Annotated in this window: 90 protein-coding genes (1 of these 90 running past the window's edge); 59 read left to right on the plus strand and 31 right to left on the minus strand. The window is 49.0% G+C overall.

The genetic code is table 11. From position 1 onward, the window contains the following. Nucleotides 1–141: 141 nt before the first annotated feature. Both DN748_RS05710 and DN748_RS05715 read right to left on the minus strand, forming a co-directional pair. Nucleotides 142–573 carry a DUF4268 domain-containing protein gene (locus DN748_RS05710; RefSeq protein WP_112370829.1) on the minus strand — a complete coding sequence of 144 codons (432 nt, stop codon included), beginning with the start codon at nucleotides 571–573 and terminating at the stop codon, nucleotides 142–144. Between the two features lie 166 nt (nucleotides 574–739). Continuing rightward, the gene (locus tag DN748_RS05715; RefSeq protein WP_236636797.1) at nucleotides 740–1,432 is read right to left on the minus strand and encodes a ZIP family metal transporter; all 693 of its coding nucleotides are present in this window, start codon (nucleotides 1,430–1,432) and stop codon (nucleotides 740–742) included. A 103-nt stretch (nucleotides 1,433–1,535) separates the two neighbouring features. Here DN748_RS05715 and DN748_RS05720 point away from each other — a divergent pair, with 103 nt between their 5' ends. Then, nucleotides 1,536–2,699, plus strand: coding sequence for a THUMP domain-containing class I SAM-dependent RNA methyltransferase (locus DN748_RS05720; RefSeq protein ID WP_112370830.1), 1,164 nt, complete (start codon nucleotides 1,536–1,538; stop codon nucleotides 2,697–2,699). A 69-nt stretch (nucleotides 2,700–2,768) separates the two neighbouring features. Next, a complete protein-coding gene (locus tag DN748_RS05725) occupies nucleotides 2,769–2,999 on the plus strand; it encodes a hypothetical protein (protein WP_112370831.1) in 231 nt (76 codons plus the stop codon). A 12-nt stretch (nucleotides 3,000–3,011) separates the two neighbouring features. Here DN748_RS05725 and DN748_RS05730 read toward each other — a convergent pair whose 3' ends face one another. The 3 genes from DN748_RS05730 to rlmD form a co-directional block, all read right to left on the minus strand. Then, the gene (locus tag DN748_RS05730) at nucleotides 3,012–3,782 is read right to left on the minus strand and encodes a DUF6048 family protein (protein WP_112370832.1); all 771 of its coding nucleotides are present in this window, start codon (nucleotides 3,780–3,782) and stop codon (nucleotides 3,012–3,014) included. After that, nucleotides 3,763–4,308: a DUF6452 family protein gene (locus tag DN748_RS05735; RefSeq protein ID WP_112370833.1), complete on the minus strand. Its 546-nt coding sequence runs from the start codon at nucleotides 4,306–4,308 to the stop codon at nucleotides 3,763–3,765. The genes DN748_RS05730 and DN748_RS05735 overlap by 20 nt, the downstream gene beginning before the upstream one ends. A gap of 69 nt (nucleotides 4,309–4,377) precedes the next feature. After that, the gene (gene rlmD / locus DN748_RS05740) at nucleotides 4,378–5,787 is read right to left on the minus strand and encodes a 23S rRNA (uracil(1939)-C(5))-methyltransferase RlmD (protein ID WP_112370834.1); all 1,410 of its coding nucleotides are present in this window, start codon (nucleotides 5,785–5,787) and stop codon (nucleotides 4,378–4,380) included. A gap of 151 nt (nucleotides 5,788–5,938) precedes the next feature. Here rlmD and DN748_RS05745 point away from each other — a divergent pair, with 151 nt between their 5' ends. The 3 genes from DN748_RS05745 (at nucleotide 5,939) to rocD (ending at nucleotide 8,761) form a co-directional block, all read left to right on the plus strand. Then, nucleotides 5,939–6,898, plus strand: a complete 960-nt coding sequence (locus DN748_RS05745) for a helix-turn-helix transcriptional regulator (RefSeq protein WP_112370835.1) — start codon at nucleotides 5,939–5,941, stop codon at nucleotides 6,896–6,898. Between the two features lie 293 nt (nucleotides 6,899–7,191). Next, nucleotides 7,192–7,344 carry a hypothetical protein gene (locus DN748_RS19045; protein WP_161554483.1) on the plus strand — a complete coding sequence of 51 codons (153 nt, stop codon included), beginning with the start codon at nucleotides 7,192–7,194 and terminating at the stop codon, nucleotides 7,342–7,344. Nucleotides 7,345–7,519: 175 nt separating this feature from the next. Then, nucleotides 7,520–8,761, plus strand: coding sequence for an ornithine--oxo-acid transaminase (rocD, locus tag DN748_RS05750; RefSeq protein ID WP_112370836.1), 1,242 nt, complete (start codon nucleotides 7,520–7,522; stop codon nucleotides 8,759–8,761). 101 nt (nucleotides 8,762–8,862) lie between these two features. Here the strand turns inward: rocD and nhaA are convergent, their stop codons facing one another. Beyond that, a complete protein-coding gene (nhaA, locus tag DN748_RS05755; RefSeq protein ID WP_112370837.1) occupies nucleotides 8,863–10,185 on the minus strand; it encodes a Na+/H+ antiporter NhaA in 1,323 nt (440 codons plus the stop codon). 371 nt (nucleotides 10,186–10,556) lie between these two features. Here nhaA and DN748_RS05760 point away from each other — a divergent pair, with 371 nt between their 5' ends. The 4 genes from DN748_RS05760 (at nucleotide 10,557) to DN748_RS05775 (ending at nucleotide 16,829) form a co-directional block, all read left to right on the plus strand. Continuing rightward, nucleotides 10,557–12,191, plus strand: coding sequence for a CTP synthase (locus tag DN748_RS05760; RefSeq protein WP_112370838.1), 1,635 nt, complete (start codon nucleotides 10,557–10,559; stop codon nucleotides 12,189–12,191). A gap of 91 nt (nucleotides 12,192–12,282) precedes the next feature. After that, nucleotides 12,283–14,157: a membrane protein insertase YidC gene (yidC, locus tag DN748_RS05765; RefSeq protein ID WP_112370839.1), complete on the plus strand. Its 1,875-nt coding sequence runs from the start codon at nucleotides 12,283–12,285 to the stop codon at nucleotides 14,155–14,157. 381 nt (nucleotides 14,158–14,538) lie between these two features. After that, nucleotides 14,539–15,726, plus strand: a complete 1,188-nt coding sequence (gene mnmA / locus DN748_RS05770) for a tRNA 2-thiouridine(34) synthase MnmA (RefSeq protein WP_112370840.1) — start codon at nucleotides 14,539–14,541, stop codon at nucleotides 15,724–15,726. 155 nt (nucleotides 15,727–15,881) lie between these two features. Next, nucleotides 15,882–16,829 (plus strand): NAD(P)H-dependent flavin oxidoreductase, encoded by a 948-nt coding sequence (locus DN748_RS05775; protein ID WP_112370841.1) that lies wholly within the window; start codon nucleotides 15,882–15,884, stop codon nucleotides 16,827–16,829. Nucleotides 16,830–16,860: 31 nt separating this feature from the next. Here DN748_RS05775 and uxuA read toward each other — a convergent pair whose 3' ends face one another. The 3 genes from uxuA to DN748_RS05790 all read right to left on the minus strand — a co-directional run bounded on the left by uxuA (nucleotide 16,861) and on the right by DN748_RS05790 (nucleotide 20,272). Beyond that, nucleotides 16,861–18,033: a mannonate dehydratase gene (uxuA, locus tag DN748_RS05780; RefSeq protein ID WP_112370842.1), complete on the minus strand. Its 1,173-nt coding sequence runs from the start codon at nucleotides 18,031–18,033 to the stop codon at nucleotides 16,861–16,863. Nucleotides 18,034–18,159: 126 nt separating this feature from the next. Further along, on the minus strand, nucleotides 18,160–18,918 hold the full coding sequence (locus DN748_RS05785) for an SDR family NAD(P)-dependent oxidoreductase (RefSeq protein WP_236636798.1): 759 nt from the start codon (nucleotides 18,916–18,918) through the stop codon (nucleotides 18,160–18,162). 310 nt (nucleotides 18,919–19,228) lie between these two features. Beyond that, nucleotides 19,229–20,272, minus strand: coding sequence for a LacI family DNA-binding transcriptional regulator (locus DN748_RS05790; RefSeq protein WP_112370843.1), 1,044 nt, complete (start codon nucleotides 20,270–20,272; stop codon nucleotides 19,229–19,231). 356 nt (nucleotides 20,273–20,628) lie between these two features. Between DN748_RS05790 and DN748_RS05800 the strand changes: the two genes are divergently transcribed. After that, on the plus strand, nucleotides 20,629–22,113 hold the full coding sequence (locus tag DN748_RS05800; protein WP_112370845.1) for a xylulokinase: 1,485 nt from the start codon (nucleotides 20,629–20,631) through the stop codon (nucleotides 22,111–22,113). Between the two features lie 101 nt (nucleotides 22,114–22,214). Continuing rightward, on the plus strand, nucleotides 22,215–23,540 hold the full coding sequence (gene xylA / locus DN748_RS05805; RefSeq protein ID WP_112370846.1) for a xylose isomerase: 1,326 nt from the start codon (nucleotides 22,215–22,217) through the stop codon (nucleotides 23,538–23,540). 80 nt (nucleotides 23,541–23,620) lie between these two features. On the opposite strand, the gene DN748_RS05810 is transcribed toward xylA, so the two are convergent. Continuing rightward, on the minus strand, nucleotides 23,621–24,376 hold the full coding sequence (locus DN748_RS05810) for a peptidylprolyl isomerase (protein ID WP_112370847.1): 756 nt from the start codon (nucleotides 24,374–24,376) through the stop codon (nucleotides 23,621–23,623). A gap of 76 nt (nucleotides 24,377–24,452) precedes the next feature. Between DN748_RS05810 and DN748_RS05815 the strand changes: the two genes are divergently transcribed. The 3 genes from DN748_RS05815 (at nucleotide 24,453) to DN748_RS05825 (ending at nucleotide 28,919) form a co-directional block, all read left to right on the plus strand. Beyond that, complete coding sequence (locus DN748_RS05815; protein ID WP_236636799.1) at nucleotides 24,453–25,016, plus strand: NUDIX hydrolase; 564 nt, start codon at nucleotides 24,453–24,455, stop codon at nucleotides 25,014–25,016. 226 nt (nucleotides 25,017–25,242) lie between these two features. Then, nucleotides 25,243–26,055 carry a lysophospholipid acyltransferase family protein gene (locus tag DN748_RS05820; protein WP_112370849.1) on the plus strand — a complete coding sequence of 271 codons (813 nt, stop codon included), beginning with the start codon at nucleotides 25,243–25,245 and terminating at the stop codon, nucleotides 26,053–26,055. 83 nt (nucleotides 26,056–26,138) lie between these two features. Then, the gene (locus tag DN748_RS05825) at nucleotides 26,139–28,919 is read left to right on the plus strand and encodes an alpha/beta hydrolase family protein (protein ID WP_112370850.1); all 2,781 of its coding nucleotides are present in this window, start codon (nucleotides 26,139–26,141) and stop codon (nucleotides 28,917–28,919) included. A 51-nt stretch (nucleotides 28,920–28,970) separates the two neighbouring features. On the opposite strand, the gene DN748_RS05830 is transcribed toward DN748_RS05825, so the two are convergent. Both DN748_RS05830 and DN748_RS05835 read right to left on the minus strand, forming a co-directional pair. Further along, nucleotides 28,971–29,582, minus strand: a complete 612-nt coding sequence (locus DN748_RS05830) for a hypothetical protein (RefSeq protein WP_112370851.1) — start codon at nucleotides 29,580–29,582, stop codon at nucleotides 28,971–28,973. 2 nt (nucleotides 29,583–29,584) lie between these two features. After that, nucleotides 29,585–30,079, minus strand: coding sequence for an RNA polymerase sigma factor (locus DN748_RS05835; RefSeq protein ID WP_112370852.1), 495 nt, complete (start codon nucleotides 30,077–30,079; stop codon nucleotides 29,585–29,587). Between the two features lie 386 nt (nucleotides 30,080–30,465). Here DN748_RS05835 and DN748_RS05840 point away from each other — a divergent pair, with 386 nt between their 5' ends. Next, nucleotides 30,466–31,776 (plus strand): NAD(P)/FAD-dependent oxidoreductase, encoded by a 1,311-nt coding sequence (locus DN748_RS05840; RefSeq protein WP_112370853.1) that lies wholly within the window; start codon nucleotides 30,466–30,468, stop codon nucleotides 31,774–31,776. A gap of 17 nt (nucleotides 31,777–31,793) precedes the next feature. Here the strand turns inward: DN748_RS05840 and DN748_RS05845 are convergent, their stop codons facing one another. After that, complete coding sequence (locus DN748_RS05845; protein ID WP_112370854.1) at nucleotides 31,794–32,333, minus strand: RNA polymerase sigma factor; 540 nt, start codon at nucleotides 32,331–32,333, stop codon at nucleotides 31,794–31,796. A 130-nt stretch (nucleotides 32,334–32,463) separates the two neighbouring features. Between DN748_RS05845 and DN748_RS05850 the strand changes: the two genes are divergently transcribed. From DN748_RS05850 to DN748_RS05935, 18 genes are all read left to right on the plus strand, one after another. Next, complete coding sequence (locus tag DN748_RS05850) at nucleotides 32,464–33,726, plus strand: FecR family protein (RefSeq protein WP_112370855.1); 1,263 nt, start codon at nucleotides 32,464–32,466, stop codon at nucleotides 33,724–33,726. Nucleotides 33,727–33,924: 198 nt separating this feature from the next. Then, the gene (locus DN748_RS05855) at nucleotides 33,925–37,299 is read left to right on the plus strand and encodes a TonB-dependent receptor (RefSeq protein ID WP_161554484.1); all 3,375 of its coding nucleotides are present in this window, start codon (nucleotides 33,925–33,927) and stop codon (nucleotides 37,297–37,299) included. 25 nt (nucleotides 37,300–37,324) lie between these two features. Further along, entirely contained in the window at nucleotides 37,325–38,743 is a 1,419-nt protein-coding gene (locus DN748_RS05860) for a RagB/SusD family nutrient uptake outer membrane protein (RefSeq protein WP_112370857.1), read from the plus strand. Nucleotides 38,744–38,769: 26 nt separating this feature from the next. Then, nucleotides 38,770–40,332, plus strand: a complete 1,563-nt coding sequence (locus DN748_RS05865) for a DUF4843 domain-containing protein (RefSeq protein ID WP_112370858.1) — start codon at nucleotides 38,770–38,772, stop codon at nucleotides 40,330–40,332. Nucleotides 40,333–40,385: 53 nt separating this feature from the next. After that, nucleotides 40,386–42,146: a hypothetical protein gene (locus DN748_RS05870; RefSeq protein ID WP_112370859.1), complete on the plus strand. Its 1,761-nt coding sequence runs from the start codon at nucleotides 40,386–40,388 to the stop codon at nucleotides 42,144–42,146. A 122-nt stretch (nucleotides 42,147–42,268) separates the two neighbouring features. Further along, complete coding sequence (locus DN748_RS05875; protein WP_146746563.1) at nucleotides 42,269–42,916, plus strand: hypothetical protein; 648 nt, start codon at nucleotides 42,269–42,271, stop codon at nucleotides 42,914–42,916. Between the two features lie 105 nt (nucleotides 42,917–43,021). After that, nucleotides 43,022–43,951, plus strand: a complete 930-nt coding sequence (locus tag DN748_RS05880; RefSeq protein WP_112370861.1) for an N-formylglutamate amidohydrolase — start codon at nucleotides 43,022–43,024, stop codon at nucleotides 43,949–43,951. A 245-nt stretch (nucleotides 43,952–44,196) separates the two neighbouring features. Beyond that, nucleotides 44,197–45,900: a gamma-glutamyltransferase gene (gene ggt / locus DN748_RS05885; RefSeq protein ID WP_236636800.1), complete on the plus strand. Its 1,704-nt coding sequence runs from the start codon at nucleotides 44,197–44,199 to the stop codon at nucleotides 45,898–45,900. A gap of 91 nt (nucleotides 45,901–45,991) precedes the next feature. After that, nucleotides 45,992–47,521, plus strand: coding sequence for an N-formylglutamate amidohydrolase (locus tag DN748_RS05890; RefSeq protein WP_112370863.1), 1,530 nt, complete (start codon nucleotides 45,992–45,994; stop codon nucleotides 47,519–47,521). Nucleotides 47,522–47,577: 56 nt separating this feature from the next. Further along, a complete protein-coding gene (locus tag DN748_RS05895; protein ID WP_112370864.1) occupies nucleotides 47,578–49,839 on the plus strand; it encodes a penicillin acylase family protein in 2,262 nt (753 codons plus the stop codon). 43 nt (nucleotides 49,840–49,882) lie between these two features. Beyond that, on the plus strand, nucleotides 49,883–50,980 hold the full coding sequence (locus DN748_RS05900; RefSeq protein WP_161554485.1) for a serine hydrolase domain-containing protein: 1,098 nt from the start codon (nucleotides 49,883–49,885) through the stop codon (nucleotides 50,978–50,980). Nucleotides 50,981–51,006: 26 nt separating this feature from the next. Beyond that, nucleotides 51,007–52,554, plus strand: a complete 1,548-nt coding sequence (locus DN748_RS05905; protein ID WP_112370866.1) for a glutamate racemase — start codon at nucleotides 51,007–51,009, stop codon at nucleotides 52,552–52,554. Nucleotides 52,555–52,563: 9 nt separating this feature from the next. Then, a complete protein-coding gene (locus DN748_RS05910; RefSeq protein ID WP_112370867.1) occupies nucleotides 52,564–54,336 on the plus strand; it encodes a serine hydrolase domain-containing protein in 1,773 nt (590 codons plus the stop codon). Between the two features lie 122 nt (nucleotides 54,337–54,458). Beyond that, nucleotides 54,459–55,025, plus strand: coding sequence for a hypothetical protein (locus DN748_RS05915; RefSeq protein WP_146746564.1), 567 nt, complete (start codon nucleotides 54,459–54,461; stop codon nucleotides 55,023–55,025). Nucleotides 55,026–55,083: 58 nt separating this feature from the next. After that, nucleotides 55,084–56,016: an N-formylglutamate amidohydrolase gene (locus tag DN748_RS05920; protein ID WP_161554486.1), complete on the plus strand. Its 933-nt coding sequence runs from the start codon at nucleotides 55,084–55,086 to the stop codon at nucleotides 56,014–56,016. 78 nt (nucleotides 56,017–56,094) lie between these two features. Beyond that, a complete protein-coding gene (locus DN748_RS05925) occupies nucleotides 56,095–57,678 on the plus strand; it encodes an N-acyl-D-amino-acid deacylase family protein (RefSeq protein WP_112370870.1) in 1,584 nt (527 codons plus the stop codon). Between the two features lie 53 nt (nucleotides 57,679–57,731). After that, entirely contained in the window at nucleotides 57,732–59,810 is a 2,079-nt protein-coding gene (locus tag DN748_RS05930) for a S9 family peptidase (RefSeq protein WP_112370871.1), read from the plus strand. Nucleotides 59,811–59,872: 62 nt separating this feature from the next. Continuing rightward, nucleotides 59,873–61,165: a dicarboxylate/amino acid:cation symporter gene (locus DN748_RS05935; protein WP_112371140.1), complete on the plus strand. Its 1,293-nt coding sequence runs from the start codon at nucleotides 59,873–59,875 to the stop codon at nucleotides 61,163–61,165. Between the two features lie 12 nt (nucleotides 61,166–61,177). Here the strand turns inward: DN748_RS05935 and pdxR are convergent, their stop codons facing one another. Next, nucleotides 61,178–62,686 carry a MocR-like pyridoxine biosynthesis transcription factor PdxR gene (gene pdxR, locus DN748_RS05940; RefSeq protein ID WP_112370872.1) on the minus strand — a complete coding sequence of 503 codons (1,509 nt, stop codon included), beginning with the start codon at nucleotides 62,684–62,686 and terminating at the stop codon, nucleotides 61,178–61,180. A 327-nt stretch (nucleotides 62,687–63,013) separates the two neighbouring features. On the opposite strand from pdxR, the gene DN748_RS05945 reads away from it, so the two are divergent. The 3 genes from DN748_RS05945 (at nucleotide 63,014) to DN748_RS05955 (ending at nucleotide 66,632) form a co-directional block, all read left to right on the plus strand. Beyond that, nucleotides 63,014–63,799, plus strand: a complete 786-nt coding sequence (locus DN748_RS05945) for an aspartate/glutamate racemase family protein (protein WP_112370873.1) — start codon at nucleotides 63,014–63,016, stop codon at nucleotides 63,797–63,799. Between the two features lie 262 nt (nucleotides 63,800–64,061). Then, entirely contained in the window at nucleotides 64,062–65,426 is a 1,365-nt protein-coding gene (locus tag DN748_RS05950) for a serine hydrolase domain-containing protein (RefSeq protein WP_112370874.1), read from the plus strand. 30 nt (nucleotides 65,427–65,456) lie between these two features. Continuing rightward, a complete protein-coding gene (locus DN748_RS05955; RefSeq protein ID WP_236636801.1) occupies nucleotides 65,457–66,632 on the plus strand; it encodes a DmpA family aminopeptidase in 1,176 nt (391 codons plus the stop codon). A gap of 90 nt (nucleotides 66,633–66,722) precedes the next feature. Here DN748_RS05955 and DN748_RS05960 read toward each other — a convergent pair whose 3' ends face one another. The 4 genes from DN748_RS05960 to DN748_RS05975 form a co-directional block, all read right to left on the minus strand. Next, on the minus strand, nucleotides 66,723–67,637 hold the full coding sequence (locus tag DN748_RS05960) for a site-specific tyrosine recombinase (RefSeq protein WP_112370875.1): 915 nt from the start codon (nucleotides 67,635–67,637) through the stop codon (nucleotides 66,723–66,725). 129 nt (nucleotides 67,638–67,766) lie between these two features. Next, nucleotides 67,767–68,489, minus strand: a complete 723-nt coding sequence (gene porT, locus DN748_RS05965) for a type IX secretion/gliding motility protein PorT/SprT (protein WP_112370876.1) — start codon at nucleotides 68,487–68,489, stop codon at nucleotides 67,767–67,769. 20 nt (nucleotides 68,490–68,509) lie between these two features. Beyond that, nucleotides 68,510–69,247, minus strand: coding sequence for a bifunctional demethylmenaquinone methyltransferase/2-methoxy-6-polyprenyl-1,4-benzoquinol methylase UbiE (gene ubiE / locus DN748_RS05970; protein ID WP_112370877.1), 738 nt, complete (start codon nucleotides 69,245–69,247; stop codon nucleotides 68,510–68,512). A 181-nt stretch (nucleotides 69,248–69,428) separates the two neighbouring features. Then, entirely contained in the window at nucleotides 69,429–70,616 is a 1,188-nt protein-coding gene (locus DN748_RS05975; RefSeq protein WP_112371142.1) for a pyridoxal phosphate-dependent aminotransferase, read from the minus strand. Nucleotides 70,617–70,827: 211 nt separating this feature from the next. On the opposite strand from DN748_RS05975, the gene rsmG reads away from it, so the two are divergent. Then, nucleotides 70,828–71,454 (plus strand): 16S rRNA (guanine(527)-N(7))-methyltransferase RsmG, encoded by a 627-nt coding sequence (rsmG, locus tag DN748_RS05980; protein WP_112370878.1) that lies wholly within the window; start codon nucleotides 70,828–70,830, stop codon nucleotides 71,452–71,454. A gap of 92 nt (nucleotides 71,455–71,546) precedes the next feature. On the opposite strand, the gene DN748_RS05985 is transcribed toward rsmG, so the two are convergent. Then, a complete protein-coding gene (locus DN748_RS05985; RefSeq protein WP_236636802.1) occupies nucleotides 71,547–72,449 on the minus strand; it encodes a glycosyltransferase family 2 protein in 903 nt (300 codons plus the stop codon). Nucleotides 72,450–73,152: 703 nt separating this feature from the next. Between DN748_RS05985 and DN748_RS05990 the strand changes: the two genes are divergently transcribed. Further along, the gene (locus DN748_RS05990; RefSeq protein ID WP_146746565.1) at nucleotides 73,153–73,434 is read left to right on the plus strand and encodes a hypothetical protein; all 282 of its coding nucleotides are present in this window, start codon (nucleotides 73,153–73,155) and stop codon (nucleotides 73,432–73,434) included. Nucleotides 73,435–73,446: 12 nt separating this feature from the next. On the opposite strand, the gene DN748_RS05995 is transcribed toward DN748_RS05990, so the two are convergent. Beyond that, nucleotides 73,447–74,178: a LexA family transcriptional regulator gene (locus tag DN748_RS05995; RefSeq protein ID WP_112370880.1), complete on the minus strand. Its 732-nt coding sequence runs from the start codon at nucleotides 74,176–74,178 to the stop codon at nucleotides 73,447–73,449. A gap of 1,153 nt (nucleotides 74,179–75,331) precedes the next feature. Here DN748_RS05995 and DN748_RS06000 point away from each other — a divergent pair. The 5 genes from DN748_RS06000 (at nucleotide 75,332) to DN748_RS06020 (ending at nucleotide 92,433) form a co-directional block, all read left to right on the plus strand. After that, complete coding sequence (locus DN748_RS06000) at nucleotides 75,332–77,545, plus strand: T9SS type B sorting domain-containing protein (protein ID WP_161554487.1); 2,214 nt, start codon at nucleotides 75,332–75,334, stop codon at nucleotides 77,543–77,545. Nucleotides 77,546–77,548: 3 nt separating this feature from the next. Beyond that, nucleotides 77,549–79,699, plus strand: a complete 2,151-nt coding sequence (locus DN748_RS06005; protein ID WP_112370882.1) for a PorP/SprF family type IX secretion system membrane protein — start codon at nucleotides 77,549–77,551, stop codon at nucleotides 79,697–79,699. Nucleotides 79,700–79,819: 120 nt separating this feature from the next. Beyond that, nucleotides 79,820–90,493, plus strand: coding sequence for a T9SS type B sorting domain-containing protein (locus DN748_RS06010; RefSeq protein ID WP_161554488.1), 10,674 nt, complete (start codon nucleotides 79,820–79,822; stop codon nucleotides 90,491–90,493). Between the two features lie 96 nt (nucleotides 90,494–90,589). Next, nucleotides 90,590–91,543 carry a PorP/SprF family type IX secretion system membrane protein gene (locus DN748_RS06015; RefSeq protein ID WP_112370884.1) on the plus strand — a complete coding sequence of 318 codons (954 nt, stop codon included), beginning with the start codon at nucleotides 90,590–90,592 and terminating at the stop codon, nucleotides 91,541–91,543. Between the two features lie 62 nt (nucleotides 91,544–91,605). Then, nucleotides 91,606–92,433: an efflux RND transporter periplasmic adaptor subunit gene (locus tag DN748_RS06020; RefSeq protein ID WP_112370885.1), complete on the plus strand. Its 828-nt coding sequence runs from the start codon at nucleotides 91,606–91,608 to the stop codon at nucleotides 92,431–92,433. A 53-nt stretch (nucleotides 92,434–92,486) separates the two neighbouring features. Here the strand turns inward: DN748_RS06020 and DN748_RS06025 are convergent, their stop codons facing one another. The 5 genes from DN748_RS06025 to DN748_RS06045 all read right to left on the minus strand — a co-directional run bounded on the left by DN748_RS06025 (nucleotide 92,487) and on the right by DN748_RS06045 (nucleotide 96,757). Continuing rightward, complete coding sequence (locus tag DN748_RS06025) at nucleotides 92,487–93,638, minus strand: alpha/beta hydrolase (protein WP_112370886.1); 1,152 nt, start codon at nucleotides 93,636–93,638, stop codon at nucleotides 92,487–92,489. 109 nt (nucleotides 93,639–93,747) lie between these two features. Then, nucleotides 93,748–94,365, minus strand: coding sequence for a hypothetical protein (locus DN748_RS06030; protein WP_112370887.1), 618 nt, complete (start codon nucleotides 94,363–94,365; stop codon nucleotides 93,748–93,750). A 15-nt stretch (nucleotides 94,366–94,380) separates the two neighbouring features. Continuing rightward, on the minus strand, nucleotides 94,381–94,932 hold the full coding sequence (locus DN748_RS06035) for an RNA polymerase sigma factor (protein ID WP_112370888.1): 552 nt from the start codon (nucleotides 94,930–94,932) through the stop codon (nucleotides 94,381–94,383). A 57-nt stretch (nucleotides 94,933–94,989) separates the two neighbouring features. Next, nucleotides 94,990–95,706 carry a helix-turn-helix domain-containing protein gene (locus tag DN748_RS06040; protein ID WP_112370889.1) on the minus strand — a complete coding sequence of 239 codons (717 nt, stop codon included), beginning with the start codon at nucleotides 95,704–95,706 and terminating at the stop codon, nucleotides 94,990–94,992. Nucleotides 95,707–96,091: 385 nt separating this feature from the next. Then, nucleotides 96,092–96,757 (minus strand): response regulator, encoded by a 666-nt coding sequence (locus DN748_RS06045; protein WP_161554489.1) that lies wholly within the window; start codon nucleotides 96,755–96,757, stop codon nucleotides 96,092–96,094. A 406-nt stretch (nucleotides 96,758–97,163) separates the two neighbouring features. On the opposite strand from DN748_RS06045, the gene porN reads away from it, so the two are divergent. Together porN and DN748_RS06055 are read left to right on the plus strand one after the other, a co-directional pair. Further along, nucleotides 97,164–98,063, plus strand: a complete 900-nt coding sequence (gene porN, locus DN748_RS06050; RefSeq protein ID WP_112371144.1) for a type IX secretion system ring subunit PorN/GldN — start codon at nucleotides 97,164–97,166, stop codon at nucleotides 98,061–98,063. Nucleotides 98,064–98,263: 200 nt separating this feature from the next. Further along, nucleotides 98,264–99,334 carry an NAD(P)/FAD-dependent oxidoreductase gene (locus DN748_RS06055; protein ID WP_112370891.1) on the plus strand — a complete coding sequence of 357 codons (1,071 nt, stop codon included), beginning with the start codon at nucleotides 98,264–98,266 and terminating at the stop codon, nucleotides 99,332–99,334. A gap of 33 nt (nucleotides 99,335–99,367) precedes the next feature. On the opposite strand, the gene DN748_RS06060 is transcribed toward DN748_RS06055, so the two are convergent. Next, nucleotides 99,368–99,790 carry a DUF983 domain-containing protein gene (locus DN748_RS06060; protein ID WP_112370892.1) on the minus strand — a complete coding sequence of 141 codons (423 nt, stop codon included), beginning with the start codon at nucleotides 99,788–99,790 and terminating at the stop codon, nucleotides 99,368–99,370. A gap of 250 nt (nucleotides 99,791–100,040) precedes the next feature. On the opposite strand from DN748_RS06060, the gene DN748_RS06070 reads away from it, so the two are divergent. The 9 genes from DN748_RS06070 to DN748_RS06110 all read left to right on the plus strand — a co-directional run bounded on the left by DN748_RS06070 (nucleotide 100,041) and on the right by DN748_RS06110 (nucleotide 107,559). Next, nucleotides 100,041–101,954 (plus strand): ABC-F family ATP-binding cassette domain-containing protein, encoded by a 1,914-nt coding sequence (locus DN748_RS06070; RefSeq protein WP_112370894.1) that lies wholly within the window; start codon nucleotides 100,041–100,043, stop codon nucleotides 101,952–101,954. Nucleotides 101,955–102,076: 122 nt separating this feature from the next. Continuing rightward, entirely contained in the window at nucleotides 102,077–102,985 is a 909-nt protein-coding gene (gene cyoE, locus DN748_RS06075; RefSeq protein WP_112370895.1) for a heme o synthase, read from the plus strand. 42 nt (nucleotides 102,986–103,027) lie between these two features. Next, nucleotides 103,028–103,609 (plus strand): cytochrome c oxidase subunit 3, encoded by a 582-nt coding sequence (locus tag DN748_RS06080; protein WP_112370896.1) that lies wholly within the window; start codon nucleotides 103,028–103,030, stop codon nucleotides 103,607–103,609. 52 nt (nucleotides 103,610–103,661) lie between these two features. Beyond that, entirely contained in the window at nucleotides 103,662–104,636 is a 975-nt protein-coding gene (locus DN748_RS06085) for a cytochrome c oxidase subunit 3 (protein WP_112370897.1), read from the plus strand. Nucleotides 104,637–104,686: 50 nt separating this feature from the next. After that, nucleotides 104,687–105,034 carry a cytochrome C oxidase subunit IV family protein gene (locus DN748_RS06090; RefSeq protein ID WP_112370898.1) on the plus strand — a complete coding sequence of 116 codons (348 nt, stop codon included), beginning with the start codon at nucleotides 104,687–104,689 and terminating at the stop codon, nucleotides 105,032–105,034. A gap of 303 nt (nucleotides 105,035–105,337) precedes the next feature. Next, nucleotides 105,338–106,015 carry a hypothetical protein gene (locus tag DN748_RS06095; RefSeq protein ID WP_112370899.1) on the plus strand — a complete coding sequence of 226 codons (678 nt, stop codon included), beginning with the start codon at nucleotides 105,338–105,340 and terminating at the stop codon, nucleotides 106,013–106,015. A 29-nt stretch (nucleotides 106,016–106,044) separates the two neighbouring features. Continuing rightward, on the plus strand, nucleotides 106,045–106,740 hold the full coding sequence (locus DN748_RS06100; RefSeq protein ID WP_112370900.1) for an SCO family protein: 696 nt from the start codon (nucleotides 106,045–106,047) through the stop codon (nucleotides 106,738–106,740). Between the two features lie 13 nt (nucleotides 106,741–106,753). After that, nucleotides 106,754–107,284, plus strand: coding sequence for a DUF420 domain-containing protein (locus DN748_RS06105; RefSeq protein WP_236636811.1), 531 nt, complete (start codon nucleotides 106,754–106,756; stop codon nucleotides 107,282–107,284). A gap of 50 nt (nucleotides 107,285–107,334) precedes the next feature. Continuing rightward, nucleotides 107,335–107,559 (plus strand): hypothetical protein, encoded by a 225-nt coding sequence (locus tag DN748_RS06110; RefSeq protein ID WP_112370901.1) that lies wholly within the window; start codon nucleotides 107,335–107,337, stop codon nucleotides 107,557–107,559. 43 nt (nucleotides 107,560–107,602) lie between these two features. On the opposite strand, the gene DN748_RS06115 is transcribed toward DN748_RS06110, so the two are convergent. Then, nucleotides 107,603–108,013: a BrxA/BrxB family bacilliredoxin gene (locus DN748_RS06115; RefSeq protein WP_112370902.1), complete on the minus strand. Its 411-nt coding sequence runs from the start codon at nucleotides 108,011–108,013 to the stop codon at nucleotides 107,603–107,605. A 462-nt stretch (nucleotides 108,014–108,475) separates the two neighbouring features. On the opposite strand from DN748_RS06115, the gene DN748_RS06120 reads away from it, so the two are divergent. From DN748_RS06120 to DN748_RS06130, 3 genes are read left to right on the plus strand one after another with little or no spacing between them, the layout of a single operon-like run. Continuing rightward, on the plus strand, nucleotides 108,476–109,057 hold the full coding sequence (locus DN748_RS06120) for a HupE/UreJ family protein (RefSeq protein ID WP_112370903.1): 582 nt from the start codon (nucleotides 108,476–108,478) through the stop codon (nucleotides 109,055–109,057). Beyond that, on the plus strand, nucleotides 109,057–109,491 hold the full coding sequence (locus DN748_RS06125; protein WP_112370904.1) for a deoxycytidylate deaminase: 435 nt from the start codon (nucleotides 109,057–109,059) through the stop codon (nucleotides 109,489–109,491). The genes DN748_RS06120 and DN748_RS06125 overlap by 1 nt, the downstream gene beginning before the upstream one ends. Beyond that, on the plus strand, nucleotides 109,488–111,125 hold the full coding sequence (locus tag DN748_RS06130; protein ID WP_112370905.1) for a S41 family peptidase: 1,638 nt from the start codon (nucleotides 109,488–109,490) through the stop codon (nucleotides 111,123–111,125). Before DN748_RS06125 ends, DN748_RS06130 begins: the two co-directional genes overlap by 4 nt. 16 nt (nucleotides 111,126–111,141) lie before the next feature. Here the strand turns inward: DN748_RS06130 and DN748_RS06135 are convergent, their stop codons facing one another. From DN748_RS06135 to DN748_RS06150, 4 genes are all read right to left on the minus strand, one after another. Beyond that, nucleotides 111,142–111,750 carry an FAD-dependent oxidoreductase gene (locus DN748_RS06135; RefSeq protein ID WP_112371146.1) on the minus strand — a complete coding sequence of 203 codons (609 nt, stop codon included), beginning with the start codon at nucleotides 111,748–111,750 and terminating at the stop codon, nucleotides 111,142–111,144. Then, the gene (locus tag DN748_RS06140) at nucleotides 111,750–111,953 is read right to left on the minus strand and encodes a hypothetical protein (protein ID WP_112370906.1); all 204 of its coding nucleotides are present in this window, start codon (nucleotides 111,951–111,953) and stop codon (nucleotides 111,750–111,752) included. Before DN748_RS06140 ends, DN748_RS06135 begins: the two co-directional genes overlap by 1 nt. 110 nt (nucleotides 111,954–112,063) lie before the next feature. Continuing rightward, on the minus strand, nucleotides 112,064–112,636 hold the full coding sequence (locus tag DN748_RS06145; RefSeq protein WP_112370907.1) for a MarC family protein: 573 nt from the start codon (nucleotides 112,634–112,636) through the stop codon (nucleotides 112,064–112,066). 131 nt (nucleotides 112,637–112,767) lie between these two features. Beyond that, nucleotides 112,768–113,559 (minus strand): glycerophosphodiester phosphodiesterase, encoded by a 792-nt coding sequence (locus DN748_RS06150; RefSeq protein ID WP_112370908.1) that lies wholly within the window; start codon nucleotides 113,557–113,559, stop codon nucleotides 112,768–112,770. Nucleotides 113,560–113,723: 164 nt separating this feature from the next. On the opposite strand from DN748_RS06150, the gene DN748_RS06155 reads away from it, so the two are divergent. Next, entirely contained in the window at nucleotides 113,724–114,302 is a 579-nt protein-coding gene (locus tag DN748_RS06155) for a DUF3109 family protein (RefSeq protein WP_112370909.1), read from the plus strand. A gap of 338 nt (nucleotides 114,303–114,640) precedes the next feature. Next, on the plus strand, nucleotides 114,641–115,343 hold the 5' portion of the coding sequence (locus DN748_RS06160; protein WP_112370910.1) for a ribonucleotide-diphosphate reductase subunit beta. Its footprint extends 284 nt past the window's final position; only the first 703 of its 987 coding nucleotides appear in the window; its start codon is at nucleotides 114,641–114,643; the stop codon falls past the right edge of the window.

The raw sequence follows: 115,343 nt of genomic DNA on the forward strand, positions 1-115,343 counted from the left end.
GCATTCGTGGGAGAGTATGTCGCCGCCTTCTTTAAACCCTTCATCATTACGGTGAAGGGTTTTTTTATGGCATCATGACAGGGGGGAGACCAGACAAAACGGTTCGGCCCGACCGGTGGTAAGGAAGAATTGCATTCGCCCCTACACCCCCTTGATATAATCTTTGTACTCCTGGAAAAACGCTTCAAAGCGCAGCATGCAGCTATTCAGGAATTCCATGGTTTCCCTCCAGCTGTCTTTATTGTGAATGGAAACCTTTGTTTTTTCAACGTAAACCCGCGATATTTCCTTACCGTTGTCAAGAAGAGAATCTTCCAGGAATACCGCATGGGGTACGTATTCTTCTGTGAAAATGGCCTTTAAAGCACTTATTTTTTGAAAGTAAAGAAGGCGCTCTTCTTTATCAGCAGGTTCTATATCCAGGGAAACCATAGCTTTTTTCGTGTCGAAGTAGAACTTCAGGGAAAGATCTTTGATCCCGGTATGGTAGCGAACCCACTTTCTGGGATAGGATTTTCCGAAAGATGTCCAGAATTCCTGTCTCATTTTTTTTGACGCTTCCTTGCTAAACATACGAGCCTGTTTAAATTTTGTTTTTGGAATTATTTATAGTGTATTTTTTTGTCAGATGAAGATGTTTTGAGGCACATAGCCATAGCTACGTGTCGAAAAATAGCTGAAATATGGCGGAAAAAGACGCATAAAGAAAACAAAGGATGAAACTTAAAGAGGCTCATAACTATAGAATATAGGCGGTAAGTATACCGGTTATGATTACTGCGAGTTTTGTGACGTTGAATTTATGCCCTTCCGAACTTTCGAAAAGGATCACGGTAGAGATGTGTAAAAAGATCCCAATGATCAGGGCGTTGACAGGCATATGAAATGCTTCGGTTCGGGTAATCTGTGTGCTTAAAAAGGTCCCGACCGGGGTCATCAGGGCAAAGAGTATCATGAAAACAGCTATTTGCCATCTTTTTATACTGCTGTTCAGGAAAAAAGTGGTCAGTACTATCGCTATCGGGATTTTATGTATCACGATGCCGTATACAAGGGTGTCGTGGTGATGAATGGGGAAACCTTCGAGTATGGAATGGATGCTCAGACTTGTAAAGAGCATCCAGGGAAAAGACCTGTGTTCGGGTGGATGATGTATATGCCCGTGCTCTGCACCCCTGGAGAAGAACTCCAGGAATATCTGTAAGAGTATGCCACACATGATAAAGATGCCCGGCTGTTTCCCCGAGTGACCCTCGAATACTTCGGGAAGCAGTTCGAATACGGTAATAGAAAGCAGGAAAGCCCCGCTGAATGCCAGGAGGAGTTTGAATATTTTTCCTTTACGGGGTCGTAAAAGGACTACAAAAAGAAATCCTGCTATAACTGCTATAACCGGAAGGAGGTAATCTATGGTGTGTTTCAGATCGGGCATTATTAAATTTCTTCTTAAAAAGTACAATAAACAAAAAACCAGTCTGTTTATAAATAGTGAAGGGACTAAATTAATGTATTTTTGCCTTTTAAAGAGATGCGAAATGGCAAATAATTACAGAATGGTGGCCAAGACCCTTTTTGGTTTTGAAGAGGTGCTGGCCGGTGAATTGCGCAGGCTTGGGGCTATAGAGGTAGAGAACGGAGTGAGGAGCGTATCCTTCTCCGGAGACAAGGGGTTTATGTATAAAGCCAATTTATGCCTCAGGACAGCCCTGAAGATTGTAAAACCTTTACGTTCATTTAAAGTCCGGAATGAGGATGACCTGTACGATGGGGTAAAAAAGATACGCTGGGAAGATATCATGAGGGTCGATAGTACACTGGCGGTAGATGCCGTGGTACATTCGGAAAAGTTCAATCATTCCCTGTATGTGGCGTTGAAAACCAAGGATGCAGTGGTAGACCGTTTCCGGGAGTTGAAGGGGAAGAGGCCCGATGTGGATCTGAAGCACCCCGACCTGAGGATCAATGTTCATATACAAAAGGATATATGTACGATATCGCTCGACAGCTCCGGATCGTCCCTGCATCACAGGGGGTATCGTACCGCTACGAATATAGCGCCCATTAACGAAGTCCTGGCTGCGGGGATGTTGCTGTTGAGTGGCTGGGACGGCCAGTGCGATTTTCTCGATCCGATGTGCGGAAGTGGCACCCTGCCCATAGAGGCGGCGATGATAGCCTGTAATATTCCGGCCAATATCAACCGCCGGGAATTTGCATTTGAAAAATGGATCGATTTTGATCTTGATCTGTTTGAAAAGGTTACCGAGAGCAGTCTCAACAAGGTGAGGGAATTTCACCATAAGATACTGGCTTTTGACAAGGCGCCTTCTGCGGTACGAAAGGCATCGGATAATGTGAGGAACGCCAACCTGGGAGCATATGTCCAGGTTTCGCAACAGGACTTTTTCAAGACGGAAAAACAGGGTGAAGATAAACTGCATATGGTTTTTAACCCGCCTTACGGCGAGCGTCTGGCGGTGGATATGCAGGATTTTTACGGTAATATAGGAAATACGTTAAAACAGGAATACCCAGGCACGGAAGCCTGGCTGATCACTTCTGACATGGAAGCCCTGAAATATGTAGGGTTACGTCCGTCCCGGAAGATAAAGCTTTTTAACGGGCGCCTGGAAAGCAGACTTGTAAAGTACGAGATGTACGCAGGGAGCAAAAAGGCCAAATGGCAGCCCAGGGAATAGCATAGCATCGGCCGGGGAGACAAAGAAGTGCCTTGAAAAAGAAAATCATTAACTAAAACCCCAATAGCAATGAAGCACAAGCACAAGGCCATTTTGTACAACCTTATCGGGTTCTGTATACCGTTTATGGTGTCGTGTGTCGTATTGATGTATGTTTTTCCGGAAGAAAAATTCTGGGCTTTGGTATGCTCGGCATTCATAGCCATGGTCCTCGCTCCCAGATTTGTCGTGGTAAAAACTCCGTCGGGAGAAAGAATGTTCAGAAAATGGTTGTTCAGTCCCCCCAGGCCTATGCGTTAATGGACCAGGCTCCTAATTTGCCGTATCCTGTTTATTCAGCGCACCTTTTTTGGTCTTTTTGAATATGGGTATAAGGTACGATACCGAATAATTGAAGGTAAGTCCGAACCTGCTGTCATCGGTTACCTTCTGGAACCCCGGGATCCAGAGGTTGGTGAAAGTGTCGGGAGGGGTGTCGTTCAGCAGGTAGGTAAGCCTTACCGTGGCACCGAGATAGAGGTTGTTGAACAATTCCACTTTTGTCCCGAAAAGCACTTCCAGCCATTGCGCATTGAGTCCGCTGTATTCGCCAAGGATATTCTCGTCATTACCCGGGATCAGGTTTTCACCCCAGTACGGACTTGTAGTGTAGATGTAATATTCGTCGAGGGTCTGGCTGAAAGTGCTTACTCCCAGCCGGCCGCCGGCAAAGATCAGGTTTTCCATCCCATACCAGTTTTCATAGAGGTTGTAGTCTATTCCGGCACGCAGAAAACTGCCCGAAGTAGAAAGGGTGTAAAGGGTTTCTTCAGAAGTGTATTCTTCTGTTCCCAGTTCTGCCGCTATATAAAGATTTTTCGAAAGCCGGAAATCTCCCGTCAGTTCCACCCCGTTGTATTTACTGCTGGTAAATGACCGTATGGGTTTGCTCAGGTCCAGTCCCACCCTTAAACCGTATCTTTCCTTGAAAACAATACTGTCTTTCGGGACGGTACCGGCAGAATTTTCATCGGTTTCATCCTCCTGTGCCGTAAGCAGCAGGGAAAACAGGAAGCATGCAATGCTAATGGTATATCTTGACATGGGCAGTGTTTTGATATTGTATTGTAGGGTTTACTATTTCCAGGGAAGATATCCATTGCTGGCTGTCGTCTGTATCCCTTTCGGCAGTGAGGCCGGAATAGTTGGTGATAAATCCGCAGGCCCTGGAGATAAAATGCTGCTCGGTCTGATAGCGGAACCTGAGCGTGTCGGCATTTTTGACGCGCAGGGTATCTCCGTTCTGGTTTATCTGTATGGAATTAAGCGTAAATGCATAAACAGTTTCGTTTTCAAATAATTTAAGCGGTATGGCGATGGAATCGATAGACGTACTGTCCCTGAAAGTATCTACAGGAGCCTCCATTCCCTGCCCGTAAACGCTGAGGGTATTGACTGCCTCCCGTACGTCCCTGTCATCGCTGTCGTGAAATGTAATGACCAGGAGAGGTGTTGTAGCCGAATCTTCAGGGCATATATCGTCTTTTTCACAACCCGGAAAAAGCAAGGCCATAAGGCCGACCAGGGAAAGTGCTATGACGGTTTTTTTAATCGGAATATTAAATTTCATACGAATAATTTAATATAAAATATTTATAATAGGTTGTGGCTGAACAAGGTTGCATGCAGTTGAATTTTATCAGCGTTTTTCCAAAAGTACGACATTTTCCACATGGTGGGTCTGCGGGAACATATCCACGGGCTGAACCTTTGTGACCCTGTACCTATGGTCCATGAGAGCGAGGTCCCTGGCCTGGGTGGCACTGTTACAACTTACATAAACCACCTTTTTGGGGGCAATATCGAGTATTTGCTGTACGACATCCTTGTGCATACCGTCCCTCGGGGGGTCGGTAATAATTACATCGGGGAGGCCGTGCTGTGCGATAAACCCGGCATTAAAAACCTTTTTCATGTCTCCCGTAAAGAATTCAACGTTGCCGATACCGTTTAATTGTGCGTTGCTCCGGGCATCTTCGATCGCTTCCGGAACTGCTTCCACGCCTATTACCTTTCCCGCCTTCTTGGCCACGAACTGCGCTATGGTTCCCGTACCGGTGTAAAGGTCGTAAACGAGTTCATCTCCGGTAAGTCCGGCAAATTCCCGGGTTACCTTGTATAGCTCATATGCCTGCCGGGAATTGGTCTGGTAAAATGACTTGGCATTAATTTTAAAACGAAGCCCCTCCATTTCCTCGAATATATGATCGCGTCCGTGATAACACATCACTTCCTGGTCGTAAATGGTATCATTGGGTTTGCTGTTGATCACATACAGCAATGCGGTGATCTGCGGAAATTCATTCCTGAGAAAATCCATGACCAGCCCTATGGCTGAAGGCTGGTTTTCAAAGAATTGTATCAGTACCATGATTTCTCCTGTAGAGGATATCCTGATCATCAGGGTGCGCAACAACCCGGTCTGATGCCTGGGGTTAAAGAAATCCAATTGTTTTTTCCGTGCAAAATCCCGTACCGCCCTCCTGATTTCATTGGAAGGATCTTCCTGCAAGTAGCATTTTTCGATATCCAGTATCTTATCCCACATCCCCGGAATGTGAAACCCCAGGGCATCCCGGTATTCCGGTGTTTCGCCGCTTTCGATCTCTTCGCGGGTAAGCCACCGGCTGTCGGAAAAAGAGAACTCCATTTTGTTCCTGTAGAATAACTGCTGTTCCGATCCGATGATGGGAGTTGTTTCGGGAAGGTCTATCTTCCCGAGGCGGGCCAGGTTGTTCTCCACTTCCTTCTGCTTGTAAAAGAGCTGTTCTTCATAACGCATGTTCTGCCATTTACACCCGCCGCAAGTGCCGAAATGACTGCATTCCGGATCCTGTCTCTTTTCTGAATACCTGTGAAAACTTACCGCCCTGCCTTCGTAATAGGCCTTTCTCTTTTTGGTGGTCTGTACGTCGACCACATCACCCGGAATGGCATTGGAAAGGAAAATAACACGACCGTCGGGAGCCTTGGCAACGCCTTTTCCCTTTGCACCGGCATCGATGACCTCGACCTGCTCGATAAATGGTTTTCTGTTCTTTCTTGACATGGGGCAAAAATAAGGTTTATTTTGACGATTCCCGAATCATTTCCGCGACCTTGAGCCGGATATTTCCAAAAAAGGAAAAGGGAGGTTTTGATATCCGGATAAGGGAAGTATAACTGATAATTAATTATTTTTGACTGATAACTCATAGGTGATGAATCGTTTTGACAGGATAACGGCTATTCTTATTCAATTGCAGTCCCGGCGGGTGGTAAGGGCACAGGAGCTCGCCGAAAGGTTTGAAGTGAGCCTGAGAACGGTATACAGGGATATACGTACGCTCGAAGAAGCCGGGGTACCACTGTATGGCGAGGCAGGGGTAGGCTATTCCATAGTGGATGGATACCGGCTTCCCCCGGTAATGTTTACCCGGGAAGAGGCCATGGCTTTTGTTACGGCGGAGAAACTGATGGAACAGCTCACCGACCGGGTGATCCGGAAACATTTTGAAGAGGCCATGTACAAGGTCAGGGCGGTACTCCGGGGCAGTGAAAAGGATTTTGTAGAAGACCTGTCTTCGCATATACACGTGGAAAATGTGGCAAACCCTCCCCGCAATGTCCCGGAAAATGTACTGGATGTGCTGTTCAGGGCCATTTCGCAGAAGAAAATAGTGAAGATGACCTATAAGGCTCACGGCAGGGAAGAGGAGACAGAACGCTTGATAGAACCGATAGGGGTATATCACGAATATCACCAGTGGTATACGATAGCCTATTGTCACCTGAGAGAGGACTACAGGCATTTCAGGGCAGATCGTATCCACAATATTATGCTTACTCCACGCGACAGGGAATCCGAAAGAGAGGCTTTCCGGGATTATTTGCAACGGAAAGAACAGCAGGTCCGGGTACAGGAACATACAAAGATCGTGATCCGGGTAGAAAAGGAAGTAAAGGCATACCTGCAATACAGGAGGCCTTATCTCGGTTTTGTCTCGGAAAAAGAAGTGGGGGACATGGTGGAAATGACTTTTTTTACCTCTTATAAAGATAATGGTTTTGCCCGCTGGTATATCATGTTTGCCGATTACGCCGAGATCGTGGAGCCCGATGAGCTTCGCGAAAATATCAGGGAGATCGTTGAGAAGATTTCTGCCAGGGTGCTGAAATGATCGGGGAAACAACCTGGACCAACAGCTGCAAACCAGCAACTTCATAAAAAACAAGGATTTTTCAGAGCCTGTTGACAGAGGGATGTCACCCGGAGGATTTAGCTTTGTTCTGAACCATCGTTAGTTTACATAGGACGAAATGGTCGGGAACCGGAAGTTGTCATTCAGAACGAAGTGAAGAATCTCCACCCCAGGCACAAAGGAACTTTAACTGCATAACGGAAGTACCGGAGATTCCTCCTTCGTCGGAATGACAGCTAATCAAATTAAAAACTACAAACTAATAAATCGAAATGAAAAATACGACGGTTGACCGTTCGGGTGGCGAAAGGGAAGAGGCTCCTGAAAACGATCTGAAAAAAAATCCCGGTGATAGCCGGGGCGGTCCGGGGATACTCTTGTCCCGTATTTCCGAGTTTTCCGTACTGGCCTTGTTGTGGGCATGAGTGATACGGTAACGGACCGGTTTGTGGTCTGCGATATTTCTTCGGGGGATACTGGTAAAATCGTCCAACTTTTTCTAATTTGCAGCATTATCGGATGATTTCTCTCCTGAGCACTTTTGACAACGAGCGCTTGTAAGAAGGAATAGTGAAGTTTCAATTCTAAATTATTAAAAAAATGAATGTTGCAGGACCGTTAACATCACAGGACGCCATTCAGCTGGAACACCAATACGGGGCTCATAACTATCATCCTTTACCTGTAGTATTGAGCAGGGGAGAAGGGGTGTATGTATGGGATGTGGAAGGAAAGAGATATTATGATTTTCTGTCGGCCTATTCTGCGGTAAACCAGGGACACTGCCATCCGAAGATCGTAGGGGCCATGGTGGAACAGGCCAGGAGGCTGACCCTTACCTCAAGGGCCTTTTACAACGATATGCTGGGCAGGTTTGAGCAGTATGTGACTGGGTATTTTGGTTATGACAAGGTGCTGCCCATGAATACGGGGGCAGAAGCTGTGGAAACAGCTATAAAACTTTGCCGTAAATGGGCCTATGAAAAAAAGGGGATAGCGGAGCACGAAGCCAGGATCATCGTTTGTGAGAACAACTTTCACGGGAGGACTACCACTATCATCTCATTTTCCAACGATGCGGATGCACGGAAAAATTTCGGGCCTTATACGCCTGGGTTTATAAAGATTCCTTACGATGATACCGAAGCCCTTGAGCAGGTGCTCCGGGAAGAGAAAAATATCGCGGGGTTCCTTGTAGAGCCCATCCAGGGAGAAGCCGGGGTATATGTGCCTTCCGAAGGTTACCTTAAAAAGGCGGATGCCCTTTGTAAGGAACACGGGGTGTTGTTTATTGCCGATGAGATACAGACCGGGATTGCCCGTACGGGAAAATTGCTGGCGGTACAGCACGAGGACGTCAGGCCGGATATGCTGATCCTGGGCAAGGCCCTTTCGGGAGGAGCTTACCCCGTATCTGTAGTGCTTGCAGACGATGCGGTGATGGAAGTCATAAAACCGGGACAGCACGGGTCTACATTCGGTGGGAACCCTGTGGCCGCAGCAGTAGCAATGGCAGGCCTTGAGGTTGTGAAGGATGAAAAGCTGGCAGAGAATGCCGCTGAACTCGGAGCGTTTTTCCGCGAGCAGGTCAGGGCGTACAGCGAAACATCAAGGGTTGTACAACTGGTGCGCGGAAAAGGCTTGCTCAATGCCATTGTAGTCAACGATACCGAAGAAGGAGACCTGGCCTGGAATATCTGTGTTGCCCTGAAGGAAAACGGCTTGCTGGCCAAGCCTACCCACGGAAATATTATCCGTTTTGCCCCGCCCCTGGTAATGAATAAGGAACAGTTGAAAGAATGCATTGCCATTATCGTAAAAACGCTGAAATCTTTTGAGTAAAAAAAGTATGCAGCCGATATGGCCCCCTGAATTTTTGCCGCGAATACGCGTATCTGTCAAAAAAACGCGTATTCGCGGCAAATATATTTTCAGACCGTTTCTCAGCCCTGCCGGCTGGCTTTTTTAAGAATAAAATACCCCAGGATACCCCCGATAATAGAAGCGGCGAAAATTCCCATTTTAGCCTCCAGGATATATTCTTCGGCATTGGTTTTAAAAGCCAGTTCCGTGATGAACAACGACATGGTAAAGCCGATACTTGCCAGGAGTGCCACACCGTATATATGCTTCCAGTTGAGACCGGGCGGAAGGGAAGCGATCCTGAGTTTTGTCATGAGTTTGGTAAAACCTACTACTCCCACGAATTTACCGATCACAAGTCCGCATATGATACCGATACTCACATTGCTTGTAATATTGTGCCAGAAATCCCCGGAGAACGTAACTCCCGCATTGGCCAGTGCAAACACCGGCATAACAAAGAAGCTTACCAGTGAGTGCATGGAGTGCTCCAGGCGTTGCAGTGGTGTCAGTGCGGCTTTGGAGTAGATACGCACCTGTTCCAGTACGTGTTGCTGCTGTGGTGTTTTTAACCGCCTGGTGCGCCCTTCGAGGTTGTCGTACTGATCGATCAGGCTGCGCATTTTTTCCACGTATATCTTATCCCTCACTTTGGATTCTGCCGGAATGGTAAAAGCAGCCAATACTCCGGCGATGGTAGCATGTACCCCGGAAAAGAGAAAAGCCATCCACAAGCCCCCGATACCTATTATTCCGTAAAATACCGGCGCCCGTACCCCGAGACGGTTGGCAACGAGCAGTACCAGGAGGAATACCGCTCCCACCACAAGGCTCATGGTGTCGATGTCAGAGGTGTAGAACAGTGCGATGACCAGAACCGCACCAAGGTCGTCGGCAATTGCCAGGGCGGTAAGGAATACCTTAAGTGATATGGGGACCTTGTCTCCCAGGAGGTATAAGATACCCAGGGCAAAAGCAATATCAGTGGCCATGGGAATACCCCATCCGCCTACGGCCGGGGAATCGTGATTGAATATCAGGTAAACCGCTGCCGGGAAGATCATTCCCCCCAGGGCAGCCATTAAGGGCAATATCGCATTTTTAGGACGGGACAGCTCACCGGCAATCATTTCCCGTTTCAGTTCGAGTCCCACCACAAAGAAGAAAATGGCCATTAACCCGTCGTTGACCCAGTGGTGCAGGTTGTTGGAGACGACAAAGGAATCGAACTGCAGGGCAAACTCGTGTTCCCAGAAATGGTGATAAGCATCCTTGAGCGGGGAGTTGGCCAGGATCATGGCTACGACGGCAGATAAAAAGAGTACCACGCCCCCGGTGGTAGATTTGTTGATAAATCTGCTTAAAGGGTCTATCAGAATCTTGTCAATAGGAGTTTTTTTCATATAACAATATAAAATGTTTTTTGTGTTAGTATTAGCCTTAATGATATGTAAAACTATTGAAGCTAAGATAGGGTTTATGGTGTTTTTTTTCAACAAAAATCGAAAAAATCGGTTAAAATATAAACCGTGATTGCTTTTTGTGCTTTAAAATGCTAATATTCAGTTGTGAAGATGTTTGGTGTGCCCGGTGCTGTACGGAGGGGAAGGATATACGGGGTTCTTTACGATAAAGGGCAAATGTTTTCGGGGTGCGAAGTAATCACTGTCTTAAATCTTTAGAAACAGTTTCGCGATATCCTTGTATGGTATGAATAGTTCTTTGTATTTTTGGCGCGTCGAAAAAGAGCAACATCATTAACGCATTACTGAACATGGCAGAAACCAAATATATCTTCGTTACGGGAGGAGTTACCTCTTCATTGGGGAAAGGAATCATTGCGGCTTCACTGGCCAAACTGTTGCAGGCCAGGGGATATAAGGTAACCATCCAGAAACTGGACCCTTATATCAACGTAGATCCCGGTACGCTCAACCCTTATGAACACGGAGAGTGCTATGTTACCGATGACGGGGCGGAAACCGATCTCGACCTGGGGCATTACGAGCGTTTTCTGAACGAAAAAACCTCGCAGGCCAATAATGTGACTACCGGCCGGATCTATCAGAGTGTTATCGAAAAGGAGCGAAGAGGTGAATTCCTGGGAAAGACCGTCCAGGTGATCCCGCATATCACCAATGAGATCAAGGAACGTATCCAGATACTCGGGAAATCCGGGGAATACGATATCGTGATTACGGAGATCGGGGGTACGGTCGGAGATATTGAGTCGTTGCCCTATATAGAATCTGTACGACAGCTGCTTTGGGAACTGGGTGATAACAATGCCATTGTGGTTCACCTTACCCTGGTGCCGTTTCTATCGGCTGCGGGAGAACTGAAAACCAAGCCTACCCAGCATTCTGTAAAAACCCTGATGGAGAGTGGGATAAAAGCCGATATCCTGGTATGCCGTACGGAACACGAGCTCTCCGACGACCTTCGTGAAAAGCTGGCGCTTTTCTGTAATGTGCGGAGAGAGGCCGTGATCCAGTCTATAGATGCTTCAACCATATACGATGTGCCCAACTTTATGCTCGGGGAAGGACTGGATACCGTAACGCTGAAAAAGCTGAACCTCCCGGATGAGCATCATCCGGACCTGGAAAAATGGAATGCCTTTCTCGACCGGCATAAAAACCCGAAGCACGAGGTTACCATCGGGCTGGTGGGTAAATATGTAGAGCTCCAGGATTCATATAAATCCATCCTGGAATCCTTTATTCATGCCGGGGCGGAAAATGAGGTGCGTGTCAATGTAGAAACCATCCATTCGGAATATATAGACGAAGCTACCATAAAGAACAAGATATCACACCTTGACGGTGTCCTGGTTGCCCCGGGGTTCGGGGAACGCGGTATAGAGGGCAAGATCGATACGGTGAGATATGTGAGGGAAAACAAGATCCCTTTCCTCGGTATTTGCCTGGGCATGCAGATGGCAGTAATTGAGTTTGCGCGTAATGTGCTGGGGTTAAAGGAGGCAAATTCTACCGAAATGGTCAGGGATACTCCACATCCCGTAATCGATCTTATGGAAGCGCAAAAGGAAATTACCGATAAGGGAGGGACCATGCGTCTCGGCGCCTGGAAATGTACATTGAAAGAGCATAGCCTCGCTCGCAGCGTTTACGGGGAAGCAACCATTATGGAACGCCACAGGCACCGTTACGAGTTTAACGACAGGTATAAGGAACAGATCGAAGCCGCCGGGCTTAAGGCTACCGGGCTCAACCCGGATACCGGCCTGGTTGAAGTGGTGGAACTCCCGGATCACCCGTGGTTTGTAGGGGTGCAGTACCACCCTGAATACAAGAGTACGGTAGCGAATCCGCATCCCCTGTTTGTGGCATTTGTAAAGGCAGCTCTCAAGTACAAGCAGGAAGAAAAAAGTGCCACTTTGGCATAATGGTGCTTTTTGGGGACATTTTTGTGTTCTGTCGGGCTCAGAGGGGTATACTGAAAACCTGTGGCGTAATATTAAATTTATAAGATAATAGATGGAAGAGAAGAAGCTGGATACCAGTTCCATTATCGGATTTGTCCTGATCGGGGCCATTCTGATCTGGGTGATGTATAACAACCGTCCCACGGAAGAAGAGGCCGAAGCGAGAAAGGCACAACAGGAACTGGTGGAAAAGGCCAGAAAGGAAACAGAAGAAAATACCGTTTCTCCTGCAGATCAAAATACTCCCGACTTTGCCGATTCCACGGCCCTGGCCAGGTATACCGAAACGCTCGGGGCGTTCGGATATTCGGCCAGCCTGCCCGGGGCAAAAGAGGGTACTACGGTGCTGGAAAATGATGTGGCCTACTTTAAGATCAGTAATAAGGGAGGGCAGATCATAGAAGCAAGGCTTAAGGAGTTTACTACTTATGATTCCGTTCCCGTATACCTGGTCAAAGACGATAATGCATCTTTCAACCTTTCTTTCGGAACGTCAGATAACAGGACACTGAATACGGGCGACATGTATTTTGAACCCGAACTCTCTTCAGACGGGAGAGCCTTGTCCATGAAGCTTAAGGCCGGGCCGGACAAGTTCCTGGAGTACCGCTATGAACTGAAACCGGGGGATTACATGATGGATTTTACCATTCGTTCCCAGGGACTGAACGGTATTCTCAGCAGTTCACAACCGGTAGAAATGGACTGGAAACTCAAGGGTATCCGCCATTCCAAAAGTATCACCTATGAAAACAGGTATACCCGGCTTACCTATCAGCATCGTAATGGAGACAAGATATCGAAACTCAGTCCCGGAAGCGATGATTCCGAGACCGAAGAGGGGGTCACCTGGATCTCTTACCGGCAGCATTTCTTCAGCTCCATTCTCGTGGCAGACAAGCCTTTTGACCAGGTGGAACTGGCCTCGAGGGACCTGGTGGAAGAAGAGAGCAAGGAAGCCAGGTGGACCAAGGAATACGAAGCCTTGGCCAACCTGGAAATGGCAGGAGGTGAGCTGAACCACAACCTGTCCTGGTTTTTCGGGCCTACCGATGTCAAGGTACTCAGCCAGTACAAAGGGCTCGATCTCGACGATTCCATTCCTTTCGGATGGGGAATATTCGGGTGGATCAGCAAGCACGTGTTTACACCCCTGTACAGTTTCCTGAGTTCATTCCTGCCCTATGGTGTGGCCATTATTGTTATGACCATCCTGGTCAGGCTGCTCCTTTCCCCGGTGACTTACAAATCATACCTGTCCCAGGCCAAGATGAAGGTACTGCGCCCGGAAATTACGGAGGTCAACGAGAAGTATAAGGACGATGCCATGAAAAAGCAGCAGGCCACCATGCAGATCTACAGCAAGGCCGGCGTCAGCCCGCTGAGCGGATGTATCCCGGCGCTGTTACAGCTGCCTATTTTCTATGCCCTGTTCATGTTTTTCCCGACAGCCTTTGCCCTGAGGCAGAAAAGCTTTCTCTGGGCCGATGACCTGTCGTCTTATGACACCATCGCCGAATTGCCTTTTAAAATTCCGTTTTACGGAGATCACGTCAGTCTCTTCCCGATACTGGCGTCCATAGCCATACTCATATACATGATGATGACCACCGGGCAGAGCATGCAGATGCAGCAGCAGCCGGGCATGCCTAACATGAAGTTTATCATGTACCTGTCGCCGCTGTTTATGCTGATCTTCTTTAATAATTATGCCAGTGGACTGAGTCTGTACTACTTTATTTCCAACCTCATTACGATATTCATCATGCTTGCCATAAAGCACTTTATCATAGATGAGGAGAAAATACACGCCAAGATACAGCAACAGAAGAAAAAGCCGAAGAAGATGAACCGTTTCCAGCGAAAGATGCAGGAAATGATGGAGGAAGCACAGGCGCAGCAGAATACTAAAAACAAAAAAAAGTAAGATATCGTCGATATCAGGGTTTTTATCAGGGAGGCGCAGCACATACTGCGTCTCTTTGTTTTTTGTAATTTTGCAAAGAAATCAGAGAGGGAGAGGTTGCAGGTTCAGGATGTTTGAGCGGCTTACTCCGGTCGGGATTTGTCATTCCGACAGCCTGTCCCGAACATCGGGAAAGGAGAACCCCGAAGGGCGCAACGCAGTTAAATCTCTTTCGGGCTTGGGTGGAGATTCATCACTTCGCTGCGCTACGTTCTGAATGACAGGGATTTGTCATTCCGGCGATAGGAGGAATCTCCTTTGGGCCGGTGTTGAGATTCTTCACTGCGTTCTGAATGACAAACCAGCAACTAAGAACTAATAAACTACAAACTAATAAACTAAATGAAACGCGTAGTAGTAGGCTTATCGGGAGGAGTAGATTCGAGTGTGGCGGCATACCTGCTGAAAGAGCAGGGATATGAGGTGATCGGCCTGTTTATGAAGAACTGGCACGACGATTCCGTAGTGATCTCCAGGGAGTGTGAATGGGTGGAAGACAGCAATGATGCCATGATGGTGGCCGAAAAGCTGGGAATACCTTTCCAGACGGTAGACCTGAGTGCGGAATATAAGGAACGTATTGTCGACTATATGTTCGGCGAGTACGAAAGGGGGAGAACGCCCAATCCGGATGTATTGTGTAACAGGGAGATCAAGTTTGACGTATTTCTCAAAATAGCGCTCAGCCTCGGGGCTGATTATGTGGCTACCGGGCATTATTGCCGGAAAGATGTTATTTCCAAAGACGGGAAGGATATCTATCGGCTGCTCTCGGGAGCAGACCGCAACAAGGACCAGTCCTATTTCCTGTGTCAGCTGTCACAGGAACAGCTTTCACGTACCCTGTTTCCTGTCGGAGAACTTACCAAACCCGAAGTAAGGGCGATAGCGGCCCGCGAAGAACTGGTTACGGCAGAAAAGAAGGATTCCCAGGGACTGTGCTTTGTGGGTAAGGTGAGATTGCCGGAATTCCTGCAGCAGAAACTCAAGCCGAAAGAAGGGGTTATCGTTGAGGTACCCGTATCTGCGGAGCAGTACGACAGGGCCGTACCGCAGTTTGTGTCCGCGGAGGAGGAACTGGCCTATTACGCACGGAAACCTCACTATACCCCCGGTGATGGCAAAGTGGTGGGAAAGCACCAGGGGGCACATTACTTTACCAAAGGACAGCGGAAGGGGCTCAACGTAGGAGGTACCGCAGAACCGTTGTTCGTCATCGATACGGATGTGGATGAAAATATCATTTATACCGGCCAGGGCAAGGATCATCCCGGGCTTTTCCGGAAGGCCCTGTTTATAACGGAAGATGAGATTCACTGGATCAGGGAAGACATGGCGCTTGCCGTTGGGCAAAGCATGGATGTCATGGCCCGTATCCGCTATCGGCAACCGCTTCAGAAGGCCGGGTTGCACAAGGTAAGCAAAGGGATGTACGTAGTGTTCGACGAACCCCAGAGCGCGATTACCGAAGGGCAGTTTGCAGCCTGGTATGACGGGGATGAACTCATAGGTTCCGGCGTTATATCCTGATGGCAAACCTATAGCGGCACCGCCGTGTCTCAGACGGGTTTCAGTAGTCTCAGTAGAGGAGAAGCCTATGCCGTTTAGTGTTAGGTTATTGAGTTTATGTGTATGTTTACCCAAACTACAAACTAACAACTAAGAACTACAAACTAATAAACCAAATGAAAAACAGGATCACAGCACTGTTCGGTACGGAACATCCCGTAATACAGGCCGGGATGGTATGGGCGAGCGGCTGGCGGCTGGCTTCGGCTGCAAGTAATTCGGGAATACTCGGACTTATCGGGGCCGGCTCCATGTACCCTGAGGTGCTCCGGGAACACATCCGCAAATGTCACAAGGCCACGGATAAACCATTCGGGGTCAATGTCCCGCTGCTATACCCGGATATAGAACAGCTCATGGACATTATCGTGGAGGAAGGGGTGAAGATCGTTTTTACTTCTGCGGGAAACCCGAAAACCTGGACCTCCTTTCTGAAGGAAAAAGGGATTACGGTGGTCCATGTGGTGAGTAGTGTGAAGTTTGCCCTCAAGGCGGAAGAGGCCGGGGTGGATGCCGTTGTTGCCGAAGGCTTTGAGGCCGGGGGGCATAACGGCAGGGAGGAAACAACTACCTTTACACTTATTCCCATGGTGAAGGAGCGGATAACAGTACCCCTGATCGCTGCCGGGGGCATTGCCACGGGAAGAGGAATGCTTGCCGCAATGGTACTGGGGGCAGATGGTGTACAGGTAGGAAGCCGTTTTGTGGCCAGTACTGAAGCGTCATCCCACGATAATTTCAAACAAAGGGTCGTGGAGGCCGGTGACGGGGACACGCGGCTTACCCTTAAGGAACTGGCCCCGGTAAGACTGTTGCGCAATAAATTCTATGAAGAAGTGCAGGAATTGTATGGAAGGGGAGCCTCTGCGGAAGAACTGAAAACGTTGCTGGGAAGGGGAAGGGCCAAAAGAGGAATGTTCGAAGGCGACCTTGAAGAAGGCGAACTCGAGATCGGACAGGTAGCCGGACTGATCCGTGATATAAAACCGGTAGCCGAAATTGTCAGGGATATTCTAACAGAATTCGACCTCGTGAAAAAAGGGCTATGTCAATTAGCCAATTAGCCAATTGGTCAATTATCACATTGGCACATTATCACATTGGCACATTATCAAAAGCATAGACCAGTCCTTGTTCCAGTCCCCTGATTTCAGCCAGTCCTTTTAATCGCCCGATCAGGGAATATCCGGAAAAATGTTCCCGGTTCTGCTCTAAGGTAAACAGGGCGCCGTGGTCCGGCCTCATGGGAAGAGCATGTCCTCTTTTATTCATGAGCAACAAAACCTTGTATACGATGGTGCTCATGGGGGCATCGCCGCTGAGGTGTTCAGCTTCCCGGAATACACCTTCCTTTTCTTTGGCTACACTCCTCAGGTGCAGGAAATGTATGCGGTCTCCGTGGCGTTCGAGAATGGCCGGGAGGTCGTTGTCCGGGTTTGCCCCCAGCGAGCCGGTGCAGTAGCAAAGTCCGTTGGCATTTACGGGAACGGCATCGAGTATACGTGCAATGTCTTTTTCAGAGCATACGATCCTGGGCAGTCCGAGAACGGAAAAAGGCGGGTCGTCGGGATGGATGGCCAGTTTAAGCCCCAGTTCTTCTGCCAGGGGAGCAACCTCTCCGAGAAAGTAATAGAGGTTTTCACGGAGTTTTTCATCATCAATACCTTCGTATTGCTTTAACAGGCCGAGTACCTTTTCAGGAGTAAAGCTCTCCTTGCTTCCCGGAAGCCCCAGCAGTACCGTACGGAACAGGGCCTGTTGTTCGTCACTGGTCAGCGAATCGCCATAGGCGGCAGCCTGTTCCTTTTCTTCCTGTGAATAATCGTCTTCCGCCCCGGGACGCCGCAGGAGAAACAGGTCGAAATACATAAAAGCCTCCCGCTCAAAGCGCAGCGTCCTGGTGCCGTCATCATTGACGAAAAACGTATCGGTACGCACCCAGTCCAGTACGGGCATAAAGTTGTAGGTAACCACTTCAAGGCCACATGCGGCAATATGCTTCAGGCTTTTTTTGTAGTTCTCGATGTAAAGTTTATAGTTTCCCTGGCGTCTCTTGATATCTTCGTGTACCGGCAGGCTTTCGATGACCGTCCATTCGAGCCCTGCGTTATGTACTATACCGAGTCTCTCCCTTATAGCCTCTTCACTCCATACTTCTCCCACGGGTATTTCGTGTAAGGCCGTAACGACACCACTGGCACCGGCCTGTCTGATCTCTTCCAGGCTCACCCCGTCCTGTGGCCCATACCATCGCATGGTTTGCTGCATTCTTATCATCGCGTGGTTTCTGATTTAAATTTAGTTAATTAGTTAATTAGCCAATGTGCCAATTAGCCAATTGGTCAATTATCACATTGGCACATTATCACATTGGCACATTATCACATTGGCACATTAAAACCCTATGCTGTTACCGCCGTCTACCGGAAGTACGGTACCAGTGGTAAATTTCGATTCGGAGGTCGCGTAATAGAATACAGCATCGGCAATATCGGAAGGGTCCCCGAGTTTTCCCATGGGAGTGCGCGAGAGTACCTTGTTTTTTCTTTCTGGATCATTGTCGAGTGCCTTTGAAGACATTTTGGTCTTGATAAATCCCGGGGCAACACAATTGACCCTGATCCCGAAAGAGGCCAGTTCCACGGCCATCGCCCTGGTCATTCCTTCTATGGCGGTTTTACTGGCGGAGTACGCAATGACTTTAGGGATACCGTATTGAGAGGTCATCGAACTGATATTGACGATACTGCCGCCGTCATTGTCCTTCATGTTCCTGACCACTTCCCGGCTTACCGCAAAGACGCTGAATACATTGGTGTGTATGATGGTCTGGAAATCCTGGTCGGTAACGTCGAGAAATTCCTTTTTCATGTTGATCCCGGCATTATTGACCAGGATGTCAATGGGATGGTTTTCGGCAATACCGGCGATCAGGGCGGGAATACCCTCCAGGTCGTTAAGGTCGAAAATGACCGGAACGGCAAGCTCGCCGATCTCCTTGCAGGCATTTTCGGTTTTTTCCCGGTTGCGCCCTATAATATAGGTGCGAATCCCATTGTTACACAGTTTTTTTGCCGTGGCATATCCCAAACCGGAATTTCCCCCGGTTACAATAGCGGTTTTGGTCATATCTGAAAAAATTTGCTCGATCATCGAGATTTAAACTCCGACTTCCGTCTGGCGAACAGGCAGGCTTGCGTCGAAAATATGCTGTCGGGTTTTTCCATGCCTGTCTTGCGAGTGGTCTGTTCCTTTTATGAGAACCTTTTTGAAACACCCGGCATGACAGAGGAGCCCCCTGTAACGAAAGCGTAAAATAAATGAAAAAATCCTCCGCTTCCAAGAAAAAGTGCAATCGGTTGCGTTTTGGTGGTTGATAACAGGGGATATTAACAGATTATAGCCGGGATGAAGTGGGTAAAACAATTTCGGTATACGTTTTCAGGTGATCCCGGCTCCCGGGTCAGGGATTGGTATGGCGCAGGGAAGAAGCCCGCATAAGAAGTTCGGTAGGCAGGGTGATGATTTCCGGAGCATCGCTGTCTTTTTTGTCGGCGTCTGTAATGTGCTGCAATATCCGTTCGGTACAGATATTTCCCATCTCGATGGCCGGATGGGTTATGGTAGACAGGGGCGGGTCTACTATGGAGGCGATCGGATCGTCATTGAACCCGATAATGGCCAGGTCGCGGGGAATATCTATCCCGTGTTTTTTGGCGTACAGTATGGCGCTTACCGCCGAAGTGTCGTTGGCCGCAAACAGGCCGTCGGGAGGTTGCGGCAGGTTCATTAACCGTCGCATGCCTTCTGCTCCTTCTTCAAAGCTGAGTGCCTGGCAGTCAATGATAAGGTCGTCATTTACAGCGATATTGTAATCGTTTAGCGCATCCAGCATCCCGTGTTTTCTTTCCCGGTATACATTGCGGTGCTGTGCCCCCGCAAAATGGGCAATGCGTTTGCATCCCTGTTGGATGAGATGTTCGGCAGCCTTGTACCCGGCGGCATAATTGTCGATGATCACCTTGTACCCTTTCAGCTTGTCGGGGATCCTGTCCACAAAAACAATGGGAATCCCCTGCTTTATGAACTGGCTGAAATGGTCCAGTTTCCGCGTCTCCATCGACAGTGAGACGACCAGGCCGCTGATACGGCTGTTGTACAGGGTCTGGGCATTGAAAACCTCGTTGTCGTATTTGTCGTTGGACTGGCTTATAATAACATTATATCCGGCCTCACGGGCTTTTTCTTCTATCCCGCTGATAAGAGAAGACACAAAAGGACGGTTTATGCGAGATATCATGATTCCTATGGTCTTGCTCTTGTTATTGCGCAGGCTTGCCGCAATGGAATTGGGGCGGTATCCCATTTCCCTGGCCGTTTTCTTGATGATCCCGATGGTCTTGCCACTTATGCTGCTGTGGTTGTTGAGCGCCCTGGAAATGGTAGATGGAGAGTATTTGAGTTTCCTGGCGATATCGTATATGGTTACTTCCTTGTTGGTCTTCATCTATGCTGCAGTTTAGTTCTTTCCGGGTATTTTTCCGGCTTGCCCGGCAACGAACGGGTAGGTACGGAAAGCATGGAATGAAAATCAAAGATACATATTTAAACCCAATACGGGACCTGCGGAAAGAAGCGCGGAGAATACCGGTTTTTAAAGAAAACCGATCGACGGGGACATCCCTGTATATGGTCCTGAATAAGGAAGGAAAGCAATTCATTAAAAAAACAGCCCGAAAAAATTGCCTGTTAAAAAGATATGGTTAATTTTATTCTTACATATAGTTATATATACTATAAGGTGTTTTTTGAGTTCCGCGTGCCATAATAGTACAGTCAATCATAATTTTAGAATATCTCCGTATGTATTGGATCGGATATGATGTAGGAAGTTCTTCCGTAAAAGCGGCGCTTGTGAAAAGCGGTACGGGTGAAGTAGTCGGGACAACCCGTTCTCCCGAAGAGGAGATGGCCATTACTTCGAAAAGACCGGGTTGGGGCGAGCAGGACCCGGAGATGTGGTGGGACCACCTGGTCAGGGCCACTTCGCGACTGCTCCGGGAGAACAACGTAGGGGCCGGAAGTGTAAAAGGGATAGGGGTTTCCTACCAGATGCACGGGCTGGTACTGGTAGACCGGCAGCAGCAGGTGCTCCGCGATGCCATTATATGGTGTGACAGCCGTGCGGTTGTTACGGGAAGGGAACTGCTGCGCACAGCCGGGGAAAGGCGCTGCATCGACCGGCTGCTCAATACCCCGGGAAATTTCACACTTTCCAGGCTGAAATGGGTGCAGGAGAATGAACCCGGGATATATGCCAAAGTGTACCGGTTTTTGCTCCCCGGAGACTTTATAGCGATGAAACTCACCGGCAGGTGCACGACTACACCTTCGGGCCTGTCGGAAGGTATCGCCTGGGATTTTAAGGAGAATAAGCCTGCCCTATGGTTGCTGGAACAGGCCGGAATAGATCCTGCATTTGTCCCGGAAGTAGTACCCACCTTTGCGGAGCAGGGGCGGCTGACCTCCGGTGCAGCCTCGGAACTGGGGCTCATGACGGGGATACCCCTGCTGTACCGCGCAGGAGACCAGCCCAATAATGCACTGTCTTTGAACGTGATGGAGCCCGGGGAGATCGCTGCTACGGGGGGCACCTCGGGAGTAGTATATGCCGTAAGTGATACTCCGCATACTACCGAGGGGATACGTACCAATAATTTTGCACATGTAAACCACACCCCGGAACATCCGCGTATAGGAAAACTGCTCAATATTAACGGGGCGGGAATTCTGTATCGCTGGATGAGAGACCAGGTCTCGGGAGAGGCCATGTCTTACGAAGCGATGAACCAACTTGCGGGGGAGGTGCCCGCGGGAAGTGGAGGGCTGCTTGTTCTCCCTTTCGGGAACGGGGCGGAACGGATGCTCGGCAATGTTGATGCGGGTGCCTCGGTACTGAATCTCAATTTCAATATCCACGAACGGAAACACTTGTACAGGGCGGCACTGGAGGGGATCGCCTTTTCTTTTGTATACGGGATGGAAATACTGCGCAATGACGGGGTAAACCTCACCGCCATCAGGGCAGGAGGAGATAACCTCTTCCGTTCCGGGCTCTTCTCCCGCACTATTGCTACCCTGGTCGGCACAGAGATCCGTATTACGGATACTACGGGAGCAGTGGGTGCCGCCAGGGCGGCCGGGTACGGTTCCGGAGATTTTAAAGACCTTCGTGAAGCCTTTGCAAAAGACAGGTCCGTTGCCGTGTACCATCCTGAAAAAGAGGGACAGACTTTTATCGATGCATACGGGATCTGGAAGGAAGTCCTGAAAAGAAATACCGGGTAAAACCAGGGACTCTTTTTTAGGATTACACAGGGAAACTGCCATATGAATAATTCAAAACGGGTTGAGTAACGGTAGAATAATAATAAAAACATGAACCGGAAATGATAACATTAGGAGATCGCGAGTATTTTAAGGGTATAGGAAAAATACAGTTTGAAGGGCCTTCGTCCCGTAACCCGCTTGCATTCAGGTATTATGACGAAGATCAGGTAGTAGGAGGCAAAACCATGAAAGAGCACTTCCGTTTTGCCGTGGCTTACTGGCACACCTTTTCGGCGACGGGAGGCGACCCTTTCGGAGCAGGAACCAAAAAATTCCCCTGGCTGGAAGCTGCAGATGTCAGGCAGCAGGCCAGGGATAAGATGGATGCGGCCTTTGAGTTTATGACCAAATTGGGGACGCCCTATTACTGCTTTCACGACTTCGACCTGATCGCCGAAGGGGAGACGCTGGAAGAAAGTGAAAAAAGATTGCAGTTCATCTCGGATTATGCCCTGGAAAAGCAGAAGATGTCAGGAGTAAAACTGCTCTGGGGAACGTCCAACTGCTTTAGCCACCCCCGTTATATGAACGGTGCCATTACCAATCCGGATTTTGATATAGTGGCCAGGGCAGGGGCACAGATCAGGAACGCCCTGGATATTACCATCAAGCTGGGAGGGGAAAATTATGTGTTCTGGGGGGGCAGGGAAGGTTATATGTCCCTGTTGAATACCGATATGAAAAGAGAACAGGAACACTTTGCCACTTTTCTGCACATGGCCCGGGACTATGCGCGGAAACAGGGGTTTAAGGGAAAGTTTTTCATAGAGCCCAAACCGATGGAACCTACCAAGCATCAGTACGATTTCGACGCGGCAACAGTTCTGGGCTTTCTTGCCAGGTATGATCTCCTGGACGATTTTAAACTGAACCTGGAAGTCAACCACGCTACCCTGGCGCAGCACACCTTCGAACACGAACTGCAGGTGGCGGCAGACCAGAACATGCTCGGAAGCATAGATGCCAACCGGGGAGACTACCAGAACGGATGGGATACCGACCAGTTCCCGGTGGATGTATACGAACTCACACAGGCCATGCTGGTGATCCTCCAGGCCGGAGGGTTCCAGGGAGGCGGAGTGAATTTTGACGCAAAAACCCGTCGCAATTCGACAGACCCCGAAGATATTTTCTACGCCCATATCGGCGGCATGGATGCTTTTGCCCGGGCTTTGGTCGCTGCACAGCGCATCCTGGACGAATCGGAATACCTGGAACTCCGAAAAGAACGGTACCGGTCTTTCGACACTGCAGAAGGCAAGCAGTTTGCCGATGGAGTCACCTCCCTGGAAGAGTTGTACCGCTATGCGGCAGCACACCAGGATATTGCTCAGCGAAGCGGAAGGCAGGAATTTTTTGAAAACCTGGTCAATCGGTATATATAACCGGTTCAGAGTTATGAGTTCAGACCCCAACCTGCAACTTGTAACGAAGTATATACTTTCCGTGAGTATCCGGGATGTGTTTATTCCAGGACCTCCACTTCCATTCGTATGTTCTCATAAGGCCATTCCCGGCTGTCGGTAGGAAGCCGGTTGATCTTGTCTACCACGTCCATTCCCCGGATCACCTTGCCGAAAACGGTATATTTTCCGTCGAGGTGATAGGCTCCGGGGCTTCTGGTTACAATAAAGAACTCATACGGGGAGGCCAGTTTATGCGGGTTGTCCACATTATCACTGCTCGGCATGGAAACCACGCCCCGGTGGTGCTTTAATCCGCTGTCGGTGTCGGGAGGCAACAGGTATCGCCCTATTTCACCTCTTCTGCCTGTTACAGCCCTGCTATCGGAACTCCCTCCCTGTATAATGAAGTCCTTTACAACCCTGTGAAAGCTGGTGCCGTTAAAATAGCCCTTCCTGGTCAGGTAGATAAAATTGGACCGGTGATAGGGAGTCTCCCGGAACAGTTCGATAATGATGTCTCCGAACTTTGTGCTTATTTTTACCTTGTTTTCCTTGTGCTTTTTATTGTATTCGTAAAAGAACGGGATGGCGTTGTCGTCGTTGAGTACAATGGTGTCTTCTGCTTTTGTGTTTTTATCTGCGGGAAGGACAGTATCTTTTTCCTTGCCCGGTGTTTCCGTACTGTCCGGTTTAGGCTGTTCCCCGCGAATGTTTTTACCGTTGTCGGCCGCCGCGTTTTTTTTAGCGTTTTCTTGACATGCGGTTAGGAATATAAGTAGTATTATTGTGCAGAGACCCAGTGTGTGACGTAACATGAATTTTGACGAGTTTTTAGAATTAATACCAAAAATAAAAAATCTGTCTTTACCGGGAAGGGAATCTCAGTATAAAATGGCTTCGGCCTCACGACGGATATTGATGGAAGCGGAACTCAATGCGGCAACACCCCGTAAGGCTGGTGTCATGGCGCTGTTTTATCCCGACCGCAACAACACGGCGAATATTGTGCTCCTGATGCGAAAGGATTACCAGGGAGTACATGCCAACCAGGTTGGTTTTCCAGGCGGAAAGATGGAAGAAGAAGACAGGGATATTGAAGCCACGGCGATCAGGGAGACGGTCGAAGAAACAGGAGTGCCGGCAGAAAGTATACAGGTGATCCGTTCGCTTACCTCCCTTTACGTTCCTCCCAGTAATTTTATGGTATATCCGTTTATGGGGATACTGAGTGCTCCTCCGTTCTTTTATCCGCAGCCGGAGGAGGTCGCCGAATTGGTGGAAGTTCCCCTTGCCGATATGCTGGACGACAGTATCGTGCTTAAAAAGGACTTTATAACATCGTACGGCAGTAATAAAAATGTACCCTATTTCCGTTTCCGCGGATATGATGTGTGGGGAGCTACGGCGGCAATGCTCAGCGAGGTAAAGGACCTGGTCATTACGGCTATGGAATGACCAGAGGCTGGAAATTGGGAGTACGGAGCCGGAAGCACGAGGTTCATAATTGTCATCCTGTGTTTGTAGTGGCTTTGTTCATCCCCACGGTAGTCCTGACCCGACTCTTGGTCGGGGGAGGGGTTTCCGGGACGTAACGAAAGAAATGTATATTTTTGCAGGTAATGTTTTCATATAAGAGCTTGTTTAAACCGGTTTAAACAAGCCCTAAAACCAGTGAGACTTTATGGGGTTGTTTAAAAAAAATCCTTTCGGACATATTCTGTTTCTAAAAAAATGGCTTATCCGTATCTTCGGGCTTCTTACGCACAGAAGATACCGCGGGTTTAACGAGCTCAGTATAGAAGGTTCCGAAATTATCAAGGAACTGCCCCCGACCGGGGTATTGTTTGTTTCCAACCATCAGACTTATTTTGCCGATGTGGTGGCCATGTTCCACGTTTTTAATGCCAGCCTTACCCATCGTGTGGATTCGATAAAAAATGTGGGGTACATATGGCATCCCAAACTCAATATCTATTATGTGGCTGCCAGGGAAACCATGAGGGCGGGGTTACTGGCCAGGATCATGTCTTATGCAGGAGCCATTACGGTAGAACGCACCTGGAGGGAAAAGGGAAAAAGTGTAAAGCGGGACGTGAACCCGCAAGACACGGAGAATATCGGGAAAGCCCTGAAAGACGGATGGGTGATCACTTTTCCGCAGGGGACGACCAAACCCTGGAAACCCATACGAAAGGGTACGGCCCATATCATAAAACAGTATAAACCCATCGTTATTCCCGTGGTTATAGACGGTTTCAGGAGGTCCTTTGACAAAAAGGGATTGTGGATCAAGAAGAAGGGAATACTGCAATCCATGGTGATCAAGCAACCGCTGGAGATCGATTATGAAAAGGATACCGTTGAGCAGATCGTCGAACAGCTGGAATATGCCATTGAACAACATCCTTCATTTCTCAGGGTAATCCCCGAAGAAGCCCTGCAGATGGAAGAGGAACTGAATGAGAAGCGCAGGTGGAGTTACAGGGAAGAGTGATAAGGCAATAACTTTTTACAGAAACCGGGGCGGGATGCCCCGAACGATATAGTTTTACTATTTTTGGGATAAATACAATTGTTATGATCGTAAAGAAAAACTTTCAGGCACTTCTCCTGTACTGCCTGATGTGTAACGGGATACTGCTCGCGCAGAAAAAGGCGCTTACACCGGACGATTTTGACCGGTGGAAACATATTTCCGGCCCGCAATTTTCGGAAGACGGGAATTTCCTGGTATACGAGTACAATGACGGCAACGGGGACGGCAGCCTGGTGATCACCGATATCCGCAATGGGGTTTCGGATACCCTCGAACGGGGGGGAGGTGCCCGGATAAGCGGGAACAGTGCACTGGTGGCGTTTCGTATAAAGCCTCCTTTCGGTTTGCGCAGAAAAGCGGAGACCGAAGGATGGAAAGGCGATAAGAAACCCTCGGACTCCCTCGGTATATACCTGCTGGAAAGCCGGGAGGTATTGAAGTATCCCGATGTCAAGGATTTCAGCCTTCCGGCCGAAGGAGGGAGCTGGCTGGCTTTTAAGACCATAACCGAAATAGCGGACCCGGACGGGAAAAAGGAATCAGACAGCCTTAAAGCCGGGAAAAAACAGAAAAAGGATACGCTTGTGGTGGTACTCAATCCCCTTAAAAAAGACAGTATCTCGTTTAAAAATGTAAAATCGTATACCTGGGCCCGTAAAAAGAACAGCCTGCTGTTCCAGAGTGAAAAAAAGGACAGCACAGCAACATGGGCATCGGTACTGCGCCTGGATACCGCAACCATGCAGGCAGATACGCTTTTTAAGGGCGAAGGGGAAGTAAAGAAAATAAACCTCGGTCCGGAAGGTGAAAAACTGGCGTTTCTCTTCTCGGAAGATACGACCAAGATTAAAAAATACACACTGTATACCGGGAAGGGAAGTGCGGTAAGCGAATTGAAGAAAGGAAGCATTGCCTCCCTTCCCGATGGCTGGACCCCTTCTGAAAACGGCAGTATGTTTTTTTCGGAAAACGGAAAAAGACTGTTTTTCGGAACGGCGCGTTACCAGGGAGAGAGAACCAGGGATACGCTGCTGAACAGCGAGCGGGCCCAGGTGGATATATGGGCGTGGACCGATAGCCTGTTACAGCCGCAGCAGAAAGTCAACCTGTCCAGGGACCGCAGGAAGACCTTTTCGGCCGTATATGATTTTGAAGCGGGGAAGTCATTACAACTTGCCGATAGTGCGGTTCCGGAAGTTACGGTGCTGAACAAGGGGGATGGCGCTTATGTGCTGGCAGAAGATGAAAAACCGTACCGGAGAGCTTCGTCCTGGAATGCCCTGTGGGTGAAGGATATTTACACCATAGACCTGAACTCGGGCAAGAGACAATTGCTGGTAAAGGCCCAGAACCATGTGTGGATGGGGCCGGCACAGCACTATGCCCTATATTACAACAGGAAGGACAGCGTGTATTATTCGATAGACCTGAAGAGTAACAGGCATATTCCCCTGACCAAAGAGCTTGGGGTCGCCTTTTACGATGAGAGAAACGATACTCCCAGCGAGCCGTATCCTTACGGAATTGCGGGTTGGAGTGAGGGCGACAAGGCCGTTTATGCATACGACCGTTACGATATATGGAAGCTGGACCCTTCAGGAAGAAAAAAACCGGTAAGGCTCACACAGAACGGCAGGGAGGAAAAAACCGTTTACAGGTACCTTTCCCTGAACCGCGATGAGAAATATATGGGAGAAGACGGGAAAGTGTGGTTGTCTGTTTTCGGGGAAGAAACCAAAAAGGCAGGGTATGCCCTGGCAGACCTGAAGCGGAATACCAGTAAAGTGGTGATGAGCGGTGATTACAGTTTGGGACGTCCGGTAAAGGCAAAAAATGCAGACAGGGTTTTCTTTAGCAGGGAGACTTTCAGGGAATACCCGGACCTGTGGATAACTACGACAGCGCTTGATACCCCGGAAAAATATACCTCGGCCAACCCGCAGCAAAAAGAATACCTGTGGGGAAATGCGAGCCTGGTGGAATGGAAAAATTACGACAATGTTCCCTTGCAGGGGCTATTGTACACTCCCGAAAATATGGAACCGGGGCGCAAGTATCCCATGGTGGTGTACTATTATGAACGCAGCTCGGATACCTATCACCGGCATTATGCCCCAACCCCCAGCAGGTCTGTGATCAACCGGACTTTCTACACCAGTAACGACTACCTGGTATTCGTTCCGGATATCGTGTATAAGGAGGGATATCCCGGTGAAAGTGCCTATAATTGTATCGTTAGCGGGGTAGAAAAACTGATGTCGGAACATTCGTATATCGACTCGGAGCACATAGCCCTTCAGGGCCAGAGCTGGGGAGGGTACCAGACCGCATACCTGGTTACACAGACCGATATGTTTGCCGCTGCAATGGCCGGGGCCCCCGTGAGCAATATGACCAGTGCCTACGGGGGGATACGCTGGCAGACCGGTATGAGCAGGATGTTCCAGTACGAACACACCCAGAGCCGTATAGGAGGAACGCTATGGGAGAAAAGGGACTTGTATATAGAGAATTCTCCCCTGTTTTTTGCTGACAAGGTGAATACCCCCCTGCTCATGATGCACAATGACAACGACGGGGCGGTACCGTGGTACCAGGGAATAGAGTATTTTGTGGCCCTGAGAAGACTGGATAAACCGGTATGGATGCTTACCTACAACGGGGAGCCTCACAACCTGAAAGGCAGCAGCTGGGGTAATCGCAAGGACCTTTCCATACGGATGATGCAGTTCTTTGACCACTATCTCAAGGGAAAAGATGCCCCGGAATGGATGGTAAAAGGACGCCCTGCATTACAGAAGGAATACAATAAGGGGTATTGAGAGTTCTTAGTTGGTAGTTGTCAGTTCGTCTGTCTGTCTCAAAACTGTAACCTAAACCTCCATCTTTTTCAGTTCCCTATAGTTCCTGTTGAGCCGTCGCAGCAGGAAACCGTAGAGCAAAAGGTAGACCCCCAGGCACAGGCCTATCATCAGTGCAGTGACCAATACTGCAAGGGCCATAAGAATGAGGTGGTCTCCTAACTCCGAATGCTGTTTATATACGGCCCAGCCCCCCTGTTTTTTGACATACATGATTACAGAGGTGCATACGGAGGTGATGAAAATGACGGAGAGGTTGAAAATGATGTAGTGCTTTACTGTTTTCCGCGCCCTGAGAATGGAATCCATCAGTCCTTTTACCGAGGATGTGGCGGATATTTTTTTGTAGTTTGTATAGAACCGGAACACAAAATAAATAATGACCGGATACGCGAGGTACGACAGTACATCCACAAAGAGATAGTTCATTTGCTCCATATAGGCAGGCGTATAGAACAGGAAGACCAATCCTATCGACAGTTCCACCATACTTATGATGAATATCCATTTTACATTGGAGGACGATTTTTTCAGGATCATTTTATAGATATCCTGATAGGATAGTTTCGGCAGTGATGCTTCCCTTTTCTTCCAGTCCTTTTTTAACAGCTCAAACTCATCCATGATCACGGGTTCAGTATAGTTCGCAATTTAGATTTTATCCGGTTCATTTTTACACGGGCATTGACTTCGGTAATGCCCAGTGTTTCGGATATTTCCTTGTAGCTCCTGTCTTCGAGGTATAGAAAGATCAGTGCTTTTTCCACGTCGCTAAGTTGTTTTATAGCGTCGTACATCAGTTTCAGTTGTTGCTCTTCTTCATCGTTGTATTCGTTGTATTTGAGATTGTTCAACACATGTTCATAATGGTCGCCCCGCACACTCTTTTTCGATTTCCGGTAAAGTGTTATGGCAGTATTCAATGCTACCCTGTACATCCAGGTGCTGAATTTGGATTCTCCCCGGAATTTTGGAAAGGCCTTCCACAGCTGAATGGTTATTTCCTGGAACAGGTCATTGTGCTCATCCTGCCCGGAAGTATAGATCCGGCATACCTTATGCACAATGTTTTGATGCTTTTCCAGTTGAGTGATAAAGCGATGTTCCAGGTCCTTGTCCACAGTTTAGAATAATGTTTGACAATGAGTAGCAATTTCCCTCTTTTTGTTACAAATAAAAAATGAAGGGTGTTGGAAGCCGGAAGCACGGAGCACGAAGTTGGAAGTACGGGAGCTGTCATCCCGGCCGTAGCGCCTGTCCCGACCTTTTAGCCGGGGGAGGGATCTCCGGGCTTTCGGTAATGCTCTCGGGTAAAATTTAAATACTTTTGCCCTGTAATTTTGCCTGCTGTTCATGGTGTAAACAATATTTAAGAATTACCTTTGCACTGTCTGTGATCTCCCGGAGGTGATCCGTGAGACCTGAGACAGAAAAACGAATTAAAACATCCGGCAATGGATGCCGGAATCTTTTAAACCTCACCCGGTGAGTAAAATTCGATCTTTCTATGAATATTCCGAAAACCAGTTTTCCCAGGGTCGTAATCATAGGCGGAGGCTTTGCCGGCCTGGAACTGGCAAAACGCCTGGGGAAGCAGGACCTGCAGGTGGTTATGCTCGACAGGCACAATTATCACACCTTTCAGCCGCTTTTATACCAGGTGACCACCGGAGGGCTCGAGCCCGATTCTATAGCCTATCCCATACGGAAGGTACTGAAAAATTACCCTAATTCCTACTTTCGCCTTGCCGAGGTAGAGCAGGTGGTACCGGAAAAAAAGATAATAAAGACCGATATAGGGGAGATCACGTACGATTACCTGGTGATAGCTACCGGTTCCAGGACAAATTATTTTGGTAATGAGGCGGTGAAGAACAACGGGATGGCCATGAAAACCATTCCGCAGTCACTGAACCTGAGAAGCCTTATTCTCGAGAATTTCGAACAGGCACTGCTCACCAATAACCTGGACAGGAGAAATGCCCTGATGAATTTTGTCATCGTAGGTGCCGGCCCCACCGGGGTAGAGCTCGCAGGGGCGCTTGCAGAGATCAAGAAAGGGATACTTCCTAAAGACTATCCCGATCTCGATATACGCCAGATGCAGATCAACCTGGTCCAGGGTACCGACAGGATCCTCGATGCCATGAGCCCGAAAGCATCAAAAAAGGCAGCAGAATTCCTGGAAAAACTCGGGGTGAATATATGGACGGGTACTATTGTCACGAACTACGACGGCTATACCGTAGCTACCAATGCCGACCTGTCCTTTGAAACGGAAACCCTGATATGGACCGCCGGAGTGGAAGGGGCCACACTGAAAGGGATTGACGGAAAAGACCTGGTTGCCAGAGGCAACAGGGTAAAAGTGGACGAATTCAATCAGGTAGAAGGCTTTAAGGATATTTTTGCCATCGGCGACGTGGCGTATATGCCTACGGAAAAATATCCGCACGGGCATCCCATGATGGCCCAGCCCGCCATACAACAGGGAAAACTGCTGGGAAGTAACCTCGTAAAATACATACAGGGCAAACCCATGAAACCATTCCGGTATTTCGACAAGGGGTCGATGGCTACCGTGGGGAGGAACAAGGCTGTGGTAGACCTGCCACACTGGAAGTTTCAGGGGGTTTTTGCATGGTTCGTATGGATATTCGTACACCTGTTTGCCCTTATCGGATTTAAAAATAAAATGGTGGTCTTCGTCAACTGGCTCTACAATTATATCCGCTTCGACCGGGAAGCCAGGCTCATTATACGCCCGTATAAGAAAAAAGGCCGTGAAGCTGCCGTAAAGAAAGAGGCAGAGCAATAGCACACCGTGGAAGTTTTTTAAAATATAATACGCTCCCGTAGTATTTTATAAGCTTTCCACAATTGATTTTCAACGGTTTTTACGGAAATATTCAGCATTTCCGCTATTTCCCGGTATTTGTAACCTTTCATTTTGTGAAGGATGATAATCTGTTTGCACTTATCAGGCAGCTCGTCAATGGCATCCCTCAGTTTCTGCTGTATCATATCCCGTTGGTCCTGGTTATCCTCTTCCGAGATAAGGATTTCCCGGTAGAGATCAACAGTAACAGATGTGAAATTCCTGTTTTTCCGGAAGTGGTCAATAAATTGATTGTAACAGGCACTGTACATGTAGTTCTTCAGAGAAGTGTGAAAGGAAATAGTCTCTTTTTTTTCCCAAAGCCGGATAAAAGTCACCTGTACGATATCTTCTGCAGTCTGTACATCATGACAAAATCCCAAAATAAAATATGTCAATTCATCATACAGTGCGTTAAAGAGGTATTCGAAAGCTCTTTCCTTACCGGATTGCAAATCCTTGATCAAATCTACACCGTCCTGGAGAGAGTATCCCATTTTTACATTTTTAACTTAATAGTTGACAAATATGATGTTTGATATGCAAAAATTGAAAAAAAATATCAAACTGAGATAGGGGTTTTGCGAAACAATTACGTCAACTGTATAAAAACAAGCAAAAACAAATATGCCGGAACAGCATTTTTCATATTTGATACAACAATTTTTTCTGGACAAAATCTCTGAAAAAGAGCTGTCTGAGCTGGATCAGCTCCTGAAGACAGACGAGACTTCCAGGGAAGAGTTTGCGGCCTATGCCAGGCTTCATCACAAATTGTCAGGAATGGCATATTCCCCGAAAGGCAATAAAAAGAAGGAAGCATTATTTCAATCTGTTTTACAAAAGATCAACTCCGGGGAAAGCCTTGATCCGGATAAGGACAACTTCCGGACCGCAAAAGCACCACACCGTGAAACCGAAGAAGTAAAAACGGGCAGGTACAGGTCTGCACGTAGTATCGCAAGAAGGAGGTTTATTTACGGCCTGGCAGCCTCTGTGGTGGTCCTGATTGGGATAACCTTTTTTTACCGCACTTTTCAAACACCGCCGTCTATTGAAAAATATTCGAAATTTAAACTGCAATCACCCAGCCATGAAGGGGATGTCCGGTTAATAGTTGATGGTGAGGAGATCGATATCAATGAAGCAAATCCCGTAATATCTTATTCGGAATCGGGAGAGAGGATCGATATCAATGAAAAGCAGGCCGTACACCAAAAGACCGTGGATAAGGACAACTACAATACTGTAGTAGTACCCTATGGGAAACGCTCGTCCGTATTACTGGCAGACGGAACAAAAGTATGGCTGAACTCGGGGTCTGTACTGACTTATCCTTCCCGTTTTTCCAAAAAGAGAAGAGAGGTATATCTCGAGGGACAGGCCGTTTTTGATGTATCTCACGATGCGAAAAAGCCTTTTTATGTGTTGAGTGCGGGCCAGGTTGTAAAAGTATTGGGAACGATTTTCGACGTACGGAGCTATCCCGATGAGGACTTTTCCCGGACCGTGCTGAAAAGCGGAAGTGTGGAGATCACTTACCCGGAGGTTTCCACAGAACATTCAACAGTACGGATAACACCCAATACACTTGCCATGTTCGACAAAACCAGTGGAGATGTCGCGCGTATGGACGTTGATGCCGATAGCTATATGTCATGGAGGGAAGGAGTGTTTGTATTTGAGAACGAGAAGGTTGAGGAAATTGCGAAAACAATATCGAGATATTACGGAGTTGAGATTGAACTGGACGGAGAATTCGAGAACATAACAACATACTCCGGAAAACTGGATATGAAAGCATCCCTGGAGGATGTCCTGGATATTATCAAAGGTTCCCTGTATTTTGATTACAGAAGGGAGTCGGGCAAGATTATACTAACTAACTGATAAATAATATAAAAAACCGGAGTGATATGAAAAAATAGACCAGCAAAAACAAAAAGCCAGGAGATGTTCCCGCATCCCCTGACCATTAATTACAGTTTAACGGTTCGCCAACCATTAACACATAACAAAATTATGAATAAAAATACTATTGTCCTTTTTTTATCCTGTAAAAAAAGCGTAGAAAGGTTTTTATGGCACATGATCAGAATCTTCGTTTTATCTGTATGTCTCGGGCTGAGTAGCATTTACGCAGAAGATTCCCGTTCGCAAACAAGAATTGATATCAATGTTCAGGATGCAGCCCTGAAAGAGGTTTTTGAGAATATCGAGAGGAAAACCGATTATATATTCTTTTACCCCGACGGGGTGCAACAGAGCAAACGAAAGGTGTCGATTAAAGCCAGGAATGAATCAGTAGTTAATATTCTTCAGCAAGTATTACGGCCCGATTACACCTTTAAAATTGTTGACCGGCAGATTATAGTCTCGCTTTCGAGGAACGCCGCTCCTCTGGAAGATAACTCCGAAACAGCTCACACCGTTCAGTCTATAGTTACAGGACATATAAGAGATATAGACGGAGCCCCTTTGCCGGGGGTGAGCGTTTTTATCAAGGGTTCAGGTAAGGGTGTGGTTACCGATTTTGACGGGAATTATAACCTGGAGGCCGCTATAGGCGACGTTCTCGTGTTTAAGTATCTGGGGATGGAGACCCAGGAGGTCGCGGTAAGAAACTTTGAGCCTTTGAACGTGATGATGAAGGAAAACGTAGACGAGCTCAGCGAAGTAGTGGTAACGGGATACCAGACCCAGGAACGGAGAACGATAACCGGGGCGATGGCTCAGCTGAAATCGGAAGTTATACAGGAAATTCCGGTACAGTCTTTTGACCAGGCCATGCAGGGTAGAATGGCTGGCGTACTGGTACAGAGTGCTTCCGGACTTCCGGGAGGGCCGATAAGTATCCAGATCCGGGGCCAGGGCTCTATCAGTGCCGGAAATTCTCCTCTTTTTATTGTTGATGGTGTGGAGGTAAACTCGGAAGATTCCGCGAGTAATGTTTCTGCTTCAAACCCATTGGATTTTATGGACCCCAACGACATCGAGTCCATAGAGGTGCTGAAAGATGCCGCCGCCGCTTCTATTTACGGGGCTCAGGCGGCGAACGGAGTAGTGCTGATCACCACCAAAAGTGCAAAAGCAGGACCTACGAAGTTTACTGTAGGATACAGAAAAGGAGTGGTGACACCCCTGGAATTTCTGGAAATGCTGAATACCCAGCAGTACCTGAATGTCAGGATGGAGGCAGTGTCTAATTTGAACCCTGACTGGAGCAGCGAGCAGGCACGTACCGAAGTTTTAAGGCAGAGCCTGCTGCCTATAACCCTTACCGATGCCGAGATCGCCGCCCTTCCTACTTACGATTGGCAGAAAGAGGCCTTCAAGCCGGCCTTTTCGGATAAGGTCAATGTGGCAATGACCGGCGGGTCGGACAAAACCAAGTTCAGGATCTCGGGCTCTTATGAAAAGGCAGAAGCTACGATTGCCCCTAACGATTTTACAAGAGGGTCTCTTTACATACGCCTCAATCACGATGTCAATGACAAATTAAACCTGTGGCTGAGCACTACCCTGAGCCAGGTAAACAGGAATGCGGGGTACCGTTCCTATGGTTCCTATGCTTATTTCTCTTCTCCTCAGTATACGGCCTCACTAATGCTGCCCTTTCTCGCGATCAAAAATGAGGATGGTTCATGGAACGCGCCCGTACGTTTTCCCGGGAATGCACCCTATAATGCCCTCCAGGCGGCAGAATACAATACGCAGCTGGCCAGGACCAGAAACCTTTTCGGTGTTTTCCGGCTTACCTATAAACTGAGCGATAAGCTACAGTTTCAGTCCAGGTTTGGCCTGACCTATAGAAATTACGATACCGAATTTTATATAGACCCCCGTTCCCAGGAAGGGGCTAACAGGGCGGGATACAAATCATTCCGCTACCAGAACTCAAACATCTTTACGAATTCGACTACGCTGACCTATGATACTACCTTTACAGGAGGCCACCAGTTAAACGCACTGGCAGGTGTGGAGTACAGGGGGTATAACAGACAACGGGTGGGTGCTACTTCAGAAGGTTTTCCTACCTATCAATTCCGGTATATGTCTTCGGCCTCAACTATATTGGGGGCCTATGAGAACGGAACGGAAAACAAAAGGGCAGGGGCATTCTCACAAGTGAATTATAACTTCAGGAAAAAGTATATGGTGAGTGGTGTCCTGCGTTATGACGGTTCTTCCAGGTTCGGGGCCGATAATCAGTACGGGCTGTTCCCTGCCGTATCGGTAGGATGGGATATTGCCAGGGAAGGTTTTATGAGAGGACAAAGTGTGGCAAACCAGTTAAAACTGCGTCTCAGCTACGGCGAAACCGGAAACAGCGCTATCAGTGATTTTGCAAGCCGGGCCCTGTGGGACGGAAGTGCTTCGTATGGAGGGCTTCCCGGTACAGTACGGACCCAACTGGCGAATGACGACCTAAGATGGGAACGAAATGTGAGTTATAATATAGGCCTGGATTTCTCCCTGTACAAAAAGATACTGTACGGTTCGGTAGATATCTACCGCAGATTGAGCAAGGACCTTTTGATCAATACTCCCGTAGCCTGGCACAGCGGCTTTGCCGATATTTACAGAAACGTAGGGGAAGTAAAGAACGAAGGGCTGGAGATCGACCTGAATTCAGACCTTATCAAATCGGGAGACTTTAAGTGGACTGCCAATTTTAATATTGCTTTTTTAAAGAATAGGGTTACCAAACTCTACGAAGGTGTTGTGGAAGTAGGTGAAGAAGGTGAGGAAGCTGTTGAAGAGGTTGTGTCCTTGCCGGGGTCACCCGGTATCCGTGTGGGATGGCCGTTGCAAACCAACTTCCGCCACCAGTATGCCGGGGTTAATGCGGCTACCGGAAAACCCATGTGGTGGCATGGAGAAGACAGGTTGTCTTATGCTCCTGGAACGCAAGGGGGGGCAAGCTATACCCCGCACGGGAGGGGAAGCCGTCTTTCCGATTACTTCGGAGGGTTGAGCAATAGCTTTTCCTATAAGAGTTTTGAACTGGATGTTTTCTTCCAGTACGATATGGGAAGGGAGTTGTACAACACGACCAATACGAGAATTTATACCAACGGGTCGCAACAGACAAATTCACTGCTTCGGGCCTATGAAGAGAGCTGGAAATACCCGGGACAGATCACTGCTTTCCCAAGACCTATCGACGCAGGATTTGAACATCTTGCTGCAGACCATACAAGGTCTTCAAACAGGTTTCTGGAGGATGCTTCCTATATCCGGCTCAAGCAGATCTCGCTCAAGTATAACCTGCCCCGTAAATATATGATCAAAGGGCTCGATTCTTTTAGTATTTACGCTACGGCGACCAATGTGCTGACCTGGACGAAATGGACAGGCTATGATCCGGAGTTCTATATAGCAGATAGCAACTTTACCTCAAATACCGGTCAGATACCGCAGACCAGGAACTTTATTTTCGGGGTGGATCTCTCTTTTTAAAATTAATACTAAAAAATATACGGCTATGACAAGTTCATTTAAAACAATAGCACTCCTGGGGATCTGCTCCCTGTTCTTTTTGTCATGTGAATCACTGCTGGAGACAGACCCCATGCTTTCCATAGATTCCGAGACGGCCCTGAGTTCTGTAGAGTCTATAGAGGCTGCTACGGTAGGCTGTTATTCCCAGTTGAGAAATACTGATCTTTACGGAAGGGAATATATTGTATATCCGGAGCTTATGGGTAATACGGCTGCCCATTCGGGAAGGAGGACCAACAACCAGGATGTGGCCAATAATGTCAGGGGTGTTCATATGGGAGGATGGCGATGGGCTTACGAGGCCATTACTTCGGCCAATGAGATCCTGGAAGCACTCGAAGGCTTTGAGGCCAGTCAGGAGTGGAAAGACGGGATTGCCGGACAGCTCCATTTTCTTAGGGCTTTGTATTATCACAACCTGTCGCGGGTATACGGGTACGACCCTACGGCCATAGGGTCATCCGACAAGGGCACGGTACCACTGATCCTGACCAGTATCAAGACTTACGGAGATATCAAGCCCACGGAAAGGGCGCCCATTGAGGTCATGTATGCACAATTGTATGCCGACCTGGAAAAAGCCTATGAGTTACTTGCCGGAACTCCTGCAAGTACAGGGCCCCATTTTGCTACGCAAGGGGCTGCTGCAGCCTTGTTTACCAGGGTAGCACTGTATAACGGGGACTATGAAAAAGTGGTGGAATGGGCTGATAAGGCCATAACATCGGGAGTAGCCCGTTTTTCAACCCATGACAGTTATGTCGCAGACTGGAGAGCAGAAACCCATCCGGAATCCCTCTTTGAAGTGGAGTTTAAAGTAGATCAGAATATAGGGATCACCAGTTCGATCAGGTCCGCCTTTACCACCAGGGTCAACGAAGAAGGAACCCAGGAGAACGGAAACGGGGATGCCACGGTCAGCGATGAACTATACACGTTGTATGAGGAGGAGGATGTGAGAAAACAGCTTATTATGAAAGGCCTGGGGAACGCGTCAGATGCCAATGAGATGACCAAGTTCTTTAGCAGGGGCGGTGCTCCCAACCTGGACAATGTGCCGGTAATACGGCTATCGGAAGTATACCTGAACAGGGCTGAGGCCCATGCGGGGCTCGGAGAGGAAGCAGAAGCCCTGGCGGATGTAAACCGGATCAGGGAAAGAGCAGGCCTGGATCCGGTATCCGGGCTTATCGAAGAAAACCTGCTTGATGAGATCTGGAAACAACGGAAACTGGAACTCGCCTTCGAAGGTCACAGTTTCTTTGAATATAAGAGGTTGGGCCAGGATATAGTAAAACCCAATGGTACGGTCTTCAGGTTTACGGATTACAGGATACTGGCGATGATCCCCTGGAGAGAATTTAATGCCAACAAAGCATTAAGTCAAAACAGGGGATATTAAAAAGGGGCAGAACTAAAAAACACACGATGAAAAAACTTTCTATAATACTGCTGTACTGTTTGTGCATAACAACTTTTTCCGGTTGTTTCAAAGACTATGAAGAGCGTTACCTGTTTACCGAGAACAGGGTGGAATTTGAAGATGCTGTGGTCAATGATAACTCCAGTGGCAAGACCTTCCCTATCCTGGGACCGGTAGCTTCCGGCGAAGGAACGGTAAGATACAGGGTAAACATGACCGGCGAACAGGCCGATGTAGACCGGACGGTTAATTTCAGGATTGTTGTCGAGGAGACCACGGCCAGGGAAGGAATAGATTACAGGCTTCCCCAGGAGAGGGTCATAACGATACCTGCCAACGATAGTTTTGGCTGGCTGGAACTGGAGATCCTCCCCGACGGGGGCGGAAACCCGGTGGTGGTGTTTGAACTGGTGGAGACGGGAGATATCGGTGTGATGGACAGGTATCACCAGATAGGAGTGCGGATAAGTTTTCCGTTTACGGCTCCCGATCCCGGAGAGGTTGAAGAACTGGATGGGATCCGGTATTTTAAAAACATAACCTTCGGAGCTAACAGCAATCAGAATGTCGGGTATTATATCGATCTGGAAACAGGTAATGCGTATACCGCATCCGGTGCGGACGACAACCAGGAAAAGATAGATTTTATCGTATTGCGTTCCGGTGCGGGGAGCGGCATTAACCTGTTGACACCGTCCAGCGGTTCAGTTACGGCCTGGGGTAGTTCCAGCCGTATCCCGGAAGAATGGGATGTCCGTAATAACGGTTCAATTGCCCGTATTCAGAATGCTACCGGAAGCGAACAGGATTTGTTTGATCAGGCGACGTCCCGGGCAGAGCTGTGGGCGCTTTACGACGAGCTTTTATTGGGCATAACAGACAGGGTGGGGTACAGCGGCACCAATCACGGTCCGGCCTCAAGGGTGCGGGAAGTGAGCGCGGGAGACCTTCTCCTGTACAGGTTGCAGGAAGCGCACCGGAATGTCTTTGCCATTGTAAAGGTCGAAGAAGTTGTGGATGCGTCTACAGGACATATAAGAGGCGAAATGAAGAGTGGTGAAGCTCCTGTTATAAGACAGTTGGGGCTTACAGGAGTGGGAGCCAGTACCGCTGATTATATCGATTTTTCAAGAGGGATTATCCTGACCGAAGGAGAAGCGGAGCTCGAACCGGAAAATATAGATGTGGTCCATATGAGGGGAAGTAATAGTAAACACAACCTGATATCTGTTACCCACGATGGCGGTCTAAGCGCATTTTCCTCGGCCTTGCAAACGCGTGTCGAGGGCTGGCCGGTGCGCAACAATACCACAATGGTCAACCTGGGGCAGGACCAGGTATATGCCGACCTGTATGAATCGCTGAACGAAGACGACCGCCAGGTCATGGAAGATGCCTTTGATATGGCATCTCAGCAGGGTGCACCGGAGGGGCGCCTGACCCAGATAGCCACGGGAGATATCATTATGCTGAATAATGAGGACAGAGGTATTATCGTAGCCATAAATGTCATAGCGGCCGATGACTCCGCGGGGATGATCATCCGTTACAAGATGTCTGAAGAATAAGGTTCCGGATGGATAATAACTGATGCAGGAAGACCAACTATAAAAACCAGAAAATGAATACATATATAAGAAGACTCGCGTTTTTTTTCACAGCGATACTGCTTTTCCAGTCTTGCGACACGGACGGAGTATCCGGAGAGACCGGCGAATTTGATACCGGTGAAAACCTGCCCAAGATAGGCGTGGAGATCATCCGACCCGGGGCAGTTTCCGGAGACCGGTTGATGGATATCAGTTCCGGGGAGGTGTATACCATGAGTGAGGCCGGTGAATTCCCGGAAAAGATCGATTTTATCATGATGTGGGGAAGTTCCACCGGGCTGAATATTATAGCCCTTAGAGATATAGGCCGCCTGACCTCCTGGGGTTCGGGACAGACCATTAACGAGACTTTCCTGGTAAAGAACAGAACCACTTTTGTAAAAAAAGACGCCTCCGAAGCTACTGCACAGCTCTACCAGGAGATCTCCACCCCCGAACAGGTAAGGGAACTCTATAATAGCACGGTAATGGAGTTGGAAAATGATCCTGATAATGACGTCGAGACGCACGGGCCTTCCTTGTCGCTCAAGCAGTTGAATGCCGGAGACCTGATCCTGGCAAAAACCGAAAAAGGGGTTTATGCAGCCATAAAGGTAGAGTCGATCACGGACGGGAATTCGGGGAGGGCAGCGCTCTCTCTCAGGCTGGATAACAGGGAAGCAGTGGAGGTCCCGCCGGTTGCATCGGAGGAACGTATGGATATGTACGAGGTGGAACTCACCCGTCCGAGTTATTTTGACGGGCAGCGCTTTCTCGATTTTTCAACCGGGGCGACCTATGAATTCGGAGGGACAGATCACCTCATGGAAAGTGATGCCTATCTGCACCAGGAAAAGATAGACCTGTTCTTCTTTAATAGCGGTAGTTCCGGATTCAACCTCTTCAGCCCGGATGAAGGCAGCATTTCCGGATGGGGTACAGGACAGGATGTTATCACCGACTGGATGGTGAGAAACAAAAGTGAGTTTATAAGGCTGGACGCCTCGGCAAAAGCAGATTCCATATTCCTGTATGCCTATCAGAACGGTCATATACGCGAGGCTTACAACAATGCGCTTGAAGAGGTAGCCCAACAGGAAGGCTATGATGAAGGCCGGCATGGCCCGGGCTCACGGATCAGGGAATTCACGGCTCCGGGCGACCTGATCTTCTTCAGGTCGGAGAGCAAGCAGATCTATGCCATAGCTCAGGTCACGGCCATTACTACGGGCGGCAGTGGTTCCCTTACCCTCAACGTTAAAGTGGATAACTCGGGGAAGGTCAATGTTCCTCCTCCTCCGGTAAGAGAACTTACACTTACAGGGGTAGGGGCATCTACTTCAGACTATATCGATTTCTCGCAGGTAAGGGTGCTTTCTATAGATGAAGCCGAAGCAGAACCACAAAACATCGATCTTGCCCACCTGCGGGGAACTACTTCCAATCATAATTTTCTCTCCATTACGAGTTCCGGTTTCGGGGCGTGGACAGCTTCTCTCAGGGAGCAGATCGAAGCGTGGCCGGTACGTAACCACACCGGGATCATCAACCTGGGATCGGATGCTGCTGCGGTCGATCTGTACGAATCGCTGGACGAAAACGATCGTCAGGCCATGGAAGAAGCCTTTAATACGGCAGGTGAACCTATATCCGATGGCCGGCTGACACAGATTGGTACGGGAGATATCATTATGCTGAACTCCGCAGACAGGGGGATCATTGTAGCCATAAAGGTTGTGGAGGCCGATAACAGTGGGGGTATGACGATCCGGTTTAAAGTATCTCAGGAGTAGCCTTGATGTCCCGGGCAGGGATGTTCGTATGCGAAATGATAAGAAATGGGACTTGTCCTCATTTTTTAGCTCGTGGAAAAAGTCGGAATGAGTTGCGGAATGTATAAGTTAAGATAAAGATTATGAGACTTTTAAATAACAATAAGACAATTGCCCTGAAAGTAATTACAGGGATAGCCATATACTGTGCATTCGCCATATCGAACGGATATGGCCAGAAGGTAGTAAAAGAAACAATAGTAATGGGAGCCCAGGGTACCAGTGCTGCCGAAGGTGGTTTTCTGGATTTGCAGCAGTTGAAATTATACGATGTTAATATGGCCACCCTGAACCAGGGCGGCATAGACCTGGCATATACGTATGGAAAGAATACCGGGATCAATTTTATGAGCCCTTCAAGTACAGCGTTTAAATCTTTTGGCCAGCGCTACAGGGAAATCGTATTTGAAAAATGGAATGACAAAAATAAAGGTACACTCATAGCCATTGAGGGGGGGAATAAGGAGATGCGAAAAGCCTACCGGAAAGTTAAAAGCCGGGACGACCTGATAGAACTCTATAAGAAGGCCGCCGGAGAAGTAGTGATGCGGGAAGGTTACAACAGGCTTCGTCATGGCCCCGGGGCGCGTATTACCAGGCTCAAGATAGGCGATCTGGTGGTTTTCCGGTCTGTAGACAGGGATATTTATGCCATAGGGCAGATCGTGAACCATGAAGACGGCTATAGCGGATCGGTCACGGTCGACTGGAAAGCGGCGGCGGGCAATTGAGCGAGGGAGTAAGGGATACCGATGCCAGCCTGGATAATTCCGGGGTGCCTCTGCCGGAGCGTATATGGAATATATAAATAAGTTATCATTGTAAATGGACGAAGTATGGGAATCAGAAGAATATATATCATAATTTTTTTCGGAATATTAGGCCTGTATGGTTGTAATAACGACGATAATACCACCGGTCCTGACGAGGGATTGCCCGACTGGAAGTTGGGAGATGTGTTTTACGACGAAAATGAATGGATTGAATGTATCGTGGGCGACATGCCCCTGGTGATCAGTGTTCCGCATGGCGGAGACCTGAAACCCGAAGAGGTACCGGACCGGGTGTGCGATGGCATTACAACGGTACGCGATACCGGGACCATGGAACTGGCCGAGGCCATCCGGAAAGAAATGCAGGAAAAATACGGAAAGACACCGTATATCATTATCAGTCATATCGCCCGTACCAAGATCGACCTCAACAGGGAGATAGAGGAAGCGACCTGTAATAACGAAGAAGTCATACAGACCTGGCACGATTTTCACGACTTTGTGGAGACCTCGCTGCAGTTATCGGTAAAAAACCACGGGAAGACACTTTATATAGACCTGCATTCCCACGGGCACACTATTCAGCGGCTGGAACTGGGATTTGGCCTGACAGCAAACAGGCTGGGCAAGGTTTATACCGGGCATGAGCTGCAGGATATTGCAGAAGAATCCAGTGTGAATAACCTTTTAAAAGACAATGAGAACTACACCGTCCGGGACGTCCTGATAGGCGACAAAGCCTTTGGTACCCTGATGACCGACAGGGGGCTGCCTTCGGTGCCCAGCAAACAGGACCCGTATCCCATGACCAATGAGACCTATTTTAACGGAGGCTTCAATACAAGGCTCTATACCTCGGTAGATTTTCCGGATATCTCGGGATGGCAGATAGAAACCAATACGGAGGCTCGTAACTCCCGGGAAAGAAGGGCAAAATTTGCCGGGGCCTTTTGCGAATCCTATTTTGAGTTTATCGGGACCTTCTACCCGTAATTCAGGTATTGGTATACCCCATAAAATATTATTGGTGTGCAGTATGGAGTAAAATTGTCAGTTACTTTACATCTGTTAACCTGTGCGGACTCCATGGGCAAATAGGAGGTTCTGAGCGTGGTGACCATCACAATATACGGTGGAAAAGCGCCCCGGTCCCGGGGTTGTAAACAGGAAAAGAGTTCAGATTAAATAAGTATAACCCGATGTTTATAAATAGATTAACCCGACCTAAATTGATTCTTGTGAAAAAAATACTGTTTCTCGTATCTATACTTTGTTTACTGTATTCCTGTAAGGAAGATTCCCGGGCTACGGCACCTTTTGATTCGTATTCCGTTGCCAAAAAAATCCGGGTAGATAAGGGTGCCGTGGTGAGTGCCCATCCACTGGCCAGTGAGGTGGGCAGGGATATCCTGATGCAGGGCGGAAATGCGGTTGATGCCGCCATTGCCGTTCAGTATGCCCTGGCCGTGGTATACCCCAATGCCGGAAACCTGGGAGGAGGGGGTTTTATGGTTTTCCATACCGGGGAAGGAGAGAGCTATAGTATTGATTTCAGGGAAAAGGCCCCTTTACGGGCCCATAAAGATATGTACCTCGATTCCTTAGGCGATGCCGTACCCGAATGGAGCAGGAACGGCCATCTGGCTTCGGGGGTTCCGGGGACGGTAGCCGGTACTTTCCTGGCACATCGCAAATTCGGAAAGCTACCGATGGATCAGCTGATCCGGCCGGCGATTGCCCTGGCAGAACGCGGGTTTGCCATTACGGAACGGGAGGCCGGCGGGCTTAATAATTATGCAGAAGATTTCAGGAAATACAATACCAGGGGCAGTGCCTTTGTAAAGGAAAAAGCATGGAAAGCCGGGGATGTCCTGGTGCAAAAAGACCTCGCAGAAACCCTGAAACGCATTGCCGTACAGGGCCAGGCCGGATTTTATGAAGGAAAAACCGCTGAGTTGATCGAAGAGGAAATGAAAAGGGGAGGGGGGATCATGACTGCCGAAGACCTCAAACAATACGAAGCCAGGGAGCGGGAACCGGTAACCTTTAAATATAAAGACTATACCATCATATCGATGGGGCTTCCTTCCAGTGGAGGGATCATGATGCAGCAGATGCTGGGCATGCTGGAACCTTATCCCATCAGTGAGTACGGGTTCCATAGCCCCGCTGCGATACAGCTGATGACCGAAATTGAAAGACGGGCGTTTGCCGATCGTACGGAATATATGGGAGACCCCGACTTTGTTGAGGTTCCCGTAGCAGAACTGGTTGAAAAATCGTATCTGGAATCCAGAATGGCTGATTTTACCCCCGGGGTACCTACCCCCAGCGCGGAGGTCAGCGCCGGGTTGATGGTTAAGGAAAAAGAAGAGACTACGCATTTGTCTGTGATAGATGAAGAAGGCAATGCAGTGTCCCTGACCACGACCATCAACGGGGCTTACGGAAGCAGGGTCGTAGTAGGCGGTGCGGGGTTTATACTGAACAACGAGATGGACGATTTCAGCGCCAAGCCCGGGGCGCCCAATAAATTCGGTTTGCTGGGTACAGAGGCCAATTCCATTCAGCCCTCCAAACGGATGCTGAGCGCTATGACACCCACCGTTGTTTTGAAAAATGACAAACCCTACCTGGTGTTGGGAACACCGGGAGGGTCCACCATCATCACTTCGGTATTTCAGACCCTGGTCAATATCCTGGAGTTCGACCTGCCTGCCCAAAAGGCAGTCAATGCCCCGAAGTTTCACCACCAGTGGCAGCCGGATCTTATTTATGTGGAAAAGGAATTTCCACAGGCCGCTATAGACACCCTGGAAGCTATGGGATATGTTGTTGAGGAACGAAGGGCCATAGGCCGTACCGAAGTGATAAAAATCATCGAACAGGGGATAGAGGCCGTAGGCGACCGCAGGGGTGATGACAGTGCGGCGGGATACTGAGAAGGCTGTTCCGGAAGGGGATCTGGGACCAGCCCGGAGCCGGTCCGGAAATCTGATTTTTGAAATATAGACATCATTTTCAATAAAAGCCATGAAGAAAAAGAAGAACACAAGTTTTGTTTTTTTCATACTGATAGCTGTGCTATACGGGGCCCTGCAACCCGTTTCTGCCCGCGATATAGGCAGAGAGAAGGTGTGGTCGGGAACAACGGAACTATCTTCAGTTTCAATCCGGCTGGGGGCACAGTCCGGCGGTCCCGGTAATTTTCTGGATATCTTTTCGCCGAACATATACAAGGGAAGGAAAGCAAGCCGCTATGCAGCGAATATCCAGCTGATGTATGTGTTTGGCAGAACGTCCGGTGCCAATTTCTTTTTTCCGGGAAGCAGTGCGATCCGAAAGTATTCGAAGTCGGTCCAGGAAAAGATCGACATATGGAGCGAACGGCAGGAAGGGCAAATGATCAACCTGGGCAATATCCGCGAGGTCTTTGAGGGGGTCAATTCAGTGTCGGATATAAGGAAGGCCTATGCCCGGTACCGGAACGAAGTGTACGTAAAGGACGGGTATAAGGTGGCGGAGCAGGGACCCACAGACGGGCTTAACAAGATAACTGAGGGAGATGTGATACTACTGCATTTATACGGCCGGGAAGCATTTGCCGCCCTGAAAGTAAAAGAGATCGTTCCCGGTGCCGGCGGAAGTATTGCATTCGATATAAAATACGGTAAAAGTGATGCCGGTACGGGAGGAGAAAACTTTGTGACAAAAACACCGGGTGAGCAGGGAGACTGGCAGGTGGGGACAACCTATGCCGATACACATTACCAGAGCGAATACCTGGTAGGAGATTTTCCTCTGATCCTGAGTGCTCCCCACGGGGGAGGCATGAACCCCCTGAACATTCCGGACAGAGACTGCCCCGGGGCGGTACGGGGTACGGATATGCGAACCATCGAACTTACACGTGAGATACAGAAGATACTGATAAAGGAATACGGTGTGCGGCCCCATGTGGTGGTGAGCAACCTGTCGAGAAGAAAGATCGACCTTAACAGGGAAATCGGTCCCGGCACCTGTGGCAATGCAGCGGCAAGGCCCGCGTGGCAGCAATACCATAATTATCTCGACACGGCCATTGCTGTGGCCCGAAGAGATCACAAACGGGTTCTGCTCCTGGACATCCATGCGCATGCCCATACCATTCAAAGACTTGAACTGGGATACCTGATCAATGGAAAAGCCATAAGGGATGCCTACCGCGGTAAAGACCTGGAAACCCTGGCCGGAACATCTTCATTGACCAATATCATCCCGGAAAATGAGGGCAGTTCTCTGCACCCCATGCTGTTCGGGGCAAAGGCTTTCGGCACATTGGCGGGAAACAATAGTATTCCATCTGTTCCGAGCCAACAGGATCCATACCCGAAAGACGGTGAAAAGTACCTGAGCCGGGGATATATTACCCAGCACTATACGTCGCCGGATTACCCGGAAGTACACGGTATTCAGGTAGAGATCAACCGCAGTGTCAGGAGTGACGGGGCCCGGGTGGAGGCTGCAAAAAGAATGGCAAAGACCATTATGGAATACATGAGATCACAACAACTGACAGATTAAAAGAAACAGGAATATCCAACCTGGAGAGCGTTCAGGTGAAATTTAAAATAAGGAGCATGATTAAAGTGAAAAAGGAATTAAGGGCCGGAATTATCGGGTTATTGGCGGTGGTGTGGAATTTCCAGGTGTACGGCCAGTCTCTTTCCGAACAGGTGGTCATCCATCGTACGGCTCACGGTGTACCGCATATCATGGGCGAGAATATTAAAGCAGCTTTTTATGCCATGGGGTATCTGCAACTGGAAGACTACGGGATGCATACGCCCACCAGCCTGCTGAAGGCGAGAGGGGAGTGGACTTTACACCACCGGCAGGAACCTTCGGGCCTGAGTACCCGTTTGTGGATCGATGCCCGTGCCAGGCGCCGGTACCGGCAGGCACAGGAAAAATACCATCTTCTCAGTCGGCAGACCAAAGATATGCTGGAGGGTTTTGCGGCAGGAGTAAACCGTTATATCCAACGGCATCCCGATGAGTTTCCCGATTGGCTGAAACCGGATTTTACAGCTGCAGATGTGCATGCAGGTGCGATGGGCAAAGTGAGCCCGATCACTGCAAAAAAGTTTCTGGACAGATTAAAAAAATGGGAAGAAGAAGGAAAGGGAGCAAACCCCGTGACCACGGCCTCCGTGGATGAATCTGCTGCGATGTGGCAGGGGCTCGCTTCGGTAGAAGAAGAACTGCACCCCGACGCGGGCTCTAATGCCTGGGCATTGGCACCGGAACGTACGGTGTCGGGCCATGCCATCCTGATGAGAAACCCACATATGAACTGGAAGGCAGGGTATTACGAGGCTCATGTTATCGTTCCCGACACCCTTGATTTTTACGGGGATTTCAGGATAGGCGGGCCTCTGGGGATCGTTGGAGGGTTTAACCGGCACCTGGGATGGTCTACCACAAATAATTATCCGGACAGGGAAGAGATATACGCCTTGGAGCGTGATCCCGGAAAGAAAGATCACTATCTGCTGGACGGAACATCACACCCTTTGACCAAAGAGGTCATCAATGTAGACTACATAGCTGAGGATGGTTCTATAGCCTCCCGGTCGCATACGATATGGTCTACCCCCTATGGAGATGTGGTGAAGCGCGGGAGGAAACACGTGTATATTATCCGTTCGGGAGCCGGGGGGAGGTACTCGTATATCCGCGATCAGCAGTTTCTGGGCATGATGATGGCCAGGAACCTGGACGAATGGAAAGCTGCCATGAGATTGCGCGGGCGTTCTACGTCCAATTTTACTTATGCCGATGCTGATGGCAATATCTTTTACGTGTGGAATGGCAATGTTCCGGAGTTGCCCCATGCTTCGGGGGGCGATACCACTGCCATATTCGCGAAACGCAGCGACCAGATATGGAAAGAGCTGATACCTTTTGACGAATTGCCGCAACTGCTCAATCCCAAGGGTGGATATCTGCACAATGAAAATGACCCTTTTCACTATACCAATCTCAACGAAATACTGGACCGGGAGCAATATCCGGATAATTTACCGGAACCGAGCCTTCGCCTGCGCAGCCAGTTGTCTCTTCAACTCATTGGCGGGGACGACAAATTGTCGCTGGAAGACGTTGTAGAGCGCAAGCACAATATGCGTGCCCTCCTGGCCGACAGGGTGAAACCTGATCTGCTGGCAGCCGTCCGGGCTACGAACCCGGGGGGAGAGCTATTGAAAGCCATTGATATGATCGACGAATGGGACAATACGGTTGCCCGTGACAGCCGGGGAGGTATTTTGTTTGAGTGTTGGTGGGGCCGCTATGTAGAATTGGCCCGCGGTACCAGGGAAGAGATACCGTCTACCCCGGAATCTGCCGGATACAAGGCCCCTGCAGACAAGTTGTTTACCCGGCCGTGGACTCCCGACGATCCGGTGAATACCCCCTATGGGCTGGCCGGCAAGGACCTGGCGGTCGATGCCTTTAAGTGGGCGATCCGCTATACCAAACGGCGTTACGGGGCGTGGGATGTGAAGCAGGGTGAAGTGAACCGGGCACATATCGGGGATTACGATTTCCCCGTAGGCGGAGCTACCGGCGATATGGGGGCCTTTCGCGTAATGTGGTTTATACGCCATACGGAAGACCGTCTGAAGAGTGAGACCAGGGGCGGAGACAACTGGATACTGGCCGTAGAGTTTGGCGAAACACCACGGGCATATTCGGTATTGCCTTACGGAAACACCGACAAGGAAGATTCTCCATATTATGCCGATCAGCTGGAACTTTTTACCAATAATAAAATGAAACCGGTAATTTATAAAAAAGAGGAGGTACTGAAAAATGCAGTTCGCACTTATAGCCCTTAGTGCCCGGGAAAAGCAGTCTCTCGAAATTATATCAAAAACAGTCATGAAGAAAAAAGGAATTGCAAGCCGTGTCCTGACACCGCCCAAACTCATACTGACGGGACTCCTGTTTTCCTGTATAGGCACGTTGTCCGGTCAGTCAGATACGGGAACAGCACATTACCCGGGGAAGTCCTGGGAGGTGGCAGACCATCCTGAAGAGCTCGGCCTGTCAAAGCGTAAACTGGAAGAAGTAGGTAAACTGGCCGGTACCTTTCATACCGCTGCCATAATGGTGATAGTAGATGGAAAGGTAGCTTACCAATGGGGGGCCGTGGATCAAAAGATCAATACACATTCCGTACGCAAAAGCTTTATGAGTACACTCTACGGAAAATACGTGATGAATGGTACCATTGATCCGGAGGCGACCATGGCCGACCTGAATATTGATGACGTAGAAGGGTTGACCAAAGAAGAGAAACGGGCTACGGTACGCGACTGTCTGAAGGCCCGGTCGGGAGTGTACCATCCGGCATTATACGAGACAAAAGGAATGAAGGAACGCAAGCCCGAAAGACATTCCCATCCTGCAGGAACCCACTGGTACTACAATAACTGGGATTTTAATGTCCTCGGGACCATCTTTGAACAGCAGACCAAAAAGGACTTTTTCGAGGCACTTTATGAAGATATCGCCAGGCCCATCGGAATGGAGGATTTCCAGCCGTCCGATGGCAGGTATGTGAGTGGCAGGGCGTCGATACACAAGGCCTACCCCTTCCATATTACCGCCCGCGACCTCGCGCGGTTTGGGTGGTTGATGCTTAACCGCGGAAAATGGAACGGGCAGCAGGTGGTCGACAGCAGTTGGGTAGACCTGATCACCCGCTACTACTCGGATGCTACCCTGTACGGCCGCTCCGGATACGGGTACCTTTGGTGGGTAGCGCGCGATGATACCAGGGCTCCCCACATGCCGCATGCAACAGTGCCGGAAGGCACCTATTCTGCACAGGGAGCCAGGGGGCAACGCCTTATGGTGATCCCGGAATACAATATGGTGATCGTTCACCGGGTAAACAGCGATATCAAGGGAAACACCGTCTCGGCAAGCGATATGGGCGAGTTGTTCAAATTGATCCTGGATGCCAGACAATAATAAAATCATCTGAAAATATTTGAAAAATGAAAAAGATTCTCCTCCCGGTATTTAGTTTCTTACTGTTATTCACATCCTGTAAAAATCAGTCCCGTAAACAGGAAGATCCCGAACCTGAAAAAGCACTGTCCGTCATAGAGCAGGCTATCCTTCAGGACAAACAAAGTCCGTTTTATATCGATTTCGGGGCATACGGTCACATAGATAAAAATATGGCTATCGGTGTTTTTGATTCGGGTACCGGCGGACTTACCGTGCTCGATGCGCTGGTGAGGTATGACGAGAACGACAACGAATCGCGTACTCAAGGCAGGGACGGAGCCTATGATTTTGTGAATGAGAAGTTTATTTACCTCGCCGACCAGGCCAATATGCCGTACGGAAATTATCACAGTGAAAATAAATCAGACCTGCTCAGGGAGCACATTATCAAGGACGTGCAGTTCCTGCTGGCGGACCGGTATTACGCAGCGGCAGACCGGAAGACCAAAAAACACGATAAGGAAAAAATTAAAGCTGTGGTAGTAGCCTGTAACACGGCAACGGCCTATGGGATGAAAGAGATCGGGGCCTTCCTGGAAGAGACGGACCTCGGTATCCCCGTAATAGGAGTTATCGATGCGGGGGCAAGAGGCGTCCTCAATGAATTCGGAAAACAGGAAGACGGGGCGATAGGAGTATTTGCCACCGTGGGGACCATCGCTTCGGAAGGGTATGAGAACACCATCATCAGACAAAAGAACGCGTTGGGATATACCGGGAACATACAGGTGTTTAACCAGGGAGGGCATGGTGTTGCCGAGGCTATTGACGGGGAGCCGGATTTTATCGACAAGGCTGCAACATCGCCGAGAGATAACTACAGGGGGCCTGACCTGGACAATGAGCATCACGCTATCGACCGTACCCTGATGGAGGTGTATAATTTTGATTTTGATCACGGCAAGATGCTGTGCGACAATGAAAATACAGACGATTGCCGGATACTGCAGATCAACGATACGGAGAACTATATACGCTATCACCTGGTGAGCCTGATGGAAAAGATCAGGCAATCGGAAAATGCACAGCCCCTCAAGGCACTGGTGCTGGGATGCACACATTATCCTTATATGACCGGAAGCATACAAAAGGTGTTTGAGGAACTGTATGATTATAAGGGAGATGGCGGGGATTACGTATACCGCGATCTTATGGCAGAGGAAATAAAGATCATAGATCCCGCAGTTTATGTGGCCAAAGAGCTTTACGATACCCTGAAAGAGAAAAACCTGCTGAATGACAAGGCTGATATGTTCGGAGAAAGCGAGTTTTATATTTCGGTTCCCAATACCGACAATCAGGGTACCGCTCTCGATCGTGCAGGAAAATTTACTTATGACTATAAATACGGCCGGGAGGCCGGGAATATCCAGGAATATGTGAAAAGAGTGCCGTTTTCCAGGCAGAACATTTCCGGGGATATCATAGAGAGGTTACGGACTTCCGTTCCGGCCACCTTTAAAATGATCTCCGGGTTTAATAACCGTAATCCAAAGCTGGAAGACCTGCCGGCAAAAGATAAAATCCAATAAAAAAGAACCATGAAAAGCTTCCGACAGGGGCTGCTACGGGCGGCCACAGCATGTAGCATGATTGTTTTATGCATCTTTCAAACTGTTGCATATGCACAAAGTATAGAAGAACGCCTCCGGGAGGAGATGGAAAAATACGAAGCGGTAGGTTTGGCCGTAGTCGTGGTAAAAGACAATGAGGTGATCTATAAAAACAGTTTTGGCTGGAAAGACAAGGACAAGAAGATACCCCTTGAGGAAGACGATCTTTTCCGCATTGCCTCCATTTCCAAGTCTTTCTCCGCCATTGCCGTCATGCAGTTGCTGGAACAGGGAAAATTGTCCCTTGATGACGATGTGAGCGACCTGATCGGTTTTCCCGTGCGCAATCCCAAATTCCCCGATCGGCCCATTACCCTGGAGATGCTCTTGACACATACGTCTTCCCTTACAGACAAACAGCGTTACGGCAGCCTGGATATTATTAACCCGGAGGTCAATGAAGACTGGGCAAAAAGCTATGCGGATTATGCTCCGGGCGAAAAATATCAATACTGTAACCTGGGCTATAATACCATCGGGGCCATCATAGAGCGCATATCGGGCCGGCGTTTTGACTTGTATATCAAGGAAAATATCCTCGATCCGCTGGGGCTGTACGGAGGTTATCTGCCCGGAACGCTCGATGCCAGCCTTTTTGCACAGCTCTACCGGTACGACCGGGAAACCGGAGAATACAAAAAATCTCCGGCATACCGAAAACTCGATGACAGGCTTAAAGATTACAAAATGGGATACAGTGCAGCCACCCTTTCCCCCACGGGAGGGATGAAGATATCGGCTCCTGACCTGGCAAAATATATGATGATGCACATGAACTACGGCCGCCTGGGCGATGTACAGGTTATGACAAGGGAGAGCGCTAAGAAAATGCAGCAAATGCGGGCCCGGATGGATAGTAAGAGAAGTTACGGCTATGCCCTTCGGAACGATGGGGGAGTCATGGTCCCGGGAACGGAACTTATCGGGCATACCGGTTCGGCGTACGGACTGAACAGCGGTATGATGTTCGACCCTGAAAAAAAATATGGGCTCGTTATGATAAGCAGCGGTTTTATCCCGGCAGACCCCGATTTCAGGTCGCGGATCATGAGTATCCTGTACGATCGTTTTATCGAAAGTACCCCCTCCGAAGCCCCCGAAACAGGGGAAGTACCGGTGGAGCGTTTTTCCCTGGTATTGGGAGGACATGGCATACGGGCATCCCGGGGTAATTTTGTCGATATGAAAAAAGGGAAAGTGCTGACACTAAAGGAAGCTTCCGCTCATCAGCCGGAAGTAGATCTGCTGTATACTTACGGAAAAAATACGGGGGCAACCCTTATGGTGCCGGCCAGCGAAGGGATACAGTTTTTCGGTACGAGGTATAAGGAGAAAGTGTATGAAGCATGGACCCATAAAAACCGGGGTGAACTGGTCGCCCTGGAAGACAGCCGTGAAAACAGGAAGGTATTTGAGGAAATCCGTAATAACCGGCAGTTGAGGCAGGCTTATGACAAGGCGCTGAAAGAGGTAGGAAAAAGAAAAGGGTACAAGCGTTGGGTTCACGGCCCCAATGCCCGTATCCAAGGTCTGAAAATCGGGGATATGGTGTTCCTGCTCATCAATTCGAGAGAGAAGGGAATATTGTCGCTTATCGGTTCGGAGGAACAGGAAATCCTGGCTATAGGCCGTATAAGCAGTATTGAGGAAGGTTTTAACGGTGAAATAGCGATCGATTTTAAAGTGGCGGCCGAGCAATGAGTTCAACCCGGTTTACAGTGGAAAGCAAAAGAAACATATTCAATCATTATCATAATAATATGAAGATTATCGGTATTAATATATTGGTTTTTACAGTGGTCTGTTTATACTCTTTACCGGCTTTGGCACAGGAGACCCGGTCTGTTTACAGAAAGACGGTGACTGTAGGGGGGCAGGACAGCCGTGCGGCTTATGGCGGTTTTGTGGACCTGCGAAGGGGAAAGGTGTATACCCTTGATGAGGCAACGGCCGTTCAGGATCAGGTAGATATGCTTTATGGTTATGGAAAGAATACGAAATCGAATATTATGGCGGTTTCTTCACGTTCCAGGGATTATTTCGGCAGGCGGTACCGGGACAGGTTGCACGAATGGACCGAGCTTAACCGGGGGACTTTTATCGCTGTGGAGAATACGCGTGAACAGCGGAAGATCTTTAAAGAGATACAGACGGCAGGGCAGTTGCGCCAGGCTTTTGAAGCCGGGTTGAAAACTGTGGAAAACAGGCCTGATTACGACAGGGGGGCGCATGGCCCGAGTAGTCACCGGCTGAGAAGGCTAAAGGAAAATGAAATGATCTATTTCAAATCCATCTACCGGGAAGGAGTGTATGCTGCTTTTAAGGTTGTAGAGATCAGGGAAGGGGAACAGGGCTATATAAAGCTCGACCTGATTACTGTGGGAAACTAATAAGAAAAGACAAAAGAATTGTTATCAATTTGAACAGACGATGAAAACAATACAAAATATGAAAAGCAGATCGGTACTGATACTATTGATCGGGGCGCTGAGTTTTACATTTGCTCCGGCACAGGGAACCATGCAGCTGGATATCTCCGGCTGGGAAGCAGGACAGGTTTATTTTGATGAAGATGAATGGACAGAAGTTATCACGGGAGATATTCCGCTGGTTATCACTGTTCCGCATGGAGGTGCGAAAAAACCCGAAGGGATGGCCGACCGCACGTGCAAGGATGACAGGGGGCGTATAGTCCGGGGAACTGATAGTTATACGCAGGAGGTATCCCGTTTTATCAGGGAAGTTTTTCAGGAAAAGTACAATAAGCAACCGTATATTATTATCAATCATGTTGCCCGTAGTAAGGTGGACCAGAACAGGGACCTCCATTATGCCGCCTGTGGAGATGAAAAAGGTATGCAGGCCTGGCATAATTTTCATTCGGCTGCCGATTCGGCCCTGGCCCATGCCGTACGGAAATTCGGATATGCGTTCTATATCGACTTACACGGGCACGGACACTCCAACCAACGCCTGGAACTGGGGTACTCCCTGACAAAAGGAGATCTGCAGAAAGCCTTTAAACGGGAAGACCTGAAAAAGTATGCGGCCAAATCTTCGATGGCCAATTATATAAAGAAGCATCCCGATGCAGATATATGGGAGCTGCTTTTTGGCAAGCATGCTTTCGGAACGTATATATACCGCGAAGGTATTCCGGCCACGCCGGCCGTGCAGGACCCTCACCCGGCAGAGGACGAGTCTTTTTTTAGCGGCGGATATAATACGCGCAGATATACCTCACCCGATTATCCCGATGTATTTGGTTTACAGATCGAAATGCATTACAGAAAGGCAAGGGATTCCAGGGCAAATATCAGGGCCTTTGCACAATCTCTGGCCCGGGCCTATTTCGACTTTATCGATAAGCTGGACCTGTAATCTTTGTTTGATGAACACCAGGGCCAGGGTCAGGATATTTTCAATCGTGTAACAAGGGGGGCAATAACAGTCACTATTATGAGAAATATTAACATCAATATATTAATTCCGGCAACCGCCTTTCTGTTGTCTTTATCGGTATGGGCGCAAAACAGCAATGACGTAAAAAACGAGGATTTTGATATCCTCATTAAGGGAGCATATGTCTTTGACGGTAGCGGAAAAGACTCGGTACGGTATGATGTGGGGGTAAGAGGCGATCGCATAGCTTATGTCGGAAAGTCGTCAGAAGCCCTTAAAGCCAAAACGGTGATAAACGGAAAAGGGCGCTATCTGGCTCCCGGGTTTATCGATCCGCATACGCATTACAAACGTCAGCTCAATCATAAAGACAAGAAGGAACGCGCGCTATTGCGGGCATTGATGCAGGGGGTAACCACGGTTTTTGAAGGGAATGACGGCAGTAGTCCCTGGCCGGTAGGAAAGACCCTGGACGAATGGGGAGAGACGGGAATAGGTCCGAACGCAGCATTGTTTGTAGGGCACAATACCATAAGGCGAAAAGTACTGGGATACAGGGATGTGCAGCCTTCCGGTGAGGAAATGGAAATCATGAAGGGTATGGTAGACCGGGGAATGAAAGAAGGGGCATTCGGCCTGTCTACGGGGCTGTTTTACACTCCCGGTTTTTATTCAACGACGGAAGAAGTGATTGCATTGGCCAAAGTAGCCGCTGCACATGGAGGGATATACGATACGCATCAGCGCGATGAAGGCTCGCAAAATATCGGGGTGGTCAACTCGGTCAAAGAAGTGTTGGAGATTGCGGAGAAAGCAGGTATCCACGCACATATTTCGCATATCAAGGTGGCAGGGCCCAAGGCATGGGGAAAAAGTGTTGAACTGGTTCGCATGATCGATGAGGCCCGGGCCGGAGGCCTGGAAGTTACGGCCAACCTATATCCTTATATAGCTTCGAATACCGGCTTAAGTTCTGCCTTGATACCCGCATGGGCGCGGGATGGAGGCGTCAAGGCGATGCGCCCCCGGTTTGGCCGGCAGGAATTAAGAGACTCCATTCTGAAAGGTATTCAGGCATCTATTCAGGCGCGTACGGCAGACCCCGGGAAATTCATGCTTTCAAGCAGGGAAGCACAGTATAACGGGAAAACCCTGGAACAAATAGCAAGAGAATGGAATATGACCCCTGAAGAAGCGGTGATTGAGATCTGCAAGGAAAGTTCTCCGTCCGTATTTTCTTTTATGATGATAGAAGAAGATGTGGAGCGTTTTATGCAACAGCCCTGGGTAATGATCGGTTCGGACGGAGGGACCGGGCATCCGCGGGGCTTTGGTTCTTTTGCCCGGGTGCTGGAAGAATACGTCGGCAACCGCAAGGTGATCAGTATGTCCCGGGCCATCCATAAGTCTTCGTATCTGACCGCACAGACAATGGGTATAAAAAAAAGAGGCCTGATCAAAGAGGGATATTATGCCGACATCGTGCTGTTTGATCCCAAAAACATTAAAGCCAACAGTACGTTTGAAGATGGCCTGCAACTGGCCTCGGGAATGGATTGCGTATTGGTGAACGGACAAGTGGTCATCAGACGGGGAAAGTGGGAAGGTATATTAAGCGGACAGGCTTTGAAATATAACTGAAAGCGACAAAGTGTATTTTATACGATATCCGAAAATTAAACCAAAACAAAAAAATGAATCATCACAGTTCTAACCGGAGACTAAAATTAAGTCAGTTGTTTTTTGGGGTATTCCTGTTTCTGGGAATGGCCTGCCTGTTCGGGCAGGCCGGCCTGGAGTCTTTTCTGAGCTATCCGGAGCCTGCAAATCTCACCGGTAATAAAGACAAGCTTGCCTGGACATTTAACGAAGAGGGGAAGAGAAATGTATATGTGGCCGAGGCACCTGATTTTAAACCGAGGCGATTGACCCCTTATCTCGAAGATGACGGCCAGGAGATCACCCAGCTGTCGATTTCCAAAGACGGGAAATGGGTGGTTTATGTAAGGGGTGGTGACCACGGGGGGAATTGGTCGGCCTCACAACCGGTAAACCCGGGATCGGAAGTCGAGGAAGCGAGGGTACAGGTGTGGAGTGTGCCTTTTACAGGTGGAGAGCCGGTATTACTGGCGGCCAGGGGCAGTTATCCCGTGGTATCCCCGAATAGCGATAAGGTCGTTTTTATAAAGTCGGATGAAAGGTGGATTGTGAATATTGACGGCAGCGGAAAGGCAGAAAAACTCTTTGCGGATAACGGGAATGTAAGGCACCTCGAATGGTCTCCCGACGGAAGGAAAATAGTATTTACTTCGCATAGGGAATCGCATTCCTTTATCGGCGTTTACGAGTTGGGAAAACAGTCGCTTCAATGGATATCGCCGGGCTTCTCACAAGATATGTACCCCAGGTGGTCCCCGGACGGAAACTCTGTCGTTTTTATACGCAGACCGGGAAATGTGAAACTGAAATACAGTTCCTGGGATTGGGAAATAAGGGTTGCAAACCTGTCGGGATCCGGATCGAAAGTGATATGGAAAGCTCCGAAAAACCGGAAAGCGGGATTCGTAAGCAGTTTGGGGAGGTCATTGCAGTGGGCGGCTAACGACAGGATAGTGTTCCGCTCGTATCACGACGGATGGCAGCATTTATATGCGGTTCCCTCAAACGGGGGAAAAGAGCTTTTACTGACTCCGGGAGATTTTATGGTAGAGGAAATAAGCCTGAATGAAAAGGGAGACCAGCTGATATTCAGTGCCAACACCGGGAAGACAGCCGGGGATATAGACCGAAGGCATATCGGTGTGGTGTCGGTGGATAAACCCGACATGGAGCTGTTGACGCAGGGAGACGGAGCCGAGACAAGTCCCGTCTTTCTGGAGAATACGGTGGCATTTCTGAGTTCTACACCCGGCCGGCCTGCACTGCCAGCACTATTGAAGGATAATGACATAGTGCTTATCGGTGCGGAATATATCCCGGATAACCTGCCCCGCGATATGATGGTAACCCCCGAGCAGGTGATTTTTGCCTCAAAAGACGGGACAAAAATACACGGACAGCTGTTCGACAATAAAAAGGGAGGAAATAAAAAACCCGCCATAGTATTTGTGCATGGCGGACCTAACAGGCAGATGATGCTGGCCTGGGACCACCGGGGGTATTATGCGCATACCTATGCCTTAAACCAGTATCTGGCCAATCAAGGTTATGTAGTGCTCTCTGTAAATTACCGGCTCGGAATAGGGTATGGCTATGATTTTGACAGACCCCGGAAAGCAGGAAGTTACGGGGCGTCGGAATACCAGGATATACAGGCTGCAGGAGAGTGGCTGGCCAAGCGGAAAGGTATAGACCCCAAAAGGATCGGGGTATACGGAGGGTCTTACGGAGGGTATCTGACCGCGTTGGCCCTGGGTAAAAATTCAGACCTGTTTGCTGCCGGTGTCGATATACACGGCGTACATAACAGGGTGCCGAAATCCGTCTACAAAACTACCCCTGACACCGATCTCACCGATCGCGTATCCTGGAAATCTTCTCCTGTTGCCCATGTGAAAACATGGACTTCCCCCGTACTCCTGATCCATGCCGATGACGACAGAAATGTGGGATTTGGACATAGTATTGACCTGGCACAGCGATTGGAAAAAAAGGGAGTGTATTTCGAAAGCCTGGTCATTCCCGATGATACCCATCACTGGATGCTGCACGAAAACCTGTTGAAGATCAGTAAAGCCACGGTGGACTTTTTCGACAGACAACTTAAAAAATAAAGGATACCGGGCCCGGTGTGATATTTTTTGATATTGTCACGGGCCCGGTTAATCGGGAACGGATGAAAATAAAAATAGCACTGCACTGGCAGATTATCATCGGGATGGTTCTGGGGGGTATTTTCGGGCTTGTTCTTGGGAAATACACCTGGGGCCAACCCTTTATCGAACACTGGGTCTACCCTTTCGGGGAATTGTTTATCAATCTTCTGAAGCTCATAGCCATTCCGCTTATCGTTGCCTCCCTGATCAAGGGGATCTCCGAGATGAAAGATATTTCCCGGTTGTCGAGTATCGGCCTTCGCACGATGGTGTTGTATACGGTCACCACGCTCTGTGCGATTGTCATTGGTCTTGGCCTGGCCAATATTATAAAGCCGGGTTCGGGAATATCGGAAGAGACCATCACCCGTCTTACCAGCGATTCTGAAACCACGGGCATGGTCAGTGCGCGTATCAGTGAGAGCGAGGCCCGGGGGAAGAACTTTGTGGAATTTCTCGTGGATATCGTCCCGGATAATATTTTCTCGGCATTGAGCGACAACGGGCAGATGCTGCAGGTGATCTTCTTTACGATGCTTCTGGGCGTTAGCCTGCTCCTTATCGGGGATGACAAGGCCCGGCCTTTAAAGCGTTTCTTCGACAGCCTGAATGATGCGATCCTGAAAATGGTGGACCTGATTATCAAAATAGCTCCCATAGCGGTTTTTGCGCTGCTGGCCAATGTGGTGGTGGGTACGGATGATGCGGATGTGCTGCTTGCCCTGCTGAAGTATTCGCTTACGGTGATCGGTGCCCTTGCCCTGATGGTGGTGGTCTATATGCTCATCATCGGTCTTTATGTGAAAAAGAACCCTTTGTGGTTTCTGAAACAGATAAGCCCTGTACAGCTTCTGGCTTTTTCCACGAGTTCGAGTGCGGCGGCCCTTCCTGTCAATATGGAACGGGTTCAGGAGTATATCGGTGTGGATGAAGAGGTGAGCAGTTTTGTATTGCCTGTGGGAGCCACGATCAATATGGATGGGACGAGTCTCTATCAGGCGGTGGCTACGATTTTTATCTGTGAGGCGCTTCATTTCGACATCACTTTTTCCGATCAGCTGACCATAGTGTTTACGGCATTGCTGGCTTCTGTCGGGACCGCGGGGGTTCCGGGAGTGGGTATGATCATGCTGATCATCGTCTTGCAGTCGATCAATTTTCCACCGGAGAAACTTCCTTTGGGCATAGCCCTGATCCTTTCCGTGGACAGGATACTGGACATGTGCAGGACTGCGATCAATGTTACCGGCGATGCCACCGTGGCTACGGTAGTGGCCAAATCGGTAGGGAAGCTGGGAGAACCGGAGCATTAATGTTTCGGGAAGTTAATGGGGTTGAGCGTTATCAGACAGGTACTCCAGGTAAAGGGTATACATCTTGTCCAGTGTTTTCTTTATCCGTATTTTATTGACAGCGCAGTATCCCATGACCAGGCCGTTTCTGCTGTAATCATCACTGACATAATAACTGCTTAAGGGAAAGGTTATTATGTTGTTCTCCAGTAAATAATTGCAGAATTCAAAATCCTTGATATGATCTTTTAAGATGCCGATGATATGTAAACCGGTATTGTTGATCTCCAGTTTTATTTCGCCCTTGAACAGGGTTTCGAAGTGATTGATAAAAACGAGTTTTCTCTGGTTGGATGTTTTGATGACTTTTCGCAAATGCTTGTTCAGGTAATCATTCGAAATAAACTGTGCCATTACATTTTGCAGACTTGGAGGGACGAACCTGAAGGTCTGTTTACTTATTGCGGTTATCGGACTGATAAGGAATTTGGGAATGATCATATATCCCAACCTTAATGAAGGGTGTAATAATTTGTTGAAAGTTCCCAGGTAAACCACGCTGTCATTGATGTCCAGACTGAAAATGGACGAAATGGGTTTGTCCCAGTTGCTAAACTCATGGTCGTAGTCATCTTCTACGATCAGTATATTCTTCCTTGCGGCAAGATCCAGTAATTCCCTTCGGCGGTTCAAAGACATTCTTTTTCCGGAGGGATATTGATTTGAGGGGATGACGTACAGAAGTTTGGACGCTATGTCGTCCAGGGAAGAAATATTAAAATTGTCATCACTCAGGTCTGCAGTATGAATATTCGCTCTTAAGCTCTTAAACAGGTTATACGCTTTTTTATATGTCGGATTTTCGAGGACAACGGAGTCTTTGGTGTTCAGTATTGCCCTGGAAATCAGGGAGAGTGAATGCAAAGAACCGGTGGTAATGACGATTTGATTGGGATCGCAGCTTATATTCCTGTATATTTTAAGGTATTTCGCAATGTTTGCTCTGAGCGATTCCATTCCAAGGGAGTCGGAGTAAGACAGATCGGAATACTTGACATGCTTCCAGTATTCGTTGGTCAGTTTCTGCCAGATCATTGTCGGAAACAGATCTAAGGGGGGCAGGCCGGGCCTGAAGCAAACCGATCCCGGGTCATTTTCCCCTACATTGAAATCTGAATTCTGAATAAATGATTTTCCGAGTTTTGAAATTTTGGGATATACCTTAGGCTCTTTTTTTTGCAGCGTCATCCCGTCTTTAACATTGAAATCGTCCCGGAGCTTATTGGTGTAATAACCTGACCCCTGTCTGGAAACCACAAGATTTTCAAGTACCAGCAACTCATAAGCCTTAATCACCGTACTCCTGGACAAACTGAGGTCCTTTGCCATAATCCTGGATGGGGGCAACTTGAAATTATCCGGTATTTCCTTGTTCATTATGGCATTTTTCAAGGCATTGTAGAGATTGTAATATACACTTTTATTGTTCCGGTGCTCCATAAAACCGTCCTTAAAGAGCAGATTTTTGAAATTGTAATACATGATTGGTATACCTATTTTAAAAAAATTGGACTATCAAATATAGGAAACATTTAGGTTATTTTGTTTTTAAACAACACCAAATTACCATCTGAAGGATGTTAGGGATAATTTGATCCGGTACATACTGAAATATATCTGTCAGGTTTCTCAATAAGCATTCAGCCAACCTGCATGTGATTACGGGAATCCCGTAGAGCAGGAATTCATTTTAATACATCAAGTTCATTAAAAACTATACCTGATGAAATTATTTCTTTTAATATTGGGCCGTTATGTAAGGGAACTGAAGGTTGCCGACCTCCCTACAGCCCCGGAAAAATGTTGTAAATGATTGGCATAGTGGGAGGTATCGGACCTTATGCAGGCGTTAACCTTTTAGAAAGCATATACGACAATACCCTGGCCAAAAAAGACCAGGAGTATATAAACAGCCTGTTGTTTTCACTGTCTTCAAATATTGAGGACAGAACAGAGTTCCTTCTCGGGCACACCACCAAAAATCCGGGGTACGATATGGCAGAAATCATTGTCACATTAGAAGCTCTTGGAGCAACAGTGGCGGGAATTCCCTGTAATACGGCCCATTCCCCGGGAATATTCTCCGTAATCATGGAAGAGCTGGATAAAAACGGGAGTCAGATAGAAGTGCTTCACATGATTGATGAGACCATAGATTTTATCAAGGTGCATTTTTCACATTTTAAAAAGATCGGCGTGCTTTCCACTACCGGGACCTATAAATATAAGCTCTATACGAATGCCCTGGAGGCCAATGGGTACGAATCCGTTGAACCGTCGTCCCGGATACAGGAAGAAATTGTGCACCCGGCAATATATCATCCGGAATACGGCATAAAATCCACTGCCCGCCCTTTCCATCCCCAGGCCGGAAAAAACCTGGACATGGCTATCGATTACCTGAAGAGCCGGGGTGCGGAAGCCGTGATACTGGGGTGTACCGAAATTCCCCTTGTCATTAAAACCGATACTGTAAAGGGGCTTACGGTCATCAACCCGACCAATGTGCTGGCAAGGGCCCTGGTCCGGCGTGTAGATGCGGATAAGTTAAAACCTTTTCATGCCCCCGGAAGGGAGTCTTGCAATGCTCTTTAATACAAAAAGGATTGTCACCGAAACCGGAGAGGTGGTTGTTGAAATGAACAAGTAGTTCGGATACAGTACAGAACCGGGGAAGCACTGAAATAGAATGCTCGGCAAATGAAAAGAACATGAATACATTTTAAACAGATCATTAGTTTGCAAACGACGGGATGGTCGGGAGTCGGAAGTTGTCATTCAGAAGAAAGTCCCGCTGGCGGGGACTGCGCTCAGGATGACATTTGACCAAACTAAGAACTAACAACTAATAAACTAAATGAAGATATTCAAATACATACTGCCGGGTCTGGGATTTTTCCTTTATTCCGGTATATATGCACAGAACGCAACCATAACGGATTTAAAGGAACTGCAAGGGAATTATAAGTTGACCGATAATGCGGAAATCCGTATAGAGTCGGACCGTTTCAGTATGGGAAAAAATGTTTCCCTGATAGAAGCTGACGGGGAGGGGCGCTGGCGCGTTCGGGGGCGGGATATCGTTTTCTCTGCCGTGAAGAAGAACAGGGAGAACACATTGATCGTGGAACGCTACGGGGAAACGGTAGAAGTCGGAAAAGAACTGCCTGCCGGTTTCCGGAATTATAAAGAGATGTCTCCCGAAGCACTTGCCGGCCTGGTGGCGCCCCGGGTCATGATAGCCAATGATGTTCCGGGTGTTTCGATTGCCCTCATCAAAAACCGGAGAGTGGCATCAGACCTGCAGTATGGCCTGAAGAACAGTGCAGACCCGCAAGCCCGCGTCGATGTTTCTTCCGTATTTGAGGCCTGTTCCATGTCTAAACCGGTATTCGCCTATTTTGCCCTGAGATTGGCAGAACAGGGTGAACTGGACCTGGATACCCCACTGGTAGAGTACCTCGGAAAAGACTATACCGAAGACCCGGAGCACCGTAAAATAACGGCACGTATGGTTCTGACCCACACTTCCGGCTTTCCCAACTGGCGTCCGGGAGGCAGGAAGAAGGGCGGCCCCATCCCCGTTCTTTTCGAACCCGGAACGGAACATAAATACTCCGGAGAAGGGATATTGTTTTTACAGAAGACCGTAGAAAAAATACTGGAGATCGACAATTCTGCCGAAGCATTCGACAAGCTGTTGTACCGATCCCTGTTAAAACCTGCAGGAATGCCTCACAGTCATTACATCTGGCAGGGAGAATATAAAAACACTTATGCTGACGGCCATAATAAAAAAGGAGAAGTAAAACGCAAGAAAAGGCGGACCTATAAGGAAGTCAATACGGCCTTTACCCTGTATACCACCCCTGTGGAATATGCCCGTTTCCTTCTGGAACTGATGAAAACCGACCGTTCGGCCCCCCATTCTCTGGGGGAAGAACTATGGAGGAAGATGACTTCCCCCCAGCAGGATATACACAGTACTGAGATACTGCCCCGTCGTGACAGGACGGCCACAGGAACAAGACATTTCGGTCTGGGGCTGCGTATCGACAGCCTGGATTCGGGATTGCGTATAGGTCATACCGGCTCGAATAGTAACGGCTTCAGATGCGTCTCGGATTATAATCCCGAAACAGGTAACGGGGTGGTTATCATGACCAATGGCGATAACGGCAGCCGTGTGTACAATGCTTTATTGTCTTATCTGGCAGATTAGGACGTATTAAAAATCTCTAAAACCAACAGGATGATGAAAATGAAATGGCTTGTTTTACTATGTGCTATGTGTGCCGTGGATATCTCGGCACAGGAGACTGGTGAGCGTGGCCGGGCAAGGGATTTTGGCCTTGAGACCGGTATCCTGCCAACCGGAAAATGGAACGCCATTACCGATGTTCCGGGAGTAACGGTGGGGCATACTACATTGGTCAGGGGCGACTCCGTACGAACCGGGGTTACTGTCATTATTCCGCACCAGGGGAATATCTTTCAACAGAAAGTACCGGCAGCGGTATACGTGGGTAATGGCTTTGGCAAATCTATCGGGTTGTCCCAGATCGAGGAACTGGGGACACTGGAAACACCCATCGCACTGACCAATACCCTGAGCGTACCTGCTACAGCCGATGGCCTGCTGGATTATATACTGGCACTTCCGGGGAATGAAACCATACGTTCGGTGAACAGTGTTGTAGGTGAGACCAACGATGGTTACCTCAACGATATCCGGGGAAGGCATGTAACGCGGTCAGACGTGCTGGCAGCGCTCCATTCGGCCTCGGACGGTGCCGTTGCCGAGGGAAACACAGGTGCGGGCACCGGAACACGGGCACTGGGTTTTAAAGGGGGGATCGGTACCTCGTCCCGCGTACTGCCTCCGTCTAAGGGAGGATATACGGTAGGCGTCCTGGTACAGTCCAATTTTGGCGGAGTGCTGCGGATAAACGGTGCGCCGGTAGGACGGGAACTGAAAAATTTCTATATGATGGAAAAAGACCCTTATGTTGCCGATGGGTCCTGTATGATCATTATTGCCACGGATGCCCCGCTGTCTGAACGGAACCTGAAGCGCCTGGCACGGCGTTCCTACCTGGCTTTCGGAGCGGTCGGATCGTTCTCTTCAAACGGCAGCGGAGATTATTCTATCGCATTTTCGGCAAATCCGGACACCTTTGTGCCCCATGATGCCCCGGAAAAACCGATGACCCCGCCCGTACTTCACAACGACGAGATGTCGCCGCTTTTCCTGGCGGTACTGGAAGCCACCGAAGAAGCCATTTACAATTCGTTGTTTATGGCAGAAGACATGAAGGGGTACCGGGGGCATGCCATCAAGGCCCTGCCCCTTCCCGAAGTGCTTTCGGTATTGAAAAAATATCACGCCCTGTATCATGACAGCCTGCCCCGGGCCGCGGAAAAATAAGATATAATGTCTTGAAATAAAAATTAAGCATAGGGGTGAAAAACATTACAATCATTACAGAAAAGGGGTATCGCTAATGTTGTATTGCTTTCAGGCAGGACCTTTCTGTTCCCCCCTCGGGTGAAACCTCTTCATGATCCCGGCGAGTTGTGAGCGGTCGGTATGCATGTATATTTCGGTGGTGGTGATGCTTTCGTGTCCCAGCATTTGCTGGATGGCCCTCAGGTCGGCGCCGTTCTGGAGCAGGTGGGTGGCAAAGGAATGGCGAAAGGTATGCGGGCTGATGCGTTTTCCCAGGTTTATTTTTTCGGCAAGCTGCTTTACAATGGTAAAGATCATCGCCCTGGTCAGCTGCCTGCCCCTGCGGTTGAGAAACAGTATGTCTTCGTGCCCCTTCTGTGCGCGAAAATGTACCCTTATTTCATTTTTATATATTCGAATGAGTTTCTGTGTGGCCGGGGCGATGGGAACAAAGCGCTGTTTGTCTCCTTTTCCCGTAACCCTGATAAACCCTTCGTCGAAGAAAAGGTCGGAAATCCTCAGTGCCGTAAGTTCGGAAACCCGAAGGCCGCAACTGTAAAGTGTTTCCAGCATGGCGCGGTTTCGCTCACCTTCCGGGCTGCTGAGGTCTATGGCCCCTATGACTCGGTCTATATCTTCCTGTGACAACGTATCGGGAAGCTTACGCCCGGTTTTCGGCGACTCTATCAGCTCCATGGGATTGTCTTCCCGGTATCCTTCAAATACCAGGTAATTAAAAAAACTGCGCAGGCCGGAGAGCAACCTTGCCTGTGAACTGGCATTGATGGTCCGTGCGGTATCGTAAACGAATTGTTGCAGGGTTTCCGGCGGGATCCGGAGCGGGGAGATGGTGATGGAATGCTCCTGCAGGTAGCCCATCAGCTTTTTTACGTCGAGGGCGTAGTTTTCCAGGGAGTTGGCAGATAACCCTCTCTCTATCTGCAGGTAGTGCCTGAAATCCTTAAGTGCCTGTTCCCATTTCACGGGGTAAAGATAGTGTTTTGGTTGTTAAGTTATTGGGTTGTTAAGTTATTGGGTTATTAGGTTAATGAGTTATTGAGTGTTGTCTGAATAACCTAATAACTCAATAACTTATTAACCTGTTTAACCCAATCATTCAAAAGTGAGGTTCAGGAAAATACCACGGCTGTACATATTGTTGATATTGCCGGTATACGGACTGTCCGGTTCATTATCCGGTATATGTTCGTCGCTCAGTGCAAAAACGCCCCTGATAGACGGTGAAAACTTAAAATAGTACAGGTAAAAATCGATACCGAACCCTATCTCGTAGAAATAGGCGTGTTTTTTCATCCGGAATTTACCATCCCCTATATCTTCCTTACTGTCGGCATTACTCCCGAGGTTGATGGCTCCTGAAATTCCGCCCACAATATAGGGTTTGATGTTGCCCAGCCGCTTGGTGCCTACTTTGAGCAATAGCGGAACATGGATATAGGTGGATTTTACTTCCTTGATACCCTCCTCTGCGTTAAAGGAGCCGTCGTTGTTTCTTATTCCGAAATAGTGCAGGTCCCTTTGGTTGTAATACAGCCCGGGTTCGAGGCGGAGGTTCATATAATCGTTGATGCGGAGATCTCCTATCAGTCCCACGTTAAACCCGATATTTCTGCTGACCTGTATTTCCCGGTTAGCGTTATCGTCCAGTTCCTTGTAGTCGAAATCGAAACCGTATTGATTGATCCCGAGGAAATAACCCCAGTGAACAGGTTGCTTATCAAAGTTTTCCAGGTTGATCAGCGGATTTTCCCTGAATTGTGAAAATGCGTTGTGACTTGCCATCAGGAAGATAAAGCCGAGCAGTGTCCTGTTCATACGCTTGGGTTTTACGGTGGTTAATGCTGCTGTTTTGAGGCCACGTATATGGTAGCGACCCCCAGGGTCTGGGGATGATGCCGTACATCTATAAACCCTGTTTTGTTCAAAATATTGTTCAGTTTTTCTCCGTATGGAAATACGGAAGCTGATTCCGAAAGATAGGCATAGGCCGAACGGTCTTTGGAGAACAGTTTTCCGATAAACGGAAGAATGTGCCTGGTATATAATCTGTACCCCTGTTTGTACGGTGTTTTTGAAGGTACGGAGGTTTCCAGGATCACAAAACGCCCCCCCGGTTTCAGTACTCTTAATATTTCACCGAGCCCTTTTTCCAGGTTCTCGAAGTTCCGCACTCCGAAAGCTACGGTGATGGCATCGAAGGTATTATCGGCGAACGGCAGGTTCTCGCTATCCCCCAAAACCATGCTTATGGTGTCCTGAAGCTGCTTTTCCTCCACCTTGCGTTTTCCCACTTCGAGCATACCCGGGGAAATGTCAAGCCCGGTGATCTTCCCGGCCCCGGTCCGGGCGAGGTTGATGGCCAGGTCTCCCGTACCCGTGGCAATATCGAGGATGCTGTCCGGGCGGCATTCTTTGACGATCCGGACCACCTTCTTACGCCATTTGATATCTATTCCGAAGGAAATCACCCGGTTGAGCCCGTCGTATTTTCCCGAAATAGTATCGAACATGCGGGTTACCTGCTCCTTTTTTCCGAGTTCGGAATCTTTATATGGAGTTACATTTTCAGTCATCAGAAAATTTTTGACAAAGATAGGGATATTTTGGAGGACAGGATCACGGAAGTTCGGGAAAGCACAAGCAGTCCTGTGCGGAGCAGGTGTGAATTAAAAAGGCCGGAACGTTTTGTATTCGTATACGAACACTTTTTCCCGGCCTTTTCTTTATAAAAGCAGTAATGTAAATGCTATGTGATTACGAAAGCGCCTCTTTTATCCTGCGCAGCGCTTCCCGGAGTTCTTCCTCCGAAGCCGCATAGGAAATACGGATACAGTTCGGGTTGCCGAAGGCTTCTCCCGTAACGGTGGCCACATTGGCCTGCTCCAGGAGGTACAGGGAAAAGTCGGAAGCATTCTCTATCTTACGGCCTTTCAGTGTTTTACCGAAAAAGGAGGAAATGTTTGGGAATACATAAAAGGCTCCTTCCGGCACATTCACCTGGAAACCATCGATGTCCCGCAGCAGTTCCAGTACGAGATCCCTTCGCTTGTGAAACTCGTCGATCATGTACCGTATTTTGCTTACCGGAGCTTCAAGAGCAGTAATAGTGGCTCTTTGAGCAATACAGTTGGCCCCGCTGGTGATCTGTCCCTGCATCTTGTTACAGGCACGGGCTATCCACGACGGGGCGCCGATATACCCGATACGCCATCCGGTCATGGCAAAAGCCTTGGACACTCCGTTTACGGTTACGGTACGGTCGTACATTCCTGCAATGGCAGCCATGCTCACGTGTCCCCCGGCAAAATTGATGTGTTCGTATATCTCGTCCGATACCACGTAGATCTGCGGGTGTTTCCGCAATACTTCCGCCAGGGCTTCGAGTTCTTCTTCACTGTATACCGAACCGCTGGGATTACAGGGCGAGCTGTACCACAGCATTTTGGTTTTCGGGGTGATGGCAGCTTCGAGCTGCTCCGGGGTCATCTTAAAATCGTTCTCTATGGATGTGGGAACTTCTACCGGAACACCCTCTGCGATCTTTACAATATCCGAATAACTTACCCAGTACGGAGCCGGCAGGATGACCTCGTCTCCGGGATTTATCATGACCAGTGCCACATTGGCCAGGGATTGCTTGGCCCCCGTAGAAACGACGATCTGGTCCGGTTTGTAGGTGAGATCGTTGTCGCGTTTAAACTTGGCAATGACGGCCTCCTTGAGGTCGGCATAGCCGTCTACGGGCGAGTAGCTGTTATAATTGTCATTGATGGCCTGTATGGCGGCTTCCTTGATGAAATCCGGGGTATTGAAGTCCGGTTCTCCGAGGCTCAGTCCTATGATATCCTTTCCTTCGGCCCTCAATTCCCTGGCTTTGGCTGCCATGGCAAGTGTGGCAGAAGTAGACATGTTAAGGATCCTGTCCGATAACTTTTGTTCCATGAGTTGTGTTTTCTCGGTTATTAAAGTTCGTACCGGTAACCCGGTATCATTCAAATATCTGAAATGCGAAATTATGGCTTTTCCCGTAGATTCGTCAGGATAATTTTCCAAATTATAACCTATTGCACCACCTTTAACAATTTTTTTCCTGTTTGTGTATTGAGTATGGCCCCAAGCCCCGTTTTGCTTACTTTTGTGCAAAAGTAATGCGATGTCTTCTTTTGAGGTTATTTTAAAATATTTTCCCGGTCTGTCAGAACGGCAACAGCAACAGTTCAGTCAGCTGGAAGGCCTGTATGCCGACTGGAATGCGAGGATCAATGTGATTTCCAGGAAGGATATAGACGAATTGTATGTACGGCACGTACTTCATTCCCTCGGGATCGCCCGGGTACAGTCTTTCCGCCCCGATGCCTCTGTGCTCGACGTAGGTACGGGAGGTGGTTTTCCCGGTATCCCGCTGGCCATTCTTTTTCCCGATACCCGTTTTTACCTGACGGATGCCATAGGCAAAAAGATCAGGGTAGTGGATGCCGTGGCCACGGTTCTCGACCTGCACAATGTACGGGCAGAGCACGTACGGGCCGAAAAGGTAAAAGAGCGTTTTGACTTTGTGGTAAGCCGCGCCGTGACCAATATGACAGATTTTGTCGGATGGGTACGGAATTCAACGACAAAAGATCACCGGCATGAGCTGAAAAACGGTATATTTTACCTGAAGGGAGGCGATCTTTCCGAAGAGTTAAGCCCTTTCCCGAAAGCAACCGAATACGCCCTGTCTGATTATTTTGAAGAAGATTTTTTTAAAACCAAAAAGGTGGTCCACCTGCCGTTATAATAATATTCCCTGTAGAGACGCATAATCAAGCGTCTCCACATCATGCGTCTCCACAATTATACGCCCCGACAATCATGCGGTTTCCACCACAATCATGTATCCCCATAGGAAATCCCCGTTTTTTTCAGCATCCCCCGCCATCGGTATTTCCGTATAAATTTACCCTGATCAGGGTCTGCCAGGAACGGTACCCTGTTTTTCCGGGCCCTGAAATATCCCCGGACATTGTACAGAAAGGTCTGCCACTGTTTCAGGCGCCATGCCGTTTTAAGCGATGCGATAAGGGTGATCGCGAGGCCGTACCGCAGGGTATACATGGCCTGCCCCTGCAGGAGCCGGGCCTTTTTGGTGTAGGCTTTTCCGGTAGGCCGGAGATGCCTGATAATGAGCCGGTCTGTAGTTTGTACCTTAAACCCGTAGTACCGGGCCAGCAGGGTATCGGCCGTATCCCATCCGATAGCGGCTCTGAGGCCTCCCATTTTTTCAAAGCAGGCCCTTGAATAGGCCTTTACCGGGCCCCTTACATGATTTTTATCCGCCACGGGCTCGTATACCCATTGTCCCCGCTGCTCTATATATACCAGTCCGCCCGCTATCCCGACGGACGGGTCGTTTTTGAATATCATTGCCAGGGTTTCGAAATAGTCCGGGGGAAGTATCACATCCGCATCCATTTTTACGATGATGTCGTACGAGTTGTCGAGTGCCTCCAGGCCCTTGTAAAAGGCCCGGATCACCTTGCCCCCTGGAAGGTGCCCCTCTCCCTGATCATTGAGGTGGAGTGTCCCGGCCCAGGAATGATTTCCGGCAAAGGCGGCGGCAATATCCGCCGTATTGTCGGTGGATGCATCGTTGACAACGACCAGGGCGGCAGGCAGCAGCGTTTGTGCTGCCACGGAAGCCAGTGCCTTTCCGATGAATTTCTCTTCGTTATGGGCGGGTATGACAATGTAGTATTTCAAGATCTTTTCGGCATATGAATGGTTTCCGGTCATGGCAAAGATAAAGATATTGATTTTTTGTTGGGACCAAAGTCATGGTTAGGGGTATTACTTATAGACACGGTTCTTTACTTTAAGTTCTGTAGCACATTTTATTTTCACGAACACTTTTCTCTTAATTACATTGTTTGAATTATCCGTGTCACAGCGGGGCCACACTTCGGCCCCGCTTTTTTTAGCCAACTGGAATTAGTTTAAACAAACCCTAAGTGAGGTTAAGACCCCGGTACCGGGGGGTAAGCCTTTCCGTGTTGTACCATGTATACCGTGCAGGTTACCGTACTGTTTCTTTTAAACCCTACGGATATGACTTTCAGAAAATGTAGGTGCAGATGCCTGTTCTTTAAAAAAAAGATGTCATAAAAGAAGGACTTTATGTATGTTCCGGTGTATTAGTTATAGACGTTCTAATCTATAAAAGATATATCATAATGTGAGGTAGGGAGGATAGTCCGGGAAAGGGAAAAGGATTAAATTATTTTTCTGTCGGAAGCCTTTTCTGTTAATTTATCGCAAATCATCGGGAGGAAAAGCATTATCCCGTAAATTTGACACTTGTCTTGCTGCGGAACACAGGGATCTTTCCGTACAGCTGTATCCGCACTGTTCCCGTTACACCTGTAGCTTTTGTGACGAACCTTGTGTCTTGGTGTCCGGGGTTACACAAAGGGGTGATGGATAATTTAAAAAAATGAATATGAATCGTCATAGAGCCTTGATAGACCTGCTGCTTGAGAAATTCAGGGATAATACCATAACCCGGATGGAATATGAACAGCTTGCCCGTATTGTGAACGACCCGGAAAATGAAGGGGAGATCAAGTACTGGATGAAAGAGCACTGGGATGACCTGGATACGGAAGATACCGGTAGTGAAAGCTGGGATATGGAGAGTTCGTTCGGAGAAGAACTGGACCGCCTTAGAGAAAAAATACGATCGTCAAATGAGGGTAAGGGCAACAATAATAAAGGGCGATGAAAACTCAAGGTCCTATATCCCCGGGTTTTTGTTCATTCTGTGGCCGACCAGGTCGAGAGAGAAAACAGAGGTGACCTCCCATATTTCAAGGATTTCTTTCGAATGCATTTTTACTTCGGGTCGTTCTTTTCCCGGCTTGCCATTCATAATCAGGATCAACTGATCCGGATATGAGGGGTCTTTGATAATTCTGCTGATATAAATTCCTTTCAGATTGCTCACCAATACATAAGTGTTCCCGTCGGTCAGGCCGGAGATATCGGTGCCGAGGTATTCCCCGACGGCAAAATCGCCGTCCTGAAGTATCGGGGCCATCGATGATCCTATCATCTGAAACGCCCGGATGTTATTACCATGGATAAAGGGGAAGTCAAACCGGGGAAGGTTCTCGATAAAACTTTTCCGGTGAAGTTCCATAACGTACTGAAAGCTGGATTCACGGCTTACGACGCGGAAACCCTGCCCGGCGTCTTTTTCCCGTACCGGATCTTTTTTGTCCCCCTGGTCGAAGAAAAGATCATTGATATCGATGTCATGGGTTTTACAAAGTGAAAATACCCGGTGAAAGTCCATGGTATTTCTTTTTTTCCAGGTAGAAATGGTGTTTGGCCTGACATTCAGAATATCAGACAAGGCCGCATTGGTCCGTATATTGAGGCGTTTTTTGAGACGGTCGATTACTTCGGTAACCTCAAACAGCACATCGTCATCTTCATGACCTCCTATGGCTGATACATTTTTCATGGGGTAGTCTTTTGATCTTTATTCGTAGACATTGCTGATCAGGGGTTTTTACAAAATCTATAGTTTGTTAAGATACGATTAAATATTAAATCAAATGTAATGATTTTTATTAAAATCGGAACATGGCATTTTTTTATGGGGTGTTTTGTGTGTTGATTATCATGTTTTTAGATGTTTTTCTGACATAGATACCTGCCCCCGGGAGGTACCGGAAAAAAAGCGGGGAACCGGCATAGAATAAGTTCTAAGGCATTCCTGAATTTATTCTACAGCTTATCGGGAGGCTGTTAACCGGGCAGGCTGTACTTTAGCATCGTGTCCGGAAATAAGGATCTTGATGTTTTTCAGCATCCGTTACGGATCTTTAATGATGGTAAACATCAGGTTGTATGTTGTATGGCTGTACCGGGAAATAGTCCGGAAGAATAAAGGCTGTTGAAAAAAATATCGGTCTTTGACTCCCCTGCAGATATGGCCGGAGCGATCGGGTTCTTGGCGGTATTTCTCCTGGTTCCGGCCTCGGGGAGTTATTGTACCGGATGTTATCAGTGAAATTGCCCTGTATATATTGTTTCTGTTCTTCTTATGTGGGAGTGCTACCGGGTAACGCAGGGCGATAGTGCTTTTGAGTAAAGCAAACGGGTTATCCGGTTCCTTCCCGGTGTTACAGAGAACACCTTTTTAAGTATTAATTTTTCCCCGGCAGCAGGAGTTAGTAGTGTTGTGTACTCCTGTTCCGGGGTTTTTTGCGTTGTTGCGGTAATGCCGGGAGCGCTTTCCGGTAAGCGGTTCCGCATGTCTTAGAATAAGTTCTATATCCCGGTAGAAATAGTTCTACAGTGTTTGTTGTCAATGCTTTGGAAGATGCTTGTACTTTTACGGCTACAAGAGGCAACCCGTTATACAGTTGTATTTTGTAGTAATAAGGGTTAATCAAGTTGTTTAGTAGCTTGCCCGGCAGGTTCTTGTGTTGCTTTGGGTTTACAGGTATGAATTTTCCAGAAGTAAAAGGCCTGCCGGTTTTCTCTTTGGTGTTCTGAACCCGTTGATCGGTTCCCGGTACTCCGTAGTGCGGAGCTGTGGGATATTTGTCCCGATGTAGTTGATCAAGGGATGTTGTAAGACCTCTTTTCTAATACCCCAAACGATGCTTATGAAAAGATCTTTACTGCGTTTTTACAAAAAATATCTCTCTCTGTTGCTGCTGTTGGGCGTGACAGGGCCATGTTTTTCCCAGATAGATACCTTTTCCAGACCCGAACTCCAGTTCAACAGTCCTTGTGCCTCACCGGGGTTCAATGTTTACAGGGTACGGTTTATGTGGGATTATTCCCAGGCTGTGGTTACACCCGACAATGAGTTCATACTTGAGCTTTCCGATGAACACGGTGATTTTTCCGATCCGGTGGAACTGGACAGGGTAAGTGATAAGAATGATGTGTTTGATTTTGAATTCGAATTCGGCTTTCCCGGAAATACTGCGGGAGATGCCTATCGCGTACGGGTAAGAAGTACTGATCCCGTGGCCTATAGCCGGCACAGCGACCCTTTTCCCGCCTATTTCCTTCATGTCAACTCACAGCTTACCATTAATGTCATCGACGGTTTCGTGCAGGGAGAAGTAGTGTTGTGCAGTGGCGGGCAATACGAACTGTCGGTGCATAATTACCCGGGAGAGAGTGCTTATATATGGTACCGCAACGGTGCGGAGATACCCGGGGAGAAAAACGCTTCCCTCGTGGTTACGCAACCGGGAACTTATATGGCCGAAGTCGATTACGGGGAATACTGTTCGCAGAATACCTCTTCCAATATGGTTGCCGTAACCTTGGGAAGCAGCCTGGTCCCGGAGATCAACGGGGGAGCCCCCCTGCTGGAGATCTGCTCTCCCGCCGATGCAATACTGACGGCCGATACAGATAATTCATCCTATACCTATACCTGGTTTAAGGATGGGGTGCAGACCGGTAATTCCGGATATTACCCCGAACTCATCCTTGATGAGCCCGACCCTTCGGGGACCTACAGTCTTAAAATGACCGCTCCCGGGGGGTGTGAAGCCATGTCTGATGAAATAGAAGTCAGTATACCGGATTTTGCGGCAGATATCGCCGCCCCCGGCGAAGTACTGTTGCTCCCGGGAGACACCTATGTGCTTCAAGCTACGACCACGGCAAGCGACCCCGTATATACATGGTACCGGAACAATACTGTCATGAACGGTGAGCACGGGGCTACGCTTACGGTGAACGGGGAAGGGGTTTATAAGGTAAAGATATTGCAGGGCACAGGCTGCCCCATAGAAAAATACTCCGGTGACATTACGGTGTCGGAACCGCAGGGATTCGAAATATCCATATCGGCGGAAGCGGGATATACCCCCTGTGAAGATGATACGGCAACACTGAAGGTTTCCGGGATATGGGCTGTTTCGGGAAGCGGGGCATCCGTCGATGTATTTGAGCAGTACAAGGATATCGTCAACTATCAGTGGTACCGCAACGGAAATTTCCTTGACGGGCGTACGGGCAGTACCATGACCATAGATCAGCCTTCCGATAACGGGGCGTATTCCCTTAAGATGACCTATCTGAGCGATGAGGCCGTTTCGGATGTACTGGAGGTAAGGCTGAAATTGCAGGAAACGGTTTCCATCGAAGCCTCCGATGATATTCTGTGCGGGGGTGCCATTGCCATAAGCATTACTACAGGTACCGGAAATACCGACTATACCTATGCCTGGTATAAGAACGGGGAAAAGATCTCCGAGAATACCGATGCCCTGGACATAGAGGAAGAAGGCCGTTATCGCCTCGGTGTATCTGCCTATGGCTGTACGGTGTTTTCCAATGAGTTGAACATACATCCGTTCGATGAGACCCGTATACAGGTCGACGCTCCGGAACGGATCATCATACCGGAAGGGAGTTCACGGACCGTTACGGCCTCCGGGGGAGATTCGTATCAGTGGTACAACGATCGCGATGAATTGCTGTCCGGTGCCGATTCGGTTACGGTAAGTGCCGAAGGCAGGATACGGCTTTATGCCTATATAGGAAGCTGCGAAATAAGCAGGGAGTTTACCGTGGCTTTTCAGGACTCATATGTTATTCCCAACCTGGTCAGCCCGAATAACGACGGGATCAATGATTTCTGGGTATTGCCCAATATCTACGCCTTTAATCCGGATATAGAGGTAGTGATCTATGCCGCGACGGGGGCAGTGATGCTGCAGACCACTTCCTATCAGAACAACTGGCCGGAATCGTCACTGGCCTATACACAGGGCAAACCGGTATTTTACTATCGCATTCTCAGGGAAGGAAAAGAAGTCATACGCCAGGGAACCATAACCGTAATACGCTAAAACATGAAGCAGAAAGTCATTTCGATGTTTTTAGCGTTATTGTTTTCTCCGTTCTGTACAGGACAGGAAGAAGAACGACCGGGGCCGGTATTGCCCTTTGAGGTTCCGTCCCAGAACCTGTTGAAGTACAATCGCTACCTGGGTAACCCGACCTTTTCGGTCCTTGGGGAAATGCACAATTACGTCAGTTTTCATCACCGGAACCAATGGGCCGATTACGATGATTCTCCCCAGGTATACCTCCTGAGCTATTCGGGAAAGATAAATGACAGGACCGGCTTCGGGCTGGGAGTCTTTCAGCAGCGGCATGGCGTTATCGATAATTTCGGGGTGCTGGCCAATTATTCCAGGCGTATTCAGCTGGCGTACAGTACCTATCTCACTTTCGGGCTCAATATGGCCTATTACCGCAGCGGCATCAACAGGGGAAATGTGTTTTTGCCGGACGAACAGGACCCTGCCCTTCAGTATGCCGAAAACAGCTCTCTTCTGGCCATACACCCCGGGATCAACCTCTCGTTCGGAAGTTTTGACGCAGGAGTGTATGCCGAGAACATGGTCAATGTAAACCTGGCGACCTACAAGTCATATCCGGAGCAGGGAGGAGGAAGAGTGCTGTCTTTTCATCTCATGCACACCCTGAAACTGGACCGGATGTCGGGAGCTTTTGAAAACGGGACCATGGCGATGATGTTGCGGGGAAGGAATGCTGAAGACAGTTTTTACCCGGGAGGCAGCCTTATTGTGGATTTTCCCCGGCTGGGATGGTTACAGGGAGGGTACGACAAGCTCTACGGTGCCGCAGCCGGGATAGGGATCAATCTCACCAGCAGCTTGTCCCTCGGCTATACGGTAGAACAGGGGCTCAGTGAATTTATGGTGAATTTCGGGACCAGTCATGAGTTCGGACTGTCCTATGTGTTCAAACCGCCCGAACCTTCGTATGTGCCGTCGAAACGGAAACGTACGGCTACCGTACCTGTGGTCAGGAAACCGCGGGAACAGCTTCCGGACACTACGGCGGTTGCCATGGCCGGCCCTGTTGCGGATAAGGAGCAGCCATTGCCGGAGAGCGGGGAAGAAAAAGCAGTCGCACCACCCCGGATCGCTGCAGATAGCTTAAAGACGGAGATAGCTGTAACCCCACCCGCGGAGCCCTTGCCGGAAGAAGTGCGCATTACTGAAGAAGAGGAGCAGGCTGAAGCACCTCCGCTTACGGAGCCCGAAGCTGTGGCGGCCGTTACGGATACCCTTGTGAAGGAGGAGCAGGAACCGCCGGTACCTGTTGTTCCGAGGCACGCACCGGATATCGAGGATATGCTCTTTACGGCTGCCGCCAAACAGGAAAACATAAGGGCACAGACCGCCTCTCTGCTCAAGGTGGACGACGGCTATTACATTATTGCCAACGTCTTTAAAAATGAAGCTAACCTGAAAAAATATATCGGGGAACTGAAGGAAAAGGGATGGGAGGCCGATTCTTTCAAAAACCCGGAAAACGAGCTCAACTATGTGTATGTCAAGAGATATGATTCCTGGGAAGAAGCCATAAACCAGCGGAAAAAACACGCCAGGGAATTAAAGAATAATGCCGTATGGGTATTCCGGGTGCGAAATGCGGACAGCCTGGTGGCACAGCTGGAAAGCACGGGTCCGGTGGCCGGGATATTGACCGATAAAACGGGAAGAGGAAGAAACGAGGCGGTAACCGCTCCCGAAAACGAAAACACGGGAAGGGGAAATGCGCTGAATCTTCCCCTGGCCGGGGGAGATATCACATCTTCCGTAAGGAATACCTATATCCCCGTGGATATTATCGAGTCGGTACCCATATTTCCGGGATGCGAAGACCTGCGGAACAACGAAGAGCGGAAAGCCTGCCTGGCCAACGGTATAGACAAGGTCATACAGCGAAGGTTCCGCGCGTCGGTAGCAACCGGGCTGGGACTGTCCGGGATTCAGGGGGTCTACGTGGAATTTAAGGTAGGAACAGACGGCGAAGTGGATGTAATGCGTATACGGGCACCCCACCGCAGACTGGAAGAAGAGGCCCGCAGGGTCATAGGGCATATCCCGAAAATGATCCCCGGAAGGCAGGGAAATACCCCTGTGGATGTAATGTATTCAAAAGCGATAATCATAAAACTGGAATAACAGATGAAGCCCCGAGATGAACACAGAGAAACATACCCCGGATCTCCTATAGCCGTATCCCGGCGAAATGGCCCCGAAAAAAGCACGACGGGTCCGGGAATAACTACAAAAAGTTATGATATGAAACATAATCCTGCTTTTAAGGCCGTGCTTATATTTATGGCCTTTCTGCTGACATTCGGGCTGCAGGCCCAGGTGTTCCGGCCGTTCCAGAAAAAATACGAGACCAGGGTAAGGGGAAATATGACCATGATCTCCAATAATATATTAAACAGGTATAATTGGAACAGGGATACTGAAGACCCATATAATGGTGATGAGTATAATGATGATCTGGAGATGCGGTATATCAATATCGATTCCGACGGGTCTACCTTTAGCTCCAGCAGCGCTACGCTCTCCATTTCAGACAGCGACGGGTGCTATAAGATATTGTATGCCGCCCTGTACTGGTCAGGGACTTATCCTTTTGAAGATAAGGATCATACCAATGTAAGGCATGCGATCGACGAGGTAAAGCTTAAACTTCCCGGAGAATCGGTATACCGGGATATTGAAGGAGAGGTTATTTTCGACGGGTATACCTCAGGCAATTCATCGGTAACTTCAAATAGTCCTTATGCCTGTTATGCCGATATTACCTCCTATATCACCTCGCTTTCCGATGCGGAAGGGGAATATACTGTGGCTAATGTACGTGCCGCAGAAGGGCAATACAAAGGATTTAATAATTTTACTGGAGGCAGTTCGGCAGGGTGGACCATCTTCCTGGTTTATGAAGACCTGTCACTTCCCGCACGGTTCATCACTTCTTTCGATGGTTTTTCCTGGGTGCGGGATCAGCAGTCCGTAGATGTCCCGGTTTCGGGGTTCCGGACTAATCCTACCGGGCAGGTCAGAGCAGACCTGATGACCATTGCCCTCGAGGGAGACCAGGAACTGGCGGGAGATAGTTTTTACCTGAATTCAGATCACGGTTATCACCAGGTTTCCGATAATATAAATCCAGGGGGTAATTATTTCAACAGTAAGATATCCAAAGACGGTCAGCAATTCACAGACAGGATTCCAAATAGCCGGAACACCCTGGGGTATGATGCGAATATCGTAAGGACGACGAATTTCCTTAACAATGATGAGACGGATGCCATACTCAGGTTTAATACGGATGGAGATTCCTACTATCCCTTTTTTACGGCCTTTAGTGCGGAGATCGTCATGCCGGATATACGGATGGTAAAATCGATCCGGAATGAGGTGGGGGCCGATATTTCCAACCAGGAAGTGGCCCTGGGCTCCAAGATATACTACCATATAGACTTTGAAAATATCGGGAACGACCACGCCAGTGATTTTACGATAAGGGACCTGCTTCCCGTAAATGCCCGGGCCGATGTGGCCGTGGAAGATCTCAGTGACGGTATCAGCTACCAGCACGACGAGGAAAGCGGCGAACTGCTGTTTACCATTGAGGACACAGACGGGGAGTTTAAGGCAGGGGCCGAAGGACGTATCGTTATTTCGGTAAGTGTGGAGGTGGATTGTGACAATTATACGGCGGCCTGTTCCCATATCATAAGAAACCAGGCTTTTGCGACCTATACGGGGGTGGAGAGCGGTATGGTGATTACCGAAGACCCCAGCCTCAGCGGGGTGGATGCGTGTAATATGGGCGAACAGGTGCCGGTGAATTTCCTGGCCGATACGGCTACCTGTACCTATGAACGGGAGGAGATCCTGTGTTCCGGACAGCTGGAACTTGTTGCCGGAGACGGTTTTGCTTCCTATACGTGGACCAATAGTGCGGGGAACGTGATCGGGAATACACAGACCGTCACGGTCAATGCCCCCGGGGTATATACGGTCTTTAAAGAGGCGACCGATGAGTCGTCATGCCCCGATATGGAAGAGACCATTACGGTGGTACTGCACGGGGACGTACAGGAAAATCCGCTGCTGGATGTGGCCGATGAGGTGCAAACCTGTACTGACGACGGGAGCCTGCTTCCCAAATTCTTTCTTTGCGGAGCGGGGGAAAGAAGGGAGGTAACGACCAATCTCGATGGCGCAACATCCATTGTATGGGAAAAACTGGAAGAGAACGGCGCCTGCGGTACGGCCGACAGGGATGCCGTATGTGCCAACAGAAGCTCGTCCTGTACCTGGCAGACCGTAGCGGAATGGAACAGGAATACCGATGGAGGGAACGGCAGTACCTACGGAATAGGGGAGCACGGAAGCGGACAATACAGAATGGTGGTCACTTATTCGGGTGGATGTTTTTCACGCTTTTACTTTAACGTATATACCAACGACCTGGCCCCCACGCTGTACAAGGAAGACATACTGTGCGGTGATCCCGGGATGTTAAGGGTGGAGATTGTTTCCAGCGACTATGAGTACAGGTGGTTCCGGTCCGGAACTGCTCTCGGCGACTGGACAGACGATAATTTTTATGCACCTGCACCTGCCGAAGGAGGATTGTACCGGGTGGAGATCCGCCAGAAAGATGTGGAGGGGGGCTGTATTTTCGAACTGGAAGCGACTGTCCTGGAAAAGGATATGGAAGTAGAGGTCACCACAACCCCGATATCCCCGAATTGTGTAGGGGGAGCGGGAAGTATCCGTGTAAGGGTCTCGGGGGTAAACGGGAACTATACCTACAGGTTGTTTTCCAGCCCTACCGGAGGCACCGTTCTGGATGAAACAGGTCCCTCACCGAACAGCAGTTATTACTATGAGGTTGAATCACCCGCAACGTATTATATCGAGGTAACCGCCGAGAACGGAAATTGTACTTTCGATCAGGAAGTCGTTGTGGAAGGGCTTGATGAACTCGATCTGCAGGCACACGTGGAGCAACATATATCCTGTAGCCAAGGGATGATCCGCCTTACGGCCTCAGGGGGCTCCGCTCCCTATTTTTACGCGATTACGGAAATTAACGGGGCTGCTCAAAACCCGGTATATCCCGACAATTACCAGCCGGATCCCGATTTTTACCTGGAGGACGGGGGGATATACAGGTTTGAAGTGGTGGATGACAATGGTTGCCCGGCCTGGTCCGGTACGGTAGAACTGGAAGAGTTTTCTCCCCTACCGTATACCGTATCCCCACATGATGTAAGCTGCTTCGGGGCCGACGACGGGAGGATCGGGATAAACTACACACCCGATAATTTCTTTACCTTGTCTTACCTGTTGCAGGACGGGAATGGCGATGACGTTACCGGAATGTACCTTTCCGGGGATAGTTTTGAAGACCTTCCCCCGGGAGATTATACCCTTACGGTAACCCAGTCGAGGAATGGCAGCAGCTGTGATCCGGAAGTACACGAGGTTACCATAACAGCACCCGATACGCCCCTGACGGCAAGTTCGGAGATCAATGAGGCCGTGGACTGCGACCCGGTAGCGGGCGGACAAAGCAGGATAGTTCACCCGGAAGGAGGAACCCCGCCCTACGAATACAGTTTTGACGGAGGGGTAAACTACGGCAGTAACAACGAAGGATATTTATTGCCCGGCAATCACCATCTGCATGTCCGCGATGACAACGGTTGTGTATATACGATGGAAGTAAACGTGCCGGAACCGCTTACCCCGCCCGGAGCTTCGGTGGTGGTGGGCGACTATGATTGTGAGGGAAATGCGGAGGCCACGGTGCAACTGACGGGCCAGGACCCCGGTTATCTGTACTGGTATGAGATCGACGGGGTGCTCAACGTTCCCGACAGTACCTCAAATGTTTTTAGCGGGGTAGGCCCCGGCGATCATACGGTTACGGTGAATTACGCCACCGATCCCCTGCTGCCCGGACAATGTCCCGGAAGCATTTCGCTTCCCCTGAGTATTGATTACAACAGGAGCTTTTCTGCAGGGATCACCAATGTACGACCCGTATCCTGCCATGATGCTACGACTACGAGGGTAGATTTCTTCGTCCGGAACTACGATACGGCCACGGGCTTTGAGTACAGTATTGACGGGGGCACTACCTGGCTGTCTGCCACATCGTCTCCGGTAAGTGTAAACAACGTGCCCGTAGATACCGCCGCCGGGGAAGTATCGCTGTTGGTGCGTTATGCCGGGAACGAATGCGAACTGCACCTTTCCGAAGCTGTGGAGATCCCCGATCCTGTTACGGCAAGTTTCTCGGTGATAGAGGAGGCTACCTGTAATACCGGTGCGGGGATCAGGGTAACTGCATCGGGAGGTGTTGCTCCATACGAGTTCAGAAGGGCGGCGGGAAGCTGGTCCGAACCCGGTGCTTCTGCAGAATTTTACAACATGCCTGCAGGGATACATCCTATAGAAGTAAGGGATGTCAATGGCTGTACATCTGTTATAGATGTAGCTATAGACGCACCCCTGCCCCTGACATTTGAAACAGAACCGCTGACGTGCTATGCGGGAGACAGCAATGGCCGTATCACGGTAAATGTCACCGGGGGAAATGGCAATTACCGCTTTCGTATCAATACGGGAGAGTGGCGGTCGCCGGTGCCCGCAGACGGGGTGTCGTATGAATTTACGGGGCTGACCTCCGGAAGTTATATCATACAGGTGGAAGATGGTTCGGGATGCCGGGAGACTTCCGGGAATATCATCATTCACGAGGAACTGACCGCAACGGTGAATGCCGTTGACATAAACTGCGCACCGGGAAGTATAGGGGTAACGCCTTCAGGAGGGGCCGGGGGGTATATATATGCCTTTGTCCCGGCAGGGAGCGTGGTGTCTGATACCGATTTTTCTACCGATGCTTCCTACCCGGTAAACCCCGGGGCGGATGGCGATTACGATATATATGTAAGGGATAACAACGGAGCCGCCGGGTTCTGCGAGTATTCCGAAACCGTTACCATAGCCCGGGCCCCGGTTCTGGCTATCACAGCCGATGCCGATTCTCCGCAGTGTTACGGAGAAACCGGAGCTGTAGAGGTCCGGATCACTTCGGGAGAAGGTCCTTTTGATATTGTTGTTTCGGATGAGCACGGAGATCCCGTAAGTGAAAGTGAAAATTTTATAGGAACGGTCAGGAAATTTACCAATATTCCCGGAGGGGCCTATACTGTTGGTGTTACCGACCGGTACGGATGTGTGGAGGAACTTGCCGTGACTGTAAATGAGCCGGACGAACTTACTGCTACGCTCGTACCTGTACTTCCCGAAGATTGCGACGAGACCGACCCCGCATTTTACGGGATGGAGTTCAGGGATGTTCCCAATTATCCCGGGCTTACGGTGGAGTTTAGCGTAGACAACGGCCTGAACTGGACCGATGTCCCGGTAATAACGGGTTATGCTTCGGGGACTGTGCTGTATCCTTCCATGCGAACCGTAGACGCGTCCGGGAACACCGTCTGCAGAATGGATTTCGAAGACCCTTTTACAGTGCCCTATCCTCCCATGAGCCTGGTTATCAGTGCCGAAGCAGAACTGAACGGTTGTGATTTTCAGGTTACCGTAGAGGGAGAAGACGGAATACCTCCTTATGAGTTCTCGATGGCGGAAGGTGGTGGAGATCCCGTAAGCTGGGTTTCGACGGGATCGGATACTTATGTGTTTACCGGTTTGCTGCCCGGAAAAACCTACGCTTTTTACGTGCGGGATGCCACGGGTTGTGTACGGGTGAACGACGTGGATATCTATGACGAATTCGATATTGTGGATACACAGATCTCCTATAGCCGTATCCCGGCGTGTTTCGGTGAAAGCAACGGCAGTATTGCCTTTGAGATAAGTGACGGTGACGGAAGCCATGAAACCCGTATCCGGTGGGAGCTGTTCGACACGGATGATAACCCTGTCCGGGATAGCGGAGGGGCTGTTGCATACACTCCTCCCATGACCCTGAATGTGGAAAACCTTGCTCCGGGAGAATATTACCTGCTGGTAACCCAGGTAGACAATGCCGGCGATGATGCCTGTTACGGCGCCAGTGAGAATGTACTGATCCGCGAGGCTGCAGAGATCACCATCCGGGAAACCCGTAGCGGTGATATCAATTGTAATAACCCGGGATATGTGGAGGTCCAGGGAGCTACCGGCGGATGGGGCGGATATACCTACAGGGTAAGCGGCGCCAACCTGTCGGAGACCATAAGCAGTACGGAAAATATCATACAGATCCCTTATGACAAGGTCATCAACCCTTCCGACCCCGTCAGTGTGGATATTGAGATCGAAGACCAGTACGGATGTAGTGCGCTCGTAGCCACCGAGGTACTGTCTGTGGCGCAACACCCGGTGATCGCCGCGGTGGTCACCGACAATTGCCAGAGGCCCTTCGGAATGGAAATACAGGCTGTAAACGGCTCGGGAAGCTACAGTTACTCTATCGACGGGGGAGCTACCTATATAGGTAACGGGGGACATTTTGAAAACCTGGCCCCGGGAACATACCAGGTACAGGTTATAGACAGCAATGGTTGTGTGTCTGCCCCGGAGACCGTAGAGATATATCCGGCCTTCGAAGCCGCTGTAGAGCCGGTGAAACCCCTGGATTGTTCCGATGACGACCCGGATGCGCGGATCACCATTACCGCCTCCGGGGGCTCGGGGAATTACGAATACGAAATTACCGGCGATGCCACCGTTCCCAGAACGTCATTGCCGTCGGTCCCCTTTACTTTTTCGGTGGCAGCGGAAGGCGATTATACGGTACATGTATATGATGTAAAACCGGGTACGGGAAGCTGGACTTCAACGGCCTGTGATGTGAGCACGGATATACATATAGCGGCCCCGAAACTTCCGGAAGTCATTGCCGCAACCACCGATGTAAGCTGTTATGCCGCCAACGACGGTACGATACGGCTTACGGAGACCGATAACGGAATACTGCCGCTCAGTTATATTCTGAATCCCATGCCTGCCGGCGCATCACCGATGGCCGACGGAAAAGGGTTTGAAAACCTCCCCCCGGGGAATTACAGTATTCGTGCTACGGGAACAAATGATTGTGTTGTTGAGATCACCGATATTATCATTCAACAGCCGGCAGCCATTGCCGTGCCGCCTGCGGCTATTGCGGTAACTCCTTTCTCCTGCAGTTCGGGGAACAGTCCCGGAGAGGCCGTGGTCCATATCGATGTCGCACAGATCAGCGGAGGGAGCGGGACTTATGTCAACTATGAATTCATACAGCAGCCCGGAGGTGTTGTAGTGGGGTCTGGAACTTCGGCTACCCTTACCTGGGCAGATCATTCCGGGGGTCAGTTTACGGTAAATGTCTATGACGATGAAGGATGTGCAGGGACACAGGATTTTGAGATAGCACCCTTTGACCGTCTTGAGGATGCCTGGGTTGTGGCTACCGATGCCGATTGCAATATGGGAGCAACCGTTTCGCCCCGGGCCATTACCACTGCAGGAAACCTGGGCAGGATAGAATGGAGCCTCGACGACGGAGACAGCAACCCGGACAATAACAGCTGGATGGGCTATGGAGATAATATCACCGACCTGCCGCCGGGGGCCTATGTTTTTCTTATAAGGCACCGGGATACGGGATGTATGCTTTCCGTACACCACAGTGTCCCCGAGCCGGAAAAATTCGGGATCGATGTCAGGGTGCTGAACGACGTGATATGCCCGGGTACCGAATCGGGCAGGGTGGCTTTTGAAATGACGGAGACTTCGTATTCCGGAATATTTGAATGGGAGATATTTAATGCCGGCGACGATACGTCCACCGGGATCAGCGGGACACATGATTCGGATAACGGGGAAACTCCTGCGGTAAGTGTGGGAGGAGGAAGTTTTTACGTGATGATCCGGCAGCAGGATGCCCCGTATTGTTCGGTCCGGAAAGCCTTTGGCCTGGCAGAGCCCCCTGGAGGGGATATCGCTGCCGAAACTACGGTAAATATAACCCGTATTACCTGTGATGAGCCTACGGGAAGCGTGCATATACTGGCCTCGGGAGGGTGGGGCGGATACCGCTATTACCTGGCCCCGGTATGGCAGGCGGCCCCGGCAGAAAGTGATTTTACCGATCAGCGTCATTATACCGGACTGTCCCCGGATACGTACCAGTTGTGGATAAGGGATACGGGCGGATGTGTGGTCCGTCTCGATAATGTGGAGCTCTCATCCCCCGACCCCATCCATGCCGATATTGCCGTAAACCCGGGAACGGAACTGGAATGTATCGGCGACTTTACCGCGGAGGTCATTGCACAGAACATCACGGGCGGATCGGGCAATTATCAGTTCCGCCTGAACTATCATCATCCCGACGGGACCATAGACCAGACTACGGATGGCGGGCCTTCCCTGTCGTTCCCCGGACTCGGGGCCGGGATGTATTCCATTACCGTGGAAGACGACTGGGGCTGTTCGTACAGTACGGGAACGGTGACCGTCACCGAACCGCCTGCCGTGACAGCGTCTGTTGGAATGGTCCGGAGCCTGGGCTGTACCGAAGATGCACTTGTTGAGATCTCGGTATCGGGTGGCCGGGGAGGCCCCTATGTGTATAGTGAAAACTATGGCGGGCCCTATGTTCCGGTAAGTGATTTCGAGGCAGGGCCGGGGACTTATGCCTTTTATGTCAGGGAAGATGGCAGTAGTTGTGAACCGGTACGGACCAACGAACTTACCATATCGCCGATCCCCGCCCTTACCATAAGCCTCGACCTTACGGCAGCATCGGTGAATTGCAACGGGCAGCATACGGCTGTTATACGGGCTGCTGCCGGGGGAGGACGGGGAAATTATTCCTACGTTCTTCTGGATGAGCACGGAGATGAAATAAGCGGCAGCAGGAACAGCACGGGCAGCTTTACCGGTATAGCCGCCGGGAATTATTACGTACGGGTAGACAGCGAGGATTGCTCGGAGGTATCCGGAGCCATCGAAGTAGAAGAACCCGATCCTTTAAGTGTGGCTGTGGACAAGGAGGATGTGTTGTGTTACGGAGGGAACAACGGAAGCATTACGATAATGGCTACCGGGGGTACGGGAGGAATGAAATACGCCATCTCTACCAATCCCAAACAGTTTGATGCTTCCGGGGAGTTCGACGGTCTTACGGCCGGGACTTATACCGTGATCGCCCAGGACAGCTCCGGGTGTTTCGAGCAGGTGGAAGTTACTATTGACGAGCCCGATGCCCCCTTGTCCGTAACCCTTGGCCATACCGCCGAGATTTGTGAGGGAGACGAGAACGGCACCATTACCGTTTCCGTTTCGGGAGGTACGGGGCCGTATTATACCAGTCTTAACAACAGAAGCTCATTTGCAGAGGGGGTGATGTATTACGACGCTCTTGCGGGAGGAAGAAATCACGCGGTATATGTCAGGGATGCCAACGGCTGTGAAACCAGTGCAGTGGTGTTTGTCGAAGCGGGAGTGCAGGTAGCGCCTTCGGTAGCGATTAGTTATGGTTACTGCAGTAACAGTTCTTTTGTCAATGAAGTGGAGGTGAGCATCGCTGATCCGGCTGAAGTGGGCAGGGTGCGTTATTCCCTGGACGGCGGGGCACCGGTGACCGGGAATGTCTTTGCCGATCTCGCACCGGGAACACATACCGTAGAGGTCATTCACAATAACGGTTGCCGGAGGAGCACGGATTTTGAGATCGTGGAGCAGGATATCCTGAACGACCTTCGGGTTACGGCACTTACGGATGTAGTGTGTTATGGTGAAGCTACGGGAAGCGTTACGGTACAGGCTTCGGGAGGCCAGGGCGTGGTACGGTACGCGATACAGGGCAAGGGGGGATTTCAGACCTCTGGTGTATTCGACGACCTCGAAGCGGGGAATTATACGGTGGTAGCCCGTGATGAAAGAGGTTGTGAACTGAGTGTTGATATCGTTATTTCCCAGCCTGCCCCCCTGAATGTACAGTTGCTCCATATCCGGGATGAGGTCTGTGCCGGCGATCGCGATGCCGAAGTGTCGGTCAGTGTTTCGGGAGGAACGCCACCCTATGCCAGCAGCCTGAACAACAGGAGTGATTTTGTAAACGGGCGGTTTGATTTTTCCGGGCTTTCCGGGGAAGAGGACAATGTGATCTACATCAGGGATGCTGCCGGTTGTGAATACGTGTACGAGGTGCCGCTTGCCGCCCCGGTAAATATGGCCCCCGTAGTGCATATCCGTTATGAATGTGAAGGTGTGCAGGCCGGTAATCAGGTTACGGTAGAAGTAGATCCCGCAGTGTCCGGGCAGGTCATGTACAGCCTGGACGGGGCCCCGTCGCAACTGGAGAACAGTTATGCCGGGCTTGAGCCGGGAGAACATATGATGGAGGTCACCCATGCCAACGGATGTGTGCAGCACATATCGTTCCGCGTAGAGGATATTGCTCCCCTGCAACTCCGCCTCGAAGTGAACAGGCTGAACGAGATCACGGCTGTGGTTTCCGGGGGTACGGCCCCCTATCACTATGCTGTGAACGGCAACAGCCTGGGAGAAAGGAACACCTACAGGGTAAATCACTCCGCAAACTATACGGTATCCGTGACCGATGCCAACGGCTGTACGCTCTCTTCGGATATCGCGATGGATTTTGTGGATATAGAGATCCCGAATGTGTTTACACCGAACGGTGACGGCTATGAAGACACCTGGAAGATAAAGAATGCCGAAGCATACCCCGACATGAAGGTAATCATATACGACCGTTACGGAAGGGAACTCGTGAAACTCCCTCCGGGTGCCGGCTGGGACGGGATCTATAAGGGTAGTCTCCTGCCTACGGGCGATTACTGGTATACCCTGAAACTGAACGGAGAGAACGACAACAGGGAATTTGTAGGACACTTTACCCTGTACAGGTAAGATATGAATATGCTGTAGGTACATGCCCCCCGTAATACCGGGGAGGTGTGCCCGGCAGGAGTTAAAAAGCAGCTTTGTACCCCAAAAAGGAAGCCAATGAAAATAAGATTAAGTTTACTCGCCGTTTTTTGTATGATGGAGTTTTATGCACAGGAGCTTACACTCCCGGTGTATACCCAGTACCTGGGCGACAGCGAATTCCTGATCTCTCCTACCTATGCCGGCATAGGGGAATATATCAGGGTGAGGGCCAATGGCGTTGCGCAATGGGTAGGCATAGAAGATGCCCCGGCCACACAGTCGCTGGCCGGAGATGTCCGCCTGGGAATGAGATCGGGTGTAGGGATCACGTTCTTTAATGACAGGAACGGCTATACCCGCCAGTACGGGGGCAGGCTTTCCTATGCCCATCATCTCACCCTCGATGCCTATGAGAACAATTTCCTGTCGTTCGGCCTCTCCTATAACTTCAACCAGTTCAAGATCGATATTTCGGAATTTGACCCTGCCGATCCCGGGATCAATGGCGACCGCCTGGTGAATAATCACAACTTCGACGTAGGGGTGCTGTACCGGTACAGGAGGTTTTACCTGAGCCTTAACGCTGCCAACCTGCTGAATAAGGATACAGATCAGTTTACGGTAACGGAGCCCGGAGTGCTTCGCAATTACTACGTGTATGCCGGGTATCGTTTCAGGAAGCACAAGAGAAGCGAGTTTGAAGTAGAGCCTTCGGTCTATTTCCAGATCTTTGAGCACGACGGCCGTTCGAGTACGGACCTCAATATAAAGTTCCGGAAATACGACTTCGAGGATTATTACTGGGCCGGGATTTCGTATCGCTTTCTGAACGACCAGGTACTGGACCCTCTCAATATCGGCCCTATGGCAGGAGTGAAGATAAGCAATTTCTATGCGGCCTATTCCTATCAGGTGGCCCTTAATTCCATTTTCGGATACAACAGCGGTACGCATATGATTACCCTCGGAATAGATATTTTCCAGGGGATCGGAGAGTGTAAATGTACCCTCAATACCGGAGGATGGTAGGCGCTTGTTCAAACAAGCGCTAAACCGGATTTATTTGTCAATTCTTAAAAATCAATACCCCGATGAAATACTATGCATGCCTTGTACTAATGTTATTCGTGAATATTCATCCCGTTCTTGCCGATTGTACGGCACTTTACTCGGCGATGACCTATACCATATCGCACAGTAATAAATCGCTCGGAGCCAATAATTTCGACCATCAGCGCTATTATGCCGGAAGGGCCCTGGAGGCCCTGGAGAGGGCGGAAGAACGCCTGGACGAATGTGCATGTGAAGGTGTGGGAGACCTCCTTTACGATGTACGGGACAACCTGGAAAAAGCTGTAGACCCCGAAGACTGGGAAACCGGGAGGTTTTACGTTAAAAAAGCCCGGGAATATATCCAGAATACCCTTACGGCCCTGGATATGTGTACCGCCGGCAGTGGTGATCCCGAAACCGCAAAGCCGGAGCAGGCCGACAAGGAGGATGACGGAGCGGAAGACAGGAGTTATGCGGGGGAAGAGCTTACCCTGGCCCAGAGGCAGCTGGCCCTGAAAAAGGAACAGGAAGAATTGATGGCCCGGCAGAAGGAACTGGAACGGAAACTCGTGGAACAGAAACGTGTGGAAGAGCAGCTAAGGGAGGCGAGGCAACTGGAACTCGACGCCCAGAAAGAACTTGTAGCCGTAGCCGAGATCCGCCTGTACGAAATGGAAAATGCCGCAGCGGCGCTTATCAGGGCGTTCAGCTGTGCTGCTGTGCCCGCAACGGGGGAGAAGTATAAAAGAACGGAAGATGAGCTCAGGGAAGAGAGCCTGGAGCAGACCAGGCAGTTTTATAAAGACAAGATGAGTGAAGTCCTGCAAAAGGCGATAAAGGCCCTTTCCGGCTGCGAAGGGGAATAGAATAAGCTGTTGCCCAACCCTGAAAAGCCTGTTTCGCCCCCCCGGCAGGCTTTTTACCATCCCATATCCTTTTTTATGGCGAATATCCTTTCCTGTATAAGGTCTTTGGTCATGAAGTCTATCTCTTTCATGACAAAGGCTTTTTCATAAGTCCGGAGGGCCTTTTTGGTCTCCCCTGTCTTTTCATGCGCCTCTGCCTCGAAGAAAAAGCCGAGGGCCGTGTCGGGGAATGTCTTTTTTCCGAGTTTTGCCAGTTGTTCCAGCGACGGGATATCCTCTTTTTCCAGGCAGGCGGAATACACCGCCATAATGTCGTTGAGCCGGACATCTTTTGATATGCCGAAAGTCTCTTCCGCAGACCGGTATTTTTCTTCCAGGTAACTGAACAGCGGCGCTTTTTCATAGGTCAGGAGTTCCTCGCGGTACGCCTCCGGGGAGATGGGGTGATACGGGGTAAACAGATGAAAAAGGGAATGTGCAATGCCTTCGAGGGCTACGGTATAATTATCGGCTCCGGGAACCTGTTTATAGTGATAATGCAGTTTTTTATTACCGATGGCAGAGAGCTGCCCGTGTAGCTCATCGATAGCTGTTGCAGTCCGGGGGTCCCTGTTCTTTTCTGCAGCCACCAGGTAGTAAAACCGTGCGGAAGAGAGTGTTTCCAGCCTGCTGAGGAGGTATTGGTCCACATTCGGGGCAAAAGACGGTTCCAGGGCAATATACGCGTCAAAGAGGGGCTTGTCTTTAAACAGGAAATAGTTGGTGAAATTGGCTGTAAGCCCGTGCCCGACGATCACCTTGAAATCTGCCAGTTTGTATTTTTGCGAGAGGGAAGGGAGAAGCTCCTCGCTGATGAACTCGAAAAACGCATTGCCCTTACCTGCAGGAAAACCGGTGTCTTCATTGTAATTGCAATCACTGAGGCGGTGTCCTTCCTGTGCGATCCCGGCTATGATGCTCTGCGGCATCTGGTCGTTGTAGCTGAAGAAACGGGAAGCAGCCATAACCGTTTCGAAGAGGTAATCTCCGTCGAGTACCAGGATCAGGGGATATTTCCTCGAGGGGTCGTGGTCTTCCGGGACGTGAAGGTAAACCGTCCGGTCCTGTTCCAGCTTTTTGGAGGGAAAACGTATCTTTTTGTACTGTGCAGACAGCAGCACAGGGAACAAAATAAGAAAACAGCAGCTTGGGAGAATATTTTTCATGGTATGCGGTTTTTAAGTTATTTGGTTATTAAGTTTCATATAAAAACAAGCACCCCCGAAAGGGTGCCTGCAGTTGCCTGTAAAGGCGAGAAGAGTTGGGGTAGAGCGTTTATTGTTCTATGATCTTCTGGCGTTGCCCGTCCTTGTAAAGGGCGACAAAGGCATCTGTAAAGCCCATGTGCACGAGTTCTGATTGCAGTATCCGGGCTTCCTCGGCAGTGTCGAAAGTACCGATACAGAAGGCGTAGAACATATTCCGGTTTTGTGTATTGATAAAGTTGGTGTTCGACTGTAGCGGGATCTGTTTGGTCTCAAAGGCTTTGACCTGAACGGTGTAAACGGAGTCCCTCGGGGCAACGGACGGAGGCAGGTCGTCGTATTCCCGGATTTTCCGTTCGAGGTCAGAATTTTCCTTTTCCAGGAGGGCCACTTTCCGGTGCCAGTAATCGGTACTGTCTGCCCGTTGTAACAGGGCGGTATTTTTTTCATAGCAGGAGGCGTAGGTAGTTTCCAGTGTGCTGAGCTCCGTATGAAAATAATATGCCATCCCTATAATGGCCAGCGAGAGTATTGAGGTAAGCCCCCAGGCCATATTCCTCATCCTGACGCTCTGATCGTAGTCGCGGTTTTTTTCTGTGATCTGATCCTGTAACTTCTGGTTGTTGTCCTTTGCCCTTTCAATTTTCTTGTGCAGGGCAACCAGGTCTTCTTCTTCGATATACGGCATGGTGTACGGGTTTGGTTAAATGGAAATATTGTTCTGTTTGGCTATCTTCCGCAGGTTGGTAAGCGCATAGCGCATTCTTCCCAGGGAAGTGTTGATGTTGACCCCCATCACTTCGGAGATCTCCTTGAAGGTCATTTCCCTGTATATACGCATGATCACTACATCCTGCTGGTCAGGGGGCAATTGTGCTATGAGCTTTTTTACACAGCGTTCCGTCTGCTGCATGATGAGAAATTTTTCTGCATTCATCGACGAGTCTTCCACGCCGTACAGGGCGCCCAGGTCTTCGGAATTCCGGAAGATCCGTTTGCGCTGGGTCTGCCTGAAATAATCGATGACGAGGTTATGGGCTATACGCATTACCCACGACAAAAATTTACCTTCTTCACTGTAATCACCTTTTTTTAAGGTGTGAGCTACCTTGATAAAGGTATCCTGAAAAATGTCTTCGGTAGTATTCTTGTCCATCACTTTCGAAAAGATAAAATTGTATATTTTCTGCGAGTGACGGGTAATATAGGTTTCCAGGACCTCGTCATTGGTGGCCGGAATGGTCTTTATTTCCATGATAGGGGCAGTTTTAATGTTCCGGGACCTCTTCGCGAGATCTCCCGGAACGGTCGGTTATTTATCGTTTTCCGCTTTGATAAGATTCAGGGCAAGGCTCCCGGTAACCTTCCAGGCTTCGGTGATTTCTTCCAGGGGCATTACAATGTTTCCCGGAAAGGTGGGGTTGTCGTTTAACAGGTTGAGGATAGAAGATGTTCCGGCGTCGCGGCGTACCCGGTTTATGTGTATTCCCCTGAGCTTGCTGATCAGGATACAGATCATATTGTTGGTAATCTCCTCGGGAGAAGTGATCTTTTCGGCCAGTACATAGGCTCCTTCCTTTAATGTGGGCGACATGGAGATGCCTGCCATCTGGAAGGCTCTTGTAGTCGTATTGGAAAAGGAAAAAGGAAGTTTGCATTTTGGCATCTTGTCCAGGAATTCCTGCCTGGAATAGCCGGATACGTACTGATACTGCGCCTCTATGGGGATGGCCAGGATGCTGGATGTTGCCTGTTGCTTGTCTTTGTCCATGGCAAACAGGACGTTGAGGTCTATATCCATCATGTTACAGATGGAGATGATCAGTTCGTAATCGAGGCTGTTCCTCCTCTTCCATGTGGAAATGGTGTTGGGCTTTACATCCAGTATCCGCGACAGTTCGATATTGGTGTTAATACCGAGATAGTTCTTGAGCTTTTTAAGCAATAAGGGAACATTTACCCCGGATTCCCGCCGTAACGGGATTGGAGATGTAAGAAGTCTGGCTGTTTCGATAGTATTGTATTTCATGATATGGGTTTTGTTAGGGGGCGTATGCCCGGCATAAGAATTCAGGTGTTAAACACGATAACCGGCACAATGTGGGTTTCAGTAAATACGGTTCCCGGGACCTTACTGAAAACACGGGGACGGCGGCTTTCGGGGATGCTTAATGACAACATTCCCGATATTCCTGTTTTGCTTCAAAAGGAATAAAAGCGCGGTCCGTGATTGCCGTTTATCCAAAAGTATGGAGGTATACTGTTTTGAGAAAGAGAAGAGGGGTAGTATTAATTCACCTGCGATATAGAACTTATTCTAATATTCCGTAAGAAAAGACATGGCAGGCTGCTGCAACTTGAAAACCGGTGCATTGCGGGACAGTGGAAAGCCGCACAATACACCGGTTCTGAGCTTATATCGGCATGGCAAAAACCGGCTTGTCATAGTAGTTAAAGATTTCTATGAGCTCGGTGATGTTGCTGATATTCAGTTTTTTGAAAATACGCATCTTATGCGTGCTAACCGTCGATTTTTTCAGGTTGAGAATATTGACGATCTCCAGGTTGCCGTTGCCTTTGGCTATGAGCCGGGCGATTTCGAGTTCGCGGTTAGACAGGGTGTTAAGCGGATTTTCGAAAGAAAGGCCCATGCCGGAAGAAGACCTGTGAAGCATATGCTTGGTTACGGACCTGCTTATATAGGTGTCTCCGTTAATGACTTCGGTGATGGCTTCTTCGATTTCTTCCCTGGAACTGTGTTTGTGAAGGTAACCGTTAGCCCCGGCACGGATAAAACGCATGGCATATCGTTTTTCGTTATAGGCGGAAAACATCAGTATCCTGATGTCCGGAGCTATGGAACGGATGATCCCGATCATTTCCGTTCCTATGCCATTGGGAATATCAATGTCGAGGATGATCAGTTCAAAATGTTCTTTTCGCAACAGGTTGATGGTTTCTGAAAAATCCTCGATAGAGGTAATCCGGGCTTTGGGAAGAAAATCTTCGATCATTCGTGCAATCGCAAATTGAATGACAATGTGGTCGTCAACTAGTAAAATGGGGTAATTTTTGTCCATGGATACATCGTTTTGGTTTAACATTATGGGGTTTTCTGTTTGTACTTTACGAAGGATAATCCACTGTTTATCGAGGCAATATAATGATTTTTTGATTACAGTTTGCTGAAATGTAAATAATTAGAAAAAACTTATGAGAAACAGGGAGAAATCTCTTTTTGAGATTATTTTTGTGTATTGTATGTTTTGAATTGTATTTTTGCCCGTATTAAATTGAAATAAACACAATAATCTCCGGTTTGAAGAGTTAATGTTCGTGAGGTGTGCATCCCTCCGGTACGGGAAATTTTTGAAGCATCCGGAGGAGGAATGGTGTAAGCATTTGATATACATCGTTTTGTGTTTTAATGTTAAAAAATGTTAAAGCGGTATGAATGCGACCGTGTCTGAAAAAAAAGTAAAAATTATGTGTTGGAAGGGGGTTTTATCCATATGTATAGTCCTGACCGTCTGGGATATGAACGGACAGGCTAATATTCTCAATGCCCAACGGCCTGAAGATATAGGTGTTGAAACCAGGGCACAGGCCAGCCAGGACAATGATGTTCCCCTGGAATACGGCTATGTGGAAGACAGGGATATCATGTGGTCCAAAATGGTATGGGAGGTCGTAGACCTTAACGAGCGGGTCAACTTTCCGCTCTATTATCCCATAGACGGGACCAGCGGGGCCCTGGGGAGAAAGTCGCTGTACGATGTGCTGGTCACCAACATCAAGAACGGAAAACTGAAAGATATTTATACGGATTCGTATTTTACGGAACGGAGGAATTTCGGGGAGCTGGAAGCTACCCTGGCCAAAGTGGACACTACAGACCTGGGGTATGAACAGGTGAATGCCGGCGAACAGGTTTCCGAAATGTATATCGACCGTCGGGAGATAAGTGCCGCGGATATCGTGGAATACAGGATCAGGGGAATGTGGTATTTCGACAAGCGGCAGGGAGAGCTGAAATATCGCCTCCTGGGGATCGCTCCTGTGGCCCCCGATGTGAATTTTATGGATGAGGGTATGGATGACGGTTCCAACCTGGTAGAGTTGTTCTGGGTCTGGTATCCCAGTGCCCGGGAGGTACTTCACGAAGCCAAGGCATTTAATGCCAACAATTCGGGAGTGCCGATATCATTCGATCACCTTTTGAATGCGAGAAGGTTTAATGCCGTGATCTACAAGGAAGATAACGTATACGGCGACCGCGAGATCAGGGATTACATTCCCGATAATGCGATGTTCCAGCTTATGGAAGCACAGCGTATCCAGGGGGAAATCCGCAATTTCGAACAGGACGTCTGGAAAAACGAGTAACTTTCTTAGTTCTTAGTTCTTAGTTCTTAGTTCTTAGTTTGAGGTTTGGGTCGGTGGCTTCGATACACCCGTAGCTTCGCTCGGCCACTCAGCCACCAGCTGTAATCTCCAACTTTTTCCCCATACCGGCATCAATACAATTTCAATTTATTTGTATAAAAAACACCGGCAAACCTGTGGGCGTTTTTTATTTTTGTGTCATGACTACAGATTATATTGTGGTGGGCCTGGGGCTTGCCGGCCTGGCCTTTTGCGAGCAGTTGAGAACACACAACCGGTCGTTTGTGGTGTTTGACGGAACTTTACAGCAGTCCTCTCAAGTGGCCGGGGGAGTGTATAACCCTGTTGTGCTTAAGCGTTTTACGGCAGCCTGGAGGTCGGGGGAACAGTTACAGGAGGCATTGCCTTTTTACCGTACACTCGAAGAATACCTGTCGCGGAAACTGGTATATCCCATGCCGGTATATCGCAGGTTTACTTCCGCGGAAGAACAGAATATGTGGTTTGAAGCAGCTGACAGGCCTGAATTATCCCCCTTTCTTTCGGATGAACTGGATTACCGTCCCATATCCTGTGTGGATGCTCCCTATGGTTTTGGTGTGGTAAACCATACCGGCAGGATAGCCGTGGGCAGCATGATAGAGGCATACCGGGACACCCTGGGCAGCGAACGGCTGCGAAGAGAGAACCTCGATTACCACGCGTTGTCATTTACGGATGAGGGCGTTGTCTATAAGGAGTTCAGGGCAAGGCATATCGTGTTTGCCGAGGGCTATGCCATGACAGATAACCCGCTGTTTAACTACCTGCCGCTAAAAGGGGCCAAGGGAGAAGTACTCACCATCAAGGCGCCGGACCTGGACCTGGAAAACATTCTGAAATCTTCGGTATTCCTGATTCCCCTCGGATCAGATCATTACCTGGTGGGGGCCACCTATAACTGGACCGATAAGACCAATGCGGTTACGGAGGAGGGGAGGAAAGAGCTCCTGGAAAAACTGGATAAAATAATACACTGCGATTACGAGATCACAGATCAGCAGGCCGGAATACGGCCTACGGTAGCGGACCGGAGACCCCTGGTAGGCAGGCATCCCCTGCAGGGCAATGCCTATATACTGAACGGGCTGGGCACCAGGGGAACACTGACAGGCCCTTTTGCAGCCCGGCAGCTGTACAGGTTTATAGAAAATGATATACCTCTGGATCAGGCTGTTGATATCGACAGGTTCCGGAAGAGATATCTGCGGCATTCGGGGGCAGCCCGGTAATGCCCGGGCATGTTTTAATTATGGGGGGATACTCTAAACCGTCTGTTTTTCAACGGTTTTGTGCTGTTTCCTGTAATTTTCCGCTGCGGCCGGGTCGTAATGGATAAAAAAGTTGATCCAGATATTCCTGGACACCCGCATGATCACCGGCATAAACACAACAAGGGTGGCCATGATGGCTATGAATGCCGTTTTCAGCCCGGAACCGAAGAATACGAAAGAGATGATAAATGCAGCTACCGCAAAGGCCGTACCTACGCCATAACTTACGTACATGGCGCCGTAAAAAAAAGAAGGTTCTATTTTGTACTTTGTACCGCAATGGGAACACCTTTCGTTGATCTTCAGTGTTTTGGCGGGGTGGTACAGGTTTTTGTAAGTGTACATGCTTTCTTCCTGGCATTTCGGGCAGCTACCGGTAAGAATGCTGTATAAGCGGGTTCCCTTTTTTAACATTGTGAAAATATTTGTAAAAAACAATCCACAAAATTACGAAAATATTACAATAGTTTGTTAGTTGGTAGTTGTTAGTTCGTAGTTTGGGTCGAAGCCACCGGCAGTTCCTTAATCCGGTATTCAAAATTGATAAGCAGTATCCCGGTTTTCTAAAGGCCGAAAAAATGCGTTTATTTGCACCGTGTTTCCGGTTATCGGGCTATTGGATTAATGAACTCATTGAAGAGTTCGGTATAGAAATGTTGTAGGAATGCTTAATATTCATAATTTATCGGTGTCCTTTTCGGGGGAATTTTTGTTTGAAGAAGTGTCTTTTCGCCTTAACCCGGGAGACAGGGTCGGGCTTATCGGGAAGAACGGTGCGGGAAAATCAACCATGCTGAAACTGCTTTCCGGGGAGATGAAACCGGATACGGGAGTGCTGGCGTCGGACAAGGATGTGCGTATCGGCTTTCTGAAGCAGGATATCGATTTTGTACAGGGGAGGACCGTGCTGGAGGAAGCATACCAGGCTTTTGAAGAAATAAAATCCCTCGAACTGAAACTGGAAGAGGTAAACCACAGCCTGGCCGAGCGTACCGATTACGAGAGCGAGGCCTATCATCAGCTGATGGTAGACCTGAGCGACATGACCCACCGGTACGAGATCCTCGGGGGGTATAATTACCAGGGAGAGACCGAAAAAGTACTTCAGGGGCTCGGTTTTAAAAGGGAGGATTTCGACAAGCTTACCGATACGTTCTCCGGCGGGTGGAGGATGCGTATAGAGCTGGCCAAACTGCTGCTTCAGAACAATGATGTGCTGCTGCTCGACGAGCCTACCAACCACCTCGACATAGAATCCATCATCTGGCTGGAACAGTTCCTGCAGCGTTATCCCGGGGTAGTGGTCATTGTTTCGCACGACAAGATGTTCCTCGACCATGTGACCAACAGGACGATAGAGATATCGCTCGGAAAAATATACGATTACAACAAACCCTATTCGCAGTACCTGGTGCTTCGCGAAGAGATCAGGGAGCAACAGCTCAATGCCAGGAAAAACCAGGACAAGCAGATACAGCAGGCAGAACGCCTTATCGAAAAGTTCAGGGCAAAGGCGACCAAAGCCTCCATGGCACAGTCGCTGATGAAAAAACTGGACCGTATGGAACGGGTGGAGGTCGATGAAGAGGACAACAGTGTGATGAACGTGCGCTTTCCGGTTTCGGTACAACCGGGGAAAGTGGTGATCGAAGCGGAAGGTGTAAGCAAGGATTACGGAACCAAAAAGGTGCTGCGCGGTATCGATCTCATGGTGGAACGAGGCAGCAAGATCGCTTTTGTAGGGCAGAACGGGCAGGGAAAGACCACCCTGGCCAAGATCATTGTCAATGAAATATCCTGCGGAGGACAGCTCAGACTGGGGCATAATGTGCAATTGGGTTATTTTGCCCAGAACCAGGCCGAATACCTGGACGGCGAAAGGACCGTGCTTCAGCTTATGGAAGATGCGGCGAGCGACAATAACCGCAGTAAAGTGAGGGATATGCTCGGGGCCTTCCTGTTCAGGGGGGATGAGGTGGACAAGAAGGTGAAAGTGCTCTCGGGAGGCGAGCGCAACCGGCTTGCGCTTTGTAAAATGTTGCTCGATCCTTTTAACGTTCTGGTTATGGACGAACCTACCAACCATCTCGATATCAAGTCGAAGAACGTACTGAAGCAGGCCCTTCGGAATTTTGAAGGAACCCTGTTGCTGGTGTCTCACGACAGGGATTTTCTCCAGGGGCTTACCGATAAGGTGTACGAGTTTAAGGACGGAAAGATCAGGGAATATCTCGGGGATATCAATTTTTTCCTGGAGCAGCGCAATGTTGCCGATTTCCGGGAAGTGGAAAAAACCGGAATACAGAAGAAGGAAAAGGAAGCCGGGGAGAAAAGCGACAATAAACCCTCTTATGAAGAGCAGAAAAAGCAGAAATCCCTGAAAAACAGGTTGAGCAAGGTAGAGGGGATGATAGCCACGCTCGAAAAGGAGATACGGGAGGCCGACGGGATGCTTGCGACAGATTACGATCGCCTGTCGTCTGACGAGAAGTTTTTTACGGTTTATAAGGCAAAGAAAAAGGAGCTTTCGGAACTCACGGCGGAATGGGAAGAACTGGTAGTGGCCCTGGAAGAGTGATAAAGAAGTGTTAAAATACCTTTTTCTGCCCGGGATGCCCGGCTTGACCCTCAAAAAATCAGGGGATTTAAATTCCGAAATTATAATTTAAACAATATCTTTGCACCCGATTATACGCGCAGATGAAAACGGCAGTACGAACAACAATAAGAACAGGAGTTTTGTCGCAGGCCCTGGAAGATTTCAAGCAGTTGACCAAGGTAGGACTTGCTGTGAGTGTGGTGTTCTCTTCAGTTGCCGGGTATTTTCTGGGAGCCGCGGCCATCGATTACAGGGTGTTGCTGTTGCTGATGATAGGAGGGTATTTTACGGTGGGGGCTTCCAATGCCTATAACCAGATCATAGAGCGGGACCTGGATGCATTGATGCAGCGCACCAGGAACAGGCCCATCCCTTCGGGGAGAATGTCGGTGAATACGGCCTTTGTCATAGCAACGGTCTGTGCCGCACTGGGGATTACCATGCTCTACCTGGTGAACCCGAAAACCGCCATGTTCGGGGCCATATCCATTTTTTTGTATACGAGTGTCTATACTCCCCTGAAAACCAGGACACCGCTTTCGGTTTTTGTCGGGGCTTTTCCCGGGGCGATTCCCTTTATGCTCGGATGGGTTGCGGCTACCGGTAAGTTCGGTATAGAACCGGGTACCCTGTTTATGGTGCAGTTCTTCTGGCAGTTTCCCCATTTCTGGGCTATTGGCTGGTTGCTTTATGACGATTATAAAAAAGCGGGATATTATATGTTGCCCACCGGAAAGAAAGACAGGGCCACGGCATTACAGGTCATTATGTATGTGATCTGGATGATCGTCGTTTCGGTGTTTCCGGTAACGGGCCTTACCGGCGAGCTCAGGCTCTCTGTGGCCGGTGCGGTGATTGTAGCACTGCTCGGGCTGGGGATGTTGTATTTTGCGGTAAAGCTGTACCAGGACAAAGACAATGCCTCGGCGCGTAAACTGATGCTGGCGAGTGTGGCGTATATTACATTGCTGCAGATTGTTTATGTGGCTGATAAGTATCTGGGAGGATAGCTTGTTGGAAGAGGCAATGGTGACAGAAGTTAAGGATTGATTATGGATTTGACACAGGGAACTTTTCGGGAAAAGAGTGACAGGGCAAAAAAAATGATGCTCTGGTTCGGTATGATAAGCATACTGATGACCTTCGCAGGGCTTACCAGTGCGTATGTGGTGAGTAAGACCCGGCCCGACTGGCTGCAGGATTTTGCGCTTCCCGGAGCCTTTTTGGTGAGTACGGTATTTATACTGCTCAGCAGTGTTACATTTCACTTTGCCAAAAAGAATATTGAAACCGGGCAAAGGCAGGCAGGCAGTATATTACTGCTCGTTACCCTGTTGCTTGCCATTGCATTTGTCGTCTCCCAGTTTTACGGGTTTTCACAGGTGATAGCAGAAGGGTATTACTTTACCGGGGCACAGAGTACGGTAACCACCTCGTTCCTGTACGCCATTACCGTGGCCCACCTGGCTCACGTGGCAGCCGGGATACTGGTGTTGCTGGTAGTAATTTATAATCATTTTAAAGAGAAGTACGGTCCCGGTCAAACCCTTGGTTTAGAATTGGCTGTAACGTTCTGGCATTTCCTGGATTTGCTGTGGGTGTACCTCATTTTATTTTTCTATTTCTTTAGATAATAAAAAAACGTAAATTTGGGCAGTTTTTTTTAAAAAATATATGTATTAGTGTATGGAAGCTACTGTTACAACAGCTACAGAAGGAAAGGTTTGGGGAGGAGGCAATAAGCCGCTGAACGCCAGTTACGGAAAAATGATGATCTGGTATTTTATCCTCTCGGATGCCCTGACGTTTTCCGGATTCCTTGCAGCTTACGGACTTACCCGTTTCAAGTTTATCGATTCCTGGCCTATTGCGGATGAGGTTTTTAACCACTTTCCGTTTCTGCACGGAGTAGATGCTCCCATGTATTACGTAGCTTTGATGACCTTTATTCTTATCTTTTCTTCGGTGACCATGGTACTGGCCGTGGATGCCGGACACCAGATGAAAAAGAGCAAGGTAGCCTGGTATATGTTCTTTACCGTAATCGGCGGGCTTATCTTCCTCGGGTCTCAGGCCTGGGAATGGAAGAATTTTATTCAGGGAACATACGGAGCTGTCGAAACCAAAGGCGGACAGATCCTGCAATTTGTCGATGCCGGCACCGGAGAACGGCTCGCGCTAAGCGATTTTGCAGTGCCTGGCAGTGAAGCCAAACAGGGCGTGAATGCCAACGGGATGTCTGCCCAGGTAGAAGAAGCCGAACACATCTATGCAGTACAGGATATTGTGGATGGCTTTAACACCCACCAGAATGTTCTGCTCCGGACCGAGAGGCTCGATGAACACGGACATAAAACCTTGCTGACCCGGGAACAGTCGGCAGAAAAACTGAAAAATGCGGTACATGTGGTGGAAGGAGCGAACCTTATCCGAAACGAATACGGAAATACACAGTTTGCAGACTTCTTTTTCTTTATCACAGGGTTTCACGGTTTTCACGTCTTTACCGGCGTGGTATTGAACGTTATTATTTTCTTTAACGTTATCCTCGGAACCTATGAAAAGAGAAAGAGCTATGAGATGGTAGAGAAAGTAGGGCTGTACTGGCACTTTGTAGACCTCGTATGGGTTTTTGTATTTACCTTCTTCTATCTCGTATAAAAAAAACATTAATGATCTCCCTTGCGGAGAGTAGATAATATCAGTCGAAAATGGCACACGCACACGCATCAAACGTTAAGAGAATATGGACGGTATTTTTTATATTGTCTGTAATAACCATAGTCGAAGTTGTTCTCGGGATCATAAGGCCCGAGTGGTCTATGGCAATGGTGATAGGAATGAAGTTGCTGAACTGGATATTTATTATCCTCACTTTGGTAAAAGCCTATTATATCGCATGGGCCTTTATGCACCTCGAAGGAGAAAAGGGAAGTTTCCGGTGGTCTATCGTATTGCCCCTGATTATTCTTGTGCCCTATCTTGCTGCTTTGCTGCTTACGGAAGGGCATTATATTCACGAAGTGATGAAGCAAGGTTTCGTGAGCTGGGATTTTTAGAATGGAACTAAATAGTTTTTATATATTTAACAGTATTAGAGAGGCGGTTCTGAACCGTCTTTTTTATTTTTGTACCGGTGTTCCGGATGCGTTCTGTCGGGGGCAAAAGGCTGTTGAATGTCTTTGATTTTTCATGTGAGAACGCAGCGGTTTCTGAATGTGCATAATTTTGTTTTGCACATTTTGGCGGGGCAAAAATTTTTGAACAGATGGTCAGTTGGCAAACGACGAAATGGAGAGAAGCCGGAAGTCTGAATGACAGACCGGCAACTACAAACTAACAACTACGAACTAAAAAACCAAATGAAAAAATATATAGTGCTCGGTGTGTTGTTTGTGCTGCCTATTGTGGCCTATCTTTTTTTTGCTTCGGGAGTGAACAATTTTGTGAAGCTTCCCGTGCTTACGGAGAACGTAGGTAATGTAAACGCTTTTCGCGCTCTCGACGGGGAGGTGGCAGACCTGGACAACAGGATCACGGTGCTGGCATTTTTCGGAGACCATCCCGGAACAAAGAAGGGGAATGCGTTTAATGCCAATCAGAAGATATACAAGAGGTTTTATCAATTCACCGATTTTCAGTTTGTGGCGGTACTTCCGGATAAAAGGGAAACGGAGGAGGAAGCCAGGGCCCTTAAGACGGAGCTATCCCCTCTTACCGATATGGGCAAGTGGAAGTTTGTCTTCGGTAGTGAAAGGGCCGTGGAAGACCTGTTTTACAGCCTCGGGAGTCATGGAGAGCTCGATACCGACCTGAGTGCATCCCGTATTTTTATCATTGACAGGGAACGGAACCTTAGGGGCAGAGACAGGGACGACGATACCGGCGGACCTCTCTATGGGTACGATGCCACTTCGGTTGCCGTGCTCAATAATAAAATGATCGATGATATGAAAATCCTGCTTGCGGAATACCGCCTTGCCCTGAAGAAGAACGACGACGTGAGCAGAAGGGATTCGTATCTGAAACAACGGAAATAATTAACGGTTCCGAACTAAAGTTCAAGCATATGAAAGGCAAATATACTTATGTCTGGGTTTCTCTGGTGATCCTTGTTTTCGGGATTATCTTTATACCCAGGATCATAGATCGCGTAAAGGAAGGAAATATCGTGGACAGCGACAGGCATAATGTGGGAAAGGAAGTGCCTGGTGTGGAAAGTGCGGACCTGCTGACCGTAGGACCGGTGCCGGCTTTCGAATTCGTGGACCAGCACAAGGATACGGTTACCAATGAAGATTATAAGGGAAAGGTATATGTAGTGGAGTTCTTTTTTACGACTTGCCCCACGATATGTCCGGTGATGAACCAGAATATGGTCAAGATCCAGAACGAATTCAGGGAAGACTCCCGTTTCGGGGTGGCCTCCTTTTCCATCAATCCGGAGTATGATACCCCCGAAGTGCTTGCCGCGTATGCCGAAAAACACGGTGCGAACCACCCGAACTGGCATTTTCTCACCGGTGATGCGGATAAGATCTATGAACTCGCTAACGGCGGGTTCAATCTCTATGCGGGGGTAAACCCCGAGGCCAGGGGCGGCTTTGAACATTCCGGCATGTTTGCCCTTATCGACGGTAACGGTAATATAAGGTCGAGGAAAGACAAGTTCGGGAATCCCATGGTGTACTACGACGGGCTGGAACAGGAAGGTATAGAGATGCTCAAAAAGGATATTGCCGCACTTCTGGAAGAAAAACAGTAAATATACGATGACTATGATCCCGGCTGATATGGAAGAAAAGAAATACAACAAGCTTATTGTGGCGCTTTCTGTAGTGATACCGCTGGCGGTAGCCGTACTCTTCGGCGTCAGGATACCCAATGTGGAGCCCCTCAGGTTCCTGCCCCCGGTATATGCCTCTATCAACGGACTGACCGCTGTATTGCTGGTGCTGGCCGTATGGGCCGTTAAAAACGGAAAGACCGCAATGCACGAAAAACTGATGAAAACCTGTATAGGCCTTTCCGCGATGTTCCTGGTCATGTATGTAGCCTATCACATGACGTCGGATTCTACGCCTTTCGGCGGGGAAGGGTGGATAAGGTATGTCTACTATTTTATACTCATCACCCATATTCTCTTGTCTGTAGGGATCATCCCGCTGGTGCTTATCAGCTTTGTGAGGGCCCTGGCAAAGCGGTTCGACAGGCACAGAAAGATCGCCAGGATCACGTTTCCGATATGGTTGTATGTCGCCGTTACCGGAGTGGTGGTCTATTTGATGATTTCCCCTTATTATGTGTAACTTTGTACAAAGTGCCGTCATCCTGAAGAGATGATCGAAAAACGTGTGTTATGAATACCAGGTCCTGTATTTTGATTGTTGTTCTGCTTTTTGTCTTTCTGCCCGCCGGGGCACAGTGTGCCATGTGCCGTGCGGTACTGGAAAGCGGGGAAGGGCAGGAGGCCGCACGGGGTATTAACAACGGGATCATATACCTTATGGCCATCCCCTATATCCTTATGGGAGGACTGGGCTATGTGCTATACCGGAAATTCAGGAATAAAAAAGCCATCTGAATTTCTTTCAGACGGCCTTTTTGTTTTTACAACTTTCAGCTTTTCAGCAAAATTCGTTATACGCTTCGATAAGGTTGTCTGCGATCATTTCCGCAGGACGCCCTTCGATATGATGACGTTCGAGCATATGTACCAGTTCCCCGTCTTTAAACAGCGCCATGCTGGGCGATGAAGGAGGGAAAGGTACCATATGGCCTCTTGCCCGGTCTGTAGCTTCGCGGTCCACTCCCGCGAAAACCGTAACTATGTTATCGGGCTTTTTCTGGTTTTCCAGCGACATCTTGGCGCCGGGCCTCGCGTTGGCAGCCGCGCATCCGCATACCGAATTGACTACAACAAGTGTAGTTCCCGGTTTGGCCAGGGCGGCATCGACTTCATCAGCAGTATACAGTTCCTGAAACCCGACACTGGTCAGGTCTTCTTTCATGGGTTTTACTAATTCTTCCGGATACATAATTCAGCTTTTTTTTACTTCATTACAAAAATACGAATAATTTCGGGTAGAACCCACGCTTTATTTTACAAGCTTCCGTTTATGGGGTCTTAGTTTGTTTAAAATGTCATTCAGAACGCAGTGAAGAATCTCCGGGCTTTCGGTGCTGCTGTTGAGGTTCCTTTGGTCTGGGTTGGAGATTCTTCGCTCCGCTCTGAATGACAGGGTTGTCATTCCGACGATAGAGCCTGTCCCGGCCTTTTTCGGTCGGGGAGGAATCTCAGGTCTTTCGGTGCTGCTGTTGAGGTTCCTTTGGTCTGGGTTGGAGATTCTTCCTTCGCTGCGCTTCGATCAGAATGACAGGATTCATCCCGGGTGCAGTCGAGGGGTCTTCAGGCATGCCCAGACTAAGAACTAACAACTACAACCCCTATTTCTCCCAAATAAATCGTAAGTTTGAACAACCTCAAAAACCAATTTCATATGTCACAGTTTTGGCTTTATTACAAACTGGGCCTATACCACGTTCTGGATATAAATGCGTATGATATTATTCTGTTTCTGGTCGTGCTGACGGTTCCCTATACCTTTTCACACTGGAAAAGGATATTATGGCTGGTAACCCTTTTTACCCTGGGGCATACCCTGTCGCTGGTCATGGCGGTATACGGGCTGGTCAGGGTGAGTTCCGCACTCGTAGAGTTCCTCATTCCGCTGACCATATTGGTTACCGCCCTGTTTAATGTGTTTACTGCCGGGAAAAAGGGGAACAGGACATATGGCCCGGCATTTTTTGTGACGCTGTTTTTCGGCCTGGTGCACGGTCTGGGATTTTCCTCCTATTTTAAGGGAATTATCGCAGGAGAAGAAAACAAGTTGCTCCCCTTGCTGGAGTTTGCACTGGGAATAGAAACGGCCCAGGTTATTGTGGTTTTGGCGGTACTGATCCTGGGAGGGATGCTGTCTGCCGTCTTCAGGTTTAACAGAAAAGACTGGGTTATGGTGATATCTGCCGTGGTTGTCGGGATGGTGTTGCCCGTGATTATTGAAAATTATCCGTATTGATGAACATTGAAAAACAGGAGAAATACGACCGTGCCTATCTGAGGATGGCAAGGGAATGGGGCAGGCTTTCCTATTGTAAAAGGCGACAGGTAGGGGCCATTATCGTAAAAGACCGGATGATCATTTCCGATGGCTATAACGGGACCCCGACAGGATTTGAAAACCATTGTGAAGACGACGAAGGGTATACCAAGTGGTACGTGCTTCACGCCGAGGCCAATGCTATACTCAAGGTGGCCTCATCGACACAGTCCTGTAACGGGGCCACCCTTTATATTACCTTGTCTCCCTGCAAAGAATGTAGTAAATTAGTACACCAGGCCGGAATAAAGCGGGTGGTATACCAGCAGGAGTATAAAGATGATTCCGGATTACAATTTTTAGCCAAAGCGGGCGTTGAATTAAAGCACATTCCCGACCTGGACGAAGCATGAAAAACGATACGAAAATATGGCTCCCCTTACTCGTGGCCGTGGCTATGGCCGCCGGTATACTTATTGGCGGAATGGTTAATTTCGACAATGAGCCCCGGCAGTTTTTTTCCGTCAATTCAAAAAAGGAAAAACTCAACAGGCTGGTCGATTATATCGATTACGAATATGTAGACCAGGTGGATACCGATAGTATCGTAGACGTTACCGTAAACTCGATCCTTGAAAAGCTCGATCCCCATTCGGTGTATATTCCCCGGGAAAACCGTGAGATGGTAGCCGAGAACATGCAGGGGGATTTTGTGGGGATCGGCGTGAGTTTTTACATGTACAGGGATACGCTTTCGGTAATACGGCCCATTGAATACGGGCCCGGTGTCAGGGCGGGTATAAAATCGGGCGACCGCATATTGTATGCTGACGGCGATACGCTCTTCGGAAAACACATGAGCTCGAAAGAACTCCGGGGCATACTGAAGGGGAGAAAGGGAGACCCGGTGAACGTTACCTTATACCGGAAGGAGGAAGATACCCTGATCTCACTGGATGTCGTCCGTGACGTTGTGCCGATCAAAAGTGTGGAAGCTTCCTATATGCTTACGGACACCCTGGGGTATATAAAGATAAACCGCTTTGCAGAATCTACATATGACGAATTCAAGGCGGCACTTGCCTTATTGAGGTCTGAGGGTGCTGCAGAACTCGTTCTGGACCTGAGGGACAATCCCGGGGGATATATGAAAATGGCCGAAGATATCGCCGACGAATTTCTCGAGGACGGCAAGCTTATCCTGTTTACAAAGAATAAAAAAGGGGAAAAACAGGAGATATACGCCACTTCCCGGGGAGATTTTGAAGACGGCAGGGTATTTGTCCTGATCAACGAAAAATCGGCTTCGGCCAGTGAGATCGTGGCAGGGGCACTTCAGGATAATGACAAGGGGGTCATTGTAGGGCGTCGTTCGTTTGGTAAAGGGCTGGTACAGCGGGAGATGGAGCTGGGAGACGGTTCTTCAGTACGGCTTACCGTTTCGAGGTATTACACCCCTACGGGAAGGTCGATACAGCGCTCGTACGACAAGGGGATCGACGATTATTATCACCAGTTTTACGAACGGTATTACAATGGAGAGCTGACTACTGCCGACAGTATTCATGTAGAGGATTCCCTGAAATTTACTACTCCGAAAGGGAAAACCGTGTATGGCGGAGGAGGGATCATCCCCGATGTGTTTATTCCGCTGGGAGGAAATCTCGAGGAAGAGGCCCTGAACTATATATTGCAGACCGGTTTCCTTTCTTATTTTGTCTTTGAATATCTCGATGGCGACAGGAGTTTATACAGGGAGTATACCGAAGAGGAGTTTGAAGCAAAGGTGAGTATAGACGACAGCCTCATCGCCAAATTTGTGGATTACGGACGCCGCAACAGGGGGCTGATAGGGGTGGATTTTTCCAGGATCAATTTTTCCGATTACAAGGATAATCTCAAGAAGTACATCAAGGCTACTATTGCCGAGCAGTTATACGGCAGCAATGCCTATATCAGGATACTGAATGCCGATGACAATGCGGTGGCCAGGGTAATTGGCCTTAGCCGTAATCCGGAAATAGAAACAGATCACGTCGCAGAATAACGGGTGATATTAAGGGTCAGGGCAGGAGCTTGTCGTGAACTTTAGTATGCTTGCCGCCGTTCCAGGCTGTAAGGATGTCCGTAGCTACCTGGGCCCCGCTTCCCGCCGCTGCAGCAAACTGGCTTCGCCATCCGGCCAGTGTACCCGCAACGTACAGCCCTTCTTTTACCAGGTGGGCGGTGTTCCTGAGCTCTACCCGGTTTTTTTCGGAAGGGGAAAGCCTGTGGGGGATGAGATATTCCCCGAGGCCGTCGATGTTGAAGTGGTCGGTATACCCGATAGCTACCACGACCATTTTTGCCCGGTATGAATTCCTGTTGGTCGTTACCGTATAGTTGCCGAATGCCCCCGATATAGCGGTTACCTTTTCCTTTTCGATCTGCTCTACATGCGGGTAATACTGCTCCAGGTGGGCCTTGCCGCTTCGGAGTATGTCGCTGCCTGTGGTCCCGGGCGGAATGCCCAGTACGTTGTTCAGGAATGCGCTTTGCAGATGAGAGGCCTTCTGGTGTATGATAATGCCTGTTCTCTTGTCTTTTGCATAAGCCGTTTTACGGGCAGAACCCAGTACAAGTGCACATTGCAGGCCCGCGGCCCCTCCCCCGATAACAAGTACATCGAACATCATTTCCGGTTCTTGACTTTATCCTGTATTTTCCTGGAAAGCGTGAAAATGACCAGTAATAAAATGGCACAGAGGGCGGCCACTATTCCTATCAGGGCCACTACGCTGTCTCCTTCCAGGGGAGACTTGAAATCGATGAGGGTAACATTATAGGCGATTAGGCCTATGGCAATCAGTACCAGTGTCAGGATGAAATATTTCATTTCTCGTTTTTTTATGTGTTCCGGTATGGGATCAGTACCTCGCGGAACAAAGGTACGAAGAATCGGAGAACCGGTAACCCGCCCCCGAATGCTTATTCCCGCGTATTGCGTCAGAACAGGTTGGACGCATTGCTGGCAAACAGCTTTATGGATATGGCCAGCAGTACGACCCCGAATATCTTTCGTATGACCCCGAGCCCTGATTTCCCCAGGATACGCTCGATGCGTTTGGACGATTTAAGGACGATATATACGAAAATGATATTGATAATAATGGCCACAATGATGTTTTCCACGTGATATTCCGCCCTGAGCGACAGTATGGAGGTCATGGTGCCCGCTCCTGCGATGAGAGGAAAAGCCAGCGGGACAACCGAAGCGGTCTCGGGAGCATCATCCTTGTACAGGGATATACCCAGAACCATTTCAATAGCCAGGAAGAAGAGTACGAAAGAACCGGCTACGGCAAAAGAATACACGTCTATGCCGATCAGGCTGAGGATCTGCTCCCCCACGAAAAGGAAGGCTATCATGATAACGGCAGCCACCACCGAGGCCTTTTCCGATTGTATATGCCCTACTTTTTCCCGCAGTCCTATGATGATGGGAATACTGCCAATGATATCGATAACGGCAAACAGTACCATGGTGGCAGTCGCTATTTCCTTTAAGTTAAAGTTCATATTATTAGCAAGTTAAAAAAAATGATGGCAAAAGTAATCATATCCGCCGGATTAGGGAGTTCCGGGAGTGAAAAACTTTCTTTTTTTAATGCCGGATATATGCCGTTCATTTTTTGCCTAAGCGCCGCCCGTCAGGGTCTTTTAACCAGTTCCAGGAGCAGTTCCGGTTCGTTTGTGGTGATAAAATCGGCATGCTCCCCCAGCAACCATTGCATGTCGTCCCTTTTATTGACGGTCCATACATTTACCGTAAGCCCGAGCTCCCTGGCTTCCCTGATCCATTCCGGGTGTTTTTTCATGATCCCGATCGAGTAATCAAGGCCGGAAAAACCATCCTTTTTCAATTGCGAAGGAGTGCGGTCGCCATTGAGATAGGCCACGTTTGCCGAAGGGTCGAGCTCCATGACCTTTTTGCATATGTCGTAATCAAAGGCGATATAATCCACCCATTCACGGGCACCTGTATTATGAACCAGGGCTACCGATTTTTCAGCCAGTTCTATTCCCCGTGCCTTGTCTGCAGGGGTCTTGATCTCAAAAATGAGCCGGGTACGGTGCTGTTTCAGGCCCTCCCGGATATAATTTTCTGCCGTAGGGATATGCTCTCCGTTGGGATGGGTTTTCTGTAACAGCTGTTCATAGGTCGACGTTTCGATGTCCAGTCCGTTAAAGTCGGCATTGTGATTTACCACAAGAACCCCGTCTGCCGTCATCCATACATCGAATTCGGAACCCTCGCATCCCAGTGCTATGGCCCGCTTCAGGGAAGCCATGGAATTTTCCGGAAGTCCCGCATTTTTGAATGCCCCCCGGTGTGCAATGACCTTGTTCCTTATAAAGTCGTTTCCGTTCTGGGCCAGGGCCCCGTTTGAGAATACTGCAGTTGTCATACTGATGATCAGAAAAAATGTTAATTTGTTCATAGGCCGGTCTTATCGGAAAAGAAGAGAGGCTAATATAGTGAAAATAGACAGATGTCCGGAATGGCCTTTTGTGTTTCTTTTTCACGGGGAGTGCGTTTTTTTAGAACGGGAATGAATAGCAGATGCCCGGTGCCGGCAATCTCAAATAATGCTATCTTTGCGGCATGTTTCAGTTAGGAAAAACCATAGTATCGGAAGACATCCTGGAAGAGGATTTTGTCTGTAACCTTTCGGCGTGTAAGGGAGCCTGTTGTGTGGACGGAGATGCCGGGGCACCCCTGGATCAAGAGGAAACAGCACTGCTCGACCGGATATATCCCGATGTAAAACCGTATCTCAGGAAAGAAGGAATAGCAGCTATAGAGGCCCAGGGCACCCATATCCTCGGTGAGGACGGGGAATGGGAAACTCCCCTGGTCAACGGCAGCGAATGTGCATATGTGACCTTCGACGATAAAGGTACAGCCCTGTGTGGTATAGAACAGGCGTATAACGAAAAGAAAATCTCCTGGAAAAAACCCGTTTCCTGCCATCTTTACCCTGTTCGTGTAAAAGAGTATTCACAGTTTTCCGCGGTAAACTACCACAAGTGGTATATATGTGACGATGCCTGTTCCCTCGGAAAGGAGCTGAACGTGCCGGTGTATAAATTTGTACGGGAGGCACTGATCCGGAAATTCGGGACGGAATGGTATGAAGAGCTGGAAGAAGTGGCCCGGAATATAAAGGACGCCCGACAATGATTCCTGGCCTTCGGGCACCTTCCCGGTGCATGTAAAGAAAAAGTTCTTTCAGCGTTATTTTTTTATTGTAAATCGTGTCTCAGCCCTGTGGTAACCGGGGTTGTTCCCGGGGTGGAGGAACGGCTTCAGGGGATTTTATCACTTATTAAGGTATTGATGTTTAGGGTGTTGTGTCGCCTGTGCTGACGATGTCGCAACCGACATTTCAACAGGGGCTGTTAAAAACTTTTGGGGGAAACCATTGAACTGCCCTTTCTTTTCTAACGACATTTTGCAATATTTGTTAGTCCCAACCCATCCTGTTTACCCATTTACTAACTTCCTAAAAACGAGAAGAAATGTCTGCGACTACCGAACCCATTTTACAAGAGAACAAAGACAGGTTTGTCATTTTCCCGATACAGCACCACGACATCTGGGAGTGGTATAAAAAGCAGGAGGCCTGTTTCTGGACAGCGGAAGAAATAGACCTTCACCAGGACCTGAACGACTGGAACAATAAGCTGAATGATGACGAACGCTATTTCATAAAACATATCCTGGCGTTCTTTGCCGCTTCCGACGGGATCGTCAACGAGAACCTCGCCGAGAATTTCGTCAATGAAGTGCAGTACTCCGAGGCGAAGTTTTTCTACGGTTTTCAGATCATGATGGAAAACATTCATTCGGAAACCTATTCGCTGCTGATAGATACCTATGTAAAGGAAGAACAGGAAAAGACACGCCTTTTCAAGGCCATAGAAGTATTTCCCGCGATCAAGAAGAAAGCCGACTGGGCGCTGAAGTGGATAGAGTCCGATTCGTTTGCCGAAAGGCTTATCGCTTTTGCGGCGGTAGAAGGCATTTTCTTTTCGGGCGCGTTCTGTTCCATATTCTGGCTCAAGAAGCGCGGACTGATGCCGGGGCTCACCTTTTCGAACGAACTGATCTCGAGAGATGAGGGCATGCATTGCGATTTTGCCGTACACCTGCACAATAATCACCTGGTGAACAAGGTGCCTAAAGCGCGTATAAAGGAGATCATTATCAACGCCCTCGACA

Source organism: Sinomicrobium soli (genome assembly GCF_003285545.1).
In the GTDB taxonomy this organism is placed as follows: domain Bacteria; phylum Bacteroidota; class Bacteroidia; order Flavobacteriales; family Flavobacteriaceae; genus Sinomicrobium.

What these genes read in the sequence shown, in the direction of transcription:
- DN748_RS05710 (WP_112370829.1), bottom strand. Translation starts at nt 573, where the DNA reads ATGTTTAGCAAGGAAGCGTCAAAAAAAATGAGACAGGAATTCTGGACA.
- DN748_RS05715 (WP_236636797.1), bottom strand. Translation starts at nt 1,432, where the DNA reads ATGCCCGATCTGAAACACACCATAGATTACCTCCTTCCGGTTATAGCA.
- DN748_RS05720 (WP_112370830.1), top strand. Translation starts at nt 1,536, where the DNA reads ATGGCAAATAATTACAGAATGGTGGCCAAGACCCTTTTTGGTTTTGAA.
- DN748_RS05725 (WP_112370831.1), top strand. Translation starts at nt 2,769, where the DNA reads ATGAAGCACAAGCACAAGGCCATTTTGTACAACCTTATCGGGTTCTGT.
- DN748_RS05730 (WP_112370832.1), bottom strand. Translation starts at nt 3,782, where the DNA reads ATGTCAAGATATACCATTAGCATTGCATGCTTCCTGTTTTCCCTGCTG.
- DN748_RS05735 (WP_112370833.1), bottom strand. Translation starts at nt 4,308, where the DNA reads ATGAAATTTAATATTCCGATTAAAAAAACCGTCATAGCACTTTCCCTG.
- rlmD (WP_112370834.1), bottom strand. Translation starts at nt 5,787, where the DNA reads ATGTCAAGAAAGAACAGAAAACCATTTATCGAGCAGGTCGAGGTCATC.
- DN748_RS05745 (WP_112370835.1), top strand. Translation starts at nt 5,939, where the DNA reads ATGAATCGTTTTGACAGGATAACGGCTATTCTTATTCAATTGCAGTCC.
- DN748_RS19045 (WP_161554483.1), top strand. Translation starts at nt 7,192, where the DNA reads ATGAAAAATACGACGGTTGACCGTTCGGGTGGCGAAAGGGAAGAGGCT.
- rocD (WP_112370836.1), top strand. Translation starts at nt 7,520, where the DNA reads ATGAATGTTGCAGGACCGTTAACATCACAGGACGCCATTCAGCTGGAA.
- nhaA (WP_112370837.1), bottom strand. Translation starts at nt 10,185, where the DNA reads ATGAAAAAAACTCCTATTGACAAGATTCTGATAGACCCTTTAAGCAGA.
- DN748_RS05760 (WP_112370838.1), top strand. Translation starts at nt 10,557, where the DNA reads ATGGCAGAAACCAAATATATCTTCGTTACGGGAGGAGTTACCTCTTCA.
- yidC (WP_112370839.1), top strand. Translation starts at nt 12,283, where the DNA reads ATGGAAGAGAAGAAGCTGGATACCAGTTCCATTATCGGATTTGTCCTG.
- mnmA (WP_112370840.1), top strand. Translation starts at nt 14,539, where the DNA reads ATGAAACGCGTAGTAGTAGGCTTATCGGGAGGAGTAGATTCGAGTGTG.
- DN748_RS05775 (WP_112370841.1), top strand. Translation starts at nt 15,882, where the DNA reads ATGAAAAACAGGATCACAGCACTGTTCGGTACGGAACATCCCGTAATA.
- uxuA (WP_112370842.1), bottom strand. Translation starts at nt 18,033, where the DNA reads ATGCAGCAAACCATGCGATGGTATGGGCCACAGGACGGGGTGAGCCTG.
- DN748_RS05785 (WP_236636798.1), bottom strand. Translation starts at nt 18,918, where the DNA reads ATGATCGAGCAAATTTTTTCAGATATGACCAAAACCGCTATTGTAACC.
- DN748_RS05790 (WP_112370843.1), bottom strand. Translation starts at nt 20,272, where the DNA reads ATGAAGACCAACAAGGAAGTAACCATATACGATATCGCCAGGAAACTC.
- DN748_RS05800 (WP_112370845.1), top strand. Translation starts at nt 20,629, where the DNA reads ATGTATTGGATCGGATATGATGTAGGAAGTTCTTCCGTAAAAGCGGCG.
- xylA (WP_112370846.1), top strand. Translation starts at nt 22,215, where the DNA reads ATGATAACATTAGGAGATCGCGAGTATTTTAAGGGTATAGGAAAAATA.
- DN748_RS05810 (WP_112370847.1), bottom strand. Translation starts at nt 24,376, where the DNA reads ATGTTACGTCACACACTGGGTCTCTGCACAATAATACTACTTATATTC.
- DN748_RS05815 (WP_236636799.1), top strand. Translation starts at nt 24,453, where the DNA reads ATGGCTTCGGCCTCACGACGGATATTGATGGAAGCGGAACTCAATGCG.
- DN748_RS05820 (WP_112370849.1), top strand. Translation starts at nt 25,243, where the DNA reads ATGGGGTTGTTTAAAAAAAATCCTTTCGGACATATTCTGTTTCTAAAA.
- DN748_RS05825 (WP_112370850.1), top strand. Translation starts at nt 26,139, where the DNA reads ATGATCGTAAAGAAAAACTTTCAGGCACTTCTCCTGTACTGCCTGATG.
- DN748_RS05830 (WP_112370851.1), bottom strand. Translation starts at nt 29,582, where the DNA reads ATGGATGAGTTTGAGCTGTTAAAAAAGGACTGGAAGAAAAGGGAAGCA.
- DN748_RS05840 (WP_112370853.1), top strand. Translation starts at nt 30,466, where the DNA reads ATGAATATTCCGAAAACCAGTTTTCCCAGGGTCGTAATCATAGGCGGA.
- DN748_RS05845 (WP_112370854.1), bottom strand. Translation starts at nt 32,333, where the DNA reads ATGGGATACTCTCTCCAGGACGGTGTAGATTTGATCAAGGATTTGCAA.
- DN748_RS05850 (WP_112370855.1), top strand. Translation starts at nt 32,464, where the DNA reads ATGCCGGAACAGCATTTTTCATATTTGATACAACAATTTTTTCTGGAC.
- DN748_RS05855 (WP_161554484.1), top strand. Translation starts at nt 33,925, where the DNA reads ATGATCAGAATCTTCGTTTTATCTGTATGTCTCGGGCTGAGTAGCATT.
- DN748_RS05860 (WP_112370857.1), top strand. Translation starts at nt 37,325, where the DNA reads ATGACAAGTTCATTTAAAACAATAGCACTCCTGGGGATCTGCTCCCTG.
- DN748_RS05865 (WP_112370858.1), top strand. Translation starts at nt 38,770, where the DNA reads ATGAAAAAACTTTCTATAATACTGCTGTACTGTTTGTGCATAACAACT.
- DN748_RS05870 (WP_112370859.1), top strand. Translation starts at nt 40,386, where the DNA reads ATGAATACATATATAAGAAGACTCGCGTTTTTTTTCACAGCGATACTG.
- DN748_RS05875 (WP_146746563.1), top strand. Translation starts at nt 42,269, where the DNA reads ATGAGACTTTTAAATAACAATAAGACAATTGCCCTGAAAGTAATTACA.
- DN748_RS05880 (WP_112370861.1), top strand. Translation starts at nt 43,022, where the DNA reads ATGGGAATCAGAAGAATATATATCATAATTTTTTTCGGAATATTAGGC.
- DN748_RS05890 (WP_112370863.1), top strand. Translation starts at nt 45,992, where the DNA reads ATGAAGAAAAAGAAGAACACAAGTTTTGTTTTTTTCATACTGATAGCT.
- DN748_RS05895 (WP_112370864.1), top strand. Translation starts at nt 47,578, where the DNA reads ATGATTAAAGTGAAAAAGGAATTAAGGGCCGGAATTATCGGGTTATTG.
- DN748_RS05900 (WP_161554485.1), top strand. Translation starts at nt 49,883, where the DNA reads ATGAAGAAAAAAGGAATTGCAAGCCGTGTCCTGACACCGCCCAAACTC.
- DN748_RS05905 (WP_112370866.1), top strand. Translation starts at nt 51,007, where the DNA reads ATGAAAAAGATTCTCCTCCCGGTATTTAGTTTCTTACTGTTATTCACA.
- DN748_RS05910 (WP_112370867.1), top strand. Translation starts at nt 52,564, where the DNA reads ATGAAAAGCTTCCGACAGGGGCTGCTACGGGCGGCCACAGCATGTAGC.
- DN748_RS05920 (WP_161554486.1), top strand. Translation starts at nt 55,084, where the DNA reads ATGAAAAGCAGATCGGTACTGATACTATTGATCGGGGCGCTGAGTTTT.
- DN748_RS05925 (WP_112370870.1), top strand. Translation starts at nt 56,095, where the DNA reads ATGAGAAATATTAACATCAATATATTAATTCCGGCAACCGCCTTTCTG.
- DN748_RS05930 (WP_112370871.1), top strand. Translation starts at nt 57,732, where the DNA reads ATGAATCATCACAGTTCTAACCGGAGACTAAAATTAAGTCAGTTGTTT.
- DN748_RS05935 (WP_112371140.1), top strand. Translation starts at nt 59,873, where the DNA reads ATGAAAATAAAAATAGCACTGCACTGGCAGATTATCATCGGGATGGTT.
- pdxR (WP_112370872.1), bottom strand. Translation starts at nt 62,686, where the DNA reads ATGTATTACAATTTCAAAAATCTGCTCTTTAAGGACGGTTTTATGGAG.
- DN748_RS05945 (WP_112370873.1), top strand. Translation starts at nt 63,014, where the DNA reads ATGATTGGCATAGTGGGAGGTATCGGACCTTATGCAGGCGTTAACCTT.
- DN748_RS05950 (WP_112370874.1), top strand. Translation starts at nt 64,062, where the DNA reads ATGAAGATATTCAAATACATACTGCCGGGTCTGGGATTTTTCCTTTAT.
- DN748_RS05955 (WP_236636801.1), top strand. Translation starts at nt 65,457, where the DNA reads ATGATGAAAATGAAATGGCTTGTTTTACTATGTGCTATGTGTGCCGTG.
- porT (WP_112370876.1), bottom strand. Translation starts at nt 68,489, where the DNA reads ATGAACAGGACACTGCTCGGCTTTATCTTCCTGATGGCAAGTCACAAC.
- ubiE (WP_112370877.1), bottom strand. Translation starts at nt 69,247, where the DNA reads ATGACTGAAAATGTAACTCCATATAAAGATTCCGAACTCGGAAAAAAG.
- DN748_RS05975 (WP_112371142.1), bottom strand. Translation starts at nt 70,616, where the DNA reads ATGGAACAAAAGTTATCGGACAGGATCCTTAACATGTCTACTTCTGCC.
- rsmG (WP_112370878.1), top strand. Translation starts at nt 70,828, where the DNA reads ATGTCTTCTTTTGAGGTTATTTTAAAATATTTTCCCGGTCTGTCAGAA.
- DN748_RS05985 (WP_236636802.1), bottom strand. Translation starts at nt 72,449, where the DNA reads ATGACCGGAAACCATTCATATGCCGAAAAGATCTTGAAATACTACATT.
- DN748_RS05990 (WP_146746565.1), top strand. Translation starts at nt 73,153, where the DNA reads ATGAATCGTCATAGAGCCTTGATAGACCTGCTGCTTGAGAAATTCAGG.
- DN748_RS05995 (WP_112370880.1), bottom strand. Translation starts at nt 74,178, where the DNA reads ATGAAAAATGTATCAGCCATAGGAGGTCATGAAGATGACGATGTGCTG.
- DN748_RS06000 (WP_161554487.1), top strand. Translation starts at nt 75,332, where the DNA reads ATGAAAAGATCTTTACTGCGTTTTTACAAAAAATATCTCTCTCTGTTG.
- DN748_RS06005 (WP_112370882.1), top strand. Translation starts at nt 77,549, where the DNA reads ATGAAGCAGAAAGTCATTTCGATGTTTTTAGCGTTATTGTTTTCTCCG.
- DN748_RS06010 (WP_161554488.1), top strand. Translation starts at nt 79,820, where the DNA reads ATGAAACATAATCCTGCTTTTAAGGCCGTGCTTATATTTATGGCCTTT.
- DN748_RS06015 (WP_112370884.1), top strand. Translation starts at nt 90,590, where the DNA reads ATGAAAATAAGATTAAGTTTACTCGCCGTTTTTTGTATGATGGAGTTT.
- DN748_RS06020 (WP_112370885.1), top strand. Translation starts at nt 91,606, where the DNA reads ATGAAATACTATGCATGCCTTGTACTAATGTTATTCGTGAATATTCAT.
- DN748_RS06025 (WP_112370886.1), bottom strand. Translation starts at nt 93,638, where the DNA reads ATGAAAAATATTCTCCCAAGCTGCTGTTTTCTTATTTTGTTCCCTGTG.
- DN748_RS06030 (WP_112370887.1), bottom strand. Translation starts at nt 94,365, where the DNA reads ATGCCGTATATCGAAGAAGAAGACCTGGTTGCCCTGCACAAGAAAATT.
- DN748_RS06035 (WP_112370888.1), bottom strand. Translation starts at nt 94,932, where the DNA reads ATGGAAATAAAGACCATTCCGGCCACCAATGACGAGGTCCTGGAAACC.
- DN748_RS06040 (WP_112370889.1), bottom strand. Translation starts at nt 95,706, where the DNA reads ATGAAATACAATACTATCGAAACAGCCAGACTTCTTACATCTCCAATC.
- DN748_RS06045 (WP_161554489.1), bottom strand. Translation starts at nt 96,757, where the DNA reads ATGGACAAAAATTACCCCATTTTACTAGTTGACGACCACATTGTCATT.
- porN (WP_112371144.1), top strand. Translation starts at nt 97,164, where the DNA reads ATGTGTTGGAAGGGGGTTTTATCCATATGTATAGTCCTGACCGTCTGG.
- DN748_RS06055 (WP_112370891.1), top strand. Translation starts at nt 98,264, where the DNA reads ATGACTACAGATTATATTGTGGTGGGCCTGGGGCTTGCCGGCCTGGCC.
- DN748_RS06060 (WP_112370892.1), bottom strand. Translation starts at nt 99,790, where the DNA reads ATGTTAAAAAAGGGAACCCGCTTATACAGCATTCTTACCGGTAGCTGC.
- DN748_RS06070 (WP_112370894.1), top strand. Translation starts at nt 100,041, where the DNA reads ATGCTTAATATTCATAATTTATCGGTGTCCTTTTCGGGGGAATTTTTG.
- cyoE (WP_112370895.1), top strand. Translation starts at nt 102,077, where the DNA reads ATGAAAACGGCAGTACGAACAACAATAAGAACAGGAGTTTTGTCGCAG.
- DN748_RS06080 (WP_112370896.1), top strand. Translation starts at nt 103,028, where the DNA reads ATGGATTTGACACAGGGAACTTTTCGGGAAAAGAGTGACAGGGCAAAA.
- DN748_RS06085 (WP_112370897.1), top strand. Translation starts at nt 103,662, where the DNA reads ATGGAAGCTACTGTTACAACAGCTACAGAAGGAAAGGTTTGGGGAGGA.
- DN748_RS06090 (WP_112370898.1), top strand. Translation starts at nt 104,687, where the DNA reads ATGGCACACGCACACGCATCAAACGTTAAGAGAATATGGACGGTATTT.
- DN748_RS06095 (WP_112370899.1), top strand. Translation starts at nt 105,338, where the DNA reads ATGAAAAAATATATAGTGCTCGGTGTGTTGTTTGTGCTGCCTATTGTG.
- DN748_RS06100 (WP_112370900.1), top strand. Translation starts at nt 106,045, where the DNA reads ATGAAAGGCAAATATACTTATGTCTGGGTTTCTCTGGTGATCCTTGTT.
- DN748_RS06105 (WP_236636811.1), top strand. Translation starts at nt 106,754, where the DNA reads ATGATCCCGGCTGATATGGAAGAAAAGAAATACAACAAGCTTATTGTG.
- DN748_RS06110 (WP_112370901.1), top strand. Translation starts at nt 107,335, where the DNA reads ATGAATACCAGGTCCTGTATTTTGATTGTTGTTCTGCTTTTTGTCTTT.
- DN748_RS06115 (WP_112370902.1), bottom strand. Translation starts at nt 108,013, where the DNA reads ATGTATCCGGAAGAATTAGTAAAACCCATGAAAGAAGACCTGACCAGT.
- DN748_RS06120 (WP_112370903.1), top strand. Translation starts at nt 108,476, where the DNA reads ATGTCACAGTTTTGGCTTTATTACAAACTGGGCCTATACCACGTTCTG.
- DN748_RS06125 (WP_112370904.1), top strand. Translation starts at nt 109,057, where the DNA reads ATGAACATTGAAAAACAGGAGAAATACGACCGTGCCTATCTGAGGATG.
- DN748_RS06130 (WP_112370905.1), top strand. Translation starts at nt 109,488, where the DNA reads ATGAAAAACGATACGAAAATATGGCTCCCCTTACTCGTGGCCGTGGCT.
- DN748_RS06135 (WP_112371146.1), bottom strand. Translation starts at nt 111,750, where the DNA reads ATGTTCGATGTACTTGTTATCGGGGGAGGGGCCGCGGGCCTGCAATGT.
- DN748_RS06140 (WP_112370906.1), bottom strand. Translation starts at nt 111,953, where the DNA reads ATGAAATATTTCATCCTGACACTGGTACTGATTGCCATAGGCCTAATC.
- DN748_RS06145 (WP_112370907.1), bottom strand. Translation starts at nt 112,636, where the DNA reads ATGAACTTTAACTTAAAGGAAATAGCGACTGCCACCATGGTACTGTTT.
- DN748_RS06150 (WP_112370908.1), bottom strand. Translation starts at nt 113,559, where the DNA reads ATGAACAAATTAACATTTTTTCTGATCATCAGTATGACAACTGCAGTA.
- DN748_RS06155 (WP_112370909.1), top strand. Translation starts at nt 113,724, where the DNA reads ATGTTTCAGTTAGGAAAAACCATAGTATCGGAAGACATCCTGGAAGAG.